General features: G+C 47.1%; 108 protein-coding genes (1 of these 108 running past the window's edge). 83 read left to right on the forward strand and 25 right to left on the reverse strand.

The features are described 5' to 3' along the window. Positions 1-159: 159 nt before the first annotated feature. Positions 160-717: a DUF6512 family protein gene (locus DXC51_RS21225; RefSeq protein WP_025490469.1), complete on the reverse strand. Its 558-nt coding sequence runs from the start codon at positions 715-717 to the stop codon at positions 160-162. Positions 718-1,021: 304 nt separating this feature from the next. On the opposite strand from DXC51_RS21225, the gene DXC51_RS21230 reads away from it, so the two are divergent. From DXC51_RS21230 to DXC51_RS21260, 6 genes are all read left to right on the forward strand, one after another. Then, complete coding sequence (locus tag DXC51_RS21230) at positions 1,022-2,002, forward strand: alpha/beta hydrolase (RefSeq protein WP_021635411.1); 981 nt, start codon at positions 1,022-1,024, stop codon at positions 2,000-2,002. A 403-nt stretch (positions 2,003-2,405) separates the two neighbouring features. After that, positions 2,406-3,230 carry a Cof-type HAD-IIB family hydrolase gene (locus tag DXC51_RS21235; protein WP_117531789.1) on the forward strand — a complete coding sequence of 275 codons (825 nt, stop codon included), beginning with the start codon at positions 2,406-2,408 and terminating at the stop codon, positions 3,228-3,230. A 625-nt stretch (positions 3,231-3,855) separates the two neighbouring features. Beyond that, positions 3,856-5,277 (forward strand): ABC transporter substrate-binding protein, encoded by a 1,422-nt coding sequence (locus DXC51_RS21245; RefSeq protein ID WP_025490474.1) that lies wholly within the window; start codon positions 3,856-3,858, stop codon positions 5,275-5,277. A 97-nt stretch (positions 5,278-5,374) separates the two neighbouring features. Continuing rightward, complete coding sequence (locus DXC51_RS21250) at positions 5,375-6,217, forward strand: carbohydrate ABC transporter permease (RefSeq protein WP_021635418.1); 843 nt, start codon at positions 5,375-5,377, stop codon at positions 6,215-6,217. Further along, positions 6,217-7,056, forward strand: a complete 840-nt coding sequence (locus DXC51_RS21255; RefSeq protein WP_021635419.1) for a carbohydrate ABC transporter permease — start codon at positions 6,217-6,219, stop codon at positions 7,054-7,056. Before DXC51_RS21250 ends, DXC51_RS21255 begins: the two co-directional genes overlap by 1 nt. Before the next feature lie 194 nt (positions 7,057-7,250). Further along, a complete protein-coding gene (locus DXC51_RS21260) occupies positions 7,251-8,300 on the forward strand; it encodes a LacI family DNA-binding transcriptional regulator (protein WP_243003246.1) in 1,050 nt (349 codons plus the stop codon). 29 nt (positions 8,301-8,329) lie between these two features. On the opposite strand, the gene DXC51_RS29825 is transcribed toward DXC51_RS21260, so the two are convergent. Continuing rightward, on the reverse strand, positions 8,330-8,917 hold the full coding sequence (locus tag DXC51_RS29825; RefSeq protein WP_147331932.1) for a hypothetical protein: 588 nt from the start codon (positions 8,915-8,917) through the stop codon (positions 8,330-8,332). Positions 8,918-9,644: 727 nt separating this feature from the next. Between DXC51_RS29825 and DXC51_RS21270 the strand changes: the two genes are divergently transcribed. The 5 genes from DXC51_RS21270 (at position 9,645) to DXC51_RS21290 (ending at position 15,513) form a co-directional block, all read left to right on the forward strand. Continuing rightward, entirely contained in the window at positions 9,645-10,289 is a 645-nt protein-coding gene (locus DXC51_RS21270) for a TVP38/TMEM64 family protein (RefSeq protein WP_021635422.1), read from the forward strand. Positions 10,290-10,313: 24 nt separating this feature from the next. After that, positions 10,314-11,351, forward strand: a complete 1,038-nt coding sequence (locus DXC51_RS21275; RefSeq protein ID WP_025490478.1) for an LTA glycolipid anchor biosynthesis glycosyltransferase, IagA/BgsA family — start codon at positions 10,314-10,316, stop codon at positions 11,349-11,351. A gap of 36 nt (positions 11,352-11,387) precedes the next feature. Then, on the forward strand, positions 11,388-12,587 hold the full coding sequence (locus DXC51_RS21280) for a glycosyltransferase family 4 protein (protein ID WP_025490479.1): 1,200 nt from the start codon (positions 11,388-11,390) through the stop codon (positions 12,585-12,587). Between the two features lie 180 nt (positions 12,588-12,767). Continuing rightward, positions 12,768-13,712, forward strand: coding sequence for an ArsR/SmtB family transcription factor (locus tag DXC51_RS21285; protein ID WP_117545368.1), 945 nt, complete (start codon positions 12,768-12,770; stop codon positions 13,710-13,712). Positions 13,713-14,025: 313 nt separating this feature from the next. Beyond that, entirely contained in the window at positions 14,026-15,513 is a 1,488-nt protein-coding gene (locus tag DXC51_RS21290; protein ID WP_117545369.1) for a glycoside hydrolase family 43 protein, read from the forward strand. Here DXC51_RS21290 and DXC51_RS21295 read toward each other — a convergent pair. The 4 genes from DXC51_RS21295 to DXC51_RS21310 all read right to left on the reverse strand — a co-directional run bounded on the left by DXC51_RS21295 (position 15,452) and on the right by DXC51_RS21310 (position 17,173). Then, complete coding sequence (locus DXC51_RS21295; protein WP_181970154.1) at positions 15,452-15,820, reverse strand: winged helix-turn-helix domain-containing protein; 369 nt, start codon at positions 15,818-15,820, stop codon at positions 15,452-15,454. The two genes, DXC51_RS21290 and DXC51_RS21295, sit on opposite strands and share 62 nt — an antisense overlap. 200 nt (positions 15,821-16,020) lie before the next feature. Further along, entirely contained in the window at positions 16,021-16,344 is a 324-nt protein-coding gene (locus DXC51_RS21300) for a hypothetical protein (RefSeq protein WP_025490482.1), read from the reverse strand. 28 nt (positions 16,345-16,372) lie between these two features. Then, positions 16,373-16,612 carry a hypothetical protein gene (locus tag DXC51_RS21305; protein ID WP_021635429.1) on the reverse strand — a complete coding sequence of 80 codons (240 nt, stop codon included), beginning with the start codon at positions 16,610-16,612 and terminating at the stop codon, positions 16,373-16,375. A 15-nt stretch (positions 16,613-16,627) separates the two neighbouring features. After that, on the reverse strand, positions 16,628-17,173 hold the full coding sequence (locus DXC51_RS21310; protein ID WP_181970155.1) for a TetR/AcrR family transcriptional regulator: 546 nt from the start codon (positions 17,171-17,173) through the stop codon (positions 16,628-16,630). A 259-nt stretch (positions 17,174-17,432) separates the two neighbouring features. On the opposite strand from DXC51_RS21310, the gene DXC51_RS21315 reads away from it, so the two are divergent. The 4 genes from DXC51_RS21315 to DXC51_RS21330 all read left to right on the forward strand — a co-directional run bounded on the left by DXC51_RS21315 (position 17,433) and on the right by DXC51_RS21330 (position 22,591). After that, entirely contained in the window at positions 17,433-18,779 is a 1,347-nt protein-coding gene (locus tag DXC51_RS21315) for a putative DNA modification/repair radical SAM protein (protein ID WP_021635431.1), read from the forward strand. A 50-nt stretch (positions 18,780-18,829) separates the two neighbouring features. Then, positions 18,830-19,630 carry a TIGR03915 family putative DNA repair protein gene (locus tag DXC51_RS21320; protein ID WP_117545372.1) on the forward strand — a complete coding sequence of 267 codons (801 nt, stop codon included), beginning with the start codon at positions 18,830-18,832 and terminating at the stop codon, positions 19,628-19,630. A 222-nt stretch (positions 19,631-19,852) separates the two neighbouring features. Further along, positions 19,853-20,089 (forward strand): HPr family phosphocarrier protein, encoded by a 237-nt coding sequence (locus tag DXC51_RS21325; protein WP_021635433.1) that lies wholly within the window; start codon positions 19,853-19,855, stop codon positions 20,087-20,089. Positions 20,090-20,200: 111 nt separating this feature from the next. Next, positions 20,201-22,591: an ATP-dependent DNA helicase gene (locus DXC51_RS21330; RefSeq protein ID WP_117545373.1), complete on the forward strand. Its 2,391-nt coding sequence runs from the start codon at positions 20,201-20,203 to the stop codon at positions 22,589-22,591. Between the two features lie 96 nt (positions 22,592-22,687). On the opposite strand, the gene DXC51_RS21335 is transcribed toward DXC51_RS21330, so the two are convergent. Then, on the reverse strand, positions 22,688-23,551 hold the full coding sequence (locus DXC51_RS21335) for a deoxyribonuclease IV (protein ID WP_181970156.1): 864 nt from the start codon (positions 23,549-23,551) through the stop codon (positions 22,688-22,690). Between the two features lie 602 nt (positions 23,552-24,153). On the opposite strand from DXC51_RS21335, the gene DXC51_RS21340 reads away from it, so the two are divergent. Beyond that, the gene (locus DXC51_RS21340) at positions 24,154-25,476 is read left to right on the forward strand and encodes an alpha-amylase family glycosyl hydrolase (RefSeq protein WP_021635439.1); all 1,323 of its coding nucleotides are present in this window, start codon (positions 24,154-24,156) and stop codon (positions 25,474-25,476) included. 157 nt (positions 25,477-25,633) lie between these two features. On the opposite strand, the gene DXC51_RS21345 is transcribed toward DXC51_RS21340, so the two are convergent. Continuing rightward, positions 25,634-26,386: a copper homeostasis protein CutC gene (locus DXC51_RS21345; protein ID WP_021635440.1), complete on the reverse strand. Its 753-nt coding sequence runs from the start codon at positions 26,384-26,386 to the stop codon at positions 25,634-25,636. Positions 26,387-26,775: 389 nt separating this feature from the next. Between DXC51_RS21345 and DXC51_RS21350 the strand changes: the two genes are divergently transcribed. Then, on the forward strand, positions 26,776-27,099 hold the full coding sequence (locus DXC51_RS21350; RefSeq protein ID WP_021635442.1) for a hypothetical protein: 324 nt from the start codon (positions 26,776-26,778) through the stop codon (positions 27,097-27,099). Between the two features lie 193 nt (positions 27,100-27,292). Here the strand turns inward: DXC51_RS21350 and DXC51_RS21355 are convergent, their stop codons facing one another. Then, a complete protein-coding gene (locus DXC51_RS21355; RefSeq protein ID WP_021635444.1) occupies positions 27,293-27,823 on the reverse strand; it encodes a phosphatase PAP2 family protein in 531 nt (176 codons plus the stop codon). Positions 27,824-27,859: 36 nt separating this feature from the next. Beyond that, a complete protein-coding gene (locus tag DXC51_RS21360; RefSeq protein WP_117545374.1) occupies positions 27,860-29,209 on the reverse strand; it encodes an MATE family efflux transporter in 1,350 nt (449 codons plus the stop codon). Between the two features lie 240 nt (positions 29,210-29,449). On the opposite strand from DXC51_RS21360, the gene clpB reads away from it, so the two are divergent. Further along, positions 29,450-32,050 carry an ATP-dependent chaperone ClpB gene (gene clpB, locus DXC51_RS21365; protein ID WP_117545375.1) on the forward strand — a complete coding sequence of 867 codons (2,601 nt, stop codon included), beginning with the start codon at positions 29,450-29,452 and terminating at the stop codon, positions 32,048-32,050. Positions 32,051-32,328: 278 nt separating this feature from the next. Here clpB and DXC51_RS21370 read toward each other — a convergent pair whose 3' ends face one another. Together DXC51_RS21370 and DXC51_RS21375 are read right to left on the reverse strand one after the other, a co-directional pair. Further along, on the reverse strand, positions 32,329-32,478 hold the full coding sequence (locus DXC51_RS21370) for a hypothetical protein (protein ID WP_117545376.1): 150 nt from the start codon (positions 32,476-32,478) through the stop codon (positions 32,329-32,331). Between the two features lie 166 nt (positions 32,479-32,644). Then, entirely contained in the window at positions 32,645-33,784 is a 1,140-nt protein-coding gene (locus DXC51_RS21375; RefSeq protein WP_117545377.1) for a sodium ion-translocating decarboxylase subunit beta, read from the reverse strand. 1,081 nt (positions 33,785-34,865) lie between these two features. Between DXC51_RS21375 and DXC51_RS21385 the strand changes: the two genes are divergently transcribed. The 4 genes from DXC51_RS21385 to DXC51_RS21400 all read left to right on the forward strand — a co-directional run bounded on the left by DXC51_RS21385 (position 34,866) and on the right by DXC51_RS21400 (position 38,551). Continuing rightward, on the forward strand, positions 34,866-35,042 hold the full coding sequence (locus DXC51_RS21385) for a DUF4250 domain-containing protein (RefSeq protein ID WP_021635451.1): 177 nt from the start codon (positions 34,866-34,868) through the stop codon (positions 35,040-35,042). Continuing rightward, on the forward strand, positions 35,035-36,543 hold the full coding sequence (locus DXC51_RS21390; RefSeq protein ID WP_181970157.1) for an ASKHA domain-containing protein: 1,509 nt from the start codon (positions 35,035-35,037) through the stop codon (positions 36,541-36,543). The genes DXC51_RS21385 and DXC51_RS21390 overlap by 8 nt, the downstream gene beginning before the upstream one ends. Positions 36,544-36,766: 223 nt before the next feature. Beyond that, positions 36,767-37,708: a 2-hydroxyacid dehydrogenase gene (locus DXC51_RS21395; protein ID WP_021635453.1), complete on the forward strand. Its 942-nt coding sequence runs from the start codon at positions 36,767-36,769 to the stop codon at positions 37,706-37,708. A gap of 132 nt (positions 37,709-37,840) precedes the next feature. Then, a complete protein-coding gene (locus tag DXC51_RS21400) occupies positions 37,841-38,551 on the forward strand; it encodes a polysaccharide deacetylase family protein (protein WP_025490505.1) in 711 nt (236 codons plus the stop codon). 193 nt (positions 38,552-38,744) lie between these two features. Here the strand turns inward: DXC51_RS21400 and DXC51_RS21405 are convergent, their stop codons facing one another. Next, a complete protein-coding gene (locus DXC51_RS21405) occupies positions 38,745-38,954 on the reverse strand; it encodes a hypothetical protein (RefSeq protein WP_025490506.1) in 210 nt (69 codons plus the stop codon). Positions 38,955-39,227: 273 nt separating this feature from the next. On the opposite strand from DXC51_RS21405, the gene DXC51_RS21410 reads away from it, so the two are divergent. Then, positions 39,228-40,604 (forward strand): replication-associated recombination protein A, encoded by a 1,377-nt coding sequence (locus tag DXC51_RS21410; protein WP_025490507.1) that lies wholly within the window; start codon positions 39,228-39,230, stop codon positions 40,602-40,604. A gap of 55 nt (positions 40,605-40,659) precedes the next feature. Here DXC51_RS21410 and DXC51_RS21415 read toward each other — a convergent pair whose 3' ends face one another. The 3 genes from DXC51_RS21415 to DXC51_RS21425 are packed head-to-tail and all read right to left on the reverse strand — an operon-like array spanning position 40,660 to position 43,256. After that, positions 40,660-41,175 carry a DUF4364 family protein gene (locus DXC51_RS21415; protein ID WP_021635457.1) on the reverse strand — a complete coding sequence of 172 codons (516 nt, stop codon included), beginning with the start codon at positions 41,173-41,175 and terminating at the stop codon, positions 40,660-40,662. Beyond that, entirely contained in the window at positions 41,084-42,097 is a 1,014-nt protein-coding gene (locus DXC51_RS21420) for a tRNA modification radical SAM protein MnmL/YtqA (RefSeq protein ID WP_117545380.1), read from the reverse strand. The genes DXC51_RS21415 and DXC51_RS21420 overlap by 92 nt, the downstream gene beginning before the upstream one ends. A gap of 4 nt (positions 42,098-42,101) precedes the next feature. Further along, positions 42,102-43,256 carry an NAD(P)-dependent malic enzyme gene (locus DXC51_RS21425; protein ID WP_117545431.1) on the reverse strand — a complete coding sequence of 385 codons (1,155 nt, stop codon included), beginning with the start codon at positions 43,254-43,256 and terminating at the stop codon, positions 42,102-42,104. 150 nt (positions 43,257-43,406) lie between these two features. Between DXC51_RS21425 and DXC51_RS21430 the strand changes: the two genes are divergently transcribed. The 31 genes from DXC51_RS21430 to DXC51_RS21575 all read left to right on the forward strand — a co-directional run bounded on the left by DXC51_RS21430 (position 43,407) and on the right by DXC51_RS21575 (position 67,670). Then, positions 43,407-44,507 carry an endonuclease/exonuclease/phosphatase family protein gene (locus tag DXC51_RS21430; protein ID WP_021635460.1) on the forward strand — a complete coding sequence of 367 codons (1,101 nt, stop codon included), beginning with the start codon at positions 43,407-43,409 and terminating at the stop codon, positions 44,505-44,507. Positions 44,508-44,736: 229 nt separating this feature from the next. After that, the gene (locus tag DXC51_RS21435) at positions 44,737-45,384 is read left to right on the forward strand and encodes a DUF305 domain-containing protein (RefSeq protein ID WP_181970158.1); all 648 of its coding nucleotides are present in this window, start codon (positions 44,737-44,739) and stop codon (positions 45,382-45,384) included. Between the two features lie 434 nt (positions 45,385-45,818). Next, entirely contained in the window at positions 45,819-47,735 is a 1,917-nt protein-coding gene (gene rho, locus DXC51_RS21440) for a transcription termination factor Rho (RefSeq protein WP_117545432.1), read from the forward strand. A 194-nt stretch (positions 47,736-47,929) separates the two neighbouring features. Beyond that, positions 47,930-48,136 (forward strand): 50S ribosomal protein L31, encoded by a 207-nt coding sequence (gene rpmE / locus DXC51_RS21445; protein WP_025490513.1) that lies wholly within the window; start codon positions 47,930-47,932, stop codon positions 48,134-48,136. Positions 48,137-48,268: 132 nt separating this feature from the next. After that, positions 48,269-49,342 (forward strand): DUF1385 domain-containing protein, encoded by a 1,074-nt coding sequence (locus DXC51_RS21450; protein ID WP_021635467.1) that lies wholly within the window; start codon positions 48,269-48,271, stop codon positions 49,340-49,342. Next, on the forward strand, positions 49,339-50,190 hold the full coding sequence (gene prmC, locus DXC51_RS21455; RefSeq protein ID WP_021635468.1) for a peptide chain release factor N(5)-glutamine methyltransferase: 852 nt from the start codon (positions 49,339-49,341) through the stop codon (positions 50,188-50,190). Before DXC51_RS21450 ends, prmC begins: the two co-directional genes overlap by 4 nt. 57 nt (positions 50,191-50,247) lie before the next feature. Beyond that, positions 50,248-51,321: a peptide chain release factor 1 gene (gene prfA, locus DXC51_RS21460; protein ID WP_021635469.1), complete on the forward strand. Its 1,074-nt coding sequence runs from the start codon at positions 50,248-50,250 to the stop codon at positions 51,319-51,321. A 426-nt stretch (positions 51,322-51,747) separates the two neighbouring features. Then, the gene (locus DXC51_RS21465; protein WP_025490516.1) at positions 51,748-52,203 is read left to right on the forward strand and encodes an HIT family protein; all 456 of its coding nucleotides are present in this window, start codon (positions 51,748-51,750) and stop codon (positions 52,201-52,203) included. A 77-nt stretch (positions 52,204-52,280) separates the two neighbouring features. Then, the gene (locus DXC51_RS21470; protein ID WP_117545382.1) at positions 52,281-52,799 is read left to right on the forward strand and encodes a GNAT family N-acetyltransferase; all 519 of its coding nucleotides are present in this window, start codon (positions 52,281-52,283) and stop codon (positions 52,797-52,799) included. A gap of 352 nt (positions 52,800-53,151) precedes the next feature. After that, on the forward strand, positions 53,152-54,207 hold the full coding sequence (locus tag DXC51_RS21475) for a protein kinase family protein (protein WP_243003247.1): 1,056 nt from the start codon (positions 53,152-53,154) through the stop codon (positions 54,205-54,207). 239 nt (positions 54,208-54,446) lie between these two features. Continuing rightward, a complete protein-coding gene (locus tag DXC51_RS29640; protein WP_180998355.1) occupies positions 54,447-54,623 on the forward strand; it encodes a hypothetical protein in 177 nt (58 codons plus the stop codon). A 253-nt stretch (positions 54,624-54,876) separates the two neighbouring features. Continuing rightward, the gene (locus DXC51_RS21480) at positions 54,877-55,293 is read left to right on the forward strand and encodes a PH domain-containing protein (protein ID WP_181970159.1); all 417 of its coding nucleotides are present in this window, start codon (positions 54,877-54,879) and stop codon (positions 55,291-55,293) included. A gap of 52 nt (positions 55,294-55,345) precedes the next feature. After that, positions 55,346-55,765 carry a DUF3592 domain-containing protein gene (locus DXC51_RS21485; protein ID WP_117545384.1) on the forward strand — a complete coding sequence of 140 codons (420 nt, stop codon included), beginning with the start codon at positions 55,346-55,348 and terminating at the stop codon, positions 55,763-55,765. 61 nt (positions 55,766-55,826) lie between these two features. Beyond that, a complete protein-coding gene (locus tag DXC51_RS21490) occupies positions 55,827-56,162 on the forward strand; it encodes a TIGR04076 family protein (RefSeq protein WP_117545385.1) in 336 nt (111 codons plus the stop codon). Further along, the gene (locus tag DXC51_RS21495) at positions 56,159-56,521 is read left to right on the forward strand and encodes a hypothetical protein (RefSeq protein WP_147332389.1); all 363 of its coding nucleotides are present in this window, start codon (positions 56,159-56,161) and stop codon (positions 56,519-56,521) included. The genes DXC51_RS21490 and DXC51_RS21495 overlap by 4 nt, the downstream gene beginning before the upstream one ends. A 52-nt stretch (positions 56,522-56,573) precedes the next feature. Next, a complete protein-coding gene (locus DXC51_RS21500) occupies positions 56,574-57,443 on the forward strand; it encodes an aminoglycoside 6-adenylyltransferase (protein WP_117545387.1) in 870 nt (289 codons plus the stop codon). Then, a complete protein-coding gene (locus tag DXC51_RS21505) occupies positions 57,433-58,437 on the forward strand; it encodes a GNAT family N-acetyltransferase (protein WP_181970160.1) in 1,005 nt (334 codons plus the stop codon). The genes DXC51_RS21500 and DXC51_RS21505 overlap by 11 nt, the downstream gene beginning before the upstream one ends. Positions 58,438-58,464: 27 nt before the next feature. Then, entirely contained in the window at positions 58,465-58,965 is a 501-nt protein-coding gene (locus tag DXC51_RS21510; protein ID WP_117545389.1) for a GNAT family N-acetyltransferase, read from the forward strand. Between the two features lie 79 nt (positions 58,966-59,044). Continuing rightward, positions 59,045-59,620 (forward strand): DUF6434 domain-containing protein, encoded by a 576-nt coding sequence (locus tag DXC51_RS21515; protein WP_117545390.1) that lies wholly within the window; start codon positions 59,045-59,047, stop codon positions 59,618-59,620. 47 nt (positions 59,621-59,667) lie between these two features. Continuing rightward, complete coding sequence (locus tag DXC51_RS21520; protein WP_117545391.1) at positions 59,668-60,099, forward strand: N-acetyltransferase; 432 nt, start codon at positions 59,668-59,670, stop codon at positions 60,097-60,099. 76 nt (positions 60,100-60,175) lie between these two features. Next, a complete protein-coding gene (locus DXC51_RS21525; RefSeq protein ID WP_025490527.1) occupies positions 60,176-60,511 on the forward strand; it encodes a nucleoside triphosphate pyrophosphohydrolase family protein in 336 nt (111 codons plus the stop codon). Between the two features lie 33 nt (positions 60,512-60,544). Next, on the forward strand, positions 60,545-61,144 hold the full coding sequence (locus tag DXC51_RS21530) for a DUF3795 domain-containing protein (RefSeq protein ID WP_117545392.1): 600 nt from the start codon (positions 60,545-60,547) through the stop codon (positions 61,142-61,144). Positions 61,145-61,204: 60 nt separating this feature from the next. After that, positions 61,205-61,537 (forward strand): MazG-like family protein, encoded by a 333-nt coding sequence (locus tag DXC51_RS21535; RefSeq protein ID WP_021635486.1) that lies wholly within the window; start codon positions 61,205-61,207, stop codon positions 61,535-61,537. Positions 61,538-61,592: 55 nt separating this feature from the next. Beyond that, positions 61,593-61,916: a hypothetical protein gene (locus DXC51_RS21540; protein WP_025490529.1), complete on the forward strand. Its 324-nt coding sequence runs from the start codon at positions 61,593-61,595 to the stop codon at positions 61,914-61,916. 268 nt (positions 61,917-62,184) lie between these two features. Beyond that, positions 62,185-62,661, forward strand: coding sequence for a GNAT family N-acetyltransferase (locus DXC51_RS21545; protein WP_320919853.1), 477 nt, complete (start codon positions 62,185-62,187; stop codon positions 62,659-62,661). A 262-nt stretch (positions 62,662-62,923) separates the two neighbouring features. Beyond that, positions 62,924-63,454, forward strand: a complete 531-nt coding sequence (locus DXC51_RS21550) for a dihydrofolate reductase family protein (protein WP_117545393.1) — start codon at positions 62,924-62,926, stop codon at positions 63,452-63,454. A gap of 84 nt (positions 63,455-63,538) precedes the next feature. Continuing rightward, the gene (locus DXC51_RS21555; protein ID WP_117545394.1) at positions 63,539-64,522 is read left to right on the forward strand and encodes a DUF4003 family protein; all 984 of its coding nucleotides are present in this window, start codon (positions 63,539-63,541) and stop codon (positions 64,520-64,522) included. Between the two features lie 144 nt (positions 64,523-64,666). Next, positions 64,667-65,317, forward strand: a complete 651-nt coding sequence (locus DXC51_RS21560; protein WP_117545395.1) for a GNAT family N-acetyltransferase — start codon at positions 64,667-64,669, stop codon at positions 65,315-65,317. Beyond that, positions 65,314-66,090 carry a nitroreductase family protein gene (locus DXC51_RS21565; RefSeq protein WP_117545396.1) on the forward strand — a complete coding sequence of 259 codons (777 nt, stop codon included), beginning with the start codon at positions 65,314-65,316 and terminating at the stop codon, positions 66,088-66,090. Before DXC51_RS21560 ends, DXC51_RS21565 begins: the two co-directional genes overlap by 4 nt. A 49-nt stretch (positions 66,091-66,139) precedes the next feature. Further along, positions 66,140-66,748, forward strand: a complete 609-nt coding sequence (locus tag DXC51_RS21570; RefSeq protein ID WP_117545397.1) for a nucleoside/nucleotide kinase family protein — start codon at positions 66,140-66,142, stop codon at positions 66,746-66,748. Between the two features lie 187 nt (positions 66,749-66,935). After that, on the forward strand, positions 66,936-67,670 hold the full coding sequence (locus DXC51_RS21575; RefSeq protein WP_117545398.1) for an SIR2 family NAD-dependent protein deacylase: 735 nt from the start codon (positions 66,936-66,938) through the stop codon (positions 67,668-67,670). Between the two features lie 174 nt (positions 67,671-67,844). Here the strand turns inward: DXC51_RS21575 and DXC51_RS21580 are convergent, their stop codons facing one another. Both DXC51_RS21580 and DXC51_RS21585 read right to left on the reverse strand, forming a co-directional pair. Beyond that, on the reverse strand, positions 67,845-68,612 hold the full coding sequence (locus DXC51_RS21580; RefSeq protein WP_117545399.1) for a class I SAM-dependent methyltransferase: 768 nt from the start codon (positions 68,610-68,612) through the stop codon (positions 67,845-67,847). A gap of 139 nt (positions 68,613-68,751) precedes the next feature. Beyond that, on the reverse strand, positions 68,752-69,276 hold the full coding sequence (locus DXC51_RS21585) for a GNAT family N-acetyltransferase (RefSeq protein WP_025490537.1): 525 nt from the start codon (positions 69,274-69,276) through the stop codon (positions 68,752-68,754). Between the two features lie 533 nt (positions 69,277-69,809). Here DXC51_RS21585 and DXC51_RS29315 point away from each other — a divergent pair. The 6 genes from DXC51_RS29315 (at position 69,810) to DXC51_RS21615 (ending at position 75,450) form a co-directional block, all read left to right on the forward strand. Continuing rightward, entirely contained in the window at positions 69,810-70,610 is an 801-nt protein-coding gene (locus DXC51_RS29315) for a hypothetical protein (protein WP_147332390.1), read from the forward strand. After that, positions 70,580-71,428, forward strand: coding sequence for a dTDP-4-dehydrorhamnose reductase (gene rfbD / locus DXC51_RS21595; protein WP_117545434.1), 849 nt, complete (start codon positions 70,580-70,582; stop codon positions 71,426-71,428). Before DXC51_RS29315 ends, rfbD begins: the two co-directional genes overlap by 31 nt. An 80-nt stretch (positions 71,429-71,508) precedes the next feature. Continuing rightward, a complete protein-coding gene (locus tag DXC51_RS21600; protein ID WP_021635499.1) occupies positions 71,509-72,771 on the forward strand; it encodes a dicarboxylate/amino acid:cation symporter in 1,263 nt (420 codons plus the stop codon). A gap of 50 nt (positions 72,772-72,821) precedes the next feature. Continuing rightward, positions 72,822-73,838, forward strand: a complete 1,017-nt coding sequence (locus tag DXC51_RS21605; protein ID WP_117545401.1) for an arginase family protein — start codon at positions 72,822-72,824, stop codon at positions 73,836-73,838. A gap of 31 nt (positions 73,839-73,869) precedes the next feature. After that, positions 73,870-74,373 carry an AAA family ATPase gene (locus DXC51_RS21610; RefSeq protein ID WP_117545402.1) on the forward strand — a complete coding sequence of 168 codons (504 nt, stop codon included), beginning with the start codon at positions 73,870-73,872 and terminating at the stop codon, positions 74,371-74,373. 51 nt (positions 74,374-74,424) lie between these two features. Continuing rightward, entirely contained in the window at positions 74,425-75,450 is a 1,026-nt protein-coding gene (locus DXC51_RS21615) for a zinc-dependent alcohol dehydrogenase family protein (protein WP_117545403.1), read from the forward strand. A 134-nt stretch (positions 75,451-75,584) separates the two neighbouring features. Here the strand turns inward: DXC51_RS21615 and DXC51_RS21620 are convergent, their stop codons facing one another. Next, positions 75,585-76,328, reverse strand: coding sequence for a PepSY domain-containing protein (locus tag DXC51_RS21620; RefSeq protein WP_117545404.1), 744 nt, complete (start codon positions 76,326-76,328; stop codon positions 75,585-75,587). Between the two features lie 121 nt (positions 76,329-76,449). Beyond that, complete coding sequence (locus DXC51_RS21625; protein ID WP_021635504.1) at positions 76,450-76,980, reverse strand: ferritin-like domain-containing protein; 531 nt, start codon at positions 76,978-76,980, stop codon at positions 76,450-76,452. 259 nt (positions 76,981-77,239) lie between these two features. On the opposite strand from DXC51_RS21625, the gene DXC51_RS21630 reads away from it, so the two are divergent. The 3 genes from DXC51_RS21630 to DXC51_RS21640 are packed head-to-tail and all read left to right on the forward strand — an operon-like array spanning position 77,240 to position 79,576. Beyond that, positions 77,240-78,484 carry a lysophospholipid acyltransferase family protein gene (locus DXC51_RS21630; protein WP_117545405.1) on the forward strand — a complete coding sequence of 415 codons (1,245 nt, stop codon included), beginning with the start codon at positions 77,240-77,242 and terminating at the stop codon, positions 78,482-78,484. Between the two features lie 48 nt (positions 78,485-78,532). Further along, positions 78,533-79,057, forward strand: coding sequence for an RNA polymerase sigma factor (locus DXC51_RS21635; protein ID WP_025490545.1), 525 nt, complete (start codon positions 78,533-78,535; stop codon positions 79,055-79,057). A 3-nt stretch (positions 79,058-79,060) separates the two neighbouring features. Further along, the gene (locus DXC51_RS21640) at positions 79,061-79,576 is read left to right on the forward strand and encodes a zf-HC2 domain-containing protein (protein WP_021635507.1); all 516 of its coding nucleotides are present in this window, start codon (positions 79,061-79,063) and stop codon (positions 79,574-79,576) included. Between the two features lie 122 nt (positions 79,577-79,698). Here DXC51_RS21640 and DXC51_RS21645 read toward each other — a convergent pair whose 3' ends face one another. Then, a complete protein-coding gene (locus tag DXC51_RS21645; protein ID WP_021635508.1) occupies positions 79,699-81,075 on the reverse strand; it encodes a sensor histidine kinase in 1,377 nt (458 codons plus the stop codon). A 27-nt stretch (positions 81,076-81,102) separates the two neighbouring features. Beyond that, entirely contained in the window at positions 81,103-81,774 is a 672-nt protein-coding gene (locus tag DXC51_RS21650; protein ID WP_117531439.1) for a response regulator transcription factor, read from the reverse strand. A 426-nt stretch (positions 81,775-82,200) separates the two neighbouring features. Here DXC51_RS21650 and DXC51_RS21655 point away from each other — a divergent pair, with 426 nt between their 5' ends. Next, positions 82,201-82,770 carry a rhodanese-like domain-containing protein gene (locus DXC51_RS21655; RefSeq protein ID WP_330413867.1) on the forward strand — a complete coding sequence of 190 codons (570 nt, stop codon included), beginning with the start codon at positions 82,201-82,203 and terminating at the stop codon, positions 82,768-82,770. Positions 82,771-82,851: 81 nt separating this feature from the next. Here the strand turns inward: DXC51_RS21655 and DXC51_RS21660 are convergent, their stop codons facing one another. Further along, positions 82,852-83,793 (reverse strand): hypothetical protein, encoded by a 942-nt coding sequence (locus DXC51_RS21660; RefSeq protein WP_117545406.1) that lies wholly within the window; start codon positions 83,791-83,793, stop codon positions 82,852-82,854. A gap of 346 nt (positions 83,794-84,139) precedes the next feature. Between DXC51_RS21660 and DXC51_RS21665 the strand changes: the two genes are divergently transcribed. The 19 genes from DXC51_RS21665 to DXC51_RS21755 all read left to right on the forward strand — a co-directional run bounded on the left by DXC51_RS21665 (position 84,140) and on the right by DXC51_RS21755 (position 111,687). Continuing rightward, positions 84,140-84,760, forward strand: coding sequence for a TetR/AcrR family transcriptional regulator (locus DXC51_RS21665; protein ID WP_181970161.1), 621 nt, complete (start codon positions 84,140-84,142; stop codon positions 84,758-84,760). Then, the gene (locus DXC51_RS21670) at positions 84,761-85,525 is read left to right on the forward strand and encodes an SDR family oxidoreductase (protein WP_117545408.1); all 765 of its coding nucleotides are present in this window, start codon (positions 84,761-84,763) and stop codon (positions 85,523-85,525) included. A gap of 404 nt (positions 85,526-85,929) precedes the next feature. Next, positions 85,930-86,082: a hypothetical protein gene (locus tag DXC51_RS29645; protein ID WP_181970162.1), complete on the forward strand. Its 153-nt coding sequence runs from the start codon at positions 85,930-85,932 to the stop codon at positions 86,080-86,082. A 26-nt stretch (positions 86,083-86,108) separates the two neighbouring features. After that, entirely contained in the window at positions 86,109-87,257 is a 1,149-nt protein-coding gene (locus tag DXC51_RS21675) for a uroporphyrinogen decarboxylase family protein (protein WP_117545409.1), read from the forward strand. 69 nt (positions 87,258-87,326) lie between these two features. Continuing rightward, on the forward strand, positions 87,327-88,940 hold the full coding sequence (locus DXC51_RS21680) for a DUF5597 domain-containing protein (RefSeq protein ID WP_117545410.1): 1,614 nt from the start codon (positions 87,327-87,329) through the stop codon (positions 88,938-88,940). A 15-nt stretch (positions 88,941-88,955) separates the two neighbouring features. Continuing rightward, positions 88,956-92,210 carry a glycoside hydrolase family 2 protein gene (locus DXC51_RS21685; protein WP_117545411.1) on the forward strand — a complete coding sequence of 1,085 codons (3,255 nt, stop codon included), beginning with the start codon at positions 88,956-88,958 and terminating at the stop codon, positions 92,208-92,210. 57 nt (positions 92,211-92,267) lie between these two features. Beyond that, the gene (locus DXC51_RS21690) at positions 92,268-93,584 is read left to right on the forward strand and encodes an ABC transporter substrate-binding protein (protein WP_181970163.1); all 1,317 of its coding nucleotides are present in this window, start codon (positions 92,268-92,270) and stop codon (positions 93,582-93,584) included. Positions 93,585-93,588: 4 nt separating this feature from the next. After that, the gene (locus tag DXC51_RS21695) at positions 93,589-94,917 is read left to right on the forward strand and encodes an ABC transporter substrate-binding protein (RefSeq protein ID WP_181970164.1); all 1,329 of its coding nucleotides are present in this window, start codon (positions 93,589-93,591) and stop codon (positions 94,915-94,917) included. Beyond that, positions 94,910-96,649, forward strand: a complete 1,740-nt coding sequence (locus DXC51_RS21700; RefSeq protein WP_117545414.1) for a sensor histidine kinase — start codon at positions 94,910-94,912, stop codon at positions 96,647-96,649. The genes DXC51_RS21695 and DXC51_RS21700 overlap by 8 nt, the downstream gene beginning before the upstream one ends. Continuing rightward, positions 96,642-98,132, forward strand: coding sequence for a response regulator transcription factor (locus tag DXC51_RS21705; RefSeq protein WP_117545415.1), 1,491 nt, complete (start codon positions 96,642-96,644; stop codon positions 98,130-98,132). The genes DXC51_RS21700 and DXC51_RS21705 overlap by 8 nt, the downstream gene beginning before the upstream one ends. A gap of 99 nt (positions 98,133-98,231) precedes the next feature. Then, entirely contained in the window at positions 98,232-99,395 is a 1,164-nt protein-coding gene (locus DXC51_RS21710) for a Gfo/Idh/MocA family protein (RefSeq protein ID WP_117545416.1), read from the forward strand. Positions 99,396-99,417: 22 nt separating this feature from the next. Beyond that, positions 99,418-100,617 carry a Gfo/Idh/MocA family protein gene (locus DXC51_RS21715; RefSeq protein ID WP_117545417.1) on the forward strand — a complete coding sequence of 400 codons (1,200 nt, stop codon included), beginning with the start codon at positions 99,418-99,420 and terminating at the stop codon, positions 100,615-100,617. A gap of 5 nt (positions 100,618-100,622) precedes the next feature. Next, positions 100,623-101,972: an MATE family efflux transporter gene (locus tag DXC51_RS21720; RefSeq protein ID WP_243003248.1), complete on the forward strand. Its 1,350-nt coding sequence runs from the start codon at positions 100,623-100,625 to the stop codon at positions 101,970-101,972. Positions 101,973-102,046: 74 nt separating this feature from the next. Next, complete coding sequence (locus DXC51_RS21725) at positions 102,047-102,892, forward strand: sugar phosphate isomerase/epimerase family protein (RefSeq protein WP_117545418.1); 846 nt, start codon at positions 102,047-102,049, stop codon at positions 102,890-102,892. Positions 102,893-103,173: 281 nt separating this feature from the next. After that, positions 103,174-104,127: an ABC transporter permease gene (locus tag DXC51_RS21735; RefSeq protein ID WP_243003249.1), complete on the forward strand. Its 954-nt coding sequence runs from the start codon at positions 103,174-103,176 to the stop codon at positions 104,125-104,127. A 17-nt stretch (positions 104,128-104,144) separates the two neighbouring features. Next, the gene (locus DXC51_RS21740; RefSeq protein ID WP_117545420.1) at positions 104,145-105,053 is read left to right on the forward strand and encodes a carbohydrate ABC transporter permease; all 909 of its coding nucleotides are present in this window, start codon (positions 104,145-104,147) and stop codon (positions 105,051-105,053) included. A 103-nt stretch (positions 105,054-105,156) separates the two neighbouring features. Next, positions 105,157-106,935, forward strand: coding sequence for an extracellular solute-binding protein (locus DXC51_RS21745; protein WP_181970165.1), 1,779 nt, complete (start codon positions 105,157-105,159; stop codon positions 106,933-106,935). 102 nt (positions 106,936-107,037) lie between these two features. Continuing rightward, positions 107,038-109,041: a beta-galactosidase gene (locus DXC51_RS21750; RefSeq protein ID WP_181970166.1), complete on the forward strand. Its 2,004-nt coding sequence runs from the start codon at positions 107,038-107,040 to the stop codon at positions 109,039-109,041. 198 nt (positions 109,042-109,239) lie between these two features. Beyond that, positions 109,240-111,687 (forward strand): ATP-binding cassette domain-containing protein, encoded by a 2,448-nt coding sequence (locus tag DXC51_RS21755; RefSeq protein WP_117545423.1) that lies wholly within the window; start codon positions 109,240-109,242, stop codon positions 111,685-111,687. A 68-nt stretch (positions 111,688-111,755) separates the two neighbouring features. On the opposite strand, the gene DXC51_RS30125 is transcribed toward DXC51_RS21755, so the two are convergent. Together DXC51_RS30125 and DXC51_RS21765 are read right to left on the reverse strand one after the other, a co-directional pair. Then, positions 111,756-113,585 carry an ABC transporter ATP-binding protein gene (locus DXC51_RS30125; RefSeq protein WP_181970167.1) on the reverse strand — a complete coding sequence of 610 codons (1,830 nt, stop codon included), beginning with the start codon at positions 113,583-113,585 and terminating at the stop codon, positions 111,756-111,758. Continuing rightward, positions 113,572-115,343 carry the 3' portion of an ABC transporter ATP-binding protein gene (locus tag DXC51_RS21765; RefSeq protein WP_117545425.1) on the reverse strand. 61 nt of this gene lie beyond the right edge of the window, so only the last 1,772 of its 1,833 coding nucleotides appear in the window; the start codon falls outside the window, past its right edge — the gene reads right to left on this strand; it ends in the stop codon at positions 113,572-113,574. The genes DXC51_RS30125 and DXC51_RS21765 overlap by 14 nt, the downstream gene beginning before the upstream one ends.

Genomic DNA, 115,343 nt, shown 5'->3' on the forward strand with positions numbered 1-115,343 from the left:
AATACGGGATGTGTTTCTACCTATTATAATGGGTTCGAATCCCCCGTGCTTCATTCGAAGAAAAGACCGGGAATCCGCAATATCAGCGGGTTCCCGGTCTTTTTAACATTTCTTCAGAAAAGGCAAATCCCCCAAAATATGGCTCACATCCGGCTCATTTCAGGAAATGCCAAAATGACCGGAAACCGGATCCCGGAATAAGGGCAGCTGCGGCGGCCGGAAGGTGAAGAGGAAGAACAGCAGCAGGTAAATAATAATAAGAACGGCGCTGAGAAACGGCAGCACGCGGGTTTTTGTCCCGGACAGTGCTGTGGCTGTGGTACTGATTTTTTTCTCAAGCAGGGCGCTTATCAGGAAGGCGAGCAGAATTCCCAGCAGGAAGACCATGATATCCAGTGCCAGATGATTGGTGCCAAGCAATGCGGTATAGGCATAAAACAGCAGGGGAATGGCAGCCATGCCTGCAGTAAGCCCGGCTGTCCTGGAGGGGAGGAAGGAAGCCGGCCTGCGTGAGGCATGAAAATAATCCCAGACAGAAAACAGCAGGCCGGGAAAGAACAGCAGCTTGATATGCTCCCACACAGATTCATTTACCGGGGCAAACAGGCCCACGATGACGGCGCTTCCCGACCATTCATAAACAAAGTGGAGCAGCGTACCCGCCACTGCGGTAAAAAGTACGCCGTAGATTTCATAACGATATTTTTTCCAGAACATGGGAATTCCTTCTTTCTCTTTTATTCCCGCGAGCAACGAGCCAAGTAGCCATGCTTGCATGGATATTTGGCGACTGCCGCGAGGGTCAAATACCCCGCTGCTCTGCAGCGCTGCAAGTTTGATACCCCGTTGCTTGCAGCGGGGTCTTTGATTTCTACAGAAAGTATTCCCTGTGAGCGCAGAAACACACATTTTTTATCAAAGCAGGATGAAATTGGAAAAATGAGTAGCTTTTAACATCTCAGGTATGGTATATTGATACAGTAAAGTGTTGTAGCGTGTCTTTCCTGATGAGGTAATATATATGCATAAAGGATACGTTTTTTCAAAATACGCATTGGATAAAGATTTAAAGGATATAGGAGGTCTCTGGAGCCGGATAGACTTCAGGGATTATATTATTACGCCTAAAAAGGTCTGGCTGATAAACCGCTGGTTCCAGGCGGGATGTTTTCTTCAGCAGCCTGCAAAGGGAATTAAGAGGCGGAAAAAATATGTGCGTCTCAAAGGCGGAGGCAGAATCGGTCTGACAATTTATGAGCCGGAGAATATCGGCAAGAATGCGCCCTGCCTGGTTTATTATCATGGAGGCGCTTTTGTGCTCAGGGACAGGCCGTCTACACACCGTCTGGCACAGGTTTATACAAGAGAGGTAAGGTGCAAGGTGGTGATAGTGCATTACCGGCTTGGAAAGCCTTATCCTGAGCCTGTGAAGGACTGCTACAGGGCGCTGACCTGGGTGGCGCGCAATGCGGATGCCCTGGGGATAGACAGGGAGAGGATTGCAGTGATTGGAGACAGTGCGGGAGGCGCGCTGGCGGCGGCTGTAACTTTGATTGCCAGGGACAAGAAGGGGCCGTCCATCTGTTTCCAGATGCTGATTAATCCGGTGGCGGATAAGAACATGACCTCCTGGTCCATGCGGCAGTTTGTGGACTCCCCGGGGTGGAATGCGAATCTGAACCGGCAGATGTGGGATCTTTATATGAGAAAAGGGGATTATGGAAGGCCGGAATATGCCGCTCCCATGAGCGCGCCGTCACTGAAAGGACTGCCGCCTGCTTATGTGGAAACACAGGAAATCGACTGCCTCCGGGATGAGGGAAATGCTTATGCGGACAGGCTTGCAGCGGCCGGTGTCCCTGTGGAGCTCAATGAAATCAGGGGAACCTTTAACGGCTATGATGTTTATGACAAAAATAAGCTGGTACAGCTTTCCGTTACCCGGCGCTGCCTGGTGCTGAAGCGTGCCTTTGCTAAGATTCCGCTAATAACCCGCTCATGATACGTTAAGAAAACCGGTAAACCATAGTATCCCTGCCCTGTTTATGCTATTGTGTCAATTAAGAAGATACAACGGTATACAGGAGGAAAAAATTATGTGGGATATCTGGTCTGTTTTATCAATAGTGATTATTGCGGTTGGCGTAATCGGCGGTTTTTATTATGAGAATATCAGGAAATAAGAACAGAACCGGCCTGGAAGGATCGATGTAATACGGATGCAATCATGCATCTGCGTTACATTGGTCCTTATTTTATTTGTACAATCCGGATTCTGTATATACAGGCAGATATTATGCATGTTTTTTCTCGATAATAAGGAAAATATTCTTTCAATTTTTCGCAAAACAATGTAAAATATCAATAAGAATGCCGGCGGTGCGGCGGACGGGAGGAAGAAAGGGATGCAGAACGAATACAGGCTGATTGCGCTGGATATGGATGGAACACTGCTGAATTCCAGGCACGAGATTACGCCCCGGGCAAAACGGGCGATAGAGAAGATTCTGGCGCGGGGAAAACAGGTTGTTTTTTCTACCGGAAGATGTATTGGTGAGATGGAAACCTATCTGGAGGCTTTTCCGGGTATGCGGTATCTGATTTGTGAGAGCGGAGCCTGTGTCTATGATCTGCAGGAGAAAAAAAATATAGCCAGAATACCCATTTCTCCCCGTCTCGTATGCAAAATTATTTCCTGCATTAAGGATGCTGATATCATGGCTTCTTTTTTTATGGGAAACCGTTCCTTTATGGATGCGGCCTATATGGGCAGGCTGGAGGAATTCGGCCTTGGCGGCTTTGACGATGTGTTTGACCGGAGCGTGGTGCGGGTGGCGGCCCTGTTTGATTTTTACCAGGAAAATCCGCTGGAGGTGGAGAAAATCAATCTTTTTTTCAATAACAGAAAGGATCGGGCGGCGGCGCTGGCGAAAATGTCCCGGCTTCCTCTTTCCCTTGCAAGCTCCCTGGCGGGAAATCTGGAAATCAATGACCGGAAGGCGAATAAAGGAGAAGGGCTCAGGATACTGTGCGGGCATCTGGGAATTCCCATGGAGCAGGTAATTGCGGTAGGGGATAACAGCAACGATATCGGGCTGCTGCAGGCCGCCGGCCTGCCGGTGGCCGTGGGGAATGCGATTCCCGGAATCCGGGCGCTGGCCAGGATAGTTGCAGCCGACTGCGATCATGACGGAGCAGCAGCTGTGATGGAAGAATATATGCTGGCTTAAGGCGGGGAAACAGCTGTATCGGAAGGGATAAACAACAGAACAGGAACACAAAAGAGAAGACCGGGCCGTGCGGCGTCATACGCAGAATAAATGACGTTGCCGGGCACAGGGTCTTCTTTTTTATAGGAAGAACGGCCCGATGTCAGTATCCTTCTGTATTTTTATACATTTTCCCGAAACAGAGGCAGTAAAAGGTGTGAAAATAAAATATTGCAGCTATTTGGAATGTCGGCATGTCCGGCTATGCAGGCCGGCGCCTTGCACTGACCATAAGAATGCGGATCGGGAGAGCAAAAATATACCAATGAAGGCGGAGCAGGGGGGGTGACAGTATCTGTAAAGGAGCTGAGAATCTGCAAAATATATAATAAATGAATTTTTTGTGCGTATTATACAGAAAAAAGTCTGTTTAAAGTCATCATAAATTGTGGAAAAAACTCATAATTATACAAAGTGCATATCAAAATTTAGAAAAATAAAAATAAATATAAAAAATATACAAATACACTATTGCAATTCAAAAAATGATGTGGTAATATACAACCATAGCAATTGGAAACGTTACCGACAACGTTACCGATAACGGTTCCGGCAATTAAGCATTCAAAGAAAAGGAGAGGTAATTATGAAAAAGAAACTGATTAGTGCATTACTGAGTGTAGCAATGGTTTCTGCACTTCTGGCCGGCTGCGGATCAAGCGCAGGGACAGAGAGCAGCACACCGGCACCTGCCGATACACAGCAGGCGGAGGAAAGCTCCGAAGCAGCGCCTGCATCAGAAACACCCGCAGCGGAAACAACCGCGGCATCAGGCGGGGAAGGAAAGGTGTATTACCTGAACTTTAAGCCCGAGCAGGCTGATGACTGGGTAGAACTGGCCAAGGCCTATACGGATGAGACAGGAGTTCCGGTAACCGTGGTTACGGCAGCGTCCGGCACCTATGAATCCACACTGAAGTCAGAAATGGCTAAGTCCGAAGCGCCTACCCTGTTCCAGGTTAACGGTCCTGTTGGCCTGGCATCCTGGAAGGATTACTGCTACGACCTGAAGGACAGCGATGTTTACAAGAATATTGAGAGCGATGATTACGTGCTCAAGGATGGCGGTTCCGTTCTTGGTATGGCATATGTAATTGAAACCTACGGCATTATTTATAACAAGGCTCTGCTGAATGATTATTTCGCACTGCCCGATGCAGAAATCAAATCCATCGATGAGCTGAATAACTTCGAAGCGTTGAAGAAGGTTGCAGACGGCATTCAGGCCCACAAGGATGACCTGGGAGTAGAAGGCGCCTTCACCTCAGCCGGCTTTGATGCTTCCTCCGACTGGAGATTCAAGACACACCTTGCCAACCTTCCCGTTTATTATGAGTACAAGGCTGACGGAATTACCTCCACGGATGCAATCAAGGGAACCTATCTGGACAATTACAAACAGATTTTTGACCTTTATATTACAGACGCTACCTGTGAACCCAGCCTCCTTTCCGGTAAGACCGGCGAAGATGCAGCTTCCGAATTCGCACTTGGCGAAGCAGTGTTCTATCAGAACGGTACATGGGCTTACAATGATATTAAAGACAACGAAGTAGCAGATGAAGATCTGGGCATGCTTCCTATCTACATCGGCGTAGAGGGTGAAGAAAACCAGGGTCTGTGCACCGGTTCCGAGAACTACTGGTGTGTAAACAAAAATGCAGCGCCGGAGGATATCCAGGCAACACTTGATTTCCTGAACTGGGTTGTAACCAGTGATGCAGGCAGGGATGCCCTTGCAAACAAGATGGGCTTCGTTACACCTTTCAAGACCTTTGCTGATGGCTATCAGTCAACCAATCCTCTGATTCTTGCCAACGATGAGTACACAAAGGCCGGCAAGACACCTGTTTCATGGAACTTCACAACCATGCCTTCCGAAGAATGGAAGAACGGTGTGGGCAGCGCACTTCTTGAGTACGCACAGGGCACAGGCAAATGGGATAACGTAGTAACTGCTTTCGTAGACGGCTGGAAGACTGAATACGATGCGGCAAATGCACAGTAAGTATTAAAGGTGAAGGGCGGGCGCAGATTACCCGCCCTTTTTTGAAAAAATGTAACTGTGGAAATACGGAACAGCTGCAAAAAAGAAAGGAAAGAAAATGGCAAAAGCAATAAAAAGATACTGGCCGATTTTTGTGCTCCCTACATTTCTTGCTTTTATCCTGGGATTCATAGCGCCATTTATTATGGGTATCTATCTGTCCTTCTGCAAGTTCACTACCGTAACGGACGCCAAATTTATCGGCTTTTCCAATTACCTCAAAATTTTTACGGATCCCTCCTTCGTCCATGCGCTCTGGTATACGGCCCTGTTTACCGTAGTATCGGTGATCCTGATCAATGTACTGGCTTTTACGGTGGCATTGCTTCTGACGAAGGGCTTTAAGGGAACCAATATTTTCAGAACAGTTTTTTTCATGCCGAACCTGATCGGCGGCATCATTCTGGGCTATATCTGGCAGCTGCTCTTAAACGGCATCCTGCTGTATTTTAACAGGACGCTGACCTATTCCTCAACCTATGGCTTCTGGGGGCTGATCGTACTGATGTGCTGGCAGCAGATTGGTTATATGATGATTATCTATATTGCCGGTATCCAGAATATTTCAGGAGATTTGATTGAAGCGGCAAAAATCGACGGAGCCAATGCCAGGCAGATTCTCAGGAATGTAACGATTCCCATGGTTATGCCTTCCATTACCATATGCACCTTCCTGACGCTTACCAACTCCTTTAAGCTGTTTGACCAGAACCTGGCGCTGACCAACGGGGAGCCCTCGAAGATGTCGGAAATGCTGGCTCTGAATATTTACAATACCTTCTACGGCCGGACCGGCTGGGAGGGCGTAGGCCAGGCGAAGGCGGTGGTATTCTTTATTCTGGTAGCCATCATTGCGCTGGCGCAGAATAAAATCACCCGGAGGAAGGAGGTACAGCAATAATGAATGCAAGAAAAGCAAAACACGGCGGAGTCCTTACCTTTGTTTTTTCGCTGATTTCTTTGATTTATGTATTTCCCATTGTGCTGGTGCTCATCAACTCCTTTAAGAAAAAGGCCTATATCAGCAGAAAGCCCTTTGCCATTCCCTCGGGCAAGATGTATGTGGGGCTGGAAAACTATGTGAACGGCATCAAGAAAACAGGGTTTATCGACGCCTTCTGGACCTCTCTTTTCATTACGGTTCTTTCGGTGGCGGTTATCATCATCTGCACTTCCATGTGCGCATGGTATATTTCCCGGGTAAAAAATAAATTTACCACAGCGCTGTATTTCCTTTGCCTGTTTTCCATGATTGTGCCCTTCCAGATGGTAATGTTTACACTGTCCAAGCTGGCGGATATGATGCATCTTGGAAATCCGCTGGGCATTGTGGTGGTTTACCTGGGCTTCGGCGCCGGGCTGTCGGTATTCATGTTCTGCGGCTTTGTGAAAAGCATTCCCCTGGAAATAGAAGAGGCGGCCATGATTGACGGCTGTACGCCCCTGCAGACCTTTTTCCGGATTGTTATGCCGATTCTGAAGCCTACCTGTATTACGGTTGCCATACTGCAGGCCATGTGGATATGGAACGATTACCTGCTTCCGTACCTGGTGCTGGATATGACAAAGTACAAGACAATTCCCATTGCAGTCCAGTATCTGAGAGGCGGCTACGGCTCCATTGATATGGGAGCCATGATGGGCGTCCTGGTGCTTGCCATCATTCCCATCATCATATTTTACCTGGCGTGCCAGAAATATATCATTGAGGGTGTTGTTGCCGGGGCGGTGAAAGGATAATGCAACAGTTCAGACAAAGGCTGAGCCGTTGCAGGATAAGTGCCGCGATAAAAGGATACGGTTGACTTACCCCACATTTGTCCTTTAAAATAAAGTGGCAGTTTGGGACGTCCTGGACTGTTGCAAAATAAATCAGGGTTTCCTGTCGGAATCCGTAGAAAATACCTGCTTGAGCGGGGGACGGGTGTTTGAATATGAGGATAGAAGAAGATGTGGAAGAGATCACAATCAAGGATATTGCCAGAATCTGCAAGGTAGGAGTCAGCACGGTATCCAGAGCCATCAATAACCATCCGGACATCAATCCGGAAACGAAGAAAATGATTATGGACACCATTCAGAAGTACGGCTACATTCCCAACAACAGCGCCAGAAATCTGAAGCGTACGGACGGAAAGTGCGTGGCGGTGCTGGTTAAGGGAATTACCAATCCTTTTTTTGCGGATGCCATACAGATAATGGAAGATGAAATAAAGAAGAAAAAATATTCCATGGTAATCAGGCACGTGGAATTCAACGAGGATGAAGTGGATGTGGCCCTGGAGCTGGTGAAGGAAAAACGCCTGGCGGGAATTATATTCCTGGGCGGATATTTTTCCCACTCCGAGGAGAAGCTGCATAAGCTGCGTATCCCCTTCATCCTCTCCACCGTAGGCTGTGCGCCTGACGGAATGCATCATGACAATTACTCCTCCCTTTCGGTGGACGATGAGAAGGAAGGCTACCGGATGACGGATTTCCTCATCCGTCAGGGACACGAGAAAATCGCCATACTTGCCGCCCAGCCCAATGATGCGAGTATCGGCAGGATGCGTCTGAACGGTTACCGTAAGGCCCTTAAGGATCACGGAATCAAGCCGGACGAGGAGCTGATCCGACACATGCGTCCGGAAATTAAATCCTACTCCATGGAAAGCGGCTATGTCCTCACCAGGGAGCTGCTGGATTCCGGAAAAGAGTTTACTGCCATTTTCGCTCTTTCGGATACCATGGCCGTGGGAGCCTGCAGGGCCATTGTGGAAGCGGGCAAAAGGGTGCCGGAGGACTATTCGGTGGCCGGCTTCGACGGCATTGAGCTGTGCAGCTATTATAATCCGACGCTGACCACCATCCGACAGCCGATACAGCATATCGCGGAGGCCTCCGTGAAGCTTCTGTTTGATATCCTGGCCGGGAGGAGCGGGCATCAGCATAAGGTGTTCGCCGGAGAGCTGCTGGAGCAGGAATCGACCGCAAAAAGATAATAACAAGGCACAGCATATTCCGGTTCGGATTAGGAATATGCTGTGCTTTGTTTTCTTCCTCCGCCGACTCTTTTACTGTTGTTTTCCTGATATTCCCTGCTGGCAGTGGAGAGATATTTTTTGTAGGTTCCATTTTCCTGATTAATGGAAATCAGACCGGCGCAGACCTCTTCCACTTCACCTCCGTGCTCTAATGCCAGACGGCTGTCGAAGTATTCAAGTTCTGGTAAGGGATTCACTATTTTGTAGGTAAATCTATCAACAGTGCCGTTGACCTGGATTTCATATCCGCTGATTATCACACTGACGCCGCTGCTTTGATCATCATAAGGAACATACTCACCCTGTAGTTTTTGGACAAAATTATATTCCCGTTTCTGCTCCCGATTCAGGTCAAAGAAATTTGACAGTACTTTAATCATATAAAGATCCCCATTTTTGAAAGCCGCGTCAAGCTGCGTTTCAAAATAGTCTTTATTTCCTCTTATGATTTCATTTCTTAAAGCAATTATTTTGGGCGCACTGTCCCCATTTTTGTTCATTCCCTCAGTGGCTTTTATCGCTTCTGAAAATTCACCTTTTTCATTCAGTGCAGTCATCTGTTCCAGAATTTCCAAATTGACGGCATCCTCCCTGGCAGCAGCTTCGACATCTGCACGGGTCTCCACGTCTGCGGCTGTTCTTATCTTCTCATCAACGGAATCAGTGCCTGGGGCTCTGCTTACCTCTTTATATGCTAATTTAGTGCCCGCGGCTCTGCCTGCCTTTTTATCAGCTGATTCTGTTTCTGCTGATTGGGCGGTGTCTCCTTCTTCGGAGGATGGTTCCTCAGCAGAGCTTATAGCTGTGGTCTTCTTGGAAGAGGCAGGCCAGGCATCGCATCCTGTCAGGAGTAGGGCATGAACTGAAATGCTGCATAATATAAAAACTAATATTTTTTTATGCTTCTGCATCATAAATATCCCCCTTTTAACAATTCTGTAATTGGAAGTAATTATCCGTCAGGCCTGCACTTGTATTTGTGCGGGCCGGTTTTTTATCAATCTTAAGAAAAAATAGCGCAGAAAATGACAAAATACAGCGCCGAAAGCGGGCCAATACGGATTATGCCAGTAACAATGAAGGTTCTGTACAATTACAATTATAATATATCTCCGGATAAAAAGCTGTATCAATGTGGAATAAAACCCAGGACAGTTTATTTTTATCAATTAAGCTAAAATACCAGTTTTGTTAAAGAAATATTTAGAAATTACCGGACTCTTCTTTAAGCTTTGGCTGTTACGATATAGGAAATGAAGGAAAGATAAGTAAAAAAGTTCACAGACAGAACAGGAGTAAGGTATGGAATATGCGGCAGGAGTAAAAAAGGCACAATACAATAAAGTAAAGCTGGAAAACAGGAAAATGCTGATTAAGCCCTCGTATCTGATTACGGCAGTGGGGATTGCCTTCTGCGTGGCATTTACGGTATACGGAATGCAGAAGGGGCTGTTTACCTCCCAGGAAGCAATGGAGCAGTTCCTGAAGCCCTTTGGCATCTGGGGGCCATTGATTTTTGTATTGATACAGGTGGTACAGGTCGTGGTGCCAATCATTCCGGGCGGGGTGTCATGCCTGGGCGGCGTGCTGCTTTTCGGGCCGCTGTGGGGCTTTATATATAATTATGTAGGAATCTGTATCGGCTCGGCCTGTGCGTTCCTGATTTCAAGGCGGCTGGGAATGAAGGCTGTGGAACGGGCGGCCGACGGACAGAAATATGGGAAATATCTGAAATGGATGGAAAACGGAACCTTTGATAAATGGTTTGCATTGGCAATCTTTTTCCCGGCGGCGCCGGATGATCTGCTGTGCTTTCTGGCTGGTGTGACTTCCATGTCATTTAAAAAATTTTTAATTATCATTCTTCTGGGAAAACCGCTGTCAATTGCGGCATATTCCCTGGGACTGCAGCTGCTGTTTACGCAGGTGCTTCAACTTATCAGATAGGCGAAAGGGAAAGAGGGTGCAGGTATGCTTAAGGTATTACTTTATGACGGCGGTATGAAGCTGGCAGGGAAAAGCGGCGTGGGCCGCGCAATGGAGCATCAGGCGCGCGCGCTGCAGAATGCGGGGATTCCTTATACACATGATCCCGGAGAGGACTACAACATTGTGCAGCTGAATACCGTATTTCCCGATTCCCTGTGGATGGGGCTGAAGGCAAGGATGCAGGGGAAAAAGGTGGTTTATTACGGGCACTCCACCATGGAGGATTTCAGGAATTCTTTTACGGGATCAAATCTGGCGGCCGGGCTGTTTAAGCGGTGGATTAAACGGTGTTATGAAAGCGGTGATGTGATTATCACCCCTACTCCTTACTCTGCACGCCTTCTGAACACCTATGGATTAAAAAAGCCGGTGGTTGCATTATCAAACGGAATTGATCTCGCTGCATATCAGAGGAGTGAGGAGGGAGCCAAAAGGTTCCGCGATGCTTATTGCCTCGCCTCATCCCGGAAAGTCGTTCTGGGCGTGGGACATTATATAGAAAGAAAAGGAATCCTGGATTTTGTCGAGATGGCAAAACGGTATCCCCAGTATGATTTTATCTGGTTTGGCTCCACGCCGTCCGCGCTGATTCCGGCAAAGATAAGAAAGGCTGTAAGGACGCAGCTTCCCAATCTTCAGTTTCCCGGGTTTGTGAGCAAGGAAGAGCTGATGGATGCCTACAGCGGCAGCGATTTGTTTTTCTTCCCAACGCTGGAGGAAACGGAAGGGATTGTGATGCTGGAGGCAATGGCCATGGAAACCCCTGTCCTGACAAGGTATATCCCCGTATATGAGGGCTGGCTGGAGCATGGCAGGACCGTATATAAAGGCAGGGGGCAGGAAGATTTTGCAAGGCTTCTTCCGGATATTCTGGAAGGCAGGCTTCCCAGGCTGACCGAAGAGGCGTACCGGTTGGTGCAGGAAAACAGCATCACCAAAATAGGCAATGCGCTGGCAGGAATTTATGATAGTTTGTTAGCGGAGGATAAGGCAGAAAGCAAAAACCTGCAGCTGCTGTAAAAATAGAGATCACTAAAGCACAGAGGGGAGCATAATATGAGAATTTTGATTACAACTGACTGGTATGAACCTGTTATTAACGGTGTTGTTACATCCGTTCTGACTTTGAAAAGAGAACTTGTAAAAAGAGGCCATGAGGTGAGGGTTGCCACTCTTTCCGACTGCGGGCATTCCTATAAAAAAGATGACGTTTATTATATGCGTTCTGTGGATATCAGCAGGATTTATCCCGGCGCCAGAGCCGTTTGCTTTCCGGGCAGCAGCCTTTATGAGGAGCTGATCGAATGGCAGCCGGATCTCGTTCACTCCCAGTGTGAGTTCAGCAGCTTCCTGATTGCCAGGAAAATAGCCGGGGAGCTTGGGATTCCGGTGGTGCATACGTATCATACGGTGTATGAGGATTATACCCACTATTTCAGCGCCGGAAGGCCCTGGGGCAGGCAGGCGGCGGCCTGGTTCTCACGTTTTATCCTGGAGAAAACCGATTTTGTCATTGCCCCCACCGCAAAAGTAAAAAAGCTGCTGGAATCCTATGGCGTGGAACGTCCGGTGGCGGTAATTCCCACGGGTATACGTCTGGAACGTTTCCTTCCCGTAAGCTGGGAGCAGGTGGATGAGGACAGAAACAGAATCAGGGAGCAATATGGAATCGGTGAAGGACAAAAGGTTCTCCTCGTCCTGGGAAGGCTTGCCAAAGAAAAAAATATTGAAGAAATCATAAGCTTTTTCGGACAGATGAACCGTGAGGATATGGAGCTTCTCATTGTGGGTGACGGGCCCTACAGAAAAGAACTGGAGGAACTGGCGGATCTGCAGAAGAACAGCTGCCGCATTCATTTTACAGGAATGGTTTCCCCGGAGGAAACAACGGCTTACTATCGGGCGGGTGACATGTTCGTCAGCGCCTCCCGGAGTGAAACCCAGGGAATTACCTATCTTGAGGCGCTTTCCAGCGGCCTTCCTGTAATATGCAGAAAAGACCCTTGTGTGGAGGGCATTGTAAAAGGGAATGAAAATGGTTTTCAGTATGAAACCTATGAAGAATTCAGGGATGAAATCCTGAAAATTGCAGGGGACACGGCCTGGAGAAATTTCCTGTCCGCAGGAGCGGTCCGTACAGGGCTGGAATTCGGAGCGGGGCAGTTCGGGGAAAAGGTATGTGCTGTATACGCGGCAGCGCTGGCAGGCCGCCGCTGCCGTATGAAGCTGTGTATGAAAAGGGCTGCGGCGTCATGACGGTAAAACGATTGTAAATTTGGAAAAAGCATGGAGGAAAAGCCATGCTTTTTTATGTCCCGTTTTTTGGGTATTTATTATCTGAAAGCTTATTTATTTGACTAATTACTTAAAGCTGTTATAATAAACACATATTAATTTAGGTATTACTAAAATAAATGAAAAGTATAGGTGAGTCAGATGCTGCATATCAAATCGCTGAAGGAAGGGCTGGATATTTTTAAGGCGCTCGGTTCAGAAGTCCGTATAGAAATTATTGAAGCGCTTTTGGAAAACCGCGGGATGAACATGAATGAACTGGCAGGCAGACTGAACATCAGCAATGGAGCCCTGACAGGCCATATAAAGAAGCTGGAGGAATGTGGTCTGGTAAGTATTTCCAATGAATCTGCCGGACACGGCAACCAGAAGAAATGCTTTGTGCATCTGGATAAAATCCTGGTCGATCTGGATGGCCGGGCTGATGATAAAAATGTGTATCAGACTGATATTAAGGTGGGACATTTTTCAGATTATAAGGTATATCCCACATGCGGCCTCGCTTCAGGCAATGCAATTATTGGCGAAGTGGACGACGTAAGGTATTTCGCACATCCTGACAGATATAATGCGGATATGCTGTGGTTTACACAGGGCTTTGTAGAGTATATGATACCGAATTTTATTCCCTGTGCGCAGAAAATCGATCAGATTACCATTTCACTGGAAATCTGTTCGGAGGCGCCCGGCGTCAATGATATATGGCCCTCGGACATATCCTTTATCTTAAATGGCAGGAAAATCGCACAATGGACAAGCCCGGGAGATTTTGGCAGCGTAAGAGGAGTATTTACGCCTGACTGGTGGTACCCCAACTGGAATCAGTATGGCCTGCTGAAGATTCTCGTCATTAATAAATCCGGCACCTTTATAGACGGCTTGCAGGTATCGGATATTTCTGTAAAGGATTTTAATTTAGATTATAAGAGTGTGATAAAGTTTAAAATGGAGGTTGCGGAGGATGCGGCGCATGTGGGCGGACTGACCATTTTTGGCAAAGGATTTGGCAATTACAATCAGGATATTTCCGTAAGAATTAATTACAGCCCAATGAATGAATCGGTGGAACGGGAAACGGAGCACTGAAGGGCTGGTTAAAGGTACGGCAGAATACTGCAGGAGCTGTGCTCCCTTCCGGACAGACAAGTGAAAAAGACGCTTGCTGCCCGGGAGGGAGTTTTTTTGTTGTCCAAATTGGTTGCAAAATTAAATTGTAAAAATATAAAACAATAAAATATTTTATTAATAATAAAATTAATATACAATAATTATCTGATATTTGTATTTATCCATAAATTTATGGTTGAAACTTAGTGCTTGATTTGATATTATTTTATATAATACAAAATTATTTTAATTATTTATTGATAGTTTAGAAAGTGATTTGGGAGGGCAAAGAATGAAAGGAAGAAAGAGATCGGGAAAACAAATAGCATTATTGTGCGTACTTGTATTCCTGATGGGTATTCTGCAGGGGTGCGGCACGACGGAAGAGAACTTTGATAATATTCCCCTGACTGCCGAAAAAGAGACAGATATTGGCTTTAAAAATGTGACGGTGCATGATCCTTCCATTGTGAAGGACAATGGAAGCTATTATATTTTCGGTTCCCATCTTGCGGCGGCAAAATCTCAGGATTTGATGAACTGGAGCCTGATTGGGAGCGGAGTGACAAAGGGAAATCCGATTATACCGGATGCCATGAATGAAATGCCGGAGGCCTTTGAGTGGGCAAAGACGGATACCTTTTGGGCGCCGGATGTTATCAGGCTGAAGGACGGAAAATATTATATGTATTATTGCAACTGTGAAGGGAGCTCCCCGCTTTCCTGCATGGGGCTGGCGGTCTCCGACAGTATTGAGGGGCCTTATTCGGACAAAGGAATTTTCCTGAAATCAGGTATGGCAGGAAAGAGTGAGGATGGAAATCCTTATGATGCAACTAAGCAGCCCAATGTGGTGGATCCCTGTGTGTTTTATGATGCGGACGGCCGTCTTTGGATGATATACGGCTCCTATTCAGGAGGGATTTTTGCGCTGGAGATGGATGAGAATACCGGTCTGCCGCTGCAGCCAGGCTATGGAAAGAAGCTGCTCGGAGGGAATCATCTGCGTATAGAGGCGGCTTATGTGCAGTACAATCCGGATACGGAGTATTATTACATGTTTTTATCCTTTGGCGGCCTGACGTCGGACGGCGGCTATAACATCAGGGTATGTCGTTCCAGAACGCCGGACGGACCATATTATGACAGCGCGGGCCACGATATGATAGACTGCGCCGGCCCTGGCGGAAGCTTTTTTGATGATCGCACAGCGGAGCAGTATGGAGTGAAGCTGATTGGAAATTACAAATGGGCCTGGCAGGAAGGCGAAGACGGCAAAAACCGCAGGGGCCTTGTTTCCCCGGGACATAACTCCACATATTTTGATGAAGAAACAGGAGATTATTTTATTATTTTCCATACGAGGTTTGAAAATATGGGGGAAAACCATGAGGTACGGGTACATAGAATGTTCTTCAACGAAGAAGGCTGGCCGGTTATCTCACCTTACCGTTATGCGGGCGAGGATCCGGAGGCGTATGAAGAAAAGGCAGTGCCGGGCAGATATAAACTGCTTAAGCATGGCCGGCAGATAACCACACAAATGGAGGAATCGGTAAATATAACCCTATATTCTGACGGCAGAGTCGAGGGAGCCTGTACCGGGAGCTGGGAGCTTTCAGAGGATCACCATATAAAAATTACGCTCGGTGAGGATACGTATGAAGGAATCGTGTGCAGGCAGTATGATGAATTCGGTAAAAAATATGTAATTGGTTTTACAGCCCTGTCTGAGGATGGGGAAGCGGTCTGGGGAAGCGGCCTGGCTGCCATCGAATAAAGCGCCGCGCATTAATTTTATTGGCGGTATGATGGTATGGGCTGTTAAGGTTAGTAAAAATACATATATTATAGCCGGCACCCCAGACAGTCAGTATGTATTGTGGATTGTCTGGGAACGGCCCTATCTTCTTTCTTAGCTTTCGTATGAATGATGTAAGGTTGCTTCCCTCTGGGGCATTGTGAAAGCCCCAGACATTTTCATATAATTGGTCTTTCGTAAATACCTGTCCTTTATGGCAAAAGAGAAAGTATAAGAGGTCAAATTCTTTTGCGGTCAAATATATACATTCTCCCTTTTTGTTCATAGATGTTCTGGAAAAAGGTTCTATGGTAAAAGCATATTCTTTTTCATAGGTAGTAATAGGGAAACATGGAAATTTTTTAGACAGCCAATCTACTGTTTGTTGAAAAACTTGCTCTTCATCGTTTTTAAATGTTATTACTACAACTTTCCCATAGTTTCACCTGCTTTACTATGATACTTTTTATCAAGTTTGATATTGTCTCATATTTTCTTTACATACAATAGATATTTTCGTAAAATCATATAAGTCTTTTTTCCAATATAAACCAAAGCAATGCCAACAATTATACTAATAGGAATATTTAAAAAAGTTGGTAATTCTAAAACCCCAAGGTTAACTTGCACATTTGGGGTAAAATCATAATATTGAAATATTTGCTCAAATAGCCCTATTTCAAAAAGTATCATTCCTGTTGGGAATAAAATCCCTGTCAGTATTAACACAACAGATAATACCGATAGAAATATTACAACAAATAGAAAAGTTGAATATATTCCATATTTTTTTATTACTGACCTTTGCATTTTATCACCTCAAATCTTTGCAAAGTTTTTAAATATACTTTTTACAAATTAATTGAGCGCCATTTAGAACAGCAGTAACCGAACCTATACCAAAGCAGATTTGCCCAGCGGTTGTTTTTGGAGCTGACAAAACACTGCCAGCAGCAAGAGAAATGCCTGCAATTAAACTTATTGAAATAAAAACAGGTGACCTGCCAGTATTTAGATGTTTACAATTCTTAATCAGATAATTTCTGAATTTATTTAATCCTTCTAATCCGTTGTTCATTTGAATTCCTCCTTTTTATTCAAATACACTTTCAATTAAAACTTCTATCATAAAGTCAACCACTTCTAAATGATTATATGGCAATTTTTCTTTATTAGAATTCGGCATAAATAGAATAGCAAATGCAGAGTTACCCTTGTCTTCATTTATCTTGTATTGTAGCTTAGAATCCTTGATGATATTACGAATATCATTATCATCGTGAAATGCTAATTCTTCAATTTTTTCTTTAGGCAGTCTATTCATAAATGCTATAAAATCTGGAGAATTCATTTCTAAGATGAAAGGTATTTTAATGTATTCTCTATAAATCAACTTTAGAGTATTACACAAACTTTCCTTTGTAGGTGTTTCACCTAGTGTTGCTTTGGTCAAATAAACTAATTTAGTTTGGATTCTCATTATAACATCAAAAAATAGTTCTTCTTTTGAAGCATAGAATAAATAAAATGCGCCTTTTGATATTCCTGCTTTTGCACATAAATCTTCAATATTCGTTTTTTTGTATCCTAGCTTGCTCCAGCTATCTTCGCAATTTACTAGTAACTTTTCTTTTGTCAAACATATAAGCTGTTATAAAAAAAGATTGCCGCAGTAAGCTTCGGCAGTCGTTTTTTGATAGAATAATCAGCTTCGGCAGCGGCAGGAGGCAGTTTCATACGGAAGATAATTTTAGGCAGGAGATAAATTCATGCAGGATTCAAATTTATTTTTGGGCTTGCGTTAATCGAACATATGTACTATAATATGGTAAAAGAGAACAGATGTTCGATAAAAAGGCGCTTAAAATACGGCGCCGTTTGAGCGGAGAGACAGGAATATGGATTACTCAATAGCCGACAGACAGATGAGCATTATGGATAAGCTGGGTATTCTTACGGATGCTGCAAAGTATGATGTAGCATGCACCAGCAGCGGAAATGAACGAAAGGGAGACGGGACAGGTATGGGCAATACCATTAAGGCGGGGATATGCCACAGCTTTTCCGGGGACGGGCGTTGTATCAGCCTGCTGAAGATCCTGTTTACCAACGAGTGCATTTATGACTGCAAATACTGCGTGAACAGATGCTCCAATGATGTGCCCAGGGCATCTTTTACGCCTGATGAGGTTTGCAGGTTAACCATAGAATTTTACAGGCGCAATTATATAGAGGGGCTTTTTTTAAGCTCCGGAATCCTTTACAGTCCGGATTATACCATGGAGCTTTTGTATCAGACGTTGTATAAGCTGCGCAGGGAATATAATTTCCAGGGCTATATTCACGTGAAGGCAATCCCCGGGGCCAATCAGGAGCTGGTGAGGATGACGGGCTTCCTGGCGGACAGGATGAGCATAAACCTGGAGCTGCCTACGGCGGAGGGCCTGAAGAAGCTGGCGCCCAATAAGCACAGGAAGAATATCCTCACGCCCATGCGTCTCATACAGAATGGAATTGCCGTCAATAAGAATGAAGTGGCTGTATACAGGCATGCGCCGGTTTTTGTGCCCGCAGGACAGTCCACGCAGATGATTATCGGGGCTACGCCGGAAAATGATTACCAGATAATGTCGGTGGCGCAGAACCTTTATGATAAGTTCAGCCTGAAGCGGGTTTTTTATTCCGCATTCGTACAGGTGAATGAGGATAAGGATCTTCCGGCGCTGCCGGGAGGGCCGCCGCTTTTGCGGGAGCACAGGCTTTATCAGGCGGACTGGCTGCTGCGTTTTTACGGCTTCCGTGCCGATGAGCTGCTGGATGAGAAAAGGCCTAATTTTAATGTGCTTCTTGACCCCAAGGAGGACTGGGCGCTGCGCCACCTGGAATTTTTCCCTGTGGAGGTCAACCGGGCGGATTACCAGGTCCTTCTCCGGGTGCCGGGAATCGGGGTGAAGAGTGCGCAGAGGATTGTAAAGGCAAGAAGAAACGGGAACCTGTGCTTTGAGGATTTGAAGCGGATAGGAGTCGTACTGAAGCGGGCGCTGTATTTTATTACCTGCAGCGGTCATATGATGTATAAAACGAAGATAGAAGAGGATTATATCACACGGAATCTGCTGGCGGTGAAGGAAAAGCTTCCCGCGGAGGCGGGTGGCATGACCTACAGACAGCTTTCCCTGTTTGATGATGTCCGTTTTGCCCCGCAGCGGCAGGAAATCAGACAGGCGGCGGGAATGGCTTATTAAGTACCCTCCGGGTCTAACAGTTACAGGTGATGGAGACAGGTGGATGGCATATGGAAAAGATACTGATATGTGAGGATTCCCAGGAGGGGATTTTTACGGGAATATATGAGGCTTATGCGCAGAAATGTGATCATGACAGTACGCGGATTCAGCTGGGAGAGGAAGGAAATCTGTGTTTATTTGCCGAATACAGGGAAATTGTGCCGGACATACAGAAGGCAGACAAGGTAAGACGGACGGTACTCACAAGGTTTGGGGAAGAATGCTATGAACAGATCTGTTATGCGCTGTCTTCCTGGGAAACGGATAAAGGGCAGGCTGTCTATCAGACTGTTGTGGAAGGGCTGAAGGGACGGATCAGGGGCAGCCTGATGGATCATCTGGGAAACCGCTATGTCCACCGTGCTTTTGAACTGAGCAGGGCGGCCGGAAATGAAGCCCATCATCTGCTGGGATTCCTCAGGTTTGAGGAAACGGCCGGAGGCATCCTGTTTGGGGAAATAGGGCCGAAGAATAATGTGGTGCCGTTTATGATGCCCCATTTTGCAGATCGTTTTCCAAAAGAGAATTTCATTATCTTTGATAAGGGAAGGAAGCTTTATGGAATCCATCAGGCCGGTAAGCCCTGGTTTTTGGCGGGAATGGAGAACGGACCGGAGAAACAGGATCTGGAGTTTAGCGAGGAGGAAAGGCAGATTCAGGAACTTTTCAGGTATTTCTGCCGTAAGATAACGATAAAGGAAAGGGAAAATGAGAAACTGCAGCGGCAGATGCTTCCTTACAGGTTCCAAGAATATATGGTGGAATTTGTAAACAATGAGCAGAAGACAGGCCGGCGGAAAAGCCGGTAACTGCCGGGTATCACACTTTTAAACAAAGAAAGGAGTTTGATTTTGCTCCGCGGGTGACATTATGCAGTATGGCCGTATTTACTGTCATTTTATGTAGAAAAATGGGGGGTTTACATTTACCGCCAATGCTGTATAATATGATAAATCTAAGAAGGTACACGGCGAAAATGCCGTGTTTGTAGCAGTTTCTATTTTATGAAAGGATGAAAGTGTGTGGTAAGTATGAATGGAATCAATCAGTATAAAATTGTGCTGAGACCGGACGAGGTGCAGGAATTTGTAAATGAAGCCTCAAGGTATGATTTCGATATTGACATAGCGTATAACAGCTATGTAGTAGACGCTAAATCTATTCTTGGTGTTTATGGCCTGGACCTTACCCGTGTGTTAACCGTATCCTGCCATGGGTACGATAAAAAATTTGAAAACTACCTCAGAAAATTTGCAATGGCCGGTTAACTGTCTTTCCAAAGCATAATGGATTTGACTCCCTGTAAAGAAGTGTGTACTATCTTTATAGGGAGTTTTTTGATTCTTTTTACAGGCAACAAATAAGGAGGACGGCTTAACGTGGAAATAAGAATATCTGTGCGCAATCTGGTGGAATTTATCCTGCGCAGCGGCAGTATAGACAACCGGAAAAAGGCGGCGCCTGACAATGCAATGGCAGAGGGCGGACGGATACACCGTATGATACAGCGTAGAATGGGATCGGAATATCAGGCAGAGGTGGTCATGCGTTATGTGTGGAATACACCGTCCTATGATCTGATCGTAGAGGGCAGGGCCGACGGCGTAATAAACGGAGAAACCGTGACTATAGATGAGATTAAGGGAACCTACCGGGATCTGGAGAAAATGAAGGGGCCGGTGGATGTGCATCTGGCGCAGGCGAAGTGCTATGCTTTCATGTATGCCGCAGATCATGACAGCGCACAGATGAAGGTGCGTATGACCTATTGCAATATGGAAACGGAAGAACTGCGGTATTTTGTCAGTACGCACAGCAGAGCGGAGCTGGAAGAGTGGTTCATCGGCATTCTGGAGGAATATAAGAAGTGGGCGGATTTTTCCAGTCAGTGGCAGGAGGCAAGGACAGCGTCCATAAGACAGCTGGCCTTTCCTTTTCCCTACAGGGAGGGGCAGAAGGAGCTTGCCACCTATGTATACCAGAGCATCGTCCACAAGCGGAAACTGTTCATTGAGGCGCCTACCGGCGTAGGAAAGACACTTTCCACCGTATTCCCGGCGGTAAAGGCCTTGGGAGAGGGAAAGGCAGAGCGTATATTTTATCTGACAGCCAAGACCATCACCCGCACGGTGGCGGACAATACCTTCCAGCTGCTGCGTGATAAGGGGCTACGTTTTAAGACAGTAATCCTGACAGCCAAGGAAAAGATATGCTTTATGGAGGAAACAGAGTGCAATCCCGGCGCCTGTCCCTATGCGGACGGCCATTATGACAGGATCAACGAAGCTATTTATGATCTGCTCACCCATGAGGACCACTATAACAGGGAGATGGTGGAAACCTATGCCAGGAAATATAAGGTCTGTCCCTTTGAAATGAGCCTGGACATGAGCCTGTTCTCCGATGGAATCATATGTGACTACAATTATGTGTTTGATCCCCATGTTTATTTAAAACGGTTTTTCAGTGACGGAGTGCAGGGACAGTACCTTTTCCTGATTGATGAGGCGCATAATCTGGTGGAACGGGGACGTGAAATGTACAGCGCAGTGCTTGTGAAGGAGGATTTCCTTGCGCTGAAGAAAATTGTTAAGGAATATGATTCCAAAATGGAGCATCAGCTGGATAAATGCAGCAGGGAGCTGCTTCCACTGAAACGGGAATGCGAAGGCTGCCAGGTGGTGTCTTCCATAGACAGCTTTGTGCTGGCGGTGGAGCGTCTTTCGGAAACCATGGAGAAATACCTGGAGGATCATGATGAGAGCCCTGTCAGGGAGGATGTACTGGATTTTTATTTTGAAGTTTCCCACTTCCTTGAGATGTATGACAGGCTGGATGATAATTATGTCATCTATACGGAGCTGGAGGAGGATGACAGCTTCCTGGTCAAGCTGTTCTGCGTGAATCCTTCCGTAAATCTGAAGGAATGTATGGAACGGGCGCGCAGCACTATCCTGTTTTCAGCCACGCTGCTGCCCATTCAGTATTATAAGAGCCTTCTGGGCGGGAATAAGGAAGATTATGAGGTTTATGCACAGTCAACCTTTAATCCCAAGAAAAAAGCACTATATATAGGAAGCGATGTAACCAGCAAATATACCAGGCGCTCCAAAACGGAGTATATCAATATAGCAACCTATCTGCATGAAATTACAAAAATGAGGTATGGAAATTATCTGATTTTCTTCCCCTCCCATTCCTTTTTGCAGAATGTGTATGAGGCTTACGAGGAATATTTCCTGGATGAGGAAAAAGAAGAATGCATCATTCAGGAGGATATTATGAGTGAGGAGGACAGAGAACAGTTCCTCGGGCGTTTCGAAGGGAACAGAGGCTGTGAGCTGGGGGATATGATCCATATGGAGATTGAGGAGGAGCAGGAAAAGAGCCTGCTGGGCTTCTGTGTAATGGGCGGTATTTTCAGTGAGGGCATCGATCTGAAGAACGACAGCCTGATCGGCGCGATCATTGTAGGGACAGGGCTTCCCCAGGTATGTAATGAACGGGAGATACTGAAGAGCTATTTTGATGCTATGGGGAAAAATGGTTTTGATTATGCCTATCGGTATCCGGGAATGAATAAGGTGCTACAGGCTGCAGGAAGAGTGATCCGGACGGCGGAGGATGTGGGAATTGTGGCCCTGCTGGACGACCGGTTCCTGGGAGGGGCCTATCAGCGGCTGTTCCCCAGAGAATGGGACACCTATGAAGTGGTAACGGCGGATCAGGTGGCCCGCCGGGTGGAACGTTTCTGGGACGAGTGGCTATAGTAAAGGAAGGCCCAGGCCGCCGGCAGAGGGTAATACTCTGCCGGCGGCCTGGGTTTTATAAGAGGCATCCTGCTGTCTTAGGTGGGGCATCTCATCTTACGGTTCCTGTAACAAAAATGCGATTTCTTCCTTATAAGGAGGGAGCGTCTTGTCAGGATTTTCCGGATCCGGACGGTAGGGTGTTTCCAGTATCCTGGGAATGCCGGGGAAATCCGGATGGTGTACGATACAGCGCAGCGCTTCGGCGCCGATGGTGCCCTCTCCGATATTGGCGTGGCGGTCTTTTGCCGCGCCCAGGCTGTTTTTGCTGTCATTAATATGAAAAACAGCGATCTGTTGCCTGCCGAGTATCCGGTGGAATTCCTCCATGACCCCGTCAAAGTTATCCACAATGTCGTAGCCTGCGTCATTTACATGGCAGGTATCAAAGCATACCCGCAGCTTGTCATTGCAGGCGACTCCGTCATAGATGGCGGCAAGCTCTTCAAAGCTCCGTCCAATTTCAGAGCCTTTGCCGGCCATGGTTTCCAAAGCTATACATACCGGTGTATCCGGGGTGAGCACCGCATTCAGCCCCCGGACGATTTGGCGGATGCCCGCCTCGCTTCCTGCGCCCACATGGGAGCCGGGATGAAGTACCAGCACGCTGCTGCCCATGGCGGCGGTCCTTTCCAGCTCCAGCGCCAGAAAATCCACAGCCAGGGAATAGGTATCGGGATTTACCGTGTTGGCCAGATTGATAATATAGGGCGCATGCACTACAAAATCCTCGATCCCGTTCTGTTTCATATAATCTTTTGCAGCATCTATATTCAGTTCGCTGACAGGCTTCCGCTTTGTATTCTGGGGCGCGCCGGTATACACCATGAAGGTGTTGGCCCCGTAGGACACGGCTTCGCGCGCCGAACCAAGCAGCATTTCCTTTCCTGCCATTTTTACATGAGATCCGATTTTTATCATAAAAAATACTCCTGTATCAGGTATCTTTTCCGGGTTGCTTTCAGCCGCTTTTCCGGCGGCAGGAAATCAGTATAGCACAGGATTTGCTTTGTGAAAAGATAAAATTTCAGGGAATTATTATGTTGATGTGGATAAAATTGTGGAATGTGCGGATTACCAAAAACGGAGACGATTTTTTTCGGAAATGTCCTGTGGAAAACTTGTTTATGGTGCCATGAATTGTGGATAACTATGTGGAAACTGGGGATTTCTTATGCAGATAATGTCGAATAAATAAGAAATTTGGTACTTATGCACATTTTCACATGATGGTCGATATTGAGTAAAAATGACCCTGTGGTTACTCCAGTTATGTAAATCAATGTGGATAATTCAGAAGCCTTATCCACAAAAAACCCCTTTTTATAGGAGTGGAAAATACTGTGAATTTATGTTATCCACACATCTGGATAAGTGGAAAATTATCACCGGATACGTGGAAAAATACCTGTGAGGAAAGCAGTGGAAAGTGCGACCGGTATATGTTATACTTGCACGGGAAACTTTTATTGCGGAGATTTTTGCGGGTTTCCCTGAAAAGAAGAAAAAAGGAGGACACAGCGATGTGGGCTTACGAAAGCGTTTTTTACCAGATATATCCTCTGGGCTTCTGCGGAGCGCCGTTTGAAAACGACGGGACGCAGCAGGCGCCGGAGACTGCGGGAATACGGAAGGTGATTGACTGGATCGGACATATCAGAAAGCTGGGGGCAAATGCCATATATTTTTCCCCCCTGTTTGAATCCGATACCCATGGATACAATACAAGGGATTTCAGGAAGGTGGACCGCCGCCTTGGCACGAATGAGGATTTTAAGGAGGTTTGCTCCAGGCTTCATGAGGAAGGAATCCGCGTGGTTCTGGACGGGGTGTTTAACCATGTGGGAAGAGGCTTCTGGGCCTTTCAGGATGTGCTGAAGAACAGGGAGAATTCGCCCTATCTTAACTGGTTCCACATTAATCTTGGAGGAAACTCCAATTACAATGACGGCCTCTGGTATGAGGGCTGGGAAGGCAACTACGATCTGGTAAAGCTGAACCTGCGGAATGAAGAGGTCATCAACCATATTTTTGAAAGCATCAGGCTGTGGGTGGAGGAGTTTGATATTGACGGGCTCCGTCTGGATGTGGCTTACTGCCTGGATCACGATTTTGTAAGACGGCTGCGCAGCTTCTGCGACGGGCTGAAGGAGGATTTCTTCCTTGTGGGAGAGATGCTGCACGGGGATTATAAGGTGCTGGTGAATGACGGCATGCTGCATTCCTCCACTAATTATGAGTGTTATAAGGGGCTGTATTCCAGCTTTAACAGCATGAACCTGTTTGAAATTGTCCATTCATTGTTAAGACAGTTCGGTCCTGAAAACTGGACGCTTTACAAAGGGCTGCATCTGCTTTCCTTTGTAGATAACCATGATGTTACGAGAATTGCCAGCATCCTGTCCAATGAGAAGCATCTGCCGTTGATCTATGCGCTGATGTTCGGCATGCCGGGAATTCCCTGTGTATATTATGGAAGTGAATGGGGTGCCAAAGGAAATAAAAGTGAAGGGGATCAGGCGCTGAGGGCCTGCTTCGAAGCGCCCGTGGAAAATGAATTATCTGAATTCATCAGCCGTCTGGCTGAGGCTAAAAAGAACTCCCATGCGCTCAATTACGGCGCATTCCGTTCGGTGGTGCTTACCAATAAGCAATGTATTTTCGAACGCGCTGCCGACGGGGAAAGGGTGCTTGTGGCAATTAATGCGGACAGCGAGCCATATACGGCCCACTTTGATGCGGGCTGCGGCATGGCGGTGGATCTGATTTCAGGAGAAAACCACGATTTTGGCGGAGGAAGCCAGCTTGCGCCCTACAGCGCGTATTTCTGGAAGTGCGAAGCGTAAGGCAGCAGCCGCGGAGGTTTAGAACAGTTACATTGAATCAAAAAAACAGAAGTACCGGGCAGGGCTGCTCCGGCGCTTCTGTTTTTTTATAAAGCCTTTTAAAGATAACCCATGTCGGTACGGCAGGGCGCAGCCGCCGTACATGGCTGTGCAGGGATTACCGGGCGGCCTCGTCCAAAAGACGGCGCACGGCGCGTACAGCGTTTTCATCGGTCTGCCAGATTTCATACTCGCTCATGCCGGGCAGGCCCATGGATACCCGGGGGTTACGAAACTGCATTCCGCTTTCCAGAATCCGTTTCCCGGACATATGATAGGCTGTCAGGGAGGTCTGCTCCAGCAGTGTGCGTACGGCGCCGGCGTTAATGCCTGCGCCGGCCAGAATTGTGAGATCAGGTCCGGCCTGCGCCTGAAGCTTCTTAAGAAGCTCAATGCCCTCCAGACAGGACGGAGCCTGGCCGGAAGTGAGGATGGTGTTGATTCCCAGGGCCTTTGCCTGCTCCAGGGCCTCAAACGGATCCCGGCACATGTCAAAAGCGCGGTGAAGCGTTACGGACATACCCTCCGCCGCTTCCATCAGCTGTTTCATGGCTTCCATATCCAGCCTTCCTTCAGGCGTAAGGCAGCCGATAACCACACCTTCCGCACCTGCCTGGCGGAACTGTTTAACTTCCTCCAGGATTATCTGGAATTCTTCCTGGGAATAAAGAAAATCGCCAAAACGGGGACGTATCAGCGCATGGATCCGTATGCTGCTGTGCCTGCGGATCTGCCGGTAAAGAGCCAGCGTGGGTGTGGTTCCGCCTATAATCAGGTTGGAACAAAGCTCAAGCCTGTCGGCGCCGCCTTTTTCCGCCAGCAGTGCGGATTCTGCGGAATCAACGCAGCATTCCAGTAAATAAGAAGACATAGCATTCCCTCCAAATCAGTTAATACAGTACATTGACCGTGAACAGTAACATTGTGTTAGTTTAAGAAAATACAGTGTTTTGTACCAGGGTAAATCCGGTGCATCTGCACTAAGTGTAACATAGTACGGACATAAATTCCACAGCGGAACCGCCGTTGACTGCGGCTGCAGCTGCCTGAAAACCGCGAAAAATAAGGAAATATGAATAAATATGGAGAAAACTGCGATAAATGTGTACGAACTGTGAACAAAATCTTATGAAATTCATAATTTGTTAAAAAAGTTTATAAAAACTATTTACAAGTTTAGAGAAACATGTTATTCTCATTTTCGTAATAAAGATTCAGCCGGATATCCAGCTGAGCGTTCGATTAGGAGGAGAATTAATTATGAAGAAAAAATTAGTAGCAGTTTTAACAGCAGCAGTTATGACATCCGCTCTTATGGTAGCTTGTGGTTCCAGCGATGCAGCAGCACCTGCAGAATCTACCGTAGCAGCAACTGAATCCGTAGTTGAAAGCTCCGTAGCAGAAAGCTCTGAAGTAGAGTCTACTGTAGAAGAGAGCACAGAAGCAGCTTCCACCGAAGCTACTGTAGAAGCTACAACAGAAGAAGCTACAACTGAAGAAGCAAGCACAGAAGCAACTGAAACTGCTTCTACCGAAGCTGAAGCTACTGAGACAGCTACAGAGTCTACAACAGCAGCTGAATAATTCAGCCGGTTATTCTAATAAAATAATAAGAAAGCAGGATTTTCCGCCACATGGAAGATCCTGCTTTTTTATTATTTTATAGGAAGGTTCTTCCTGCGGCCAACAGGGCGGGCAGGCTTTTCCGTTGGCTTCCGGCCGAAATAAGAGACAGCGCAAAATTATAGGGCAACGGAAATCCGCCGCCCTGAATCGGTCAGGAAATATGCAGCCTGGGCGCCAGCCTGTTGGCCAGGAAACAGCCGGCAAGACCTGCAAGGACGCCAAAGATAAGGCCGAAAAATACATCCGTGGGATAGTGTACATACAGATAAAGGCGGGAGAAAGCGATACAGGCCGCCAGGATCAAAGCCGGTATGCCAAAACGCCTGTTGTTTTTCATAATGGCAGTTGCAGAAGCAAAAGAGGCAAAGGTATGGCCTGAGGGGAAGGAAAAATCCAGCGGCGGCGGTATCAGCAGCTCAATGGCCGTATTTACGGTAAAGGGCCGCAGCCTTGCTACCAGAGGCTTCATGATCATATTGCCGGTTACGAGCATAATCAGCAGGGCAATGGCGGAGGCAAGGCCTGTTTTCCTCGTTTTCGGGATAATAAGCAGCACAAGGGTAAGCAGGATCCAGAAAATACCCGCATTTCCCAGAGCGGAAATAAAGGGCATAATCACATCCAGAAATTCATTTCGCAGCAGATGCTGTACAGCGTTTAAAAAATCAATTTCCCAGCTCATAGGTTATCCTTTCGTAACTGTCCGGCGTCCGTACAGTTATTTTTCTTTTTCTATTTTTTTCCTGACAACAATGAAACAGATAAAATGGGCTATGGCGGTTACAAGCCAGGTGACCGGATAGGACAGGTAGAGTACAAACAGGCTCCGGTGCCACTGGAAGATGGTAAATATCCAGACAATCCGCAGTCCGCAGGCCCCGGCCAGCGATACAATCATGGGGAGCACGGAATAATTCAGACCGCGCAGGCTTCCCACAAGAACATCCATCATGCCGCACAGGAAATACACCGTACAGATGACCTGCATACGCATCAGGCCGTATTGGATGACCTCCGGATCGGAAGAATAAATATGCAGCAGCCTGTCTCCCAGGAAGTAGGCGGCATTGCCCATGACCAGCCCGACAGTGAAGACGAGCAGCTCACAGGTAATGAGGATTTTGTTGATACGTTCTTTTTTCCCGGCGCCCAGGTTCTGGCTGGTAAAGCTCAGGGAAGCCTGGTAGAAGGAGTTCATTGAGGTATAGACGAAGCCTTCCAGATTACTGGAGGCAGTGCTTCCCGCCATGGCTATGGAGCCGAAGGAATTGATGGAGGACTGGATCAGGACGTTTGAAATGGAAAAAACAGCGCCCTGCATTCCGGCCGGCAGCCCGATCCGTATCATCTGGATTAGCTTATCCTTATGAATATGGAGCTTATTCAGATACAGCTTAAAGCATCCTGTCTCATGAATCAGGCAGCGCAGCACCAGCAGTGCGGAAACGCACTGGGAAATAACGGTGGCTGTTGCAACGCCCGCAACACCCATATGGAAGCAGATGACAAAAATCAGGTTGAGAACCACATTGATGACGCCGGCGGCAAACAGAAAATACAGGGGTCTCTGGGTATCCCCTGTGGCGCGCAGTATGGCGGCGCCGAAGTTATAAAGCATGGTGGCGGGCATTCCCACAAAATAAATACGCATATACAGCGCTGCCTGCCCCAGGACGTTATCGGGAGTTCCCATCAGGGTCAGGAGCGGTTTGGCAAGAAGGATGCCGAAGAAAATGAGAAAGGTGCCGCACAGGAGACTGAGCAGGACGGAGGTATGGACCGTCTCGCTGACCGCCTTTTCGTGTCTGGCGCCCATATAGTTGGCAACCAGGACATTGGTGCCGATGGAGAGGCCGATAAATACGTTTACCAGCAGGTTGATGAGGGAGCCTGTGCTTCCTACGGCGGCCAGAGCCTCATGGCCGGCAAACCGGCCCACAACAACAATATCGGCCGCGTTGAATAAAAGCTGCAGGATGCCGGAAAACATAAGAGGGACGGCAAATTTCAGTAATTTTCCGGTTAGGGGACCGTTGCACATGTCGATTTCATAGGATTTTGTCTTCATGATATGCGGGATTTCCTTTTTTATGTATATTCAGAAAAATTTATAAATTTCCATAATTACCCTGAACGGATAATTATATTATAGATTGTACCTCTGTTTTCGAGGGAAAACAAGGGGGGACATCGTGCCTGCGGAAGTTGGTTACCGTTAATTAAAAAAAGGTGTTGACAACAGTTCATACTATTGTTATAGTAGTAATAGAACAAATAAAACAAATGCAGATACAGGAGGGCAATGTGTATGAATATTTCAAAATTTACACAGAAATCCATGGAAGCCGTGGAACGGTGCCAGAAGCTGGCCTATGAATACGGCAACCAGGAAATAGAAGAAGAACATCTGCTCTACAGCCTCCTTACCATAGAAGACAGCCTGATACTTAAGCTGATTGAGAAAATGGGTATTCAGAAGGAGCACTTTGTTAACCGGGTGGAGAACGCGGTGAGCAAGCGTGTCAAGGTGCAGGGCGGACAGGTTTATGTGGGAAGGGAGCTGAATCAGGTGCTTACCTCCGCAGAGGATGAGGCAAGGCAGATGGGAGACGAATATGTTTCCGTGGAGCATCTTTTCCTGAGCATGATCAAGCATCCCAATAAGGAAATCAAGGCTATCTGGACCGAATACGGCGTTACCAGGGAACGGTTTCTGCAGGCGCTTTCCACAGTGCGGGGCAACCAGAGGGTAACCAGCGACAATCCGGAGGCTACCTATGATACGCTGGAGAAGTACGGCGAGGACCTGGTGGAGAAAGCGAGGAACCAGAAGCTTGATCCGGTAATCGGCAGGGATGCGGAGATCCGTAACGTTGTCCGTATCCTTTCCAGAAAGAGCAAGAACAATCCGGTCCTTATCGGTGAACCCGGCGTGGGCAAGACGGCTGTTGTGGAGGGCCTTGCCCAGAGAATTGTGCGCGGCGATGTGCCCCAGGGACTGAAGGATAAGAAGATTTTCGCACTGGATATGGGCGCGCTGGTGGCGGGCGCGAAGTACAGAGGCGAGTTTGAGGAGCGTCTGAAGGCCGTGCTTGAGGACGTGAAGAACAGCGAAGGCCAGATTATACTTTTCATAGATGAGCTGCATACCATTGTGGGGGCAGGTAAGACGGAAGGAAGCATGGATGCCGGAAATATGCTCAAGCCCATGCTGGCCAGGGGCGAGCTGCACTGCATCGGCGCAACCACGCTGGACGAGTACCGCCAGTATATTGAAAAGGATGCGGCACTGGAACGCCGTTTCCAGCCTGTTATGGTGGATGAACCCACGGTGGAGGACACCATTTCCATCCTCCGCGGACTGAAGGAGAGGTATGAAGTATTCCATGGCGTGAAAATTATGGATAACGCGCTGGTAAGCGCCGCCATCCTGTCCAACAGATATATTTCTGACCGTTTCCTGCCGGATAAGGCCATTGACCTGGTGGATGAGGCCTGTGCCCTGATTAAGACGGAGCTGGATTCCATGCCTACCGAGCTGGATGAACTTCAGCGTAAAATCATGCAGATGGAAATCGAAGAGGCTGCGCTGAAAAAAGAAGAGGATCGGCTGAGCCAGGAGCGTCTTACGGACCTGCAGAAGGAACTGGCGGAGCTGAAGGAGGAATTCCAGAACAGAAAGGCCCAGTGGGATAATGAAAAGGCAAGCGTGGAGAAGCTGTCGAAGCTGCGTGAACAGATAGACGCCATCCAAAGCCAGATAGAAATCGCCCAGAGGGAGGGAGATCTGGAAAAAGCGGCGGAGCTGAGCTACGGCCGGCTGCCGGAGCTGCGCAGACAGCTGGAGCTGGAAGAAGAGAAGGTTAAAAATGAAGATCTGTCCCTGGTACACGAAAGTGTAAGCGAGGATGAAATTGCCAGAATCGTGTCCCGGTGGACCGGAATACCGATTTCCAAGCTGACGGAGAGCGAGAGGAACAAGACGCTGCATCTGGACGAGGAGCTTCATAAGAGGGTGATTGGCCAGGATGAAGGCGTTACCAAGGTGACGGAGGCAATTATCCGTTCCAAGGCCGGCATTAAAGACCCTACCAAGCCTATTGGCTCCTTCCTGTTCCTGGGACCTACCGGCGTAGGTAAGACAGAGCTTGCAAAGGCGCTTGCAGCGGCGTTGTTTGATGATGAAAACAATATGGTCCGTATTGATATGAGTGAATATATGGAGAAATACTCCGTGTCCAGGCTGATCGGAGCGCCTCCCGGATACGTGGGCTATGAAGAAGGCGGACAGCTGACCGAAGCGGTCAGAAGAAAGCCCTACTCGGTGGTGCTGTTTGATGAAATAGAGAAAGCCCATCCGGATGTATTCAATGTACTGCTTCAGGTGCTTGACGACGGCCGGATTACGGATTCCCAGGGAAGGACGGTAGACTTTAAAAACACCATCCTGATCATGACTTCCAATATCGGAGCCAATTATCTGCTGGAGGGCATCAGCCACGATGGCGAGATTACGGAGGAAACGGAAAATTATGTAATGGCGGATCTGCGCGCTCATTTCAGGCCGGAGTTCTTGAACCGTCTGGATGAAATCATACTGTTCAAGCCGCTTACCAAAGATAATATCGGGGGCATAATCCGCCTGATTATCGGGGATTTGAACAAACGTCTTTCCGACAGGGAGCTGACGATTGAACTTACCCCTGCGGCAGAGGAATTTGTTGTGGATAATGCATATGATCCGGCATACGGCGCAAGGCCGCTGAAGAGATATATTCAGAAGTATGTAGAGACGCTTTCCGCGAAGCTGATTCTGCAGGATGCAGTGGGAGAGGGCGATACCATCCTTATAGATGTAAAGGACGGCAGTCTGGAAGCCCACAGGAAGGAAGTCCCCGCCAATATGTAACAGCGCGGGCATCGGCCCATAATTCGGCAATCGTTAATGGCCGGCAGCCGGCGGCGGTCCTGGGAACTGGATTTTGCGCCAGCCATGAAGGCGTCGGACTGTAAAACTTTAAATGAAAATAAAATCCCCTTCGGTGTGAGATATACACCGGAGGGGATTTTGTAATGGCTCAAAAAATATGGATGCTAAATCCGAACTTGTATTCCAGAACCGAACTTGCATTCCAGAAAGTTCAGCTATCTGAATTGTTACATGATTTTGCCGGCTGAAATACAATGCTATTTTTCAGCCTTATTCTCATCATCTTTTTTCCCGGCGCCAAGACGGCCCATCAGAGCCACGACCAGGCTGATAATAATGATAACGGTGAAAATCCCAACCATACCCTTTCCCATGATGGACAGGGTAATTAAAAAATTATTCCACATAAAAAATACTCCTTTCCGTAACAGTAAGTTAACCTGCGGTTAAAAGCGCCTGTCCTGCAAACAGGTAGGAAACCGGGCTGAAATCGTCCGTCCTGCAAACAGGCGGAAGCCAGGCTGAAATCGTCCGTCCTGCAGACAGGCGGAAACCAGGCTGAAATCGTCCGTCCTACAGATAAGCGGAAACCAGGCTGATAACCAGGCCACCCGCGATAACGGAAGCAATCTGGCCGGAAACATTGACACCGGTCGCCTGCATGATAAGTATATTGCCGGGATCCTCCTTCATGGCCATCTTCTGTACGACTCTGGCGGACATGGGGAAGGCCGAAATACCGGCGGCGCCTATCATGGGATTGATTTTTTCCTTGCGGAACAGGTTCAGGACCTTGGCAAAAAGAACGCCGCCGATGGTGTCGAATACGAAAGCCACAAGGCCGAGCACCATGATCAGCAGGGTGTCAAGGCGTACGAAGGCATCCGCTCTCATGCTGAAGGAAATGGTGATTCCCAGAAGCAGGGTAATCAGGTTGGCAAGGGAGGTCTGGGCGGTATCGGAAAGATTTCCCAGGACGCCGCATTCACGGAGCAGGTTGCCGAACATCAGGAAACCGACCAAAGATACGGAGGCGGGGGAAATCAGTCCTACCAGGAAGGTAACAATTATCGGGAAAAGGATCCTGGTGGTCTTTGTAACCGGTCTGGCCGGTTTGGCGGGCATGCGGATCCGTCTTTCCTTTTTCGTGGTGACCAGACGGATGGCAAAGGGCTGTACAATGGGAACCAGCGCCATGTAAGAATAAGCGGCGACGGCAATTGGGCCGACATACCTGGAACCCAGAACCTGGGAAACCAGAATGGAGGTGGGGCCGTCGGCAGCGCCGATGATTCCTATGGATGCGGCATCCTTCAAATCAAAGCCCATCAGTGCGGCGGCGCAGATGGCAAAGAAAATACCAAACTGGGCGGCAGCGCCGAAAAGGAACATAACGGGCTGGGAGAGAAGGGGACCGAAGTCAATCATGGCTCCGATACCGATAAACAGCAGAATCGGGAGCGCTTCGGAGGCCTCAATCCCTACGTTGAACAGCCATTCAATGATGCCGTTAACCTCTCCGATGCCGGACATGGTCTGGTTGATGACGCCGGACAGCGGAAGATTGACGAGAATGGCGCCGAAGCCCATGGGCAGAAGCAGCGCAGGCTCGTACTCCTTTTTGATTGCGAGGTAAATGAGCAGGAGGCCGACAAGATACATAACTACCTGCTGGGGGGTGATGGACAGTAATCCTTCATAAATGAATTCCATACTTTTTCATCCTTTCTTTGTGGTGGTAAAATGTTGCAGGGCTGCAGCGGCATGTACATTTTACGGGAAGCGTCAGGCTCTTACAGTAATGGTAAAGCAAAAACGCCGCCCGGGAAAATTCCTGTAAAACCATAAAAAAAGAGACCTTCGGCGTACGCCAAAAGTCTCGTTCTTTCTTCACAGAAAGTGTACAACCATGATTCAGCCTGCCTGTCCCGGCATACGGTACTGTAAATCTGCGTTTCCCGTGATGCGGACGGCCTGAATCAGGGTATGTTGATTGTACATGGATACTACTCCCCTTTAACTTATCTTCAGAATAGCATCAAAAAAGAAGCTATGTCAAGTCCATTTCATAATATGAACAAAATATATACATGAATTCAGGGGGGGAGTGGCGTGTGTCGCTCTGCCCGGAGCTGGTTTTGTCCCCGGAGACGTCAGCGGCGGCGATGCAGTTCCCCCCTGTCCATAGGACTGTCTGCCCGGCGTTCTGCTTTCCGGGAGGGAAGGGGGCTATTTGCTTGTTCGGACGCAAAAATGGGAAATTTCTAACCCGGCCGGTTTACCGGTCCGATGTTGAATGACGCAAAACTCCTCTCTTCGTTCGTCAGACAGCGTCATTCGGGCGAACATCGGACCGGTAAACCGGCCAGGTAAGAAATTGTCACCATTTTTGTGTGACTCCCATGCAAATAGCCCCCATCCCTCCCGGAAAGCAGAACGCTGGGCAGACAGTCCCATGGACAGGGGGAAACTGCATCACCATCGCTGACGTCTCCGGGGACAAAACCAGCTCCGGGCAGAGTGACACACGCCTTGTAGCAGGAATAAGTATTGGAGGAATTGTTCGGGGATGGAATTGGCTGTTTGGGGAAAGAGATTTAGTGGCAGCAGGCTGGGCTAAGAAGAATTAAAAGAAAATAAGCCGGGTTTCTTGAAAGAAGGGCGGGGATTGCCTATAATAGGGGAGGCGCCTGCTGGTGAATTTGCGGGGCGGGTGATGGTGCAGGGGATGTTGGGGCTGTGAAAGGATTAGGCGGTTGCGGCTGATTTTTTGGATGATTATGGAGGTAGTGTTATGGTGATGCCTGAGGATCCGGTGATGCTGTTGAGTTTTGTGAATATGAAGCTCAGGGATTTTTATGGGAGTCTGGATGCGTTGTGCGAGGAGTGCGGCGTGGATAAGGCCGGGCTTGTGGAAAAACTGAAGAAGATAGATTATGTTTATGATGAGGAGAGAAACCAGTTTGTCTGATAAGAGGATAACGGTAAGGCGGGACGGGGAAGAGCGGGTGATCGAAGCGCCTGTGGGAGCAGGATTTCTCAGTCTTTTGAAGATGCATGGGTTCCCTTTGGTGTGTTGTAATGGGAAGGGGACGTGCGGGCGGTGCCGGATTTTGTTCGAGGGGCAGAGGGCGCTGCTGCCTGTGGCGGCGGACAGGATCGCTTTTTCGGCGGAGGAGCTGAGACAAGGATACCGGCTGGCGTGTATGCACCGGGTACAGGGGGATTGTACTGTGCGGGTGGAGTTCGTGGAAAGCAGGGCGGTGGAGGCGGTTACGACTCATGGCGGCGGGATAAGGGACGGCAGTGCAGGTGCCGCCAAATGCAGCAGCGCGGCGAATGGAGGGATGCCGGGCCGTAGCGCAGAGTATCTGATCGCAGTTGACCTGGGGACGACAACGGTGGCCATGCAGGCTGTGGCAGCGGATTCCCTGCGGGAGCTGAAGCGGGGAGGAAGGCTGCGTATCCTGGGGGAATACAGCTGTATGAATCCGCAGCGCAGGTGGGGGAGTGATGTGATTTCCAGGTTGCAGGCGGCGGAAAGGGGAGAGGCCGGAGAACTGGCAGAGGCTGTGAGAGATGTCCTGGAAGAGGGTGTGGAACAGCTTTGCGGTGAACTGGGCGGGAGGCCGGAGAGTATCTGGCTGGCGGGAAATACTTCGATGGAGCATCTGCTGATGGAGCTGGATACGCGGACGCTTGGAAGATATCCTTTTACTCCGGTATGCCTGCAGGAAATGTGTCTTCCCGGAAGGCAGGGGAAGGACGGCGTTTCGGGACAGGAGATCCGTTTATTGCCGGGAATATCGGCTTTTGTGGGCGCAGATATTACGGCGGGGCTTCTGGCCTGCGGTTTTGCAGAGTGTGAAGACGGGGAATGCAGATTGTTTATTGATCTCGGGACGAATGGGGAAATGGCAATCGGCAGAGGAGACAGGCTCATCTGTACGGCGGCCGCGGCCGGCCCGGCTTTTGAAGGCGGCGCAGGAGTTAATGTGCCGGGAACGGATATGATTGCATTGCTGGCAGAAATGCTGGAGGGCGGTGTGATTGATGAGACAGGCCTGCTTAAAGAGCCTTTTTTTGATACGGGCTGGCAGAAGGGAGAGCTGCGTATTACACAGCAGGATATCCGCGGGTTGCAGATGGCAAAAGCAGCGGTATGCGCGGGTGTGGAGCTGCTGATGGAAGCTATGGGAACGGATGCCTCCCGGATTGACAAGGTCTTTCTGGCCGGCGGTTTCGGTTATTTCCTGGATGTGGAAAAGGCGGCCTGGATCGGTTTATTCCCTCCGCAGCTGGCGGGAAGGGTGACTGCGGTGGGGAATACCTCGCTTTTGGGAGCCTGCCTTTATGGCGGGGAGGAATCCCTGCGGGAAAAAGCGGAAGCCATGTGCCGCAGGGCCGAGGTGCTGAATCTGGCAGAATTGCCGGGATTTGAGCAAAAATATCTGGAACGGCTAAATTTTTAACCGGTGCTTTCCGTCGGGGAATTATCAGACATTGTATATGTCTGAGTGTGACTGTTCAGGATCTTCACAGTTACATACGTTTGCGTTGACAGTTAAATGAATGGAGTAAAAAACTGCCCGTCAGGGAACCTGTATTTTGCTCCGCAAAACTAAAATCAGGAGTAAAATCATTTCCTTTTCAGAGGACGCGCATTTTACTCCATAAAAACAGGAGGATAAAAAGATGAAACTTGTGATTATTGAACCGCTCGGCGTAGAAAAGGAGAAGCTTCTTGCGCTGGCAGAGGAAAAACTGGAAGGAAAGGTGGAAATCGTATATTATGATACCCGCGTTACGGATACGGAAACGTTGATAGAACGGGCGAAGGATGCGGATATTCTCGCTTTTTCCAATCTGCCCTTTAAAAAAGAGGTGCTGGAGCACTGTGATAATCTGAAGATGATTTCCGTGGCTTTTACGGGTGTGGATCATGTGGCTATGGATTACTGCCGGGAAAGAGGAATCCTGGTGAGCAACTGCGCCGGATATTCCAATACGGCGGTGCCGGAGCTTGTGTTCGGCATGGTGCTGAATCTTTACCGGTATATTATTGAGTGCAATCAGGCTGTCCGTGAGGGAAAGGATAAGACCGGGCTTGTGGGACAGGAGCTGGAAGGAAAAAAATTCGGCATCATTGGAATGGGCGCAATAGGGACAAGGACCGCGCAGCTTGCCAGGGCATTTGGATGTGAGGTTTACGGTTATAACAGGAGCCCCAGAGAAACAGAAGGCGTCACCATGACGGATATGGATACTCTTTTGCGGGAATGCGATATTGTATCACTCCATGTACCGCTGACCGAACAGACAAAGGGGCTGATAGGGGAGGCGCAGCTTCGTCTGATGAAGCCCAATGCGATTCTTGTCAATACGGCAAGAGGGCCGGTGGTGGACAGCCAGGCGCTAGCGGCAGCCCTGGAAGAGGGAAGGATTGCCGGAGCGGCAGTGGATGTATTTGAAACAGAGCCTCCCATCAGCGAGGATCATCCGCTTCTGAAAGCGCCCAGGCTGCTTGCCACGCCTCATGTGGCTTTTGCTACAAAGGAGGCCCTTTATAAGAGGGCGGTTATTGTATTCGATAATATTGCATGCTATCTGGACGGGAAGCCGCAGAACGTGATGTAATAAGGACCGCTGTTCGGCAGGCCAGGTCAGCGTATTCGCTTCGCGAACCTGCACACGGTACCAGGAAGGAATGATAATTTTCCGTCCTGCTGCATATAGTATGAAAGAAAGCGGAAACCAGAGGTCAGTGTCATGCTGAAGGGAAAAAGATGGATAGCGTTCCTGACGATAGTACTTTTTACGGCGGCTTTGTCCTATTTTGCAAGAGAGAAAAACGGGGCCGCAAGGCAGGAAGCGTGGTCCTCCCATACACTGGCGGACGCCGGCTATGAGGATGAAGCGCCATATAAGGGCAAGGTGGCCCTGACCTTTGACGATGGCCCGCATCCGGTATGTACGCCGCAGCTTTTGGACGGCCTGAAAAAAAGAGATGTGAAGGTGACTTTTTTTGTGACGGGGGAAAACGTGGAGAGCTATCCTGAAATTGTAAAAAGAGCCAGCGAGGACGGTCATCTCATTGGAAACCATACCTTCCATCATGTACAGCTGACTGCGGCAAATTCAGATGATTTTAAAAAAGAAATTATTTCAACCAACGATATTATCCAGGAGGTGACCGGAAAGGAAACCTCCTTTATCCGTCCGCCCTACGGTTCCTGGGATAAAAAATATGAAAAGGAGCTGAACATGTTTCCTGTGCTCTGGGATGTGGACCCTCTGGACTGGTGCTCCACAAACGTGGATAAAATCGTGAGGAGCGTGCTTGCGGGAACGAAGGAAAACAGCATAATCCTGATGCATGATTCCTATGATTCCACGGTGACGGCAGCGCTTCAGGTGGTGGATATCCTGAAAGCGGAAGGATATGAATTCGTGACGGTTGACGAGATTTTGTTTGACTGAAGCTTTGCGGGAATGATATGGGAAAAACAGCGCCGCCTCAGACCGCTTCCATCGTAAGGAGATGGAAAGGAAGCTGTTTGAAGCGGCAGGGCAGCTGCCTGCGGCGGCATTGCTTTTCCTCAGGGGCAGCCTGGTATTTCTTCCGATACTGCAAATCCGGGTTATGAAGCTGGCAGTCATGGTTATGAAACTGTCAGTCCTGGTTTTCTTTTTTATCCTTTTCTCTCATCTGTTCCATTTCTTTTTCACTCATTTCGGGCGCGCCGAAGGGATATAATTCACGGTAAGCTTCCAGTGTTTTTTCATGGACGGTGCCGGCGGGAATCAGACCCGTGCAGTCATAGGCGGATACGGCGCTGGTGTAGTCCTGATCTTCGGGAATATTGTAATCTTCATCTTTCATGGGATATTTCCTCCTTTTGGATTTTAGTATATGGAGAGCGGATAAAATTATGCGGCGTGTGTCCTTTGGCAGTATTTCAGCGGCTGCACATGGAGGGAATTCCTGAATCATTTTCTTGCGGTCAGTGCGGTAAATGCGCAGACCTGCCTGAACCGCTGCCGAGGCCTGTCTTTTTTTAAAATCCCTGGCCGGCGCTGATTGATTTCACGGTTGCGGGACGTTATAATAGAGGAAGCCGACGCAAAAAAAGTACGGCATCAGGAGAAAAATACAATGGATTTATTTGATTATATGAGAGAAAACAGTATGGAGAAGGAATCCCCGCTGGCGGCCAGGCTGCGGCCAACAACGCTGGACGAGGTGGTGGGGCAGCAGCATATTATCGGAAAGGACAAGCTGCTCTATCGCGCGATCCAGGCGGATAAAATCAGCTCCATCATTTTTTACGGCCCGCCCGGAACAGGGAAAACCACGCTGGCAAAGGTGATCGCCAATACCACAAGTGCGGAGTTCACCCAGATTAATGCAACTGTCGCCGGGAAAAAGGATATGGAGGAGGTCGTGGCCAAGGCGAAGGATACCATGGGCATGTATGGGAAAAAAACGATCCTGTTCATCGATGAAATCCATCGTTTTAATAAAGGGCAGCAGGATTATCTTCTTCCGTTCGTGGAGGACGGAACCGTAATTCTGATCGGCGCGACCACGGAGAACCCGTATTTTGAGGTGAACGGCGCTCTGCTTTCGCGTTCCATTATTTTTGAATTAAAGCCTCTGTCCAGGGAGGATATAAAGGAGCTTCTGCGGCGGGCTGTCTATGACAGGCAGAAGGGGATGGGCGCCTACGACGCGGAGATAGATGAGGACGCCATGGATTTCCTTGCCGATGTGGCGGGAGGGGATGCCAGGCATGCGCTGAATGCCATAGAGCTGGGGATTATGACCACGCCGCGGGCCGCGGACGGAAAAATCCACGTAACGCTGGAGGTGGCGGGCGAATGCATTCAGAAGCGTGTGGTGAAATATGATAAGACTGGGGACAACCATTATGATACGATTTCGGCCTTTATCAAAAGCATGCGGGGGTCGGATCCGGACGCTGCGGTCTATTATCTGGCAAAAATGCTTTATGCCGGGGAAAGTATCACCTTCATTGCGCGCCGTATCATGATTTGCGCCTCGGAGGATGTGGGAAATGCGGATCCCCAGGCGCTTCAGGTGGCTGTGAGCGCATCGCTGGCGGTGGAGCGGGTAGGCATGCCGGAGGCCCAGATCATTCTGGCGAATGCGGTGACTTATGTAGCCTGCGCGCCTAAAAGCAACGCAGCGGTGTGCGCCATTGACGCGGCCATGCGTTGTGTCCAGGAAACAGGAAATCTGCCGGTGCCCCCGCACCTGCAGGATGCCCATTATAAAGGAGCGGCAAAATTGGGACACGGACTTGATTATAAATATGCTCATAATTATCCGAATAATTATGTCAGACAGCAGTATCTGCCTTATGAACTAAGCGGAAGAGAATTCTACAAACCTTCGGGAAACGGTTATGAAGTGAAAATAAAAGAGCATATGAAGCGCATTAAAAAAGAAGCGGCGCTGCCGGAAGAGGAAGAAAAATATAACGGCGGGGATGTGCCGAAAAGAGGATAGTAAAAAACCCTGACATATACACAGTATTGTTGTGTGTATGCCAGGGTTTTTATAATTAAAATAACTGTTCCGTCAGGTATTGGTAAATTTCCTTGTTTTTCTTCTGCCAGTTGGCGCAGATGGAAGCTGCCAGCTCCTGGGTAGGGACGGAAATACGGATGTTCACCAGATCCACGTCCTTGTCCTTTGCCACCAGCTGGGCTTCAAATTCCCCGTTTACCAGCTTGTAAAAATTCCCCTGGATAGAGGATTCGTTGCGCAGCTCCAGCTTATGATTTTTAAAATAATCGATAATGTCGCTTTTGATGGCATCGCTGATCCGGTTTTCAAAATAGTGTAGGGTATCGCGCCCTTCGTCGGTGATCTGCAGCTGTGTCCTGTTCAGTATTGTCCGGGATTCAGCCAGACCGGTTTCCATCAGTTCGGAAATGGCTGTCTGCAGGGTCAGAAAATTGGTGTATTCCTTATCCAGGACGAATTCACTGATCTGCGCTGTGGTCAGGGGAAATGTGACCCTGTCCAGCATGTACAGTACAATTAATTTGTAAAGAGTCAAAGGTTCCTGATTCATAGCATTGTCCTTGTCTGATTGAGGAGAGCTTCATGCGCTGATGAAGCGTATTCAATACGTTACGTTTGTTACGGCTCCAGTCCGGAGCTATCAAAAGGCTTTTCGGGCCGTCGCCGGTTACCCGGTGGATGACGATATCGGGCGAAAGGGCGGCAATGCATGTTATTAAAAGGGTAAGGTAGGAATCCAGGGTGAGCACCTGCACCTTACCTGCGCGGTACTCACCGGCCAGGTCAGTATTGTCAAGTATATGCAGAAGCTGCAGCTTGATTCCGAAAATCCCGCACCCATTAAGGAAACGGATGGTTTCCAGGACCATTTCCGTTGTTTCTCCGGGAAGACCCAGGATTACGTGCACGATAACCGGAATCCTGGCGGCGTGCAGTCGGTCACAGGCATGGGTGAAACAGGAAAGCGCATAGCCTCTGCGGATATACCGTGCGGTTTGTTCATGGATGGTCTGCAGTCCCAGTTCGATCCAGATGAACTTGTCCGGATAATCACTTTTCAGGCCTTCCAGCAGCGCCATGACTTCATTTCCAAGGCAATCCGGCCTTGTTGCGATAGAGATGCCGGCAATATCCGGTTCAGAAAGCGCCTGCCTGTAAACGGAATCCAGATAGGATACAGGTCCGTAGGTATTAGTATAGGCCTGAAAATAAGCGATATAGCGGCTGCCTGTCTTTTTGGCCCGAAGAAGCTGTTTGCCGGCTGTCAGCTGTTCAGGGATGGAAAGGGCGCTTCCGGGAGTAAAATCACCGCTGCCGCCTGCGCTGCAGAAAATACAGCCCCGGGTATCCAGCGTCCCATCCCGGTTGGGGCAGGTTAAACCTGCATCCAGCGCTATTTTATATAATTTTTCACCATAGGTGTTCTTACACCAGGCGTCCAGGGAATAATAGGGCTTGCCATGATAATCCATAGTCCTATTTCCGGATGTGTGATTTTACAGCTTCGGCTACCACTTCCGCAACCTTCGGATTAAAGGCTTCAGGCATGATATTGTTTTCGTTCAGTTCCCCGTCAGGCACAAGGGATGCGATGGCGAGCGCGGCGGCCAGCTTCATTTCTTCCGTAATCTGTGTGGCCCGGCCTTCCAGCGCGCCCTTGAAAATTCCGGGGAAGGCCACCACGTTGTTAACCTGGTTGGGGAAGTCGCTCCGGCCTGTGCCTACGACTTTTGCGCCCGCGGCTTTTGCAATATCAGGCATGATTTCGGGAACCGGATTGGCCATGGCAAAAAGGATGGCATCCTTGTTCATGGAAGAAACCATTTCCGCGGTTACGATTCCGGGAGCAGAAACACCTATAAAGATGTCAGCGCCTTTCATGGCGTCGGCCAGAGTGCCGTTTTCTCCCTGAAGATTGGTGACCTCCATCATTTTTTCCTGCATCCAGTTCAAATCCTTCGTATCCCTGGAAAGGATGCCGGATTTATCGCACATGATAATATTGGGGAAGCCATAGGTCAGAAGCAGCCTGGTGATGGCAATTCCTGCGCTGCCTGCGCCGTTTACCACGATGCGGCAGTCTTCCTTTTTCTTTCCGGTAACCTTCAGGGCGTTGATGATTCCTGCGAGAACCACGATAGCTGTTCCGTGCTGATCGTCATGGAAAACAGGAATATCCAGGGTGGCTTTCAGCCGTTCCTCAATTTCAAAGCAGCGGGGAGCGCTGATATCTTCCAGGTTGATTCCTCCGAAGCCGGGAGCCATCCAGGTTACCGCCTTGATGATTTCCTCCGTGTCCTGTGTGTCAAGGCAGATGGGGACGGCATTGACGCCGCCGAATTCTTTAAAAAGGACGGCCTTCCCTTCCATGACGGGCATAGCGGCATAGGGGCCGATGTTCCCAAGGCCCAGGACCGCGGAGCCGTCGGAAACCACGGCAATGGTGTTGGCCTTGATGGTATAGGTATAAGCGGCTTCCTTATCATTGGCTATCACCTTGCATGGCTCCGCCACGCCGGGGGTATAGGCGAGTGACAGCGCCTCTCTTGATTTAACGGGTGTTTTGGAAACGGTTTCTATTTTACCATTCCATTCTTTATGTAATTCCAGTGCTTTTTCGTTGGTTGTCATGATTTTTCCTCCCATTTGTTTTTCCGGCAGGGTAACGCTACAGAAGTATCATATAATATTTGGTTTCGATTCGCAATAGCGAACCTGGAAGATTGTGTTTTCCGTCAGGATGGAGTAAGATAAAAGACAGAAAGAGACAGGAGGTATAGAATGGGAAAACAGGGGAAAAAGAAACGGATCTGGCTGCGTGTACTGCTGGGGATTCTGGCTGCGCTGCTTCTGGTGATAATCGGTTATGTCCTGTACGTGATGATAAGCTATCACAGGCTTCCGGATGACCTGACGCTGGATGTGAGGACGCCGGAGAATGCGGATACAACCGGTGCGGTTTCCGTTGGTACAGATTATGAAATTATCACCTACAATATCGGCTTTGGCGCTTACACGCCGGACTACAGTTTTTTTATGGACGGAGGGAAATCCTCAGTTGCAGACAGTAAGGAAAGCGTGCTTGCCACAGTTTCGGGCGCCGGTGAGCTGGCGGCGGGCTATGATCCGGACTTCATGATTTTTGAAGAGGTGGATCTTAAAGCCACAAGGAGTTACCATGTGGATGAATACGAGCTGCTGGATAAGTATTTCGGCGGATATTACTCGGATTTTGCCATCAATTATGATTCAGCGTTTCTGATGGTCCCGCCCTGGGAGCCTCATGGAAAAAGCCTGGCGGGAATCGCTTTTTATTCAAAATATCCAATTGCATCGGCTGTAAGGAAGAGTTTCCCCATTTCCACCTCCTTCAGCAAGTTCCTTGATCTGGACAGATGCTATTCCATCAGCAGGATCCCTGCGGACAATGGAAAAGAGCTGGTTATTTTTTCCCTGCATATGTCTGCTTACGGCAACAGCGATGCTATCCGGGAGGCACAGGTGAATAAGCTGTGCGGGGACATGCAGGCGGAATATGAGAAGGGGAATTATGTGGTATGCGGCGGGGATTTCAATCACGATTTGAAGGCATCCGAGGATACTGAGGAGGATCGTGCGTCCTGGGCGTATCCGTTCCCCAGATCCGATTTGCCGGAGGGCTTTTCCTTCAGCATGGATTTTCTGGGAGAAGCGGGAAAGGCGGCTCTTCCGGACAGCGCCCGGAATGCGGATATGCCTTATGAGGAAGGCGTGACTTATACGGTGACGCTGGATGGATTTATTATATCGGATAATATTGAACTGAAGGAATATGAAAATATCCATACAGGTTATCTGTATGCGGATCATGATCCGGTGAGAATGGTATTTTCCCTGAAGTAGGCGGCGGTGAAACGGGGCGGCATGTTTAGCATGTGCCGCCCTGGGGATGAAAATGGACGAATGCGGCGGCTGCTGTCGGATGGGAAGGGAGAAAAGCGATAAATTACGGCTCTTTTTATAAGGAAAGAACCGGTGTGGTAAATATATTTCAATATTTTGCAGATACTATGGTTTGAAAGAAACAGAGGCCGCAAGCGGCAATCAATCAACCACTATTATGGAGACAGAAATGAAAAACAAAACCTGCAAGGTATTTTTAATCATATTGACCGCAATGTTTATTCTGCCCGGCTGCCAAAAAAGCAGTTCCGGGGTGGACTCCTATCTGAAAGCGCAGGATAAAATCATGGATCAGATGCTGAAGGATATGGAGCTTAAGGAAAAGACAGGAAGTTCCTCACTGGCCTTTCTGACCGGCATGATTCCCCATCATGAATCCGCCATAGAAATGTCGGAGGAGTATCTGAAGTATGCTCCTGAGGATGCTCATTTCAGGAAACTGGCAGAGGATATTATCATGGCCCAGACTTCGGAAATCGAGCAGATGAAGAATATGATGGAAGATATAAAAAGCGGTTACCAGACCGATGGGACGAAAGAGGAAGCCTATCTTAAGGAATATGATGAAATGATGGAAGGACATCATTCAGGTCATGGCTCCTCCGATACACAGGATTTGGATACGGCTTTTGCAGAAGGCATGGTGATGCACCATCAGATGGCCGTGGATATGGCTGAGACCATCATAAAATATTCAGACAATGATTCGGTAACGGATTATGCAAATAGTGTAATTGAGCTGCAGGGGCAGGAAATTTCCCAGATGCAGGACTTTCTGGATGGGAAAAACGGCAGCGGAAACACGCACTGGCATTGACGGAGAATAATATTAAACGTTATCTTATATACGTTTTAAACTTATTCAAAATTGATAAAATATCAAGTAAAATACGCATCCTGGAAGCTTTTTGAAAAAAAAGCTTCCTATTTTTTTGAATGTGGTGTATAATGTGGACACATAAAGTTTACTTTTTAGAGTATCGTATCCCAATACATATCTTGTTGACGTCACATGTCCGGCTGCCGGATGGCGCCATTGAACAGACGTGGAGAGCTGGCTTTTCATACCTACGATAAGCGGCAGGTCAGCCAGGTGTCATTAATTTATTTCCCAATAAAAGAAAGAAATGAATAACAGACAGAAGAATCAGCAGGAAGTCATCCTGTTTATTAGCGGGTTGTATTGAACCAGATTCATCGTATTTAATTTTGAAACATTTTGTACTATAAGCACGGAGGAAATTCATGAGCATGAGAGAAAAGTATCAGTCCCTGGCATTGGCAGATCTTAAGGAAATTGCCAAGTCAAGAGGAATCAAGGGCACTTCCGGAATGAAGAAAGCGGATATTATTGAGGCAATGGTGGCCCTTGATGAGGAAGCGGAAGGAAGGCCCGGCACGCCGGTCAGGACGGAAGAAAAGGGAGACGCTGCAGACAAGGCTGCGGCTGCGCCGAAAAAGAGCCGGAGCCGGAGTGTGTCTGAAAAGCCTTTGGAAAAGACTGCCCCGGAGAAAAGGACGGCAGAGAAGCCTTCTGAAGTGAAATCGCCAGCGGAAAAAGAAGAAGAGGCAGCGCCTGCGGAAACGGCAGGACAGGCAAGGGTGCAGAATGTACAGCAGGCGGCACCTCAAGTGCAGAATGCAACCCAGGCACAGAGCGCGGCACAGTCCCAGGCGGTAACGCAGCCGCAGAGCGCCTCACAATCACAGCAGGCGAATCAGTCCCAGACTGCTTCCCAGAACAGACCGGCGGAGCGCGGGACGGACAGGAAACCGATGCGCCGGAATACACAGAACGAGAATGGCAGCCGCAGGAACTACGGAAACCAGGAGCAGCGGAGTACAAGAACCATTATTACGAATAATAACGATAATCGTCAGAATACCGCGGGATCACAGCAGGGTGAACGCACCTATAACGGAGAACGCAGCGTTCCCCAGAACAGAAGCTATAATACGGAACGCGCGGAAAGCAGCCAGCAGGATAATCCGATGCCGGTTCAGAATGTTAATGATGACGACAAGTTCCCATCAGAGCTGGACAGCGGAGTTGCGGCGCATGGTATTCTGGAAGTAATGCCGGACGGCTACGGATTTATCCGCTGCGCCAATTATCTTCCCGGAGAAAACGATGTTTATGTGGCGCCCAGCCAGATTCGCAGATTTAATCTGAAGACGGGCGATATCGTAGAAGGCAATACAAGAATCAAAACCCAGAATGAAAAATTCAGCGCGCTTCTTTATGTGAAATCCATCAATGGATATTCTCCGGATGTGGCGGCGAGAAGATGTAATTTTGAGGACATGACGCCTATTTTCCCGGAGGAAAGAGTCCGCCTGGAGCTGTCACGCTCTTCAACGGCCATGAGGATCATGGATCTGATGAGCCCTGTGGGAAAAGGGCAGAGAGGTATGATCGTATCTCCGCCTAAAGCTGGTAAGACAACGCTGCTCAAGCAGGTTGCGCAGTCCGTAAAAGTAAATAATCCGGACATGCACCTGATCATCCTTCTGATTGATGAACGGCCTGAGGAAGTTACGGATTTCAGGGAAGCAATTGAAGGACCGAATGTGGAGGTTATTTATTCCACATTTGATGAGCTGCCTGAGCATCACAAAAGAGTCTCCGAAATGGTAATCGAACGGGCGAAGCGTCTGGTAGAGCATAAGAAAGATGTCATGATCCTTCTGGACAGCATCACCCGTCTGACCAGAGCCTATAACCTTGTAATCCCGCCCAGCGGAAGAACTCTTTCCGGCGGTCTTGATCCGGCAGCCCTGCATATGCCGAAACGGTTCTTCGGCGCGGCCAGGAACATGCGCGGGGGCGGAAGCCTGACCATACTGGCTACGGCGCTTGTGGATACCGGAAGTAAAATGGACGACGTTATTTATGAGGAATTCAAGGGAACCGGCAATATGGAAATCGTGCTGGACAGAAAGCTTTCCGAAAGAAGAGTATTTCCTGCCATCGATATTCCAAAATCAGGCACCAGAAGAGAAGATCTGCTGCTTACCCCGGAAGAACTGGAAGCCATCGGTATTCTGCGCAAAGCGCTTAACAGCCTGAAGCCGGAAGAAGCTGTGGATAAGATTCTTGATATGTTCGCACGTACAAGAAATAATGCCGATTTTGTAAATCTAGTGAAAAAAATGAAGTTTATCTGATATCCGGAATTACTGTCAGGCAGAAATATTGCTGTTTTTTTGCTGCTTTTTGCTTATTTTTACTTGCATTGACAGAAAAGCTATGCTACAATTAAAAAGCTGTTTACAGGTTAATCTGTATCCGGCGGCCGAAAGGCAAGTGGATGAGAACGAAATAACAATAAGGGAACACAATAAATAGAAGAGGTGAAATCATGAAAGAAGGAATCCATCCTGGATATTACCAGGCAACAGTAACCTGCAACTGCGGAAACACATTCGTAACAGGTTCTACCAAACCGGAACTTCACGTGGAAGTATGCTCCAAGTGCCATTCATTCTACACAGGCCAGCAGAAGGCTGCTCAGGCTCGTGGACGTATTGACAAGTTCAACAGAAAGTACGGCGTGGAAAACAAATAAGAGCTGCGAAAAAAGGTTGAGGTTATTTAATCTCAACCTTCTTTTTCATATATATACCGCGTAACTGTTCAGTATCCCTCACAGTTACTGTCCCGCACCAAATCCAACACAACCCGTAAGGGAGGAATTAATATGAGTAAAAAGAACTGCGGACACTATTCCGGCATCGGCGGCCAGGCCGTTCTGGAAGGCGTCATGATGAAAAATAAAGATGAATACGCCGTAGCAGTCAGAAAGCCGGATGGAAACATCGAAGTCAAGAAAGAAAAATATGCAGGAGCCCTGGCCGGCAGCAAGCTTACAAAGCTGCCGTTTGTCAGAGGGGTTTTTAATTTTATAGATTCCCTTGTGCTGGGAATGCAGACTCTGACCTATTCCGCCAGCTTTTACGAAGATGATGAAGCGGAAGAGACCAAAACGGACAAGCTGCTGAACAAAGTAACCAAAGGAAATGCGGAAAAGGTATTCATGGGATTTACGGTAGCCTTCTCCATTGTTCTGGCGGTGGCGATTTTTATCGCACTTCCCTATGGAATCAGCCTGCTGTTTCATTCCTATGTCAGGAATGCTTCTCTTCTCGCCATTCTGGAAGGCGTGGTGCGTCTTGCCATTTTCCTGGCATATGTGGCCATTATCGCTTCCATGAAGGATATCAGAAGGGTTTACCAGTACCATGGAGCGGAGCACAAATGCATTAACTGCCTGGAAAAGGGGCGTCCTCTTACCGTCAAGGATGCAATGAGAAGCTCCAGGCTCCATAAAAGGTGCGGAACAAGTTTTCTTTTGTTTGTCATGCTGATAAGCATTATCCTTTTCATGTTCATCCGGGTGGAGAACCCTGCGCTCAGGCTTGTGGTCAGGATTCTTCTGATTCCTGTAATTGCCGGGATTTCCTATGAAGTAATCCGCCTTGCGGGAAGAAATGACAATGTAATCATCAATCTGATTTCAAAACCCGGAATGTGGCTTCAGAAACTGACCACCAGAGAACCGGATGAAAGTATGATTGAAGTGGCGATTGCCTCTGTAAATGCGGTTTTTGACTGGAAGGCATATCTGAAGGAGGAATTCGGGTATGAAGTGGATGAGTCATGGCTGATGGAGGATGAACAGCCGGAGGATTTCGATGAGGATGAGGATGAGGACGGGGCGGGTGACGCTTCTGATGGGAAAGAAACCAAAACCGGGGAGCCGGCACTGCAATGAACTACAGGGAATGCTATGAATGGGGCCGGCAGAGCCTGAAGGCGGCCGGAATTGAAGAAGCTGATCTGGATGCCAGACTGCTCCTGGAAACAATATGCCATACGGACAGGAATACGCTGCTGGTTCACGGGGACAGACAGGTGTCCCATGAAGAGGAGAGCGCTTATAACGACTGGATATCCAGGCGCGCCCGGCACATCCCTCTCCAGCACATTACCGGCGAACAGGAATTTATGGGGCTTACCTTTCTGGTAAACGAGCATGTGCTCATTCCCAGACAGGATACGGAAATCCTGGTGGAAGAAGTATTACGGCAGCTGACGGACGGCAGCAGAATACTTGACATGTGTACCGGATCAGGCTGTATTTTACTGAGCCTGCTCCATTATTCCAATGACTGCCAGGGGACCGGGGCCGATATTTCCAAGGAAGCGCTTGCCGTTGCCCGGCAAAATGCGGACCGGCTGGGAATACAGGCCCGGTTTGTGGAAGGGAATCTTTTTGAAAATATTGATGGAAAATATGATTTTATCGTATCCAATCCGCCTTACATTCCAACTGCCGTCATTGATGGACTGATGGAAGAGGTCAGGCTGCATGAACCGCTGACGGCACTGGACGGAAAAGAAGACGGACTTGTTTTTTACAGAAGGATACTTGAGGACGGCACTGAGCATCTGATGCGGGGCGGCGGTCTTTATTTTGAGATCGGCTTTGATCAGGGAGCTGCCGTAAAAAAAATGATGGAAGAGGCCGGGTTTCATGAGGTACAGGTGACAAAGGATTTTGCCGGACTGGACCGGGTGGTATCCGGATTTTGGTATGGGACGGACACCCTGCCACAGTAATTGTATAAGAAAAGCCGCCCGATATGCGGCTGATTATCAGGAAGGAATGGTATAAAAATGTTTGACAGGCTGGAAGACCTGCTTCGGCGATATGAGGAAATCATGAACGAACTGAATGAGCCTACCGTAACGGCCAACCAGGACCGGTTCAGGGCTTTGATGAAGGAACAAAGTGATTTGACTCCTATTGTGGAAAGCTACAGAGAATATAAGAAAGCAAAACAGGATGCGGAGGACAGCCTCTTTATGCTGGAATCCGAATCCGATGAAGAAATGCGCGAACTGCTCAAAGAAGAACACAGCGAAGCAAAAAAACGCATACAGGAGCTGGAACAGGAACTGAAGATCCTTCTGCTCCCCAAAGACCCCAATGATGATAAAAACGTTATTGTAGAAATCCGCGCCGGCGCCGGCGGAGATGAGGCAGCGCTTTTTGCCGCCGAAATGTACCGCCTTTACGTAAAATACGCGGAACGGAACCGTTGGAAGGTGGAAACCGTAGGAGTTGACGAAATCGGAATCGGCGGCATGAAGGAAGTCAGCTTCATGATCAACGGAAAAGGAGCCTACTCCAAACTTAAATACGAAAGCGGCGTACACCGCGTACAACGCGTCCCGGAAACCGAATCCGGCGGCCGCATCCACACCTCCACCATAACCGTGGCTGTAATGCCCGAAGTAGAAGATGTGGACGTTGTCATTGACGATAAAGACATACGAATCGACGTAATGCGCGCCTCCGGAAACGGCGGCCAGTGCGTCAACACCACAGACTCCGCCGTACGACTGACCCACTACCCCACAGGAATCGTTGTATACAGCCAGACAGAGAAATCACAGCTTCAGAACAAAGCAAAAGCATTCGCACTGCTCCGTGCCAAGCTGTATGACATTGAACAGCAGAAAGCACACGATGCAGAAGCGGAACTGAGAAGAAGCCAGATTGGAACAGGGGACAGATCAGAAAAAATAAGGACCTACAACTTCCCCCAGGGAAGGGTTACGGACCATAGGATAAAGCTGACGCTTTATAAGATTGATGATATTATGAATGGGGATATTGATGAATTGTTGGATAGTTTGATCGCAGCCGACCAGGCGGCGAAGCTCCTAAAGATGAACACCCAATAACCCTCACATCCCCGATACCCAGCCCGACGCCGTAAAAAGCCATAAGGCCCCGCTGCCTGCTTGCAGAGCAACGGGGCCTTATGGCTTTTTACAAAGCTTCGCGCAGCGAAGCGCGAGAAATCCCGCAGGGATTACTCGCAGGCGTCCTCCTTCCATCACCCTTCCCCTTCACCATCTGTCCGCCCATACAGGGGTGAGAATGCGCAGCATTCTCACCCCTGCCCAACATTACAAACCAACTTTTTATAAACTATAGATTTTACAAACTATAGATTTGACAGAATTGCCATGAAATCGTAGAATAAAACAAATGGAAAAGAGTTAACCCCTATCAGACAAACAAGACGGCCCCAGGACATTAATTCCCTAACATTCCAATCCATCCCCAAAATCACTAAAAAAATCCCATCAACAAAGGAGAACCCCATGTGCGGAGTATGCGATCGAATTCAAAAAACTCTGAAAGGAAACAACAAATATTTTGTAAAAGAACTCCAGACCGGTTATGTTGTCCTGGGAGACTACCAACGTTTTAAAGGCTACACACTCTTTCTCTGCAAAACCCACGCCACAGAACTGCATCAGCTGGAACAGCCCTTCCGTGACCTCTTTCTCCACGAAATGTCGCTGGCTGCTGAAGCTGCCTTCCGCGCGTTCCAGCCTGAAAAAATGAACTATGAACTGCTGGGACAGGGAGACAATATCCATATGCACTGGCACTTTTTTCCGAGGAGAAAAGGGGATACTCCTGTTCCCGGCCCTGTATGGAAGCTTCCCAAAGAAGAAATGTATGCCGACAAATACCTCCCTTCAGACAGCGAACTACAGGAAATGAAACAGAAGCTGAATACCGAACTGGAAAAACTGTTACAGGCAGAATAATCTCATAAACAATAATCTCATACATAATAATATCAGAAAACCATCTTCAATAAGACACCACTGAAAGGCTCCCGATTATGCAACAGTACATCCTGCAAACACCCAGACTCATCCTCAGGCCGCTCACAGCCGCAGATGCGGAAGAAGTTTTTATCTGGTGCTCGGACCCGCTGGTAAACCGTTTCATGCCTTACGCCCTTTATACGAAAACAGAAGACGTACGCAGATGGCTGGAAACCGTGGAAAAAAACGAAAAACAATATGAATTTGGCTTTGTGTGCAAAGAAAATAACCGGTTAATCGGCAGCGGCGGCATAGGACCGGCGGAAGACAATACACAGTGGGAAATTGGCTACAACCTCTGTTCTGACTGCTGGAACCAGGGCTATGCCACGGAGGCGGCAAAAGCTATGATTGACTTTGCATACCAAGAATTTGATATACATGACTTCGGCGCAAATCATGCGGTGGCAAACCCGGCGTCAGGAAGAGTCATGGAAAAATGCGGTATGCATTTTGACCATTATGGAGAATACAGCCGTTTTGACGGGAGTGAAACCTTCCCGGCAAAATTTTATAAACTTCATCTTGATTGACTTTTTGATCGATTCAGCCGGCCCGGGACTATCCTGAAAAGCCATCGTATCTGCGTTTTCAATCTACATGCAGCTATGGAGCTTTCTGGGATATTCCCGGTTTTTTCATTCCCACTTTTCAAAGATTTTGAATAGTTATGAAACATTAAAGATATCTACTGCAGAAATTAAGAATTCTATACTAAAATATAAAATAAAGATCAACTCCACACAGTTACAAAAAACAAATAACAATTTCCCATATATTTCATCCGACTAAAAAGGAGTTTGCTATGGATAAAAAATTAGCTGTTGTTGTGTAAATTAAAAGGGTTATAAACACTGCGAATATTGCCGGGAATTACCCTGTGCTTTGTATCTGGAAGGTGAAGCTCCCACTAAGAGTAAAGAGGAGAACAAGGAAATACTCAAAGAACATCATCTTCTGCTCGTTATAATGAATGGTTCACAAAAGAGATATGAACAGATAGATGGAATAGAGAGGGGAAAAATGGAACAAATTGAACTTGATGGAATTACCTTCCGATTGAAAACTTGGTGTGATTTTAGCTGGCTGAGGTCTTATGGAACAGCCTTCAGGGTGATTGACGCAACAGGATCGGGATGCCTTTGTATAGGTATGCAGAAAGGGAGTCAGAGATATTTCCTGAAAATAGCAGGTGCGGATACTATTTATGCAGAAGTTCCACCAGATGAATCCATAAGAGTTTTAAAGAATGCGGCAGGCTTATACCAGGAGCTTGCACATCCAAATCTTATACACCTCATAGAACATTTTCCACATGAGAATTTATATGTGGCAGTATTTGATTGGGTGGAAGGGGAATGCCTCTTTGATTTCTGGAATTTTGAGAAATATACACAGAATAAGCAGCTGATAAGGCCCAGCGACAGGTTCCATACACTTTCAGCCAGAAAGAAGCTGCAGTGCGCTGAGGTTCTGTTCTCCTTTCTTGAAAAAACTGCCGAAAAAGGTTATGTTGCCGTTGATTTTTATGACGGCAGTATTATGTATGACTTTAATACTGATCAAACAATGATATGCGATATCGACTTTTTTAGAAAAATGCCGGCCTATAACAATATGGGAGAAAAACTTTTTGGAACAAAAAGGCTCAAGTCACCGGAGGAATATATTTTAGGAGCAAAGCTTGATGAAAAAACCAATGTATTTACGCTGGGAGCTTTGCTATTTGATTTCTTTGGTGAATTCAGCAGCTCAGACATTGCGGAGCGATACATGAAAAATGCTTTTTCCCCTTGTGACCGTGGAAAATGGGAATTGAATACTGCATGCTATGAAGCGGCAGGAAAAGCAGTCAGCGCCGAGAGAAACAGCAGATATAGAACTATCCGGGAATTTCATTTGGTATGGGAAAAGGCAGTGGATTCTGATACAGATATTTAGGCATTGGAATCCGGCCAGGATAAAATTCTATGAAGAAAAACCGTTTATTTTTTATCCTGATACTCATTTTACAGATGCTGTTACATAGATGTTATTATGCCTGCAAAGTTCTGAAAGAGAAACGTTTTTTTGATATGGAAGTTTACTACAGATGAGATTTTTAGTGATAAACATCGTCAGAAGCTTATTTTTTATAGAAAACGGGGACAATAACAGCAGAAAAAAGTCAGGAGGTCTCCATGAAAAAAGCAAAGGACGATAAACGTATTTCAACCATACCGGACGGCGTTTATGAGGCAGGCGTGGTGGGGCATGGCCCAAGCCATGATAAAAACAGCCATGAAAATACGCCTTCAACAGATGCCCAGGGAAACGGGTATCCCATGCATGAAGCAAAAAACAGGACAGGCAGATAACTGGCCTGTTCTCTACATAAATTCTATTTCACCCCTTAATATAAGAAAAACTTCATAGTATTGCCAGGAAATATTTGATATACTGAATAAATAGCGGATACTGTTCTGTTACGCACTTTTTTCTGAGTATTCTGAAATCTTTGTGCAACAGACATCAATGCGGTATCATACCGCGGAGAATTTTTTTATGGACAGCTGCAGTAAGGACAGAAAAAGGATGAACTGCGATATATGGCAAGATAATGGAGGAAGCATGAAATTTAAAGGAAAAGTAGCCGCATGGTTCTGGCTGATTATCATTGCGGTAAATGCGGTATGTATATACGAACTGCTTTTTGACCCTGATAATGTGCCCATATTATTATTTTCGCTGGCTCTGTGCGATATTATTTTTATACCAATCGTTGTGCGTAACTATGTGGTAATTGAGGAAGAAAACCTGAAGCTGTTTTTCGGTTTTGGAAAGGATTCCATGCGGATTGCTGACATTGTGGAAATCAAAGGTTCCTATTGCCCGATTTCTTCCAGTGCCGCTTCTTTGGATCGTCTTTTTATCAAGGGGAAAAGACAGGAAATGGTGATATCGGTGAAGGATAAAACGGCGTTGGTAGCTGAATTGAAAATGAGGAATCCCGCGATACGGGTGTGCAGTGTACCGGGAGTACAGTAATGAACGGCCTTTTCTATTCTGAGGCTGAAAATTAAGGGCAGAGGATACATATATGATGGAAATACAGGTTGGAGCATTGATTTTTGCGGGAATGGGGTTACTGTTCCTGCTGATTGGGATTTTTTTGATGAAAGTGTTTGGCAGGAGGCGAAAGACCGCCTCGATGGTTACCACGGCGCGGGTAGTGGATGTGAAATGCAGAAGAGACAGTGGTGGCAGCACATATTATTATCCCGTATTTGAATACTATGCCGGAGGCAGAATGCAGCGGGTGGTATCGACTTTTGGAAGCAGCCCCTGCCGGTATCAGACAGGAGAAGAAACGGAATTGCATTATGATCCGGAAAAACCGGAAAAATTCTGGTGCGAACGCGATACAAAAATGATGAAGCTGCTTTGCGGTATTTTCATGGGAATCGGCGGGATTTTTCTTGTATTGGGCATCGTTTTTATGGTAACCGGAGCATTTTGACTGTAATAGTAGAGAAATTTGGTGGAAGCAGGGGAAAAAGGAAAAGCAGGGGGATAAAGGGATGGATGTGCGTATTAAAGTATTAAAGACAGAATTTTATGAGGATATTGCAGATGAATATCTGAGCGAAGGAAGGGCGGTTGGTCCGTGTCCGATTCTGAAGGAAGGGGATACATTTCTTTATAAATCCGGAGAGGAGGCAGTCATGCCGGAAGGCTTCTGTCCCTGGGCATGGGTGGACTTATACGCAGCTATTTCCCGCAGGGCAATCGATCGTGCGCCCAGGGAAGCCGGGAAGGAATACTGGTATAAGCATGAAAATAAGACAATAGAATGCTGCACTGATGGTGTGCGTCCGGTGATTTTTTTGCTGGAGGCGGTTCCGGAGGAAGAATGATGTGTATGGCAGACTGGCCGGAAATAAAAAAAGACCGTTATAAGGCAGGATATCGGGATTATCAGAGGCTGAATTATCTGCTGGGGAAAAAATACAACCTGCGTTATAACATACGCAACATATCGATTGAAGAAATTAATGAAGTAAAGGGAGAGCTTCTTGAAAATTTTCTTTGTGCCCTGAAAGATGATATTCAATATGCATCGGAAGCTAAGGTGGAGGAGCTTGAAATTTATAAATTGGAGCTGATGGAAGAATATATCAATCAATCGGTAGCAATGTGTGAGAGTGAAATGGCGGCGTTTTTTCGGGGAGAGGAAAGAGAGCGGCCGGAAAATTATTATGTAAATATCATATAATTTAATATTCCAAAACAGTATAAATTTAATGTGGAAAAGGTGAGGAGGAAAAATGCGTTCAGAAAAAGAAATGCTTGATTTGATTATAAAAACTGCAGAAGAGGATCCGCGTGTCAGGGCGGCGTATTTGGAAGGATCCCGCGTTAACCCTAACGTTCCCAAGGATATTTTTCAGGATTACGATGTGGTATATGTTGTAAACGAGACTAAATCCTTTCGTGAGGACAGGCAATGGATTGACAGATTCGGGGAACGGTTGTTTATGCAATATCCGGAAGATAGCATATATTTCAGTTCTGATGTGGAAAACTGTTATGGCTGGCTGATGCAGTTTACGGATGGAAACAGGCTGGATCTGCATGTCAGTACCATGAAGGCGGTACAGAGCAGCCTTGAAATCTATCGTATACTGGTAGATAAGGATGGTATCCTGCCGGAAGCAAAGCCGGCCTCGGATGAGATTTATTGGGTGAAAAAGCCGACGGAAGAGCAGTTTTATTTTACCTGTAATGAGTTCTGGTGGTGTCTGGATAACGTGGCGAAGGGACTTTGGAGGGAGGAACTTCCCTATGTAATGGATATGATTCATCTGTATATCCGGCCGATGCTTACCAGAATTCTGGAATGGAAAATCGGCAGGGATAACAATTTTTCCGTCAGCGTGGGAAAGTCGGCAAAATATATGAAACGGTATTTGCCGGAGGAAACCTATAAAAGGTATCTGTTAACTTATTCCCAGGCAGAAACAGAGGCTGTTTGGGATGCAGTTTTTATTATGTGCGATCTATTCAGGCAGACAGAGGAAGAACTGGCTGAGAAAATGAACTTCCATTTTGATGCGGCGGAGGCGGATAATTGCAGAGCATATCTGGAGCATGTGAGAAAACTGCCTGCAGATGCGAGGGAAATATATGAATCTTAGCGGGGCAGAAGAAATTACATCATGCAGGCTAATTCTCAGGCCGGATGAAAAGTGTAGCGGTCTGGAAACATTTATATGGACAATCTTATTAAAAGAATGCAGAAAAATAATTGGCCATTTTAAAGCGCAATATGAGCCGGAAATAAATAAAATAACATTACAGTTTGCACTGGATGAAGTCTGGCAGAATAAGAAATATATGCAGGAGGCGCTCAAAACCCTGACGGATTATCTGTTTGAAAAGACTGATATAAACAGAGTTGAGGCTCACTGCAATGGTAAAAATAAAAAAGCTGTCGCAGTGATGCTGAAATGTGGGTATCAATTGGAAGGACAGCTGCGGCAGGCCCAGTCTTTCGGCAGTGATGGTGAAAAAACAGATATTATATGGTTTGCTCTTTTAAAAACAGATTATCTGCGCAAGAAAGCAATGGCAGATTTAACGGTGGATGGGTTAGTGATTACCAATTATAGGGAAAGTGGTGGACTGCCGTTACGGAATATAATGCGTCTTCCTGAAAAAGAAGCGTTTCTTTTGGCGGAGAGACTTTCAGCTGCTACAACTTCAAGGAATGATCGGTACGGCGATTATTTTGAACGGTATTACCAGAAGAGAGCGGCAACTGAAAAATGGCTGTATAACCGTTTCCTTGAAGGAGGCGGAAGGCCCAAAACGATGCATCCCATATATTTTGTATTAGGGGAGCACAGCGGTTTTCAGAGCTTTTTTGGAAATCAGGATAAAATCAGTATTCCGCTTAGCCATATAGATGATATGGAGGTCAGTTTTACGCCCAGGGACAGTATGCATTTGAGGAGTATGGGAATGACGGAAGGGACTGTCTGGAATAAAAAACAGTTTTTTCGTATGATTAATGATTCGGAAAAAAGCGTTGGCGAATTTATTTTTGACCTGCCTGGTCTTTTTCATAATCCTGGAAGCTATATAGAGGTACAGCTATGGAACGATGCGTATTTGGCAGATTATTTATAGGTTGGAATTGCCTACGTGGGAGGTACAATGGATATACAGTCGGAATTTGATTTTATAAAAGCCGCAGAAAAAGATATCGCAATGCTGACAGCAACGAGAATCCAGGTACTGCGGGCAGCTAATGGGCTGGAACTTTCCGTGGATATGTCTGCCGTTGAAAAAGAATCCAGGGATTACTATGAAAAAGCCCTCAGGGACGGCAGCCATGCGACCTATCTGGTTTTTGACGCTGAGCTGTTTGTCGGGGCCGGAGGTATCAGTTTTTATCGGGTGATGCCCACCTTTCACAATCCGTCGGGCAACAAAGCATACATTATGAATATGTATACGCACCCGGATTACAGACGCCGCGGGATAGCCTCAGCGGTTCTTGATTTGCTTGTGAAAGAGGCGCTGACAAGAGGAGTAGAGCATATTTCACTGGAAGCCACCTCAATGGGAAGGCCTTTATATACAAAATTCGGCTTTGTCCCGATGAAGGATGAGATGATCCTTCCTGAGGAATTTGTGAATGGCGGGAAACTATAAATAACAGGAAATTATGAATAGAAGAAATCTATGAATGACAAAAAAATATGAATGAGAGAAAACAACAGGAGAAAGCATTTTGAGTGACAGGCCTGATTTACAAAAAGATTTGGACAGTAAAATATTTCGCAGCTATTATTATTTAAAGGAAGAACTGACGACGTTTTGCAGGGCGGAGGGGCTTCCCGTTTCAGGCGGAAAAAAGGAGCTGACGGAGCGTATTGCCAGTTATTTAGATGGCGGAGAGATTATTGCGGAAAAACCAGTTGCCAGGAAAAAAAGCGGGGTTGGATTTATTACCGATGATACTCCGATTGAGCCTGATTTTGTCTGTTCCCAGAAGCATAGAGCTTTTTTTGAGGAAAAAATAGGAAAAGGCTTTTCTTTTAATGTTGCTTTCCAGAAATGGCTGAAAGCGAATACGGGAAAGACCTACGGCCAGGCAGTTGACGCCTATTATCAAATCCGGGAGGAAAAGAAGAAGGGCGGGACAAAGATTGACAGCCAGTTTGAATATAATACCTATATTCGTGATTTTTTTGCTGAAAATCAGGGAAAAACGCTGAAAGAAGCCATTAAGTGCTGGAATTATAAAAAGAGCATGCCGGGACATAACCGTTATGAACAAGCGGATTTGGAGGCTCTTGTGCTTTAACCGCCTGGCTCTGATTACGGCGGGGAAGTAAAAGGGAAGAGGAGAATATGATTAGAAAGTTCAGAAATGAAGATTTGGAACAGATTATGCAGCTATGGCTGCAGTCCAACATACAGGCACATGGTTTTATAGAGAAAACATATTGGAAATCACATTACAGCGAAGTCAGAAAAATGATGCCCGAAGGGGAGATTTATGTTTTTGACAGTGAAGATGGAATCCTTGGTTTTCTGGGGCTGCAGGAGGATTATATTGCAGGGATTTTTGTCGGGGAAAATAATCGGGGACGCGGTATCGGCAAGCATTTGCTTCAGTGCGCCAAGCAGAATCGCGACAGCCTTTCCCTGCATGTATATCTTAAAAATGAACGTGCCGTGCGGTTTTATGAGAAGGAAGGATTTCATATAGCAGGGGAACAGACTGATATAGAGACCGGCGAACAGGAATATTTAATGGAGTGGAAAAAGAAAGTACTTTGAATAAAGTTGATTCAGACGATAGGTGGGAAGGAAAAGAAATACTTCATGCCGACAGAGCTGGGAAGGGGAGAATAAAATGACACCGAATGAATATCAGAGGCTTGCAATGACCACATTGAATCCCTCTCTTGAGAAAAAGGATATACTCATTAATGGCGTAATGGGACTGTGCGGTGAAGCCGGGGAAGCGATTGATATTGTGAAAAAGCATCTGGCGCAGGGACATGAACTGGACCGGGAGCACTTAATAAAGGAACTGGGGGATATTGCATGGTATCTGGCGGAAACCGCCACCGCTTTGGATGTCAGCCTTGAAGAGGTCCTGCAGGGAAATATCAAGAAGCTGAAGAAAAGATATCCCGAAGGCTTTTCTGTTCAGGATTCAATGGAAAGGGACAGGAACGATTTGTAACCGGAAGCGCAGATTTTTACCAGGAGAAAAAAGATGAAAAATTATCAGAGAGAGTACCCGTTGTTTTCCCTCTGCGGATTAAATTGCGCGCTGTGCCCCATGCACCTGAATAAGTATTGCCCCGGCTGCGGCGGCGGAGAGGGAAACCAGTCCTGCGCCATATTCCGCTGCGGCAGGGAACACGGCTGTCCGGAATATTGTTTTCAGTGCGGTGAGTATCCCTGTGAAAAATATGACAGTGTGATGGAGTATGATTCCTTTCTGCCTCACAGAAATATGCGCAGGGATATGGAACGGGCAAAAAGCGGTGGGATGGAAGCCTATCAGGCGGAACTGGAAGAAAAGGCGGCAATTTTGCAGGAGTTGCTGGATAACTATAACGATGGACGCAGGAAAACCTTTTACATGCTGGCAGTGTACCTGTTGGAACTGCAGGATCTCAGGAATGCGATGGAGCAGATTGTACGTGAAACGTCAGGGGGAGGAAAGCAGGAAACGGCGAAAGAAACGGTACAGGAGATAACACTGAAGGAAAAGGCAGCGGCAGCGGTCGGATGTTTTCAGGCAATTGCCCAGGAAACGGGAATTGTTCTGAAGCTGAATAAGAAGCCTGCTAAGAAAAAGCAGGAGTAATTGAAGGAGCATATTTACAATAATATATAAATAAAAAAGTGAATGTGAAAGGGGAAAATTATGGGAATGACATTTCAGGAGGCAATTCAGCTTTACAGGGATATTTATCACAGATTTGAAAAGGTTGAGGGAAAGCCATGGGGAATAAACGGCGCTATGATAGAATTGACCAAACAGATGGGCGATTTGTCCAAATGTATTATGCTGCAGGAAAACTATTACTCCTATCAGGGGAAAAAGCCGGAGAATCTGAAAGAAAATATCGGAAATGAACTTGCAGATATTCTGGGACAGCTTATCCGGATTGCCGACTGCTACGGCATTGATTTGGAAGAGGCGCATAAGGCAGCCAGGGCAGATGAGGATATGGATCTGAAAAGACGGGGAGTCTGACAGTAAGAAACAGTATCATGATAATGATAGCTGCTGAAAAAGAGGAGGAATGTGTATGTATAGCTGGTTAAACGTGGGAAGCCTGCTTCTGGGCCTGACAGCGCTTGTAATACCGGTAATTATTATTGTCCGATATAAAAAGACGGGAAACAGAAACCAGCCGGTTTTATATGGAGCGAGTATGTGTGCCTGTGCCTTGTCCCTGTTTTTTCAGATATGCTACAGTGATCATCTGGTCAAAATTAAGGACTGGTCAGCACTTTCTGATACCTCGGAGGCGGTAGTGTCAGGGGCTCTGAATCTTCTTCTGGGGACGATATTATTTAATGTGATTGCGCTTGTGATTTGTTATGGGAAAAAGGCCGATAAAAAACAGTGATGTTTTCAGTATGTTTTAGCTGTCAATTATACCGGAATTGCGCATGATTACAGGATTTTCCGCAATATAGACATGTGAACAAGACAGTAAAATGGTGCCCGATTGGTGCCCAAATAAAATAATAGCTTGCGAGAAGTTTTGAAAAGATATTTTTATATTCGACAGAATCGTATTGAAATCATAGAATGCAACAATTGGTAAGGCGTTCATGCGCCTTCGGCAAATAAGCCGCATAACGGCAAATGGAAATTTGCAAGGAGTATATATTATGGAATTGCGAAAAGTAGATTCTGAGAATATTTGGAAGATAGTGAAACTGAGCGTTTTTGATGAACAGAAGGGCTTTGTTGCTACTAATACAGAAAGCATACTTGAAGCTTATGTCACTATTACAGCCGGGGGAACTGCATTGCCTTTCGGTATATATGATGATGATATTTTGGTGGGTTTTATTATGTTTGGCTATGGAACAGTAGGTGATGAGGATGAGCCAATGATTGCCGCCAGTAATTATTGCCTTTGGCGCTTTATGATAGACAAGATGTATCAGCGACAGGGTTTGGGCAAAAAAGCCATGCATGTGGCATTGAACTATCTGAAAACGTATCCCTGCGGCGCAGCGGACAGCGTTTGGCTTTCCTATGAGCCGGAGAATATCGCAGCGAAAACGTTATATAGCGCTATGGGCTTTATCGAAAATGGAGAAATGTGCGGTGATGAAATTGTTGCAGTACGAAAGCTCTAACCTACTGCCTAAGTGCAGGCGGGTATAGTATATCCCTGTTCCAGCGGTCAGAAGATAACAAATAAGGCGTTATTTTAGTTTGGGGCAATAAAAATAATTATGAAAGCGATTGATTGGCTGAAAAGCAACGTTATCCATTGCGGAGTGTCAATGCTGACATTGCTATACGCTGAACGTTTTTACGCAAAATAAGCAGTTTGGATGATCTGGCAGCAGGAACAGCCGGGTAGAAAGAGAATTTATAACGGAAAAGGAATATAGCATGAGAAAAGTAGTTTTGTATCTTGGAATGAGTCTGGACGGATATATCGCGGACAAAAACGGCGGTGTGGGCTGGATGGAGGAGGATGATACGGGGAGCCTGGAGGAGAGCAGCTACCCGGATTTTGTTCAGACAGTGGATACCGTCCTGATGGGATATACCACCTATCATCAGATAAGGACGGAGCTTTCGTCGGATAACTGGGCATATGCGGGAATGCAGACATATGTATTCACACATCGCAGTGAGCAGGATGAGGAGGAAATACATTTTACAGATAAAGGACCTGAAGAGCTCGTCCGACGGCTGAGAGAACAGAAAGGGAAGGATATCTGGCTCTGCGGAGGCGCTGATTTGGTGAAGCAGTTCGTGGAAGCGGACCTGGTAGATCAGTACAGGATTACCGTGCTGCCTGTGCTGCTGGGTGATGGTATCCGTTTATTTGGAGGCGGAGGCCGGCAAAGGAAGCTGAAGCTGACAGGGACAGAGCGGTATGGCGGGATGACAGAACTTATTTATGAAAAACAGTAACCGCCCGGCGGCATTTTTCTGCAGGCATGGCATTTTTCTGCATGCCTGGCATGCATATGCTCCGGCGTGCATAAAGGAGAGGAAATGAAGGAAAGTACAGAAAACAGATGCAGACAATTCATAAAAAATAAAGAAGTAATCAGGAAGGAATTCAGCTGGGAAAGCACCTATATGTATCCTCTTTGCGCGGCGATTTTCACTATGAACGGCAAGGAGGCGGACGGCGGGCAGCTGAAGGCATGTACAGAGCTGCTCAGGCAGCATACGGGCATGTTTTCCAATTTCCGAAGCACTGCCAGACTGCCAATCGCATCCCTGATGGCGGTATCAGGGAATCCGGAAAGTACGATTTCGAATGCGCTGAAGGTATATGGGATGCTGAAGGAGGAGTTTTTCGGTTCTGCTTATCTGCCTCTGACGGCGATGGTAATTGCGCAGATGGCCGAGCCTTTTGACTATGAACGTATTGTAAAACGAACCCGCGCGTTATATAAGGAAATGAAATCAGAGCATCCGCTGCTTACCTCCTCGGAGGACAGCTCCTTTGCCGCGCTGCTTTCACTGTCGGAGAGGGATGACAGTACATTGCTATCGGAAGCGCAGAGGTGCTATGAGATTTTGAAGCCGCAGTTTTTTTCAGGAAATGCGGTTCAGTCGTTGAGTCATGTTCTTGCGCTGGGAGACGGAAGGGCGGAAGAAAAATGCAGCCGGACGCTGCTGCTCTATGACCGGCTGAAGGAACGGGGATACAAATACGGAACGGATTATGAGCTGCCGACGCTTGGTGTGCTGGCACTGTCGGAAAGCGATTTGATGGAAATCGTGACGGAAATGACGGATACGGATGATTTTCTGGCAAAGCAGAAGGGACTGGGCAACTGGAGCATCGGGAGAAAACAGCGGCTGATGTATACGGGAATGCTGGTACAGGGAGAGTATGTAAAGACAGGCAGCCTGGAGACCGCTGCGATCAACGGGACGATTTCCATGATTGTGGCACAGCAGGCAGCCATGTGCGCAGCCGTCGCGGCCTCCACGGCAGCCGCCGCCTCCAATTCCTCCTCATAAGTCAAATTCCTCCAAGTAATGGGACATCAAATTTGAAACGTCGTGAACGGCGGTATTTGACTCTCGCGGCAGCCATCAAAGGGATGTACGAGTGCATCACCTTGGCTCGTTGATCGCGGAAATAAAAAAGAAAAGAGAAAGTGTATGGAAATTATTATCAGACAGGAGCTCCCGGAAGAGTACTGGGAGACGGAATATATGACTAAAAAAGCATTTTGGAATCTGCATTTTCCGGGCTGCAATGAGCATTATCTTGTCCACCGGCTGCGTTCTGACAAGGCGTATATCCCGGAACTGAGCAGGGTTGCCGTGTCAGACGGCAAAATTGTGGGAACCATAATGTATTCCGCAGCCAGGATCGAGGGCGCGGAGGGGAGCAGTAATGAGGTGCTTTGCTTCGGGCCGCTTTGCGTTGATCCGGCAATGCAGAATATGGGGATTGGCGGCCTGCTTTTGAATACGACAATGCAGCTTGCCAGGGAGGAAGGATATCCGGGAATTGTGATTTTTGGGGAACCGGGCTATTATCCTAAATTTGGTTTTCAGACCTGTGATCATTATGGGATTACCACCGCGGAAGGTAAAAATTTTGATGCATTTATGGGAATTGAGCTGGTGCCCGGAGGCCTGCGCAGCATGCCGGGAAGGTTTTTTGAAGCGGAGGTATTTGAGAGCCTGACCGAAGAGGAAACGGAAGCGTTTGATAAAGGTTTTCCTTACATGGAAAAGCTGAGGCTGCCCGGACAGTGGGATTATGATGCCGGGACCAAGCAGAAAGATGGGGATGAAGCATGATTTTTATAGACTCGTCAAAATGTACGGGCTGCGGGCAGTGTACCCGGGTATGCCCATTTACGGTACTGCGGCTGAACCAGGAGGGAAAGGCGGAAAATACCGGGAAAAAGTGTATTGCCTGTATGCATTGCGCGGCGATTTGCCCGGCGGATGCAATAACTTATGATTCCCGGCCCGCTGTGGCGGAAAAGACCCAGCCTCTGCCGGAGGACTGCAGTACAACGGTAAAACAGCTGATATATCAGCGCCGTTCCTACCGCAGGTTTTTAAAGAAAAAAGTTCCCGGGGATATCCTGCGGGCTGCGCTGGATGCGGCGGAGAATGCGCCCAGCGCCAAGAATGAGCATCCGGTCCGGTGGATAATTCTGGAGAGTAAGGAAATCAGGCAGTGCATTATGGACTGGATTCTGGAATATTGTAAGGAAAATCAGGTTTCCATGGAACTGATATCGGAATATGCCAATGGGAATAATCCGGTAATGGGAGAAAATGCGGTTATTATCATCGGAATATGCCGGAGAAATTCCATAAATCCGGCTCAGGATACGGCAATAGCCCTGACTACAGCAGAGCTGTTGCTCCAGGCTGAGGGAATCGGCACCTGCTGGGGCGGCTATCTTACCCGTTTCCTGAATCTCATTCCGGAATGCCGCATGGTCCTGGAAATTCCGGAGGGCTATGAAGTATACGGGACGCTGCTGGCAGGCTATCCCGACCGTCAGAATTACCGTTACCTGCCTGCCAGGAAAAAAGCGGAGATAAAAATCATCTGATTTAAACGGAAACGGCGGTGGTCTGATTTTCCGGAAGGGAAAGAGGTATATGGAAGGATTATATATTATCGGAGGCTCTCCTTGCAGCGGCAAGAGCACCATAGCGGAAATGATTGCCGAAAAGTATGATTTTAACTACTTTAAGGTGGACGATTATCTGGAACAGTATATGAAAAAGGCACAGGAGGATGGGAAGCCGCTTTCTGCAAGGGCCATGCAGATGTCCCCGGAGGAAACCTGGATGCGCAGCCCCCGGTTACAGACGGAGGAGGAGCTGGAAATCTACAGAGAGATTTTTACATATATATGGGAAGCTTTAAGCACTTTTCCGGAGAAAAAGAAAATCATAACGGAAGGAGCGGCATTTTTGCCGGAGCTAGTTTCTGCTGTGGGAGTGGACAAAAAGCATTATATCAATATTGTCCCGGTGAAGGATTTCCAGTACCATTTTTACAGCCAGAGGCCCTGGGTTCCCTATATTTTAGAGGGCTGTACAGATAAGAAAAAGGCTTTTGAAAACTGGATGGAGAGAGACGCGCTTTTTGCGGAAACGGTGCATGCGGATGCAAAGCAGAGAGGGTATGCCTGCCTGGTAACGGACGGAAGCATTGGAATTGATGAAATGTTCCGGACGGTATGCAACCTGTTTGAATTATAATAAAGAAGCTGCCATTCCCGGGAGTTTTTTCCGGGGCTGGCAGTTTTTTCTTTTACTGTGTAATCCATAGAAAAATACGGGAAATAATAGTATAATAGAAACAGTCGCAGCAGTATGGAGAGCTGAACTGCTGCAAACAAATTATGCTGAGAAAAACTGGCGGAGAAGCCAGAGGAGGAGGTAATAGATGGAGGAAAGAATAGCCACTTTGCGCAGAATCCTGGATGAAAGCAGCTATACGGTAGCCCTGTGCGGATCGGGAATGATGGAAGAAGGGGGATATATCGGAGTAAAAAATCCGGACAAAGCGTATGATATTGAAAAGAAATACGGATATTCGCCGGAAGAGATTTTTACCAGTGCGTTTTATAATACGCGGCCGAAGCTGTTTTTCGATTTCTATAAGCAGGAGATGCTGAACGGCGGCCCGGAGCCTACGGAATCAGAGACTGTGCTTGAAAAGATGGAGCAGGATGGGAAGCTTCAGTGTATTATTACAAGCAATATTTATGAGTTGTGCCAGAGGTCCGGTTGTAAAAATGTAATAGAGCTGCACGGAAGTATTTACCATAATATCTGCCAACGGTGCGGCAGGGAGTATCCTGTGGAGTATATCAAACAGGCGCATGGGATTCCTGTATGCGAGGACTGTCAGATTCCCATTCGCCCCGGTTTGTTTTTCTTCCGGGAAATGGCCGACAGTCAGCTGGTAACGCAGGCGGTGGAGGAGATTAACCGGGCGGAGGTTCTGTTGCTGCTGGGAACCAATCTGAATTCGGAGGTATTTTCCCACTATATCAAATATTTCCAGGGAAAATATCTTGTGATTATACATCAGCGGAGCCATTATCTGGATGACAATGCGGATATGGTTTTTATTGATCAGCCGAAGAATATTTTGTCCAGGCTGGGATATTTGTAATCTTGCCGTGTAATCCTGCAGGTGCTTTTCAGATGGGGGATGCCTGCATAATGGAATAGAGAGAAATGGCCGGAGAAAGGAAGGATTCCGGCCATTTTTTTGATTTTCTTTCGGAAAGAGGAATATGCGTTCCAGGCTGTCCGTTTGGCGGTTGCAGTGAGGGGTGAAGCGGGGTTACAGTTTCACCGCTTTTATAATAAAAGAGAGCGGCATTTTCTTTGCCCTGAAAGGCGAATAGTAGGAATCCGAAAATTCATATTCCTGGGAAAGGGTTTCGGCGTCCGTTTCCTCAACAAGTTTTTCCACCTTAAAGCCGGCACCAGCCAGGGCATTGATCCAGCCGGACATCTTATGGTTATGAATGGTGACAGGATTTCCACGCTGGATATAGGAAAAAGGATTTTCATCAAAATATGAGCCATTTAGTACCAGCTTTTCCCCCTCCGCATCGATGCAGCGCATAAGCGGATGATCCCATGAAAAAATGAGAATGCCGTCCCTTTTCAAATAACGGGAAATCCTGTCTATTGTAGTATTCAAATCCACAGTCCATCCCAGGGCATAAATAGAATAGACCACGTCAAAATAGTCTGTGGGAAGACCGCAGTCAGATTCCATGGGCGCGTTGATAAGGTGAGGCTCATATCCTGACTGTGTCAGATAGGTACGGGCATTTTCAAGCTGTCTGGTGGACATGTCAAGGCCCCATATTTCTTCGGCTCCATGTTCTTTGCACCATTTCAGGAAATGGCCGCTTCCGCAGCCGATATCAAAAACTTTTTTTCCGGTAAGGGCAGGAAATAACTGCAGCTCTTCCTCTGAAGGGACAAGGCAGCCGTAGCTGGGAAGGGCTGTGCTTCCAAACCAGGAGTCAGCCATAGCATCCCAGCTGTTTTTATTTTGTTCCAGTATTTTAGTGCTGTTTATGTTTTCTTCTATCATGTTGTTTCTCCTTGGGCGGTAATCCAATCATTCAAATCGATATCCAGATAGCTTTGTATTTCCTGTTTCAGGGATTCTAACAGGGTATCGGCGCGTCCGAGGGAACGGACATAAGGATTTATGTAACGTTTTTTGGCAGCTATTCTAATGTTTTAGAAAGATAAAGAACCAAATCATCATTATTGCAGCAATTACCGTAAGGCACACAGATTTGATTCTGATACCACACGCCGGTGCCGTCAGGAACATAACCTCTTTTTACATACATGCGCTGTGCGCTGCCATAGCCGGAATGGAGGCCCACACCCAGACATACGGTATCCGAACGGGTTTTGGCGAGCTTTTCCGCAATGTCCATCAGGCGGCGGCCGATCCCGCGGCAGCGGTATTTTTCCAGGACGCCGAAGTCAACAATTTCCGGTATGTTCCTGTTTGCAAAAGCGCCGGCAGGCGGATTCCAGTAGACATTGATATAGCCTGCGGGAGCGCCCTTATATTCGGCTGTCAGAGCGAGGCAGTCCCCTTTTTCCTGATCGGCAATACGCATTTTGTATTTATCCGGGGAGGCATGCCAGCCCTGTTTGATTTCTTCATCACTGAAGATTTGAGGATCCGGTTCCCGCATTTCCCGGATAAGAATGTCATTTTCATTCAAATAAATCATAGAAATTCCTCCCTTGCTGGTACATAATTGATGGAAATTTGTTCCACCTTATACAACGGCCTTTTTTGTAGTAGAGGTAGCAGGCGGAACAATATACGCAGCTTTTTTGTAAATGTAATGTCAGTATACAGGGTAGTTCTGTAAATGGCAACATGAGAGCAGAAACAGTAACACGAAAATAAAAGCTCTGGATATTACGATATGAAATTAAAAAAATTGAATAATTGGGATAAGTTTTTCGGTGAAAAAAGCCAGAAGTGGCCTGAGATGCCGGGATACTGGATAATTTATGTAAAACGGCAGAATACTAGAAACAGATGTAAATAAATTTTTATCAGGAAAATTTTTTTGATTTCTGTTGACGGTTTGGCTTCCGGTTTTTATAATAAACTTTCAAAAAAACTTTTATAGTGAGCGTTTATGGTGTGATAAAGCGGTCAGTTAAATAGTGCTTTGCGGGAAAGAATGGAAGAAGTATCCTGTTACGGGAATCCGAAAAGCAAGGCCGCCCTGTCAGGAAGGCCATCAAATCTGTGCTCACGATAAAAGGGTTTCAGGAAGATACGGACTCAGACGATAAAATACGCCTGAGTCTTTTCATGCCGGAGCAAAGCAAAAAGGAAAATCTTCTGCTCGCCAGAGGGCTCGCATTTTGCTCCGCAAAACCAGGAGGAAAATCCTCTGCTCGCCAGAGGGCTCGCATTTTGCTCCGCAAAACCAGGAGGAAAATCCTCTGCTCGCCAGAGGGCTCGCATTTTGCTCCGCAAAACCAGGAGGAAAATCCTCTGCTCGCCAGAGGGCTCGCATTTTGCTCCGCAAAACCAGGAGGAAAATCCTCTGCTCGCCAGAGGGCTCGCATTTTGCTCCGCAAAACCAGGAGGAAAATCCTCTGCTCGCCAGAGGGCTCGCATTTTGCTCCGCAAAACCAGGAGGAAAATCCTCTGCTCGCCAGAGGGCTCGCATTTTGCTCCGCAAAACCAGGAGGAAAATCCTCTGCTCGCCAGAGGGCTCGCATTTTGCTCCGCAAAACCAGGAGGAAAATCCTCTGCTCGCCAGAGGGCTCGCATTTTGCTCCGCAAAACCAGGAGGAAAATCCTCTGCTCGCCAGAGGGCTCGCATTTTGCTCCGCAAAACCAGGAGGAAAATCCTCTGCTCGCCAGAGGGCTCGCATTTTGCTCCGCAAAACCAGGAGGAAAATCCTCTGCTCGCCAGAGGGCTCGCATTTTGCTCCGCAAAACCAGGAGGAAAATCCTCTGCTCGCCAGAGGGCTCGCATTTTGCTCCGCAAAACTAGGAGGATTGATATGCTGCTGCAACATGAGAGAATATGGATAACGGGGGCACAGGGGCAGGTGGGAAGCGCTTTTGCCAGGATGCTTGATACAACAGAGCTGGATGTGCTTCTTACGGATATTGACGAGGTGGATATCACGGATATGGACGCTGTGAGGAACTATGCCGAAATGTACAGGCCGGATTGTGTCATTAACTGTGCCGGAATCTGCGGTCCGGCGTTCTGCGAGGAGAACAGCGATCTGGCCTATAAGGTAAATGCCGTCGGCGCGCGGAATTTGAGCGTTGCCGCCAGAAGCGTGCACGCGGAACTGGTGCAGATATCCACAGATGATATTTTTGACGGGAGGGCTTCGGAGCCTTATAACGAATTTTCAACGCCCATGCCGGTAACGGTATATGGGAAATCAAAGCTGGCCGGAGAGGAGTTTGTAAAAACCATTGCGCCCAAATTCCTGATTATCCGCAGCTCCTGGGTTTACGGAGACGGGGAAAATTTTGTGACGCAGCTGTTGCGGAGAGCGGAAACGGAAAGCTGCATAAGGGTGCCCGGGGATCAGCTGGGAGCGCCTACAAGCGCGGATGAGGTGGCAAAGGTGATTTACCGGCTTCTGGAAAAGGATGCCTATGGTCTGTACCATGCGGTCTGCGGCGGGGTGTGCAGCCGGTATGAATTTGCCAGGCGCATCCTTACGCTTGCAGGGAAAAATACGGAAATCCTGAAGGCGGACAACGCCGGGGAAAACGGTCATCCGTCCTATGCGGTGCTGGATAATCTGATGCTGCGCCTGGATGACATTGAGCTTCCGGTATCCTGGGAAGAGGCGCTTCGTGCCTATATGAACAAAATGCGGCGGTGAGGATGCCGGGCGGCTGTGACAACACTGTAAACAGAAGTAACCGTTCCGTAATCGGGACGGTTGCAAAAGGAAGAGGATCGATGAAGAAAAAGAAACGGAATCTGACAACCATTATATTTATAGCGTTGATTTTGGGGGCGGCTGCGGGGCTGGCGCTGAATCTTTGGGCGCCTCAGGGGTATGTGAGGGATGAGGTGATTGTCAACGGTATTTTTTATGTGATAGGGCAGGGGTTTATCAGGCTGATGCAGATGCTGGTGGTTCCGCTGGTTTTTTGCTCCCTTGTCTGCGGCAGTATGGCAATTGGAGATACCAGGCGGCTGGGAAAGGTCGGTATGAAGACCATTGCTTTTTATCTGTTGACCACGGCTATCGCCATTACGGTAGCCATATTGCTGGCAAGTCTGATCAATCCGGGGACAGGGCTGGATATGGGGAGGATAGAGACAACGGAAACTGCTGTGGGGGAAAAGCTGAGCATGGCGGATACCCTGCTTCAAATTATCCCAACCAATCCGCTGGGGGCGCTGGCAAGCGGGGAGATGCTGCCTATCATTCTGTTTGCGCTGATAATCGGCGTGATTCTTGCGCACAGGGGAGAAAAAGCGGATACGGTTTCTTCCTTTTTCAGCCAGTTTAATGATATAATGATGGATATGACCATGGGGGTGATGAAGCTGGCTCCGGTGGGAGTATTCTGCCTGATTGCCAGAACCTTTGCCGGGCTGGGGCTGGATGCCTTCCTGCCGCTGCTGAAATATATGCTGGCTGTGTTTCTTGCCCTGGCGCTGCAGGGACTTGTGGTTTACCAGGTGCTGCTGAAGCTGTTTACCGGCCTCAGCCCGGTGCGTTTTTTGAAAAAATTTGCTCCGGTTATGGCGTTTGCCTTTTCTACGGCGACCTCCAATGCCACCATCCCGCTTTCCATCGATACGCTTCACCGGAAGATGGGCGTGAGCAAAAAGATTTCTTCCTTCACGATTCCGCTTGGGGCCACCATCAATATGGACGGCACGGCGATCATGCAGGGAGTGGCGGTGGTGTTTGCCGCGCAGGCCTTCCATATCCAGCTGAGCGCAGCTGATTTCTTGACGGTAATCGCTACGGCCACGCTGGCGTCCATCGGTACGGCGGGCGTGCCAAGCGTGGGGCTGATTACACTGTCCATGGTTTTTAATTCCGTAGGTCTGCCGGTGGAGGCAATCGGCCTGATTATGGGGATTGACAGGATTCTGGATATGACCAGGACGGCGGTCAACATTACAGGGGATGCGGTCTGCACCACCATTGTGGCCAGGCAGGATAATGCAGTGGATGTGGAGATTTTCAACAAAATGGTTTAGTGCCAAATTCACCCATTCAGCCTGGCAGCGCCATCCGGGGAGGGAAAAGTATGGAGAAAAAAGCGCCGGACACAACGCCGGTTGTATTGATGAATTTTACCCATGTGTATGAGCAGGAAAGCTTCTATAAAAAGGAGCCGCACTGCTGGATTGATCTGACGGATCTGGAGGGTGTGAACGGGTACTGCGATGAAAATGCGGGAAAGGCCATCCGGGAGCGGATTGCCAGGCTGTCTCCTTATGGGCTGCATTTTATTGATTCCGGAAATTATCATTATGTGAGCAAGTTCTGGACGGACAGGATACGGGAGGATTTCGTGCTGGTCCTGTTTGATCATCATACGGATATGCAGCCTTCCCGGTTTGGGGAGCTACTCAGCTGCGGTTCCTGGGTGAAGGATGTGCTGGATGAAAATCCTTTTGTCCGGAAAGCGGTCATAATCGGCGCGGATAAGCATTATCTGGACCATATTGATGAAGCATACCGCGACAGGCTGGTTTGTTTTACTACGGATTCGCTTGGTATGGAGAAAAACTGGCGGGCATTTGCTCAGGCGCATGTGAGGCTCCCTGTTTTTATATCCATTGATAAGGATGTGCTTTCACCAAAGGAGGAGATTACGGACTGGGATCAGGGAAATATGAGTCTGGCCATGCTGGAGGGAATTCTCCAAATCCTGATTCGCAGGCACAGGATCCTTGGGATCGATATTTGCGGGGAATGTCCTGAACTTCTGGGAGAAGGTCTGGAAGCGGTTCGGGTGAACGACACCGTCAATGAAAAGCTGGTCAATTTTCTGAAAGATCAGATTTTCATGAAGAACAACCGGGCCGTGATCTGCCGGATTGAAGATCCGGATTTTGGCTGTGAGGAACGGCCGGAGGGCAGGCCGGCGGCCTGCCGGGTATTCCTGAAGGAGCTGCCGGAAAATGGAGATGGCAGCCGGTGCAAAGACAAAGTTTTTGCCATGCTGATGGAGGAAAAGCTCCTGGAGGAACGCGGACTGGCGGAAGGAATGACGGTGGTGCTGGATGAGGACGGCACGCTGGTAAGATGGGAGCATTAAAAAGGAAAGGGAGCAACTCGGAGGGGGATGTATGAAGCTTTTGATATTCGGTATCGTGGCAAGCGGTAAAACCACGCTGGCAAAGGCGCTTTCCTGCAGGCTGGGGATCCCCTGGTATGAAGGGGATTGCATTGCATGGGTACAGGATAAAAAAACGCGTTATAAGAGAACGCCGCAGGAACAGCAGGAGGTCATACGCCGGCTGGACGCAGAGGGAGACTGGATTGTGGAAGGGTGTTACCGGGAGAGCCAGAAGATTCTGTTTGATTTGGCGGACCGGGTGATTTTCCTGGATCCGCCGCTGCATGTGAGGAAGCGGCGGATTTTTACAAGGTACGTGAAGCAGAAGCTGGGATTGGAGGCCTGCCATTATAAGCCGGATCGGAAAATGCTGAGATGCATGTACCAATGGACCCGGGAATTTGAAGAAGAACGGGGATATTATGAGGAGATTCTGAAAGTTTATGAGAATAAGCTGGTGAGAGTTAAAAGCAAACGACAGCTGGTAAAGGTTTTGGAAACTGGAGGTCTTTGAAAGGCCGGTGGAGAAAAGGATAGCGCGCCGGGGGCGCAGAGGGGAGCGGGAATGAAAAGTGCGGTTTTTTATGGAAAACATGATTTGAGGCTTGAAGAGTATGAAATGCCTGTGGTGGGACCGGAGGATGTGCTGATTCAGGTAAAGGCCTGCGGTGTGTGCGGGACGGATGTACATATTTATGAAGGGGACAAGGGGGCTGCGGAAGTAACGCCGCCTACGATTCTGGGGCATGAATTTTCAGGTGTGGTAGTCCGGACGGGGAAAGCCGTCAGTAACTGCAGAGAGGGAGACAGGGTCTGTATTGATCCCAACTGCTACTGCGGAGCCTGTGAAGCCTGCAGAAACGGGGCGGCCCATTTCTGTGAGCATATGATTGGCTACGGAACGACCGTAAATGGCGGCTTTGCGGAGTACTGTGCGGTGAATTGCCGTCAGGTCTACCGGCTGGGGGAGAATACCTCTTTTGAGCAGGGCGCCATGGCGGAGCCGGCGGCATGCTGCCTGCATGGTCTGGATATGTGTGAAATCAGGCCGGGACACCAGGTGGTGGTTATCGGAGGCGGCATGATAGGGCTTCTTATGGTGCAGCTGGCAAAGCTGGCCGGGGCAGCCAGAGTAGCGCTGCTGGAGCCTGTGGAAGGAAAGCGTGAGGTGGCAGGAAGGCTGGGCGCGGATCTGTGCATCGATCCGCTGCATGAGAATGTAAAGGACGCGCTGGCGGCTGCGGGAATGAACTGGATAAATACGGTGATTGAATGTGTGGGAAGGCCCTCCACCATGGAACAGGCAATTGAAATTGCCGGGAATAAAGCGGTGGTAATGATGTTCGGGCTGACAAAGCCGGAAGACACGATAGCGATTAAACCGTTTCAGATTTTTCAGAAAGAGCTGGTGCTGAAGGCATCCTATATCAATCCTTATACCCAGAAGCGGGCGCTGGAACTTATTGATTCCGGACGTCTTGATGTGAGCAGCATGGTTTCTGAGGTGTGTGGGCTGGATCGTCTGGAGGATATTCTGAGCAGGCCTGAAATTCGTGCTAAGGGAAAATACATTATTTCTCCGGAAAAATAAAACTGGTTTAGCAGAAAAAAATGTGGAGCCGGGCCCTTGCAGGGGCCGGCTCCGTTGGAGTCAGTGATTGTGGTGCCGGTTATCCGATACCACCGGCCTGTTATGGGATAATGGTTATCCTCTGCAAAGCCTTATCAGTCGTACACTGATTCGGATTCCCATTCCAGGATGGTTCCGGTTGCCGCATCAATATCAAATTCATATTTCATTTCATTGTAGACGATTTTCACTTCATATTTCATTATCCCGTCATCATAATCCGTCTTGATGCGCAGGTTGCTGTCCGTGGCGCCGGGCACCTTTTCCAGCGCAATTTTCTTGGCGTCGGCTTCGCTTATGGAGCCGGCCGGGAGGGCGGCGTTTTCGCCAGATGCGGAAGAGCTGGCGGAATGCCCGTTATGGGTTTCAAAATCAAAGCTGCGGATTGCGCCGGTAACAGCGTCAATGTCGTAATCGTACTCCGTATTCCCTGAAACAAATTCAACCTCATACTCTGTAACGCCGTGATCGGTATCCAGCTTCATTTTGAAATAGGAAATATCCTCTTCCTTAAGGCCGGCATGCTCCAGGGCAATTTTTTTGGCATCCTCTTCACTGATATAAGCAGCCTGGCCTTCGGTTCCTCCGCCTGCGGCTGCGGCAGCCTTTATTCCGCTGTCGGCTATGGGAACACTGTCTCCTGCAGCAGGAAGCGGCGTATCGCTGTTTTGCTTTTCCGTGACTGAAACGGTGGAGCCGGAAGCGCCTGCCGCCAATGTTTCCTGGGTGGTGGTGATTTCCTGGGTTACTGTATTTTCGTTGTCCCGGCCTGTGCAGGCTGTGAGCAGGACTGCTGATATTCCAAACATACAAGGCAGTAGAAATAAATGTTTTTTCATAATGAACTCCTTTCTTATTTTCCCTTTTGTTAAACTAATCTTATAATGTCAAGATTAAAGGAAAATTAAAAAGGAGAAAAAATTATTGTTTAATCGCAGCCTGCAGAAAAGGGATGGGCAATTAAATCTGCTGTAAAAAATCATTGAATATTTGAACGTGAAGCTCTTCATCAAGCGACAGGCGCGCGAGCATTTTTGAAACGCAGGGATCCTTGATTTCCTGCGACTGTTCTGCATATGCCTGAGCGGCAAAACACTCTGATTTGGCGTTATTGGAAAGAAGGGTGCGAAGGTCGCAGCTGTAGTTTATCATATTTCCGCACCAGTAGGAGTTGTTCATTGTGGAACGGCATTCCGGTTCGCCGCCAAGAAGCGCAATCAGCTGGCCGATGATGGCATAGTGGTGCTGTTCCACCGCGGCCAGGCGTTTTATGACGCAGCGAATGGTTTCATAATCATTTCCGATAGTCCAGGACTGGTACAGATAAGTGTGCACGGTGGTCATTTCACTGGCGGCAGAGGCGAGGTCAGGCATGAGTAACTGGGCGTACTGCGGATTTTTTTCCTGAACGGCGATGGGAGGATACCAGTTGGAGTGTATAACCGGAATGCAGTCAGGGTTGCTGCAAATGCTGTATTTGATGTTGTTCATGAGATGTTCTCCTGGGAAAAAGTATCGATATTATTTAGTAATTTGTATGTGAAGGCAGAGGGATATAGAATTACTTTGTTTTAAATCGGCTGTTTTTTGAGATAGTATATTTATTTACAGGCGTATGTTAAAATAGAACAATGACCTGTTACAATTTTCAGATGTATTGGAATGGAAAAATCGACGGCGCAGAACCTTGGGCCCGTATGCCGTAGCTGGTACCGGGGACGCATGGCAAGGACATAACAAAGGAGTAATCATGCTTCATAATAAAAAGAAAAACTGGAAACCGTTTGACATGAATAAGAAGCCCGTAAAGCAGTATCCGTTTCTGGTGCCGTTCATTTGGGGCGCCTCCTGGCTGATGACCAGGAGGTTCAGGCTGAAAATCGAGAAAGAAAATATGGAGCATATCCGACCGCCCTATCTTGTGCTTTCCACGCATCAGGGTTTTTCCGATTATTATATTGCGCCGCTGGCACTGTTCCCTCACCGTGCGAATTATGTATCGGATATTGAGGGCTTCGCGGCCTTTGGCGAATGGCTGTACCGGGGCATCGGCTGTATTGGAAAGAGAAGATATGTTTCCGATGTGGCGGTAGTAAAAAACATCTATTACGCTTTACATAACAAAAAGCAGATTGTTGCTGTTTTCCCGGAATCCAGGCATTCCAATGTGGGAACCACCTCCAGGATTCCGGGAAATATGGGGAAGCTGGCCAAACTGATGAAGGTGCCGGTGGTGACGCTGTCTGTTCACGGAAGCTATCTTGCAGGCCCCTTCTGGGACGAAGAGCACATAAGGACGGTGCCCATGGAGGCCAGGCTTACCTGTATTTACACGGCACAGGAGCTGGAGAGGGCCGGGGATGAGGAGGTTCAGCAGAAAATAGAGGAAAAATTACAGTATGACGAATACCGCTGGCAGAAGGAAAAGGGAATTGCCATCCGTTATAAAAACCGGGCGGAAGGGCTTCATATGGCGCTTTATCAGTGCCGGGCCTGCAAAACGTCTTTTCGTATGGAGAGCTGCGGCTGTGTGCTGCGCTGTTCCGCCTGCGGGGCGGAGTGGGAAATGGACGAGTACGGGCAGCTGCAGCGGGGAGGGGAAACACAGAGGATTCCCGACTGGTATGAGTGGCAGCGCAGGAACGTGGAGGAGGAAATTCTTCGGGGAGAGTACCGCTGTGACCTGTCTGTCCGTGTGGAAGCGCTTCCCAATGCCTCCGGTTTTATCCCCATGGGAGAGGGGAGGCTGACTCAGGAGGAAAAAGGGTTTACGCTTTCGGTGCAGGATAAGACGCTTGTGTTCGACCATGTTTCCAGGGAGTCCGTGCAGACAGAATATAATTACAGAGGGCGGGGAGCCTGCATTGTGCTGTCAGACAGGGACTGCTGCTATTATATTTATTCAAAGGAGCCGGATTTTGCCCCCACGCGGATACAGTTCGCCGGAGAATATTTTTACCTGCATGAGAGGAAAAAATTTTGCGTGCCGATGTAACAAAAATTATTCCGGAGACTCTAATTAAGTGAAAGGGGGCTGCGGAACATGCAGGGGCAAAACGAAGTAGAAAGTCTGTACCGGGAATATTCCGGTGATGTTTACAGGTACCTGCTGTATATGTGCCGTAATCCGCATGTTGCAGAGGATCTCTGTCAGAGTACTTTTCTGAAGGTGATTTCAGGGATTCGGGGGTTTCGGGGAAGCTGCCCGGTAAAAACCTGGATTTTTACCATTGCCAGGCACGAGTATTTTCACTGGCTGCGGGCAAATCCGGCAACAGAGGAACTGCGGGAGGACTGGAAGGAAATGGCGCATGGCGGCGCGGATGTGGCGGAGCAGTATGAGAAGAGAGAACAGGCGGCCAGGGTTTTTTCGTATATAAATGCCCTGGAGGAGCCGCATCGTTCGCTGATGACGCTTCGGCTGGTCAATGAGCTTTCCTTTCGGGAAATCGGTACCGTGCTGCAAAGAACAGAAAACTGGGCGCGTGTGACCTTTATGCGGGACAAATGCAGGCTGATCCGGTATCTTGAGGAAGCGGAAAACGGCCGGCCGGGAAAGGAGTGCTGAAGTATGAAAGAGGTTATTTGTAATATTGTACAGGATTTGCTGCCTAACTATTCGGAGGAACTGACTTCGCCGGAAACATCGGCGGTGATAGAGGAGCATCTGGAAACCTGTAATGAATGCAGGCGGCTTTATGAGGATTACAGGAAAACGGTGGAGGTGGCAAAGCCGGAGGAGGTAAAGGCGAATAAAAGGATTTTGCGCAGGATATGGTTTCAGTCGCTGTGGTATATGTTCTGGCCATGCTTTTATGCGATCGCCCTGATGGGCGGATGGGAGAACGGCGCTTTGATTTTTCTGGCGACCTTAAGCGGCCTGCTTGTAGTGGCGCTATTTCAGTTCCCCGCCTATGATATGTATTTTGATGATGAAAAGAAGGGGGAATATTATAAAAAAGAGGCAGGCTATCTGAAACGGGGCGAAGGAAACTGGCTGGTGAGGAACCTTACATGGCTGCTTCCGGTGATTGTGCCGTTGCTGGTGGGGGTGATACCGAAGCTCATTTCCCTGATTATGGGATAAAGCGGCAGAGGGGAATACACCAGATGTAAATGCGCCGGGTGAAAAACATGGGGCAGACAGGAGCTGGACAGGGGGCGGCACATCTTCGTGCCGTCCCCTGTCTGTTCGGCTATGGGGAGACGTTACTTTTCCGCATTTCTTGGCTGCGCGGGAAATGTAAACGTGAATCGGGTGCCTTCTCCGGGACTGCTTTCCACGGAAATTGTGCCCTTGTGAGCCTGCGTGATCCATTTGACCATGGGAAGCCCCAGGCCGGAACCCTGCCGTTCCCCGGAGCTTCTAGCGGAATCTACCTGATAAAAACGGTTCCATATTTTATCCAGCTTATCCTTTTCAATGCCGATTCCGTCATCGGCAACAGAGCCGGTAATGTATCCGCTGCCGGAGGAAAGGGTAATGAGCGTATGGCCGTTCTGCCGTCCATAGGTGATGCTATTGGAAATCAGATTGATAAAAAGGCGCATCATCATGGTTTCATCTCCGCAAAACAGGATATCGGGCTGGATATCGGTTTCCAGCGTGATGTTTCTTGCAGCAGCAAGGCTGCGCTGTTCTTCTGTTATGATTTCGGCCAGCTCGCTCAGGTTCAGGATTTCGGGATGGAGCTGCTGCTTTCCGCTGTCTGCGCGGGCCAGGGTGAGGAGCTGGGAAATCAGGTTGGACATTTTGCGGGCCTGGTTCGTTATGGCGCGGATGCAGCCTCTGGTTTCCTCCGGGGTGGTATCTTCCCGGGAGGCATATTCGCATTGGGAGAGGATGACGGCTACGGGGGTGCGGAGCTCGTGGGAGACATCCGAGGTAAACTGTTTTTCATTTTCAAAGGAGGCCTGGAGCTTATCCATCATACGGTCGAAGGTATGGGCCATTTTGTGGACCTCATCCTTTCCTTCCCCTACCCTTATCCTTCGGGAGAGGTCGTTCCCTTCGCTGATCTGCCGGGCAGTCTCAGTCATGTCGGCCAGGGGGGCAAGGGTTTTGCGGATGATCAGGTAGCCGCCCGCCGCGATGCAGAGAACGAAAAACGGCAGGAAAATAAGCGCCAGCCGCACCAGGATATGGAGGGCGGCATCCGTCTGTGTCTGGGAGGCGATGCCGCGTACCCACAGATTGCCGTAGCCGTCAATTTTCTGGCAGTAATCGTAGACATACCAGAGATTCTGGCCGGAGGTCACCTGCTGGATTTCATCCATGATAAGCATGGGGGCGCCGTGGAATAAAGAAGGCGTTCGGCCATACAGCAGAGCGCCCTGCGCGCTGTAAACGGAAATATAGATGCCTTCTCCCAGAAAATTGATATCCTTGTCAAATTCAAGGACGCCGTCCTCATATTCTATTTCATGAAAGCTTCTGGTTACCGTATCCTTCAGCCGCAGCTGGGCATTGGAAAGCACCTGGCTGCTGCTGATAGAAAAAAGAAGCCAGAGTATGACGATTATGAGGATGGTCATAAAGACGGTATACCAGAGTGTGATTTTAAGCTTTATGGATAAATTTTTCATCGTATCCCTTTCGCTGGCGGCTTCGTTTTAAGCTTCCTTCAGTACGTAGCCCACGCCCCGGACCGTATGGATGAGCTTGGGGGAGAAGCCGTCGTCTATTTTTTTGCGCAGATAGCGGATGTAGACATCCACTACGTTGGAGCCGCCTTCGTAATCGTAATTCCATATATGCTGTTCTATTTTTTCACGGGTCAGGACAATGCCCTGATTGCAGATCAGATATTCAAGGATGGAGAATTCCTTGGAGGATAGGGTGATCTGCACGTTGCCGCGGGCCGCGGTCCTGGCATCACAGTCCACAACAAGGTCGGCAATCCGGTAGCAGTTGTCCGGTCGGCCGCCTTCACGGCGCAGCATGGCACGGATGCGCGCCAGCAGCTCTTCGAAGGCAAAGGGCTTTACCAGGTAATCATCCGCGCCGCCATCCAGTCCGGCTACACGGTCGGGCACGCTGTCCAGCGCGGTCAGCAGGAGCACGGGTGTTTTATTTCCTGCGCTTCGCAGCTTCTTCAGCACTTCCAGCCCGTTTATCCCGGGCATCATGATATCCAGAATTATGGCGTCGTATTCAGCCATGGCCAGGCAGTCAAGGGCTTCCCGGCCGTTTTGGCAGGAATCCACAGAGTAGTGGTTTTTAATCAGAGTTTTTGTGATGACATCGTTCAGATCCTTTTCGTCTTCTGCAACCAGTAAGCGCATGGGAGCCTCCTTTTTTTTATTAATGGTGTCAGATGTATATGCTTATTTTAATTATGCATGGGAATAATGAAAGTAATATTAAAAAGGGCCGGTTAAAAATATTTTGCAGCAGCAGGTTTCTGTCTGAAGTATATCATTTTTGGCAGTAACTGTGAAGGAATGGAAAAGTTACGGAAATATGGTTATAGTTGTAACAGTTCAGGCTGATTTGCGCATTTACTGCGCAAACCGTGCGAAAACGTGGTGACAGCAGTATCCGCCCCTCGCCGAAGGCGACTTATAATGGGCGGATGCAGTAACAGTTCAGCCGAAGGCTGAACTATTACTTATAGTTTTGCCTGGAAAAAGAAAGGGTTGACAAATATAACTGTAATTAATATAATTACAGTATAACAGGTTAACCGGTACAGCAAACGGAGGAAATGCATGAAGAAAAGAATGAAAAAAAGGCTGGCGGGTATTATAACAGCAGGTGTGATTGCGGGGACGCTTACTGCATGCGCAGCTGCCGGGAAGCAGAGCGGAACGGTGGAAACGCAGCAATTGGCGGAGGGCGTGCAGGCAGAACAGGGTATGGAGGCGGAACAGGGCATGGAAGCAGGACAGGGCATGGAAGCAGGACAGGGCGCGCTGCCGGGTGAGAGTGGGCAGACAGAACAGGAGGATACAATGCGGGCGGAATATCATAAAATATCAGCAGAGGATGCAAAGAAGAGGATGGATTCGGGAGATGATATTATCATCCTGGATGTGAGGACACAGGCAGAATACGATGAAAGCCATATCCCGGGGGCTATCCTGATTCCCAATGAAACCATCGGAAACGGTAAGCCGGAGCAGCTGCCGGATACAGATAAGGAGATCCTGGTATACTGCAGGAGCGGCAACCGCAGCGCCCAGGCGGCGAAAAAGCTGGTGGAGGCAGGATATACGCAGATTTATGATTTTGGAGGAATTATGGACTGGCCTTATGATACTGTGAGCGGAGAAGAATAGGGCGGGCATAAAAGAATGACTGGTATTATGGAAAACGGCGGCTGTCCATGCGGGCAGCCGCTGTTTGACGTTCTTGTTTCATCAGTTCTGGCTGATCAGGATTTCGGCTATTTCCAGATCGTTTCTTGAGGCATCTTCGGATATCAGGGATATTACTTTTTCGACGTAAGTGCCGTCCAGTTCCAATTCTTCGGATATGGCGGAAATGGTGAGGCCTTTTGAAAACTTCTTTCTTATAAGGGAAACAATCTTTCTTTCCCCTTGGGAGAGCCCTCTTTTCAGCCCTATTTCAATTCCATCATCGACCAGCATCTGTCCCAGTTCAGTCATAAATATCATCTCCTTTACTTTGCCTAAATCCTTTTTGCTTAAGAATTTAAGCGCCAACGTATACATTACGGCCTGCATTTTTTCCAGTTCCGTTTTCGTTACGGCATTTGGGGAGGATTGGAGAAAATGCAGGCTTTTTACGATTCTTTCTCCAATCGTCAGACGTCCGGACATCAGAGGGCTTAAAAGCAGCGGGACCAAATCCTCTTTCTCAAGAGGAACTCCCTGCTTTTCTTTTGCCTCCAGAAGAGCGAATAGCCGATCCGAATTCCGGCCCTTCAGACGGACGGCTTTTATCCGGTAGATGCTGATGCCCTCTGTCAGCTTTGTTATCGGTTTTCTGACCTGAGAAGAGCAGATAACATAGGTGATGACCTGGACTTGATAGGTACGGCTGGTGGTTGCTTCGTATTCCCGGAAGCGTCTGAGATCCTCTGTTGTGATGGAATCACTTTCAAATTCCAGATGGATCCAGGTATTATCTGCCGATACATAGTTGAAATCCTGGTACATCTGCCGCGCCTCAAGCTTTATCAGTTCGGTTGGGGCAACATATTTGGCTTTGCCGGTAATTCCGAGCAGAGGCATCAGTTCCTCGCCAAAATACTGCGCGGCGGTCTTCAGGGCCAGATCCTCATGATGAAGATTCCTGGACTCCGTCTGTGGTTCAGACTTTTTTTGTTCTTGCTGCACACGGCCTCCTTTTCCTGTAAGCCATGTGTAAATGTCTATCTTCCATTCAATTATAACTGAAAATCCGACACCGGACAACCGATTCTTACTTTTTCTTTTGTTTTAAATTTATAGTGAAAATAAAGAATAAAATGAAATGTTGTCCGACTGGACAGATAAATTAATTTGATAAGAGGAAGAAAAGGTGATTTTGGCAGATAGGATTTACACATATTATCCGGCCGCCGGTGTTGGTTAAGTTTATCATAATTTTGTCATAAATGAAAGGGAATAGTTATACTTTTTGTTGACAGCCTAACGAATGTTAGATATAATGCACCTAACAGTTGTTAGAGGAGGGGGAAGGATGGCGGCAGACAGTACAAAGGAACGGATTCTGGATATTTCATTGCAGCTTTTTTCTCAGTATGGCTTCAGCGCTGTATCCATAAGGGATATCTGCGGGCAGGTACATATTAAAGAAAGCTCTGTTTATTATCATTTTACGAATAAGCGGGCTATTTTGGAGGAGCTGGGAAATCGGTTTGAAATGATTGCGGGAGGGCTGATGCAGCGGCTGGACGACGCAGTTGCGCAGCTGCAGGGAGAGGGCGGGAGCGGTATATCCGGCGGCGCGGCAGCGGAGGTATTTTTCCATGACTATCTGATGGATGATTTCTGCAATCGCTATATCAGGCTCCTGCATATGGAGCGCAGCGGCAGCGAGGCTATGAGGCAGGCATATGATAAATGGATTTTCGAAGAACCGCTGAGGTTTCAGGAAAGGATATTTAATGCATTAATTGAGAAAAAATGTATTCCGGCGGCGGACGGTGAATATCTGGCGCTGAAATATTACGCGCCGATTTATCTTTTTTTCCAGCGATACCTGTTGGGAGGAGAACTGACGGAAGCTAAGAAAAAGCTTTTCCTTGAAAAGGCAGAGGAACATATCACGGAATTTTTCAAAGAAATGGGAGGCGTCTGAATGGCAAACATAATTTTGACAGGGGGAAATCAGGGAATTGGGTATTTTATGGCGGAGAAATTCCTTCAAAACGGGGACTGCGTTGCAGTGCTGGATCTGGAAAATGACAATCTGAGGGAATTGAAAAAGGAGTATCCCGGCAGGCTGCTTGACTGTATCTGTGATATGAGGGACGCAGGCGGCGTTGTCGAAACGGTGAACCGGATCGTAGCTTCCTTTCAGACCATCGATATTGCGATCCATAATGCCTGCCGGTGTACCTTTGATTCCATGGCCGACACGGCTGATGAGGTTTATCAGGAAGTGTTTGACGTGAACTATTTTGGCGCGCTGCGGCTGTCCCGGGCAGTGCTTCCTTACATGAGGGCACAGCACTGCGGAAGGGTGGTATTTACAAGCTCAGGCGTAGGGGTGATGGGGTTTGCGAATATCAGTCCCTATGCATCCAGCAAAGGCGCAGTGGAGGCGCTGGCTAAGTGTCTGAGCCTGGAATATGAAAAAGAGGGGATAACCTTCCATATTCTCCATCCGCCGCTTACGCGGACGAAATCCTCGGCTCCGTTCCCTTTTCCTGCGGAATATAAGGCGGATCCTAGAACCGTGGGATATGGGCTGGCGGAGAATATCAATGGAAAAGGCTTTGTTATCTGCCACAGCTTTCTTCAAAAGGTGCAGATGGAGCTGTGTTATCTTTTCTCATTGAGGATGGGCAGGTTTATGAGTGGAAAAATGGCGGCGCTTTCCGGGAGGGAAGGCAATATTTGAAATACATATAAAAAATCCGGCAGGCCTGATGGGCCGCCGGATTTTTTTATATATGGAGTAAATAAGTTTACATCTAAAGGCCGGATTCGGGGCCGGACACTTAAGATGCGGATAAGCAAAATCCAGGAAATGGAAGACAATGAAAGCTGTTCCTTATGCTAGAATGATATCGCAAAAAAGAACAAATATAGCCTGGGATAGCGAAGATGCACAGAATGTGCCAAAGTGCCGATTTCATCACTAAAAAATCTACCTGTATCTTCTTGAAAGATTCCTATTATTAATAAATGTATTTAGTTATATTGATTATAAACATATTTTTACGATAGGAGGATTTATATGAAATTTGGCGTTGCTGTGGATGTAAACAGAACTGATATCGTTAAACTGTCCGACGTGATTTTATGATATTATCGGATGCCTGTGATTATACACTTTTCTTTGATGCATTGAAGAAAGGGGAATATGATGGGCCAATTGTGCTTGAGGGCAGTGCGGATGATTTTGAAGAAGGAGTTCGTGCGACCATGGAGGTTTTAAGAAAGTATTTGGATTGACATCAATAATAAAAAGGAGGGAAAGTATGCTGGATCTTGATATAGAACAGTTTTGGAGAGACGAAGAACATGCACATGAGGAAAACTGTTTTTCTAAAAATGCGGCGCAAGTAGCTTTGGGAATCCGCATGAGCGGAGAGTGTGTATTTGCGGAATTGGGAGAACCGGGGGATCAGTGGGGATATATCCCACCGGAAAGAAGATATGAACTGAACTGCAGATATAATGAGAAAGCAGTTAAGATTGTGGGAAGGCCTATGCTTCCGGAAATCAAGCCATCTCCGGAATCTGAAAAACCGAATGTGACAATACCGGAATACAGACAGATTGGTGAAGTGTTTGGCGGCAAATATATATTTGAGGGGGGGACTCTTTGGCTGAATGGTACTCTAAAAGGGGAAGAGGCCCTGGCTAAAAAGCTGGATGAAGTAGAAAACATGTTAAAGGATCCGGAAAAGTTTCGTTCCTTTGTCCTTCCTGCCGACTGGGACCAGCGGTGCAGGGCTGTGTATGAGCTGTATGGTAAACGACCGCAGCAGTATGTGCATGTACGCGGGCCGGTTACTCTGGCCACTTCCGTATTTGGTACGGAGGAATTACTTTATCTGTATTACGATGAACCCGAGTTATTTACCAGGTTTGCGGATGTAATTGGGGATGTGATACTTGCATATATCGAGTTGTTCATTCATGAGTCTGGCCGCAGTGATGATAATTTTGAACATGGTTTTTCATTTGCAGATGATAATTCATATTTGATGACACCGGAAATGTATAAAAAATTCGGATATCCGATTCTAAAAAAGGTTTTTGCAAAAACATCCCCAAATATTGAAGATGAGAGGTATCAGCATTCAGATTCGGCAATGGGGCATCTGATTCCATTGCTCGCTGATTTTAAATTAACCGGATGCAATTTCGGCCCAACTGTCACAGTACAGGAGATTCGCCGTCATATGCCGAATACCCGGATAGATGGTCAGCTGGCGCCGTTCACATTTATGCGTAACAATCAGGATAAGATTATCGAAGAGGTTCGCCGTGACTGCGAGGCTGCGAAAGAAAATGATGCCAGAGGACTGAATTTCGCAACCGCAGGTTCCATTAATAATGGTTCTTTGCTGACAAGTCTTCGTACGGTGATGGCGGCAATACAGAACTATGGAAGGTATTGAGTGAGGAAAAGCACAGAGTTTAATACAGCATGATCGTATGGAAGCTATTGGAAGAACAGGGAGGGTGTTATGGAAACAATATTTAAAGACAAAACTGGAAAACCAGTTTATGTGTTGGGGCTTCAGGCGCACAATTCCAGCAATGGCTGCTGGGAAATGATTGATCGGAGTATTTCTGCGGTAAAGCAGTATCATGGAAATACCTTGGAGGTACCTGTTTACTGGTATCAGATTGAACCGGAAGAGGGGCGCTTTGATCTGAACATGGTGAGGACACTGATAAAAAAAGTGCGGGAGAATGAATTGTATCTTATTATACTTTGGTTTGGTTTCAGTAAGAATGCAGACCTGACTTATATGCCGGAATGGGCAAAAAAGGATACTGCCCGTTTTCGGCTTGCAGTAGGGCCGGACGGCGGCGTGGTCCCGATGATGTCAGTACATTGTGAAGAGACTATTGAGGCAGATAAAAGAGCGTTTATGGAATTGATTAGCTGTATCAAAGCAGAGGATGAAGCAGAGAGAACCGTTTTGGCGGTACAGGTGGAAAATGAGGTTGGGTATTATCCCATTGACCGTTGTTATTCTAAAAAAGCGCAGGAGGATTTCGATAAAGGAGTTCCTGAAGAATTGAACGGAGTAGAATTGGAAGGTTCAGATGCTTCCCAAAACGGCAACTCATGGTATGACCGCTTCGGACGTTATGCTCATGAGGCATTTTCTTCCTGGTATTTTGCAAAAGCAATTGAGAAAATCGCGTCTGCAGGCAAAGCGCTTTACCCTGCGCTTCCGCTTTGCATGAATACCATTGTGGGCGAGGTACGTCAGCAAATCGGCGGACAAAGCTATTCGTCCGGAGCACCTGTGGGAAGAGTGCTTGAAATCTGGCAGAAAGGCGCTCCCAGTATCGCGGCCTTTGGCGCTGATATTTATCAGGAACATAAGAGTGGTTACCTTGCCACCTGCGAATCCCACGCAAGGCTTGGAAATCCATTGTTCATTCCGGAAACCGGAACAGGGGGGGAAGGCTTTGCGATTAATCATATTCATGCTGCGGCAGATTACAATGCAATCGGAATCTGTGGATTTGGGGCGGAAAGTACGCTGGATGGAAATGGACGGCTGACAGAGGCTTCCCAAAAGGTAGCTGATACTATGGAAATTATCAGATCCATGTCACCCATGCTTCAAAAATACGGAGGTACAGAAAAAATTTTCTGTGTGACCCAGGAAGAGTTTCAGAAACTGGCTTATGTAAAGAGAAAACTTTATCATATCACCTTTTACTTTACCACACTTAATGAAAAGGGCAGGCCGCTTGGAAAAAACCTGAGGGTATGTGGGAAGCTGGCCGAAAATCCGGATGCTTTTAATCAAAGAGGAAGGGCTGTTATTTATGAAGCATCTCCAAGTGAATACTATATAGCCGGCGTGGGATTTACTGCCCGTTTTTTGAAAAGAACCGATCCTGAGGATCCTTTCCCGGGAAGAACCCTTTACAGCCGTGCTGCAACAGAATTATCGGCTTTGACAATTGAAGAAGGACATTTTACCCGTGATGGGGAATGGGTATGTGAATTTGTAAGGCGAGGCGATGAAATTGACTGCGGTGCCTTTGTCTATCCGGGAATTGTTTTAAGAGTAAAACTGAATCCTGATGCTGCTACATATGTGGAATGGTGAGAAGGAGATATTATTATGGAAAGACAATGTTGTTTGAAATCCCGCCCGGTATTAAATCCGCTTCCCAGGCAAGTGAGAGGTGTGGAAAGCCCTGTTATCCTGCTGAATGGAGAGGGATGGAAACTTAAAAAAGGTGTGGATGAAAATGAAATCATATCAGGTGATTATACAGGAGGGTGGGAATCGGTATCTGTCCCGGTACAGCCGGCGCTGCATCAGATACAAGGAAGGTATGCTTACTCCCGCTGTATCACGATTCCTGACGATTGGAAGGGACAGAGGATTTTTATACGTTTTGACGGAGCTAACGGACTTGCCGAAGTATATTTAAATGGCCATTTTATAAAAAAACATTACGGCGGTTTTGTCAGCTGGGACTGTGAGATTACCGAATATGCAAAAGCAGGGGAAACCTGCCGGCTCAGCGTGATTATGGAAGATAAAGCCGGAGAAATCAGCATATTTAATTATGGCGGCCTGATCAGGGATGTTACCATATATGCAGTGCCTGAGGTACATTTAACCAGAATGCATTGTGATACGGTATTTGACCGGAGCTTTACAGATGCAGCGCTTACAGTACACTTATCTTTTGCAGGGGCTCCTGATGAAGTGCGACTGCAGCTGGAAAAGGCGGATGGAAGCCGCATTCAGCTGGGAACTATAAAAACGGAAACGGATAAGGAAATAGATTTCTCCGTATGGGTAAAGCATCCTGAAAAATGGGATTGTGAACATCCCAATTTATATATCCTTATTGCGGAACTGATTTATGCTGGACATGTGACAGAAACTGTAACTAAAAAAATCGGATTCAGACAGATTGAAAAAAAGGGAAAAGAGGTTTATGTAAACGGGGATCGTATTAAGCTCCACGGGGTAAACAGGCATGATACTTATCCGCTGACAGATCGGGTTGTAACGCATGAATTGGTGGAACAGGATGTGAAACTGTTTAAGGAAGCAAATGTGAATTTCATACGAACCAGCCATTATCCTCCCAGGCCTGATTTCCTTGATTTTTGTGATGAATATGGCATTTATGTAGAGGATGAAGCTTCTATTTGCTTTCTGGGGTATGCATGCAGACAGCTCCAGAATGATCCCGAATATAAGGAACTATTTCTGCAGTGTTTTACAGAAATGATTGAACGGGATTATTCACATCCCTGTATTTTATTATGGTCCCTGGCAAATGAATGTGTTTGGGGAGATAATTTTACCCAGTTAATTCGATATGCGCATGCGGCCGATACACAGAGGCTGACTATATTCAGTTTCCCGGCAGGACAGTTTGAGGATGATGAGCAGGCTGACGTATGGAGTGCTCATTATGTGGCTTTTGACAGCGATTTTTCAGCAAGGCAGGATGCAATGGGACGAACTGTATGCATGCCTGCAGATGTTCCGGTCATACATGATGAAAGCATACACGTTCCTGCGATGGAATCCCAGGATTTGGGAAGAGAAGCTGGTATACGTGATTTTTGGGGAGAGCGCCTGGATCTTTTTTGGAAAAAGATCTGGGATACGGATGGTGCACTGGGAGCAGCAATTTGGGCAGGGGTTGACGATACTAAAAAGTCAGAGGATTCATTGACTGGTCCGGCCTGGGGGATCATTGATGGCTGGAGGAGAAAAAAACCGGAATTCTGGCATGTAAGAAAGGCTTATTCTCCTATATTACTTGAAGAAAAGGCGGCAGAATGCGGAGGAAAAGTTTCTGTTGCAGTCAGAAACCGTTTTTTACATAGCAATCTGAACGAGATCCGGATTGACTGGAAAACAGATAAAGAGAAGGAAAGTATGTTTGGGCCGGATGTGCGGCCGTTTGGGGAAGGCATATTGGTTTTTCCAATTTCTTTTAAAAAAGGAGAAAAACTGGAAGTAACCTTTACGGATAAGCTTGGAAATCTGCTGGATGAGGCGTTATTTGTAATCGGAGGAACAGATTATTTATTGCCCGGTATGAGCGGTAAATGTCCGGAAATTCAGTATGAAGAACAATATATACGTGTGGCGGGCAAGGATTATGAGATTCGTTTTTCAAGGGAAAACGGTATGATTCAGGAAGGTGTATGGAAAAACCAGGTGGTGGTATGCGGAGGGCCGTATCTGCATCTGACGGGGCTGCATCTTGGGAAATGGTCTCTTGCGTCCATGCAGGTGAATGAGGAATCAGGTTGTGTACATATTATTCTGGACGGAGCATATGACCAGGTTCAGGTCCGTTTTGATATACGGCTGGATGCGGAAGGCTTAATGAAGACGGAGTATGAGTTTGTGGATATGCCGTACAGCAGTCCCAGAAGAGTGGCGCAGACAGGAAGTATCTGTGGACAAAGCGGGGGCTATGATGAGGTGGGAATTTCCTATCTGGTACCGAAAGAATCGGAAACTTTATCGTGGAAACGGAAAGGATACTGGAGTGTTTATCCGGAATGGCATATCGGCCGTCTTGAAGGAAGAACATCAAAACATTACCCTGGCGGAATTAACAAGCAAATAGCGGTTCCCGACAGAGAATGGAGATTTGATGAAAAAGATACTTCTGTTTATGGCAAGTATGATATTTGTGACCGAGGAACCCGTGATTTTGCTTCCATGAAATTTCATATATACTATGCTGCTGTCGGCAATGAAAACGGAATGTTTCAGGTATATTCTGACGGAAAAGATTCGGTAAGAATGCAGACACAAATAAAGGCGGAGAATATAATCAGCAGCCGAAATGCAGCAGTGATCTACACGGGGAATTGGCATGAGACAGATATTCATAACCGGGGATTGGATGGAGTGGAAATGGTATCAAAGACTGCAGGAGACAGCTGTGAATTTACCTTCCGGGGAACCGGAATCCAATGGTATTCCAGTCTGGACAGTATCTGCGGAACAGCAAAGGTTTATCTTGACGGAAACCTGGTAAGGGAAAATTTGGAACTTGGATTTCCACAGGGAATGAAGAATCCGCGGTATTATGAAAAATTTTATAGCCGTTGTGTTTATTCGGCTCAGGATCTGGAGAAGGGAAAACATACGCTCCGAATCGAGGTTACAGGGAAAAATTCGAGAGATTCCTTTAACAGCTATGTGAATATTGATCACTTTGTCGTTCTTGAAGATGATGTGCTGGGAGAGAGCAGGCTGATTATCAATAAGGATTACAATTATACACATCTGTCATGGGGAATATATGAGAAAGAGGCAGTATGTGTGGGAACAGGATATAAGGGGAGTGTATGTACCAGAATCGGCGGGCTTCCTGTCTGAATGAAGAATCGGCAAAGGCATCAGTTAAAATCCCGGAAAGGGTCAGAGAAGGAACATATGGGGAAAAGAAAAGGTATATGTTTATTGAGTCTGTGCCTGCTGATGCTTTTTGCAGGAGGCTGCGGCACAATTAAAAATGGAAATGAAAGCAATGATGGAATCCGGGAACAGGAGGAACCGATAGTAATACGCTTTGCATGGTGGGGAGAACAGGCACGCAACGATAAGACCAGAGAAGCCGTTGCCCTTTTTATGGAAAAAAATCCGGATATTCTGGTTCAGACAGTCAGTCTTCCTTTTGAGACCTATTACGAAAATATGGATATTTTTGTAGAAACCGGGTATATGCCTGACGTATGGCAGGGATATGTGGGCGCCAATAATAATCTGCTGCATGCGGGTCTGATAGAACCACTGGAAGTATATGTGGACAGAGGGCTGATTTCTATTGAAGATATTTCAAAGAGTCTTCTGGAAACAGGAATGATAGATGGAAAGCTATACGGAATCTCTTTGGGATGTAATGTAAAATGCATGATGGTTATCCCGGAGTGTTTCAGGAAGGCCAATCTGGAAATACCGGAAGAGGGATATAAATCTTGGGAGGCATTGGAGGCAGATTTAATAAAAATAAAAGAGAACGGAATTGCTCCGGTTGCGGGACATGTTTTTGATCGAGATTTTACCTTTGAGTATTTCTGTCTGCAGAGGGGAGAAACAAAATTTACGGGATCAGGGAAAGCTGAAATCGGTTTTTCAAAGAATACATATGTGGATTATTATCGTATGTGGTTACGTTGGGAAGAAGAAGGCCTGATTCCTCCTTATATTGCTACCTATATGTTGCGGAAACAGCCGGATGCGGAAGAAACGCAGCCGGAATATGTGGTAAGTTTTCTCTATTCCAATCAGTTTGAGCAAAGGTCTGAAAAAAGCAAATATAGATTGGAGCTTTTGCCGCTGCCCGGCATGGAGGATGTCGGTGGTATGGAGATAAGGCCGGGGATGCATATATGTATGTCTTCTATCTCTGAACATAAGGAAGCAGCAGCCAGGTTGATTGATTTCCTGATTAACGATATGGAAGCAAATCAAATTTTGAATGCGGAGAGGGGGATGCCTGCATCTGTTAAGGTGCGGAATGCGCTCCTTCCCGGGTTTAATGAAACCCAGCTGGAAATGGCAAGGTTGATAGAATTTGCAGAACAACACAGTATATCTACAGGACAGATTACGGGAGATGATAACAGGGCATTGGATGCCGGAGTTCAGGGCGGACTGATGGAAGAGTTAGAGCAGCAAATTATGCTCAGGCAGATTGAACCACAGGATGCTTATATTATTTTGTCTGAGAGATTTGGTGGGAAAGGTTGAAATAATGAAGAGGATATACGGTATTTTTTTCCTGATATTTCTGCTTCTGCTGACAGGATGCGAAAACAATGAGAAGGCACAGTATTATATACAGAAAGAAGACGCGGTTGCAGACGGAACAGTAACATTGGAAGTCTTTGCCTGGGAAGATGAAGAGGAGAATCTTAGAATCCTTTCGGAAGCATTTATGAAAGAAAATGCTGATATTTCAATCAATATGAACATTCTTCCTGTCTCAGAGTATTCACAGCAGATGATGGGAATTAAGAAAGGGATGCAGACCGGGGATGTGGTCCTTTTTTCCAATATTTCGGAACCGGTTGTCTGGATTGAGAAGGATGTGCTGCAAGATCTGGCCCCATGGCTTGAAAATACAGAGGAATGCTATGAAACCTGGTATCAGGGGGAGGATGAAAAATACATCTCATATATGCGTCCCTATCGGAAAAGTAAATGGGCGGTTTATTATAATAAAGATTTATTTGATCAAAGAGGAATTCCCTATCCTCAAAGCGGTTGGACCTGGTCAGATTACGCACAGACGGCTGAGAGACTTACCGGGCAGGTAGGATTGAACAGGATTTATGGCTCCCTGAGTTATGCACCGGATAATAAATGGTGGAGAGTGCCGGCCCGTACGGCGGGGGCGAATAACCCGCTGAATGAAAAAGAACTGCAGTTGTTTATGGAAGCGGCCAAGTGGTGTTATGAACTGACCTATGATTTAAAAGCCCAGGTACCCTATAAGGATAGGACAGGAAATTCGGGAATAAGCGGGGAAGAAATCTTTCTGGAAGGGAATACGGGGATGTTTTTTTCCGGTGACTGGTCTGCTGCAATTTTGAATGAACTTATTTTAGAGAAAAAACTGGATATTTCTTATGATATTGCCCCTATGCCCCGTTGGGAGGAGGAACCTTTTTACAGCATATCCGATGCGGCAGTGGTGGCTATGACGGCATCCACTGCGCATAAAGACGAGGCTTATGCATTCATACAGTTTATTGCAGGGGCTGAGGGAGCGGCTCTTCTGGCGCAGCGGGGTTATATTCCGGCGTGGAATTCAGAGGAAATACGTAAATTATATTTAGATTCCATGACACAGCCGGAACATTTGGAGTATTTCTTTGTGGAAGGTGAGGTTAGTAGTGTACCGGCTAATATGGGGTACGCGGAGGCGATAGATATTATGGAGGATGAGATTGCTTTCTATCTGCTTCAGGAACAGGATCTGCAGAAATGTATGGACAATATCAGGGCGGCATTAAAATTCCCGGATACCCAGGAGTGCAATACACAGGAGTGCAATACACAGGAGTGTATGGATGAATAAGAATAAGACAATTACCTATCGGTTTATGCGGTACCTGATATGTATAATCATACTGTCCAATTGTCTGACCTTTTTCTGTCAGTATTTTATTATACAGAACAACATGAAGAACCAGTCCATGGAGATGGGAAAGAACCTGATGGAATCCAATCTGTCGATGATTGAACAATACTTCCGGGATGTGGATAATATCGCCTATTCTCTGATTTACAACAGAGATATTGTTCGATTTTTGAAGAACGATGTTGACAGAGCGGATGATTTGAAGTGGCTGGACGGGGTGGAAAGTCTGTATTTTAATTCACGTTCAGATTTACGCCTCAGTTTTTATAAAGATGGAAAATATAATAATATATATTCGCTGCTGATTAAAAGAGATGTGTCGGATTACCGATATGAAAAATGGTATCAGGAGATGCTCTGGACCGGAAAGGAAAGGATTCTGATTTCAGGGACAGCAACCAAGAATGAGCCTGACTTTATACACTCAATTATATACCGGATTGATGATTTATATGGAAATGATGTGGTGGGATACTTAAAAATCGATATGGATTTGAAGTACCTTAAGGAGATCTTTGTGCATGATTACAGCAGGATTGCCGGGACGTCAATTACTGATGAAGAAGGGAAAATGCTGTTTTGGGATAAGCTGATTATTGAACTGGATGACAGTGTTTACAACAGCCGGGAACATGGAGTGCTGGAAACGGAAGAGTATCTTATTTCCTATGGTACTTCAGAAAATACGGGATGGCATATTTGTATGGCCATGTCAAAAGCAGAGCTGTTTCGTAACCACTATAAACTGATTCCGGTACTGTTTGGACTGCTTCTGGCGATTTTAGCCGCTACTGCACGGATTTCCAACCGCTTTTTAAATATTATTACTGTTAATTTTAAAAGATTATCCGAGGGAATGAAGCTGGTAAAGCAGGGGAAACTGCATGTAACAATAGAGCCTGAAATATCGGATGAAATCAGCCTTCTGATTCAGGAATTTAATGAAATGATGCAGAAGGTCAACAGCCTGATGGAGACTGTGGAGGCAAAGCAGATACTTTTAAAGGAGACTGAAATCAAAGCGCTGCAACAACAGATTAACCCCCATTTTATGCATAATATTATGGAAACTATCATAGGACTGGCCAGTGAGGGAATGGATGAGGAAGTCATTCAGATGAGTGAGTGTATGAGCGATATGCTGCGTTACAATACCAGAATGAATGATGTAACCACACTTCGGGAAGAGATGGAGCAGATTCGCAATTATGTTCAGGTATTGAAGATACGTTTTCAGGATCGGTTTGAAGTTTATTATGATTATGATGAGGAATGTCTGGATTGCATTATAGTGAAATTTATGCTGCAGCCATTGGTGGAAAATTCACTGACTCATGGGCTGTCCGAAACCTGGAAGGATGGAATGCTCCGGATTAGGATTGTAAGGGAAGAAGATTTGATTTCAGTCATGATTTTTGATAATGGTGTTGGATTTTCTGAAGAACGTTTGGAGGAAATGCGCAGACAGCTGGAAATAACAACGGAACGACCGCTGGATTATATCAATCAGTATAAATCCCTTGGAATTATGAATGTTCATTTACGTCTGCGTTTGTATTATGGCGAAAAATACAGTATTGAAATATTCAGTAAACCGGGACGCGGAACCTGTATTTCTATTAAAATACCATATATAAAAGAAAACAACGAGGACAGAGCAGATGTATAAAGTAATGCTGATTGACGATGAGAAGTTTATTCGGAAAAGCCTGCGCAACCGGATCAATTGGGAGCGGCTGGGACTTCATGTGGAAGCGGAAGCGGAAAATGGCGTGGAAGCACTTCAGATGCTTGGTCAGATAAAGCCGGAGATTGTATTTGTGGATATCAGGATGCCTTTGATGGATGGGTTAAGCTTTATACGGGAGGCCAGAAAACAATATTCTAACATCCATTATATTATCACAAGCGCTTATGACGATTTTGAATATGCCAGACAGGCGATCAGTCTGGGAGTGGATGATTATATTATGAAGCCGGTTAAGGTGCCGGAGGTAGAAAGTCTTTTAGAAAAGACTGTCCATAAAATTACGGAGGAAGAAATCAGTAAGCAGCTGAAAGAAAAAATGCTTGCTGAGGGAATGACTGCTGCAACACAGGGGAAAAAGGTGGCTGCCATTGCTTTTTATGTAGAAGAAGCTGACGGAATTGAACTGATTATTCATTCCGGGCTTCAGGAAATACTGAATCAGGAGAAACAGGTAAATATATATCGGCTTCGAGAGTATTCCTGCACGGATTGTTATGTGTATTTGCTGAGCGGCGAGGAACTGGAGGAGCATTGGCTCTTTGAAGCAGCAGCACAGATATGGGCCATGCTGAGGGAAAAAGAAGGAACGGCCGCGTGGTCGGAGATTTTGCCGAAGTCGGAAATAAAGGCGGCGGCAAGAAGATGCATACGGCTTTTAAAAACCAAAATTTTTTATCCCGAAAGAAAAATTCTTACTAAAATCAGTTTTGGAAAAGAAAACGAAAAGGCTGAAGAAGAGCAGCTGAATCAAATACGCCATGTTCTGGGAGGAATTTACAGACAGCTGCCGAATGGAAATTATACGGCGATTCGGGGAGAATTAATGCTGCTTCCTGATTTGATTGTGAGCAGAAATAACAGAATTGTTATGATTGAAAGCTACATAATGGAATTAGTAATGGTATTGGAACGTTTCGCCCAGCAGGAGATGGATGAGCTGGAAACGGATATTATATTTCGCCATGTGAGGGAGAAAGATTATTTACTCCGGTACCGGACAGAAGAGGAACTTAGAGCTTCATTAAAAGAGATGATTCGCTGTGTATGTGAAATCAGGGATAAAGGGGAACGTAAAGAACTGATTACAGACATCAAGGAATATATTCGAAATAATTATTCGGAAAACCTGAGCGCTGCGGATATTTCAGGTGTATTTTTCCTGAATACAAGCTATCTTTCAACCCTGTTTAAAGAAAAAACGGGAATGACCATGACGACTTATATTGAGGCGGTTCGTATGGAAAAAGCAAAACAGCTTCTTCTTAACAGGGAACTTTCAATAACAGAGGTTGCTGCATATACGGGTTATTCTGATCCGAATTATTTCTCAAAGGTTTTCAGAAAATATACAAGTATGTCTCCAAGAAGATATCGGGAGGAAGCAGAAGAAGACAGCGAATAACCATAATAAATTACCCCTGTCTCCTGAAAAAATTTCTGTTTTTTGTAAACCGGCTTTGCTATTCTGATCATGTCAAGAATATTGAAGCGGAGGGTAGCTATGGAACAGAAAAGAGTAAGAATGGGGATTATTGGAATCGGTAATATGGGAAGCGGCCATGTAAAAAGTTTTATTGAAGGAGAAGTCTCGGATGACGTGGTACTGACAGCGGTCGCGGACCTGAGAAAAAGCAGGAGGGAGTGGGCGAAAGAATATTTCAGGAAAAACTGTACGGACATTGTAGTATTTGATGATGATGTGAGCCTTATTGAATCGGGCCTGTGCGATGCGGTTATGGTGGAGATTCCTCATTATGATCACCCTGCCGTAAGTATACGGGCTTTGGAACACGGATTACATGTATTATGTGAGAAGCCTGCAGGCGTGTATGCAAAACAGGTCCGGCAGATGAATGAAGCCGCAAAGAAATCAGGCTGCGTATTTGCCCTTATGTTCAATATGCGTACCGGTGCGGTTTACAAAAAAATGAGAGAACTTGTCTGCAGTGGGGAATTGGGAGAAATAAAACGAGTAAACTGGATACTGACAGACTGGTACCGTTCGCAGATTTATTATGATTCCGGTGACTGGAGGGGAACCTGGGACGGAGAAGGCGGCGGGGTACTGGTTAACCAATGCCCTCATAATCTGGATTTGCTGCAGTGGATCTGCGGAATGCCGGTCAGGCTTCGCTCTTTTTGTCATGAAGGAAAGTGGCATAATATTGAGGTGGAGGATGATGTGACCGTATATATGGAGTTCCCCAATGGTGCCACAGGTGTATTTGTCACCAGTACGGGAGATTTGCCGGGAACAGATCGATTTGAAATTCTTTTGACAAAAGGGAAGCTGGTATGCGAAAAAGGGAAGCTGGAATGTTATCGTCTGAAAGAAGATGAACGGGTAACTATGTTTACAACACAGGATGGATTTTATCGGGATTCCGGAGAGTATGAAAGGATAGAAACAGAGCCGGGGAAAAACGCGCGTGTGGAGGTTATCGATGCTTTTGCAGGAAATATTTTAAGGGGCACTCCCCTGGTTGCTGATGGACAGGAAGGGATTAATGAGGTGAATCTGGCAAATGCAATCCATCTATCTTCCTGGCTGAAGCAGGAGGTAAGCATTCCTGTGGATGAAGATATATTTTTGCAGGAACTTTCGAAGCACCGTGCCGTATCCAAACGGAAAACAGAGGTAAAGGAAATAACATTTTTCCAGTAAACGATGAGAGAAAGGGCTGGATATGGAAATAGAAAAGGAAGTACGTCTGGGGATTGTTGGCATTGGCAATATGGGCAGTGCCCATGCAAAGACAGTTTATGACGGCAAAGCGGAAGGACTTCGGTTGTGTGCGATTTGTGATGTGGATGAAAAGAAGCTTTCCTGGGCAGCAGCAGAATTACCTGGAGTGAAAACCTATCTGAATTATAAAGAGATGCTCAGCAGCGGCGGACTGGATGCAGTGCTTATCGCAACACCTCATAAGCTGCATCCGGTAATTGCGATAGAAGCATTGGAAGCAGGCCTTCATGTATTATCAGAAAAGCCTGCGGGGGTAGATATAAAAAGTGTCGGCAAATTAAATGAAACTGCGAATAAGTCGGACCGGGTTTTTGGGATTATGTTTAATCAGCGGACCAATCCGCTTTTTGCGCATCTGAAGAATATGGTAGAGACCGGTCAGCTTGGCGAGATGAAACGAATGGTTTGGATAATTACCAACTGGTATCGAACACAGAGCTATTATGACTCCGGTACCTGGCGGGCAACCTGGAGTGGAGAAGGCGGCGGAGTTTTGCTGAACCAATGTCCGCATAATCTGGATATCTGGCAGTGGATTATGGGAATGCCTGTAAGTGTTCAGGCTTCTTGTCAATATGGCAGATATCATGATATTGATGTGGAAGACGAAGCTGTGATTTATGCAAAGTATGAGAACGGAGCGTCTGCGGTATTTATTACATCCACAGGGGAGTATCCTGGTACGAACCGGCTTGAACTAAGCGGTACAAAAGGGAAAGCGGTGATAGAAAACGGTATATTGAAATGGTATTCCATGGAAAAGGACGAAAGGGAGCTTTGTTATGTACTGGAAGAAAACACTTGTTATGAACCGATAAAATATCAGGAAATTGTTCCGGAGTCAGAAGGGCCAGGGCATTTGGGCATCCTCCGGAATTTTACCAGGGCTATACTGTATGGCGAGCAGCTTTTGGCGCCGGGGATTGAAGGAATTAATGCTTTGACCCTGTCCAATGCAGCATATCTGTCTGACTGGCTTGGAAAGGAGATAATGCTGCCTTTAGATGAAGAAGAATTTTTAAAACAGATGAAACTTCGTCAGGCGTGGGAAATAAACGGGAAAGGGAAGAAAACGAAAGAGATGAAGCATGAAAAACAGAAACTGGGGGTGTATTCTGACCGTTGGAATGTTAGGTGGTGACAGGGGTGCTGTTTAGTAATGCGGATTTGAAAAGGCTGATCATTCCGCTGATATTTGAACATATTCTGGCCATTACGGTAGGAATGGCAGATACAATGATGATAGCCAGGGCGGGCGAAGCGGCAATGTCAGGAGTATCCCTGGTAAATATGCTGAATGATCTGATGAACCAGGTGCTGGCGGCACTGTCAACCGGAGGTGTCATCGTAACTTCTCACATGCTTGGGGCAGGAAAAGCGGAGGAAGCACGCAGCTCTGCAAAACAACTGATTGTCATGGCATGCGGGGTTTCTTTGTTCCTAATGATATTTATGTTTTTTCTGCGCCGCCCTGCCCTGTCTCTTTTTTTTGGAAATATTGAAGCGGACGTGATGGAAAATGCAATACTTTATCTTATAATAACCGCATTCAGTTTTCCCTGCATGGGATTGTATAATGCCTGCGCCGCTTTATTTCGGGCAATGGGAAATACCGGGGTGACTTTTCGGGTTTCCTTGCTGGTCAATTTAATTAATGTAACAGGAAATGCTGTTTGTATTCTTGGATTGCATATGGGAGTGGCAGGTGTTGCGCTTCCCACACTGCTCGCAAGGGGAACAGGAGGTTTCCTTTTATATCTGTCATTGAAGAATAAAGAAAATGTAATTTATTTGTCAAAAGAAAAATTTCATTTTAATCTGGAGGTGATTAAGGATATTCTGCGGATAGGAATCCCAAGCGGTTTGGAAAATGGATTTTTTCAGCTGGGAAAATTGATGACGGTCAGCTTTGTATCAACCTTTGGAACAGTCCAGATTGCTGCAAATGGCATTGCAAATAATCTGGATAGCCTGGGCTGTCTGATCGGTTCTCCCATGATATTGGCAATGCTTACTGTGGCGGGACGCTGTGCAGGAGCGGGGGATTTAAAGCAGGTAAACCATTATGTAAAAAAATTACTGAGAATTACATATCTGGCTTCAGGAATTCTTAATGCAGTTATTTTATTGTCATTAAACTGGCTGCTTGCACTATATAGTGTAAGCGCGGAAACGGCGAAGCTGAGCTATTCTCTTGTAATGATACATAATGGAATTGCCATTATACTGTGGCCGGCAGCTTTTGTTCTGCCGGCGGCACTGCGCGCATGTAAGGATGTACGGTTTGTAATGGTAACTATCTCGTTTTCCATGTGGGCATTCCGTGTTGGCCTTGGTTATATTCTGGGAGTTATTTTAGGGCTGGGAGCAATCGGTATCTGGCTTGCCATGCTGGCAGACTGGGTATTCCGTGCAGCATGTTTTATCGGACGGTATGTCCGGGGGAAGTGGAAATTGAAAGTAAAGTCTGAGCATGAACGATTGGATATCACCTGAAAATGGGGGAGAAAATCTTATGCTCACCAGCAGGGGCATATTTTGCTCCATAAAACAGCAGGAGGATAAAAGGGATGAATAAGGGTATGTATATTACAATTATGACGGATGAATTTGGGGAAGATGTTTATAAAGTATTGCCGTTAGTTGCAGAATGGGGAATGAAATATGTGGATTTCAGAGGTTTAATAAACGGCAGGCCCATAGAGAAGCAAACAAAAGAAGAGTTGCGCGAATTAAAAAGGACGCTGGATTTTTACGGATTGAAAACAGGGGTAATTGATTCTTCGTTGTGCAAAGTGAATTTGCCGGGCAAGGAACGTCTTTCGGAGGAAATGGAGAAACTTGAAGGAGTCATCCGCGCATCAGAGGTTTTGGAATGTAACTGGGTGAGAAGCTTTAACTGCTGGCAGTCGGGATATGGCGGCCCCCGGTCAGGAGAACTTGCAACGCGCCCAGACATGCTGATGCAGGTAGTGGAGATGTTTGAACCTTTCCGCAAAAGGGCAAAAGAAGCAGGGCTGGTACTGGGATTCGAAAACTGCGGACAGACCGCAAAAGAAGTCATTGCTTTTTTAAAGGCAATTCATGAACCTGGATGGGGACTTTGCTGGGATGTATGGAATGACTCTCCTCTTATAGATTTTGAAAACGGGGATTGTACGGATTATTTTGCAGAAGCCCTGCACTATGCGAATATGCTTCATGTAAAGGCCAACTGTGTCAGCACGCTGCCTGAACTGGATTATATGAAAGCTCCATGGGAAAGAATCCTGGCAGGAGCAGCCGCCCTGAACCGTGAAATCCCCGTGGTAATTGAGGCCCATAATCCTTCAGAAGGTCCGCTTGGCGGGAAAAACAGAGAAGTGTGCCGCCGTATCTATGACTATCTGATTGATGTCTGGCCTAAAAAAAACTGACAGATTTGCGTATTATGGACATAATGGAGGCTGGAGAGGCACCTGGAAATGTGATGGAGGAGGAGCGCTGAACAATCATTGGATTTGGGTCAGTACAGATATTTATAAAAGAAAAACCGGTTCCGTTTGGAATCGGTTTTTTTATGGGCAGAAACGCAAGACAACAGGCACAGATGTATTGGGTGAAAATTTTACTTGTATGTTCTTGAAAAATTTCTATCGGAAAAGCAGGAGATAAATTAATATTTTAGTAAGAAAAATGTTAAGGGGAGGAGACGTAATTGGGTAAGAATTTTACTAAAACGAATGCCGATACGCTGAGCAATACTGTCAGAAAAAAACGGAACGGCATAAAGCTATTTTTGTATGCACTGCCAATGATTGTGATTGTCTTTATTTTTAACTATCTGCCTCTTTGGGGCTGGTCTTTTGCTTTTTTCCAATATAAGGCCGGAAAGAGTGTGTGGGATTGTGTTTTTGTAGGCTGGGATAATTTTACCGCGCTATTTGGAAATGTGGTTATGCGCCGTAATCTGGTGCGTGTACTGACAAATACATTTGGCATTCATTTGCTGGGGTATCTGTTTACTCCGCTTCCGTTGTTGTTTGCTGTATTTCTCAGTGAGATGCGCAGTAAGAAGTTTCAGAAATTTGTTCAATCAGCCACCACGCTGCCGAACTTCGTCGGTTGGGTCGTTATTTATTCCCTGGTAAACAGTTTTTTGTCTTCCGGAGGGCTGGTAAACACCGTTCTGATGGATACAGGGCTGATTACGGAGCCTAACAATTTTATGATTTCCGGAGATCATATCTGGATTAAAATGGTGCTGCTTCAGCAGTGGAAAAGTCTGGGATGGAGCGCAATTGTATACTTTGCCGCGATTGCAGGAATTGACCAGGAAATGTACGAGGCGGCGATGGTGGATGGGGCCAGCCGAATGCAGCGTATTCGTTACATATCTGTTCCCATGCTGATTCCGACCTATTTTGTACTGCTGATTATGGGAATTGGAAATTTCCTGAATACAGGAGTCGATCAGTATCTGGCATTCAGTAATGCACTGAATAAAGAAAACATTGAGGTCCTGGATTTGTATGTATATAACCTTGGTATCAAAGGAGGGCAGATTTCCTTCTCCGTGGCAGTGGGAATTATGAAATCTGTAGTTGCGCTGACACTGTTTGGCATGGCTAATTTTGCATCTAAAAAGATCAGAGGGACAAGTGTATTTTAGGGCGAGGAGACAGAGTAATGGCAAAAGAAACACAGTTAAAAAAGAAAATAGCAAAGGCAGATATCCCTTACAATGTGGTATGCGGAATTATTTTTGCAGTATTCGTGCTGATTTGTATATTCCCGTTTTATTATCTGTTTATTTGTACAATCAGTAATCCGAAGCTGGTGGAATTAGGCCGGATTATCCTGTATCCGGAGGGGCTGACGCTGAAAAATTATCAGGAAGTAATGAAAGTCCAGAATTTGGGGAATGCAACTTTTGTTACAATAGCCCGTACGGTTTTGGGAACAGGGTTGAGTATGCTGACAACTTCATATCTTGCCTATTTTTTTACAAAACAGGAAATGTGGGGAAGAAAGTTCTGGTATCGGGCTGTAGTGGCTACTATGTATTTTTCTGCGGGAATGATACCTATTTATCTGAATAATAAAATGTTGGGGCTGCTCAATACATTTTGGATATATATCCTTCCCGGTATGGTCGGCGTCTATAACATGATTTTGGTAAAAACATCCATGGAGTCCATGCCCGCAGAACTGGAAGAATCGGCGGTGCTGGATGGAGCCGGCTACATGACCCGTTTTATCAGAATTGTTCTGCCGCTTCAGAAACCGATTCTGGCTACTGTCGGATTATTCAGCGCGGTAGGCCATTGGAATGACTTTTTTACCACGCAGCTATATGTAACCAAGCCCAAACTGTATACGCTGCAGTTCCTTTTGTTTGAATTCCAGAATCAGATCAGGAATGCATCGCAGCAGATAAACAGTGAAGCCGAGGCCCTGGGGACGGCCTCTACGATTCAACCAACAAGTATACGGCTGACATTGACAGCAATTGTTATCATACCGATTATGCTGGTCTATCCCTTTATTCAGAAATATTATGTTAAGGGAGTTATGATTGGTGCAGTAAAGGGCTGATTATTACACAATGTCAGAGAGTATAAAAAAGTACCGGGAGGAAAATAGTCTGCTCACAGGGGGGATTACATTTTGCTCCACAAAACAAGTAGGAGGACAGGGAATGAAAAACAAGGTATTGAAAAAATTATTAGCGCTTTCTCTTGCAGCCGGGATGGCGGTTGCCGCAATTGGGTGCGGAAGCAGCGAAACAACGGCAGAAGGCAGTGCACCAGCAGAGGCGGTGTCAGAAGAAGCGTCTGCGGAAGGAGTGACGGAAAAGACAGCTTCCGGGAAACTGGATCTGGTAACGATTTACCCTTCTGACGGTTCCACAGCAAGCGGTGTGGTTACCGGTTATAAGGCAGATATTCTGGCAAAGCGCGGACTGCAGGCGGAGGTATGGGCATGGTCTGAAGAAAAGACAAATGCAATACTGGCCAGTGGGGATCTGCCGGATATCATGTTTGTAAACGGTGAAAAATTGAATACTTTGATTGAAGCAGGGCTGGTTCTTAATCTGGATGATTATCTTACAGAGGAAAAGCTTCCTCATGTATTGGGTGATTCGCCTCTGATGACTGCAATTAACTATTCAAGAGAATATCGGAGTGCAGGAGAAGGAGTGTTGTATGGAATTCCCACGCAGGTTGGTGTATTTGAACTGCCTAAAGACAATGGACTTTGGGCAGATACGGGAAGAGATGCAGTCAAAGTAAACTGGGATGTATACTATGCTGCCGGATGTCCGGAAATCAATTCAGTTGATGATTTGATTCCCGTTATGAAGAAGATGATGGAAATAAAGCCGGAGGCTGATGATGGGACCAAGACATGGGGGACCATACTGAATGCAGGAAGCGATGCCACCTATTGGGGTAATATTCAGCTTTGGAATAAGTGGTTCGGTTATGAAAGCGACAATCTTCCTTATCTGATTGAGAGTGATATGGTAAATGGCGTTTACAGCAGTATTCTGGAAACCGGAAAAGACAGTTTGTATTATAAAGGGCTGAAATGGTATAATGAATGCTACCGTGAAGGGGTAATGGATCCTGACAGTATCAATAACGACAGAGAAACTCAGAAGGCGAAGGTTGAAAAGAGTCTTGCATGCATGATCCCCAGCGGGACTGCAGCAGGATGGGCCGGATATCTGCCTGTATACATAAAAGGCCAGCAGCTTTATCCTGAGAAATGGTTGCAGTCTTATGGCATTGATAACTATCTTGTTGTAAGTGCAAAGTGTAAAAATTTAGAGGCAGCGCTTCGAGCAGTGGATATGCTGGCGGATCCGGATACCTATTTTGAGATTTACTGCGGACCGGAGGGGATTCAGTGGGAATATGATGAAGAAGGTCTGGTAATGCCTACCGAATATGGCCTTGACTGTGCAATTAATGGGACAGATGTAGAAATTAATGGTGAAAAAATAGTTCTCTGGCTGGATAAGGATCGCATTACCTCAGACAAATATGCTGCCTCATATTTTGGACCTGACGGCGCAAGAGAGTATAAAGGGATATCGGAGTGGTATGAAGTAAAGGCTGTCAATAATGATAATGAAGATTATGTACAGTGGAGAGAGACCTTCGGTTATGACAGATTTTATGATCAGGTGGTTGACAACAATGCTTTTTATGCGGAAAGTCCTTTGGACAATGTAGTAAACTTCTGCCCTCAGCCGGAAGATACGATGCAGCTGACTATCGATGCTATTAAGGAATGTGTCGTAGAGGCAAGCTGGAAAATGGTATATTCTGATTCTGAAGATGCTTTTGACAAGATATGGGCTCAGATGATTCAGGACTGCATCGAGTTGGATGGAGAAGCTATTGTACAGTGGAGAATGGATGAGCTTAATAAGGCAATGGAGATTAAGGATGCACTGAGTGCTGATTAATTATATGGACTGAGCCTGTTGGTTGTTTATTTTATGGAAGCCGGTGCATTGAGGGGGATGCACCGGCTTTCTTTATTTAAAAATGAGAAAGGAAGCAAGAATATGAGGTGTGATAGAAGTATTGATTTTTCAAAATCTGTTTTGTACGATGCAAAAGTTTTTCAGTCTTCAAAGCAGTTAATAGATGTACAATTGGGAAAAAATGGAGGAGGGGTCAGCTTAGAGGGTGTGCCAACAGCAGGGAAAAGGTATATTGTCGGATATATTACCATACTGGAGACGCATTCTCTTCCGATGACACTTCGCTTTTTCTGCTATGGAGAAAAAGAGGAACGGGCTCACATACGGTTTACATTGCTGCCCAATCTAAAAACCAAGGTATATTTTGATTTGGCCTGGCTTAATCTGAACCGTGGAGGCTTGGGGAAAACTCCTGGATCGCTGAAAAAAGTCATGTACGGTACCAGGACAGATATTTCGGAAGTAGAAAGGATAGAACTGGGGGTAAAGCCGGTATTTCATGATGTACATGTAATATTTGAAGATTTTGAGTTAACGGATGAAGAACCGAAGGATTTTCCGCTTCCGGACAAAAAAATGGTAGATAAATTCGGCCAGTATAAAGAAAAAGAATGGCCGGGAAAAATACACAGTCAGGAACAGCTGGCGGATACCATGCATAAAAATGAAGGTCCTGCCGTCTGGGGGAATTCCAGCTGGAATAAATGGGGCGGGGACAGCAAACGGAAATTAAAGGAAGGCAGCGGATTTTTCTCTACATGCAAAACGAAAGATGGAAGGTGGCATTTGACAGATCCGGATGGCTATGATTTTTTTTCGATTGGGATATGCTGTACAAGACCACAGAATATGGGAGATATTACAGGCGTTAAATCATTGTTGGAGTGGCTCCCGAATGAAAAGGAGGAAACATATCGTTTTTACTGTAGCAGGGAACATCCCTGGTTTGGAACTAAAATGGAGCAGTTTGATTTTCTGTCTGCAAATTTGTACCGTGTATATGGTGAAACATGGAAGGAGAAGGGAGAAGAGCTTGCCCATCATATTTTGATGTCTAACGGAGTCAATACACAGGGAAACGGTCCGGCAATGAATGTGAATAATGGAAGCAGCAAGATACCTTATACCCGGCAGCTGCCTGAGTTCCCTTCTACAAAAATAAATATTTTTCGTGATTTCCCGGATGTATTGTCTCCGGAGTATGCCGATAGCAGCGCTGAATGTGCAAAGGTGCTCAGGGAATGGAAAGAGGATTCATGGATGATCGGATATTTTCTTAGAAATGAACCACAGTTTAATTTTGTGGCAGGTATCTCCATCGCAAATGAAGTGCTTCACAACCCGGCTAATACTTATTGCAGACAGGGACTGAAAAAATTTCTGATAGAACGGTATAAAACAGTGGCTTCTCTGAATCAGGCATGGCAGGCTGATTTTGCAGGCTTTGATTGTCTGGATGAACCTTTCGACGACTGCATTAAGAAATATCCTGGTTCCAGGGAGGATCTTAGGGAATATTCCGTATATCTGGTAAGCGAATACTGCAGGATTCCCTGCGATGCCTGCCGGAAAGAGGATCCCAATCATTTAATTCTCGGTTTGCGATGGTCAAAGATGAACAATCCTGATATGCTGTCCGGTTGGCAGTTTATGGATGTTTTTTCCTTTAACTGCTACTTGCTGGAGCCTTTGACGGATATGAATTTTGTAACAAATGCGGGAGTTGACCGTCCGCTGCTGATTGGAGAATATCATGCAGGAGCATTGGACAGAGGGTTGACTTGCACAGGTATCAAGGGGGTTGCTTCACAGGAAGACAGAAGGCTTTTATGGCGTGAATTTGTGGAGAGCTGCGCTGCGCATCCTTTTGGGGTTGGTGCGCATTGGTTTGAATTTACAGATGAATTTATTCTTGGACGTTTTGATGGAGAAAATTATCAAATTGGTATTGTAGATATCTGTATGCAGCCCTATCAAGAAATAACGCAGGGGATACATGAAACTGCACAGGTGATTTATCAGGTAAAGAACGGAGAATGCAGGCCTTTTGACAAAATGCCAAAAGCGATACCGATGATAGGATAAGGAACTGCGATATTACGCATTGACATTTGTGTCTTCATAATCTTATTATGAAATAACGTAACTATACAGTACCCTCACAATTACGTTATTGTAATGAAGTGAAAAGATTGCCGACTGTTCATTTTTGACATAATGCTTTTCATTTAACAATAAAAGGCAGCAGGAATCTGGAAATCTTCAACAACCAAGGAGGAACAAATGTCAGATATCAGTATTATCGGCGCCGCCGAAGGCAATCTGAAAAATATTTCGCTGGACATCCCCAGAAATAAGCTTGTGGTATTTACGGGCCTTTCCGGTTCCGGTAAATCCACGCTTCTCATCGATGTTCTCTACAATGAATGCCAGAGGCAGTATCTGGAAGCCATGGCTTTTCAGGGCATTCATAAGCCGAAGGTGGAACGCGTGCGGGGCGCATCCCCGGCAATAGTGATTACCCAGACGGATGCGAACAGGAATCCTCGTTCCACGGTAGGCACCATGTCGGATATTTATACGGATTTGCGTATGGTTTATGAAAAGCTGGGCAGCAGGAGATGTCCTTACTGCGGCGAGCTGATTTCGGCAGCCGGCTGCAGGGAGGAGACGGAGAAAAAAGGAAATGACTTTTATGTGTACATGTATTGCTGTAAATGCGGCAGGCGTATGGATAAGATAACACGCACATATTTTTCCTTCAATACCAGGGAAGGCGCCTGCCCAACCTGTGAAGGGCTGGGCAGGATTCATGCCATAAAAAAAGAACGGACAGTGGATGAGAAGCTGTCTTTGGAGGACGGCGCGGTAAAATACTGGGAAAAGCAGTACGGGAAATACCAGCTTTCTGTGCTTCACCAGGCATTTTCCCATTATGGGGTTCCTGTGGAGCCGGGGACTTTGGTGGAACAGTTTGATGATAAAAGAAAGGCAATTCTTTATTATGGAGTGGAAAGTGATGAAGTAAAACAGGCCTTCCCCCATATTACGCCGCCTAAGAATACGGCGGCAGGCAGGTTTGAGGGCGTATATCCCATATTATGGCGGCGGCTGGCGGATAAGGACGGGGACGTAAAACAGCTGGAGGATTACTTTGAGGTGAAGGAGTGTCCCGACTGCAGAGGGGAGCGGCTTTGTGAGCTGAGCAGGAGTGTAACTGTGCAGGGGCTCCGTCTGCCGCAGCTGTCACTTTTTTCCCTGGACAGGCTGTATGCCTGGGTGCGGGAGCTGCATGCGTCCCTGGATGAAAAACAGATGGAATTTGTGAGGGATTATCTGACCGATATGGAAACCAAGATCAGCCGTTTCCTTAAGGTGGGGCTGGGATATCTTTCCCTGGACAGGCAGACGGTTACTCTGTCGGGCGGGGAACTGCAGAGGCTGCGGCTTGCGGCTGCACTGGATTCGGAGATCACAGGGCTGATTTATATCATGGATGAACCTACGGCCGGCCTGCATCCCAAGGACACGGCCGGCCTTGTGGCAATCCTTAAAAGGCTCCGGGATTTGGATAACACGGTGCTTGTGATAGAGCATGATGTGGATGTAATCGCCTCTGCCGATTACCTTGTGGATATCGGCCCCGGTTCCGGAAAATTCGGCGGGGAAATTGTGGCGGAAGGGACGCTGGAGGAGATAAAGCAACAAAAAGAAAGTGTGACGGGAAGATATCTGCGCCGTCAGCCCGTCTGGTATACACGGTGCAGAAAACCGGCCGGGGCGGTCAGAATAGAAAATGCGGATAAGTTTAATTTAAAGCAGCTTTGTGTGGATATCCCCACAGGCTGCCTGGTCGGCGTAACCGGGCCTTCCGGTTCCGGTAAATCCACGCTGGTCTTTGAGGTACTTGCCAAAGGAAGGGCGGATACACAGAAAAACCGGGTGCTGGGCAAGGAACAGTTTAACCGGGTGGTTGAGATCGGGCAGGCGTCAATTTCCAGGATGAAGCGATCGAATGTGGCCACCTATACTGAGGTTTACACAGAGATACGGGCGGTTTTTGCCGGTACGCAGGCCGCAGTAAACGCCGGTTTTTCTGCAAAGCATTTTTCCTTTAATACGGCCGGGGGCAGATGCGGGAATTGTGAGGGACTGGGGTATGTTGACAACAATATGCTGTTTTTTGCCAATACGCAGGTGGTCTGTCCGGTCTGCGGAGGGAACCGGTTCAAAGAAGAGATCCTTGCGGTAAAATATAAGGGCCTTTCGGTGAAGGAGGTTCTGGATTTGTCGGTGGATGAAGCTGCGGAGTTTTTTTCTGAACAGGCCAGAATCAGGAAAACGCTCAGCCTCCTTCAGGCTGTAGGCCTTGGATATCTGCAGCTGGGGCAGTCGCTTACCAAATTATCAGGTGGCGAGGGACAGCGGCTGAAGCTGGCCAGAGAGCTTGTGGGAACGCCTCAGGGAAGGAGAAGCCTGTATCTTATGGATGAGCCCACTACGGGGCTGCATCCCCAGGATATCGATCATTTTCTGGTGCTTCTGAACCGGCTGGCAGATGCGGGAAATACGGTAGTTGTGGTGGAACATAACCAGCAGCTCATCCGCAGCTGCGACTGGGTGATTGACCTGGGTCCGGAGGGCGGGGAGAAGGGGGGATGTATCCTGTTTGAAGGAACGCCGGAGGAGCTGAAGCGGGCCGGTCATACCGCAACAGCAGAATATCTGTAAAAATTAACACCGCTGCCTCCGGGCAACGGTGTTTTGCTTCACTTTTTTATGGAAGCAGAGTCATAGTTCTAACTGCTGTAATACTGCGCCTGGGCATTCCACAGCTCATGGTATTTTCCCCCGGTATCTGCCGCCAGTTCCTCGTGGCTCCCCAGCTGTACGATCTGACCGTTGTCAAAAACGGCGATTTCATCGCAGAACCGGCAGGAGGACAGGCGGTGGCTGATGTAGATGGCGGTCCTGTTTCCCACGATATCATTGAATTTTGAATAAATTTCTGACTCTGCGATTGGGTCAAGGGCGGCGGTGGGTTCATCCAGCACAATGAACGGCGCATCCTTATAAAGCGCCCTGGCCAGCGCAATTTTCTGCGCTTCGCCGCCGGAGATTTCCACGCCGTTTTCCTCAAAATCCTTATACAGGCATGTCTTCAGCCCGTCAGGCATGGAGGTACGGCGGTTATCAAACCCGGCCGCATCAAGGCAGGCTTCCACCCGTTTCGTATCATAATCCATATCCGCAGCCACATTTTGTCCCAGGGAAAAGGAAAACAGCTTGAAATCCTGAAAGACCACGGAAAAGATTTTCATGTATTCCTCATAATCATATTTCCTAATGTCAATGCCGTTGAGCAGGATTTCTCCTTCCGTGGGATCGTAAAGGTGGCAGAGCAGCTTGATAAAGGTGGTTTTTCCGGAGCCGTTCATGCCAACCACCGCCAGCCGCTCGCCAACGCGGAATTTCAGGTTGATATGGCGCAGGGCGCAGGTATCGGAGCCGGGATATTGGAAGGATACATCCCGGAATTCAATTTCATATTCATTGTCGCTGCCATCACAGAAGGCGCGTTTTTCCACGGGAAGCGTGCCTTTTTTCAGCACATCTTTGATATTCAGATATTCCAGCGTGGAAAGCTGCCGGTTGGAGGAGACAGCGTATTCCTCCAGCGTGTTGAAGACGTTGGTGACCGACTGAGAAAAACGGTAGATAATGCCTGCGTATTTTACAACGGCTCCCGCAGTCAGCGCTCCCGCCGCGGCGCGGAGCGCTACGAAAATATACGAGATGATTTGAAGCGTTCCGGCGGACAGATTGCTGAAAAAGCCGGATTTCATGTTGTTGCTTACCAGCTGTTTTATCCATCGGTTCTTTATCACAAGGTCCCCGTCAAGTTTACTTTTAATCAGGGGTTTTGCATCATAGATGCGGATATCCTTTCCATAATGATAATCCTGATCATTCCATAAAAAATAGCCAAGATAGCTTTTATCCAGAGAAGGATCGTCCAGCAGGCGGTACAGCTCTTTGTTTTTAACAGAGGTAAACCAGAGGTTGAAGGCGATGATGGCGCCCAGCGAAAGCAGCAGCAGTATTGCCGGGGTATCTGAGAAAAAATGTCCTTCCATAAATAACGGCAGCATAAGTACTACGGAAACGAAGGTGGATATCAGGCTGTTCAGCAGATATGGCAGCTGCCATACAAGGGAATAAAAGCCGGCGCCCCAGTCGTTGTCATGCCGGATCCTGACGCGGATATCGTTTACGGCAGGACTGTCCAGCAGCGGATAATCCATGGAAATGGTTTTCATGCTCATCAGGGTATCGTATCTTTTGCCGCACATACCGATATGTACATTTAGTATTTTGGAAAAATAAGCTTTCAGCACCGTCAGCAGGAAAATAACGGCCACAGCGGCCAGGGAAACGGATATGATTTCAGTAAATTCTTCCCCGGCCTGCAGCCCGTCCAGGATATAGGCGGACAGGAGAATCCCGGCAAAAGGGGTTGCCGCTTCAATTACGGACGTGATTATGCTGTGAATGAGCAGCCATTTATCCATGTTCCACATAAGTCTGATCGCAATGCCCACAGGCTTTAATTTATTATGCTTCAGCATAAGCCGCCGCCACCTCCTTGTTTTGATAGTACTGGCTCTGCAGTGCAAACATCTGGCTGTAAGCGCCTCCCTTTTGCATGAGTTCGTCGTGTGTGCCTTCCTCTGTGATTTTCCCATTGCTTAAAAATGCGATTTTGTCGCAGAAACGGGTGGAGGCCAGCCGGTGGGAGATATAGACAGCAGTTTTATCCGATGCAATTTCGTGGAATTGTTCGTAGGTCCGGCTTTCCGCGATAGGGTCAAGGGCTGCGGTGGGTTCGTCAAGAATCAGGATGGGCGCGTCTTTGTAAAGCGCCCTTGCCATGAGCAGCTTTTGCTGCTGGCCGCCTGATAAAACGATGCCGCCCGTTATCTCCTTTGTCATGGGGGTGTCAATGCCTGTTGGCTGCCCGCAAAACTGCTCCCAAAGCCCTGTTTTGACAAGACATTCCTCCACACGGTTCCGGTCTGTTGTTTTCAGCTCCTGCATGGAAACATTCTCGGCGGCGGTGAAGGGTGGGATATAGATGTCCTGAAAAACGGCGGCATACAGCTTCAGCAGATCTTTTTTCCGGAAATTGTTTATATCCTGGCCGCCGATTAAAATTATGCCGGAATCAGGTTTGTAAAAACCGCAGAGCAGCTTTACCACCGTGGTTTTTCCGGCGCCGTTGACACCTACCAGGGCGATCTTTTCTCCGGCATTGATTTTAAGGTTAAAGTGATCCAGCACGAAGCCGGTATCCGTTCCGTAGGAAAAACAGACATCGCAAAATTCAATGGAATATTCTTTCAAATCCGAAAGTGCCAGGGGCGTTTCCGGTTCCGGATCATTGGTATTATCCAGAAAGGCGCGCATGGAATTCATTTGCAGATTAGCGCCGTTCAGCTCGTTGAGATTGTTTACGATGCCGTTGACAAAGCCGGAAAAAGCCGTGACAGCGCCAAAATACAGGGTAAACTCCGGTATCGTAATCTGTCCTGCGGAAACGGCGTATATCAAATAGGAGTAGGCGATGCCGTCCCGCAGGAAAAGGACGAAAGCGTTCACAACGCCGGAAGCGAAATATCTGTCCTGGATTTTGCCCGCCAACTTTGCACTTTCCTCTATCAGGCTGCTGCGCAGCTCCTGAAACCAGCCTCCTGCATGATAGAGCCGCATGTCCTTTCCGAACGCTGCATTGCTTCCCGTACGGATAACATAGGACAGCTTTTTTTCATATGCCGCCGTTAAATCGTTCTGTTTATACTCATAGCTTTGCGCCTGCCTGGTGCCAAACAGGCTGATGAGCGACAGCACGATAAGAAGCAGTACCATATAGGGGCTGAGGGAAGACATAATTCCGGAGTAAATGAAAAAACACAACAGGCTCACCACAATGTCAATGGAGGAAACGATCATAATGGAGGTGCCCGACCAGTCGCCGTTACGCAGTGTTGACATGGCCCGCTGATACTTCGTCTGTCCTTCTTCGCTTTCCACGTTTTTGTAATCGCAGCTTAAGGACTGCAGGAAAAGCTCCATCTGGTAATAGCGGCGCATATCATTGTACATGATGTACTTTCCTTCATTTGCCATTCCTGACAACGCCATCGACAGGACCATGACAATGCCGAAACCTCCCAGCACCAGAAAAATCTGTGCCGTATCCGCGCTGCCCATCACCAGGTCCAGCGTGATTTTCGGGATATAGATGCCAAATACCGGTGAAATCACCGACAGAATTACCTGCATTATGATGAAGATAAGCAGCAGCGGATGCTCCCTGCGGATACATT

Source organism: Eisenbergiella massiliensis (assembly GCF_003435485.1).

What these genes read in the sequence shown, in the direction of transcription:
- DXC51_RS21225 (WP_025490469.1), bottom strand. Translation starts at nt 717, where the DNA reads ATGTTCTGGAAAAAATATCGTTATGAAATCTACGGCGTACTTTTTACC.
- DXC51_RS21230 (WP_021635411.1), top strand. Translation starts at nt 1,022, where the DNA reads ATGCATAAAGGATACGTTTTTTCAAAATACGCATTGGATAAAGATTTA.
- DXC51_RS21235 (WP_117531789.1), top strand. Translation starts at nt 2,406, where the DNA reads ATGCAGAACGAATACAGGCTGATTGCGCTGGATATGGATGGAACACTG.
- DXC51_RS21245 (WP_025490474.1), top strand. Translation starts at nt 3,856, where the DNA reads ATGAAAAAGAAACTGATTAGTGCATTACTGAGTGTAGCAATGGTTTCT.
- DXC51_RS21250 (WP_021635418.1), top strand. Translation starts at nt 5,375, where the DNA reads ATGGCAAAAGCAATAAAAAGATACTGGCCGATTTTTGTGCTCCCTACA.
- DXC51_RS21255 (WP_021635419.1), top strand. Translation starts at nt 6,217, where the DNA reads ATGAATGCAAGAAAAGCAAAACACGGCGGAGTCCTTACCTTTGTTTTT.
- DXC51_RS21260 (WP_243003246.1), top strand. Translation starts at nt 7,251, where the DNA reads ATGAGGATAGAAGAAGATGTGGAAGAGATCACAATCAAGGATATTGCC.
- DXC51_RS21270 (WP_021635422.1), top strand. Translation starts at nt 9,645, where the DNA reads ATGGAATATGCGGCAGGAGTAAAAAAGGCACAATACAATAAAGTAAAG.
- DXC51_RS21275 (WP_025490478.1), top strand. Translation starts at nt 10,314, where the DNA reads ATGCTTAAGGTATTACTTTATGACGGCGGTATGAAGCTGGCAGGGAAA.
- DXC51_RS21280 (WP_025490479.1), top strand. Translation starts at nt 11,388, where the DNA reads ATGAGAATTTTGATTACAACTGACTGGTATGAACCTGTTATTAACGGT.
- DXC51_RS21285 (WP_117545368.1), top strand. Translation starts at nt 12,768, where the DNA reads ATGCTGCATATCAAATCGCTGAAGGAAGGGCTGGATATTTTTAAGGCG.
- DXC51_RS21290 (WP_117545369.1), top strand. Translation starts at nt 14,026, where the DNA reads ATGAAAGGAAGAAAGAGATCGGGAAAACAAATAGCATTATTGTGCGTA.
- DXC51_RS21295 (WP_181970154.1), bottom strand. Translation starts at nt 15,820, where the DNA reads ATGAACAAAAAGGGAGAATGTATATATTTGACCGCAAAAGAATTTGAC.
- DXC51_RS21300 (WP_025490482.1), bottom strand. Translation starts at nt 16,344, where the DNA reads ATGCAAAGGTCAGTAATAAAAAAATATGGAATATATTCAACTTTTCTA.
- DXC51_RS21305 (WP_021635429.1), bottom strand. Translation starts at nt 16,612, where the DNA reads ATGAACAACGGATTAGAAGGATTAAATAAATTCAGAAATTATCTGATT.
- DXC51_RS21315 (WP_021635431.1), top strand. Translation starts at nt 17,433, where the DNA reads ATGGATTACTCAATAGCCGACAGACAGATGAGCATTATGGATAAGCTG.
- DXC51_RS21320 (WP_117545372.1), top strand. Translation starts at nt 18,830, where the DNA reads ATGGAAAAGATACTGATATGTGAGGATTCCCAGGAGGGGATTTTTACG.
- DXC51_RS21325 (WP_021635433.1), top strand. Translation starts at nt 19,853, where the DNA reads ATGAATGGAATCAATCAGTATAAAATTGTGCTGAGACCGGACGAGGTG.
- DXC51_RS21335 (WP_181970156.1), bottom strand. Translation starts at nt 23,551, where the DNA reads ATGATAAAAATCGGATCTCATGTAAAAATGGCAGGAAAGGAAATGCTG.
- DXC51_RS21340 (WP_021635439.1), top strand. Translation starts at nt 24,154, where the DNA reads ATGTGGGCTTACGAAAGCGTTTTTTACCAGATATATCCTCTGGGCTTC.
- DXC51_RS21345 (WP_021635440.1), bottom strand. Translation starts at nt 26,386, where the DNA reads ATGTCTTCTTATTTACTGGAATGCTGCGTTGATTCCGCAGAATCCGCA.
- DXC51_RS21350 (WP_021635442.1), top strand. Translation starts at nt 26,776, where the DNA reads ATGAAGAAAAAATTAGTAGCAGTTTTAACAGCAGCAGTTATGACATCC.
- DXC51_RS21355 (WP_021635444.1), bottom strand. Translation starts at nt 27,823, where the DNA reads ATGAGCTGGGAAATTGATTTTTTAAACGCTGTACAGCATCTGCTGCGA.
- DXC51_RS21360 (WP_117545374.1), bottom strand. Translation starts at nt 29,209, where the DNA reads ATGAAGACAAAATCCTATGAAATCGACATGTGCAACGGTCCCCTAACC.
- clpB (WP_117545375.1), top strand. Translation starts at nt 29,450, where the DNA reads ATGAATATTTCAAAATTTACACAGAAATCCATGGAAGCCGTGGAACGG.
- DXC51_RS21370 (WP_117545376.1), bottom strand. Translation starts at nt 32,478, where the DNA reads ATGTGGAATAATTTTTTAATTACCCTGTCCATCATGGGAAAGGGTATG.
- DXC51_RS21375 (WP_117545377.1), bottom strand. Translation starts at nt 33,784, where the DNA reads ATGGAATTCATTTATGAAGGATTACTGTCCATCACCCCCCAGCAGGTA.
- DXC51_RS21385 (WP_021635451.1), top strand. Translation starts at nt 34,866, where the DNA reads ATGGTGATGCCTGAGGATCCGGTGATGCTGTTGAGTTTTGTGAATATG.
- DXC51_RS21395 (WP_021635453.1), top strand. Translation starts at nt 36,767, where the DNA reads ATGAAACTTGTGATTATTGAACCGCTCGGCGTAGAAAAGGAGAAGCTT.
- DXC51_RS21400 (WP_025490505.1), top strand. Translation starts at nt 37,841, where the DNA reads ATGCTGAAGGGAAAAAGATGGATAGCGTTCCTGACGATAGTACTTTTT.
- DXC51_RS21405 (WP_025490506.1), bottom strand. Translation starts at nt 38,954, where the DNA reads ATGAAAGATGAAGATTACAATATTCCCGAAGATCAGGACTACACCAGC.
- DXC51_RS21410 (WP_025490507.1), top strand. Translation starts at nt 39,228, where the DNA reads ATGGATTTATTTGATTATATGAGAGAAAACAGTATGGAGAAGGAATCC.
- DXC51_RS21415 (WP_021635457.1), bottom strand. Translation starts at nt 41,175, where the DNA reads ATGAATCAGGAACCTTTGACTCTTTACAAATTAATTGTACTGTACATG.
- DXC51_RS21420 (WP_117545380.1), bottom strand. Translation starts at nt 42,097, where the DNA reads ATGGATTATCATGGCAAGCCCTATTATTCCCTGGACGCCTGGTGTAAG.
- DXC51_RS21425 (WP_117545431.1), bottom strand. Translation starts at nt 43,256, where the DNA reads ATGACAACCAACGAAAAAGCACTGGAATTACATAAAGAATGGAATGGT.
- DXC51_RS21430 (WP_021635460.1), top strand. Translation starts at nt 43,407, where the DNA reads ATGGGAAAACAGGGGAAAAAGAAACGGATCTGGCTGCGTGTACTGCTG.
- DXC51_RS21435 (WP_181970158.1), top strand. Translation starts at nt 44,737, where the DNA reads ATGAAAAACAAAACCTGCAAGGTATTTTTAATCATATTGACCGCAATG.
- rho (WP_117545432.1), top strand. Translation starts at nt 45,819, where the DNA reads ATGAGAGAAAAGTATCAGTCCCTGGCATTGGCAGATCTTAAGGAAATT.
- rpmE (WP_025490513.1), top strand. Translation starts at nt 47,930, where the DNA reads ATGAAAGAAGGAATCCATCCTGGATATTACCAGGCAACAGTAACCTGC.
- DXC51_RS21450 (WP_021635467.1), top strand. Translation starts at nt 48,269, where the DNA reads ATGAGTAAAAAGAACTGCGGACACTATTCCGGCATCGGCGGCCAGGCC.
- prmC (WP_021635468.1), top strand. Translation starts at nt 49,339, where the DNA reads ATGAACTACAGGGAATGCTATGAATGGGGCCGGCAGAGCCTGAAGGCG.
- prfA (WP_021635469.1), top strand. Translation starts at nt 50,248, where the DNA reads ATGTTTGACAGGCTGGAAGACCTGCTTCGGCGATATGAGGAAATCATG.
- DXC51_RS21465 (WP_025490516.1), top strand. Translation starts at nt 51,748, where the DNA reads ATGTGCGGAGTATGCGATCGAATTCAAAAAACTCTGAAAGGAAACAAC.
- DXC51_RS21470 (WP_117545382.1), top strand. Translation starts at nt 52,281, where the DNA reads ATGCAACAGTACATCCTGCAAACACCCAGACTCATCCTCAGGCCGCTC.
- DXC51_RS29640 (WP_180998355.1), top strand. Translation starts at nt 54,447, where the DNA reads ATGAAAAAAGCAAAGGACGATAAACGTATTTCAACCATACCGGACGGC.
- DXC51_RS21480 (WP_181970159.1), top strand. Translation starts at nt 54,877, where the DNA reads ATGAAATTTAAAGGAAAAGTAGCCGCATGGTTCTGGCTGATTATCATT.
- DXC51_RS21485 (WP_117545384.1), top strand. Translation starts at nt 55,346, where the DNA reads ATGATGGAAATACAGGTTGGAGCATTGATTTTTGCGGGAATGGGGTTA.
- DXC51_RS21490 (WP_117545385.1), top strand. Translation starts at nt 55,827, where the DNA reads ATGGATGTGCGTATTAAAGTATTAAAGACAGAATTTTATGAGGATATT.
- DXC51_RS21495 (WP_147332389.1), top strand. Translation starts at nt 56,159, where the DNA reads ATGATGTGTATGGCAGACTGGCCGGAAATAAAAAAAGACCGTTATAAG.
- DXC51_RS21500 (WP_117545387.1), top strand. Translation starts at nt 56,574, where the DNA reads ATGCGTTCAGAAAAAGAAATGCTTGATTTGATTATAAAAACTGCAGAA.
- DXC51_RS21505 (WP_181970160.1), top strand. Translation starts at nt 57,433, where the DNA reads ATGAATCTTAGCGGGGCAGAAGAAATTACATCATGCAGGCTAATTCTC.
- DXC51_RS21510 (WP_117545389.1), top strand. Translation starts at nt 58,465, where the DNA reads ATGGATATACAGTCGGAATTTGATTTTATAAAAGCCGCAGAAAAAGAT.
- DXC51_RS21520 (WP_117545391.1), top strand. Translation starts at nt 59,668, where the DNA reads ATGATTAGAAAGTTCAGAAATGAAGATTTGGAACAGATTATGCAGCTA.
- DXC51_RS21525 (WP_025490527.1), top strand. Translation starts at nt 60,176, where the DNA reads ATGACACCGAATGAATATCAGAGGCTTGCAATGACCACATTGAATCCC.
- DXC51_RS21530 (WP_117545392.1), top strand. Translation starts at nt 60,545, where the DNA reads ATGAAAAATTATCAGAGAGAGTACCCGTTGTTTTCCCTCTGCGGATTA.
- DXC51_RS21535 (WP_021635486.1), top strand. Translation starts at nt 61,205, where the DNA reads ATGGGAATGACATTTCAGGAGGCAATTCAGCTTTACAGGGATATTTAT.
- DXC51_RS21540 (WP_025490529.1), top strand. Translation starts at nt 61,593, where the DNA reads ATGTATAGCTGGTTAAACGTGGGAAGCCTGCTTCTGGGCCTGACAGCG.
- DXC51_RS21545 (WP_320919853.1), top strand. Translation starts at nt 62,185, where the DNA reads ATGGAATTGCGAAAAGTAGATTCTGAGAATATTTGGAAGATAGTGAAA.
- DXC51_RS21550 (WP_117545393.1), top strand. Translation starts at nt 62,924, where the DNA reads ATGAGAAAAGTAGTTTTGTATCTTGGAATGAGTCTGGACGGATATATC.
- DXC51_RS21555 (WP_117545394.1), top strand. Translation starts at nt 63,539, where the DNA reads ATGAAGGAAAGTACAGAAAACAGATGCAGACAATTCATAAAAAATAAA.
- DXC51_RS21560 (WP_117545395.1), top strand. Translation starts at nt 64,667, where the DNA reads ATGGAAATTATTATCAGACAGGAGCTCCCGGAAGAGTACTGGGAGACG.
- DXC51_RS21565 (WP_117545396.1), top strand. Translation starts at nt 65,314, where the DNA reads ATGATTTTTATAGACTCGTCAAAATGTACGGGCTGCGGGCAGTGTACC.
- DXC51_RS21570 (WP_117545397.1), top strand. Translation starts at nt 66,140, where the DNA reads ATGGAAGGATTATATATTATCGGAGGCTCTCCTTGCAGCGGCAAGAGC.
- DXC51_RS21575 (WP_117545398.1), top strand. Translation starts at nt 66,936, where the DNA reads ATGGAGGAAAGAATAGCCACTTTGCGCAGAATCCTGGATGAAAGCAGC.
- DXC51_RS21580 (WP_117545399.1), bottom strand. Translation starts at nt 68,612, where the DNA reads ATGATAGAAGAAAACATAAACAGCACTAAAATACTGGAACAAAATAAA.
- DXC51_RS21585 (WP_025490537.1), bottom strand. Translation starts at nt 69,276, where the DNA reads ATGATTTATTTGAATGAAAATGACATTCTTATCCGGGAAATGCGGGAA.
- rfbD (WP_117545434.1), top strand. Translation starts at nt 70,580, where the DNA reads ATGCTGCTGCAACATGAGAGAATATGGATAACGGGGGCACAGGGGCAG.
- DXC51_RS21600 (WP_021635499.1), top strand. Translation starts at nt 71,509, where the DNA reads ATGAAGAAAAAGAAACGGAATCTGACAACCATTATATTTATAGCGTTG.
- DXC51_RS21605 (WP_117545401.1), top strand. Translation starts at nt 72,822, where the DNA reads ATGGAGAAAAAAGCGCCGGACACAACGCCGGTTGTATTGATGAATTTT.
- DXC51_RS21610 (WP_117545402.1), top strand. Translation starts at nt 73,870, where the DNA reads ATGAAGCTTTTGATATTCGGTATCGTGGCAAGCGGTAAAACCACGCTG.
- DXC51_RS21615 (WP_117545403.1), top strand. Translation starts at nt 74,425, where the DNA reads ATGAAAAGTGCGGTTTTTTATGGAAAACATGATTTGAGGCTTGAAGAG.
- DXC51_RS21620 (WP_117545404.1), bottom strand. Translation starts at nt 76,328, where the DNA reads ATGAAAAAACATTTATTTCTACTGCCTTGTATGTTTGGAATATCAGCA.
- DXC51_RS21625 (WP_021635504.1), bottom strand. Translation starts at nt 76,980, where the DNA reads ATGAACAACATCAAATACAGCATTTGCAGCAACCCTGACTGCATTCCG.
- DXC51_RS21630 (WP_117545405.1), top strand. Translation starts at nt 77,240, where the DNA reads ATGCTTCATAATAAAAAGAAAAACTGGAAACCGTTTGACATGAATAAG.
- DXC51_RS21635 (WP_025490545.1), top strand. Translation starts at nt 78,533, where the DNA reads ATGCAGGGGCAAAACGAAGTAGAAAGTCTGTACCGGGAATATTCCGGT.
- DXC51_RS21640 (WP_021635507.1), top strand. Translation starts at nt 79,061, where the DNA reads ATGAAAGAGGTTATTTGTAATATTGTACAGGATTTGCTGCCTAACTAT.
- DXC51_RS21645 (WP_021635508.1), bottom strand. Translation starts at nt 81,075, where the DNA reads ATGAAAAATTTATCCATAAAGCTTAAAATCACACTCTGGTATACCGTC.
- DXC51_RS21650 (WP_117531439.1), bottom strand. Translation starts at nt 81,774, where the DNA reads ATGCGCTTACTGGTTGCAGAAGACGAAAAGGATCTGAACGATGTCATC.
- DXC51_RS21655 (WP_330413867.1), top strand. Translation starts at nt 82,201, where the DNA reads ATGAAGAAAAGAATGAAAAAAAGGCTGGCGGGTATTATAACAGCAGGT.
- DXC51_RS21665 (WP_181970161.1), top strand. Translation starts at nt 84,140, where the DNA reads ATGGCGGCAGACAGTACAAAGGAACGGATTCTGGATATTTCATTGCAG.
- DXC51_RS21670 (WP_117545408.1), top strand. Translation starts at nt 84,761, where the DNA reads ATGGCAAACATAATTTTGACAGGGGGAAATCAGGGAATTGGGTATTTT.
- DXC51_RS29645 (WP_181970162.1), top strand. Translation starts at nt 85,930, where the DNA reads ATGATATTATCGGATGCCTGTGATTATACACTTTTCTTTGATGCATTG.
- DXC51_RS21675 (WP_117545409.1), top strand. Translation starts at nt 86,109, where the DNA reads ATGCTGGATCTTGATATAGAACAGTTTTGGAGAGACGAAGAACATGCA.
- DXC51_RS21680 (WP_117545410.1), top strand. Translation starts at nt 87,327, where the DNA reads ATGGAAACAATATTTAAAGACAAAACTGGAAAACCAGTTTATGTGTTG.
- DXC51_RS21685 (WP_117545411.1), top strand. Translation starts at nt 88,956, where the DNA reads ATGGAAAGACAATGTTGTTTGAAATCCCGCCCGGTATTAAATCCGCTT.
- DXC51_RS21690 (WP_181970163.1), top strand. Translation starts at nt 92,268, where the DNA reads ATGGGGAAAAGAAAAGGTATATGTTTATTGAGTCTGTGCCTGCTGATG.
- DXC51_RS21695 (WP_181970164.1), top strand. Translation starts at nt 93,589, where the DNA reads ATGAAGAGGATATACGGTATTTTTTTCCTGATATTTCTGCTTCTGCTG.
- DXC51_RS21700 (WP_117545414.1), top strand. Translation starts at nt 94,910, where the DNA reads ATGAATAAGAATAAGACAATTACCTATCGGTTTATGCGGTACCTGATA.
- DXC51_RS21705 (WP_117545415.1), top strand. Translation starts at nt 96,642, where the DNA reads ATGTATAAAGTAATGCTGATTGACGATGAGAAGTTTATTCGGAAAAGC.
- DXC51_RS21710 (WP_117545416.1), top strand. Translation starts at nt 98,232, where the DNA reads ATGGAACAGAAAAGAGTAAGAATGGGGATTATTGGAATCGGTAATATG.
- DXC51_RS21715 (WP_117545417.1), top strand. Translation starts at nt 99,418, where the DNA reads ATGGAAATAGAAAAGGAAGTACGTCTGGGGATTGTTGGCATTGGCAAT.
- DXC51_RS21725 (WP_117545418.1), top strand. Translation starts at nt 102,047, where the DNA reads ATGAATAAGGGTATGTATATTACAATTATGACGGATGAATTTGGGGAA.
- DXC51_RS21740 (WP_117545420.1), top strand. Translation starts at nt 104,145, where the DNA reads ATGGCAAAAGAAACACAGTTAAAAAAGAAAATAGCAAAGGCAGATATC.
- DXC51_RS21745 (WP_181970165.1), top strand. Translation starts at nt 105,157, where the DNA reads ATGAAAAACAAGGTATTGAAAAAATTATTAGCGCTTTCTCTTGCAGCC.
- DXC51_RS21750 (WP_181970166.1), top strand. Translation starts at nt 107,038, where the DNA reads ATGAGGTGTGATAGAAGTATTGATTTTTCAAAATCTGTTTTGTACGAT.
- DXC51_RS21755 (WP_117545423.1), top strand. Translation starts at nt 109,240, where the DNA reads ATGTCAGATATCAGTATTATCGGCGCCGCCGAAGGCAATCTGAAAAAT.
- DXC51_RS30125 (WP_181970167.1), bottom strand. Translation starts at nt 113,585, where the DNA reads ATGCTGAAGCATAATAAATTAAAGCCTGTGGGCATTGCGATCAGACTT.